This is a genomic window from Burkholderia sp. S171, from assembly GCF_009766085.1.
Taxonomy (GTDB): domain Bacteria; phylum Pseudomonadota; class Gammaproteobacteria; order Burkholderiales; family Burkholderiaceae; genus Caballeronia.
The window spans coordinates 56,444-171,786 of record NZ_LMUF01000006.1 but is presented as its reverse complement, the minus strand read 5'-3'; the positions used below and the strand labels follow the sequence as shown (position 1 = coordinate 171,786).

Here is a 115,343-nt window from a genome sequence, read left to right as displayed (position 1 = left end):
TGTTCCAGTACCGGTGCTCAGCTTAATGAAAGGTCTGCTCCGTCGCATTGAAGCATCTTCAAGTGCCTGCAGGGCCCACAGAGAAACGCTCATGCCGTTCGCAGACGATAAGATTGGATTGCGAAAGCAGGTATGGACATCTTTCGATGGCACTTTTCAGGATCAGTCGCCTGGCGCGAGCGGCATTTCGCCGTACGTCTGTTTCAGCAGCGATGGACCCGCACGCTGTGCTTGGACTGAGCAGAGATCGAAGACTTTTTGTAGCGATCAACCTTGAGGAGGCGTGATGCCCGTATTGCGCGAGTACATAGATGCCATCGGACGCCAGCGTCAGCGGGACGTGCTGTTTCTGGCTTTTATGCGCGCTGAGCGACCATATCGTGAGGATTATAAGACGGTCGAGGTGCGCACGAGAATCCTGCAGTGGTTCGATGACGAATTGATTCCGTGGCAGGAATGTGGACCCTATGCATCGGAGACCACGCTGCGTTCCTATGCGGGCGAGATTTTCATTGATGTCCGGTTTGATACCGATGATTGGCAGTATCAAAAAGTGCAAGCATTCCTGGAGCATCCGAACGGCACAGGGCGTTTCGAGGACGTCCGGTTTTACGCCGTCCCGCTGGACTTCGCAATGAAGAATGCCCATCACGATGAACCGGGCTTTTGGGAAGCGTGGGCTGAGAAGTTCTAGATAGCCCAAATCCGTATATCCGTCCACCGCATTGAACACCACACAGAGAGAGGTCTTACGTGAGCAGAGAAATCGTCCGCAACAGTCAATACACCATGATCGGCGTAATCGACACGGAGGCAGATGGCAAGCGAATTGCGCGTGATGCGCAATTCAGCCGGCTTGGAGAATACGATCCGAAGACCAACATAACGCGCGACGTCAACTTCAGCGTAGTCGGAACAGGTAACCAACTGGCGGCGCTGATCTGGCAAGCCGCCGACTAGAAAGGCGTCGATTCACTCCTTGAGGGGAAACCTTTGGCAATCCAGTCAAGGTTTGCTTCGCCGTGCGGGTAGTGAGTCGATCCGTGCACCAGGATCGTCTTTTGGGGGTGGTCCCATTCTGACGGACTAACGAAGAGACAGCCGACTGAGTGCCGTGGGAGCCTGAGGCTGCTTATGCTAGAAACGTTTGTAAAGCCGCCCAGTGGTGAGCGCATATCGGAAGATATTTATGGACGCTGAAGAGAAAATCGACAAGGCAGCTAACTGGCTCCGTGAAGCAGACGGGCTGCTCATCACCGCAGGCGCAGGCATGGGCGTGGACTCGGGCTTGCCCGATTTTCGCGGCGCCGAGGGATTTTGGCGCGCCTACCCGGCGCTCGAGCATCACCGCATGTCTTTTGAAGACATCGCTAATCCGGCGAGCTTCTCGAAGCTGCCGACGCTTGCCTGGGGTTTCTATGGGCACCGTCTTGCGCTCTATCGTGAAACAGAGCCCCACGCTGGTTTTGGCATTTTACGGAAATGGGCGGCCAGGATGCAGCATGGCGCTTTCGTGTTTACGAGTAACGTCGATGGGCAGTTTCAGAAGGCTGGGTTTGCTGCGTCGCAGGTGGCTGATTGCCACGGCACCATTCACTCGCTTCAATGCACCGAGCCTTGTTCGACCGACGCCTGGCCGGCGCAAGGTTTCAACCCGGAAATCAGCGAAGCCACGGGGCGGCTCACGAACGGAATGCCGCTGTGCCCGCACTGTGGAAAGCTGGCGCGACCCAACATTCTTATGTTCGGAGATTGGGGGTGGGTCGAAAAATACGCCGAGCGCCAGATAAGCCGACTGGATGCCTGGTTGCAAGCGCCCCAGCGACTTGTTGTTGTCGAACTAGGTGCAGGCAAGGCATTGCCGACTGTTCGCCGATTCAGCGAGAGGCATGGCCCGCGTGTTATTCGAATTAATCCCCGCGAGGAGGCGATTGCGCCTCACTTTGGCGTCGGATTCGCAGATGGTGCGCTAGACGGTTTGCGGCACCTTGATGAACGCCTGAATTCTCTATAGGGCGATAGTCTTCAGGAACCGACATGTCAATTCATCGGTGGCAACAGCGAAAGTTGGCAGGAATCGTTGAACTTTGAAAACAAGGGGCGAGCATGACGGAGACATTCTTCATCGACCCAGAGAAGCTTGAGCCCCGGGCGAATATCCTGTATCTGGAGGTGAGCCACGACGTCTCGAGCTGGATTGGGCACCCAATAATGATGGCGCTGCCCGCAGAGTCCCTCGGCATCTTGGAGAAGATGCATCGGGAGACGCTCGAGCCTAGCAGCCCGTACGGCGTCGGCGGGCGTTGGGCAGAACATTACTTCGATGGGCAGCTGCTGCTCGCTTTGCCGTTTGGCGGGGTGCGCGATATCAGCACGGGCGAGCATTATCCTAGTGTGGTCTCGAGCGAAGAACGGCGAACGTGGGCGAAGTCATGGAAGCGTGTTCACGGCACCGCGTGGGGGCTCTATGACAACAGACCGCTCTGGCCACTAACCCAAGTGAGAGCCACCTGCGAGAAGGAAATGTACGTGTCGCGCGATGGCCTCGTCACCCTGCGGTGGGCAAGCAACGCGCTGGGCGACTACCGGTTCATCGAGCCCGCACTCTTTCGCATAGGCGATTGGCCTGCAATGGCACTTAAGTATCCAACAGCGCCACCTATCGTCCACAGGGCGCGCCGCTTGGGTTTGCCATGGCGTGCGCCGCTACGCCCAGGTCTCTTACGGTTGAGAGAAGGCTGGGTGGGCGTGGCAGTCTCCCAGACGTTGCCGGAATGGGCTAACTCGCCGATTGTCGCGGCCATCCCTGAAGAGTCGCTGGAATTACTTGCTGCGCACGAAGGGCGTGAGCTTTTGGGGGCAACGCTTCTCACCGTAGGCAATGGGCGCAGAGGAGCAGTCGAATGGGGCAGCTATGGACCGCTTCGGCTAATTCCATTTGCTGACCCACATTTCCCACTGCGGCAGAAGGTCATGCGCTGGAGCGGAGGAAGCTTTACGCTGGAGTGGGAGAATCGCAATGACCTGGTGTTCGGGCCATGCATCGTTGGCGTGGCACTCCACACTAAGGTCTGATTCGAGGCCCTAACCAAGCGAAATAAAGGCGGCTGGGCGTCGCATCGCTTTTCCACATTACAACCGAAATCAGGACTTCTCCGGCGAGAGTCTATGTTTCGGCAGGTGCGGTCTGCAGCACATTGAGCATGACCGCTACTTGCTAAACTGCCTCGCACCTTTTGCAGGAACACCTCGTGAGCGCAATCGATAATTACTGGCACGCTGTCCAACGGCGCGTTAATGAACGGGCAGAGCATTTAGATTCCGACGGGGAAAGAAACAATCGCTCCTTGGAGCCGGCAGCGCGACCGGGCGGTGGTGATTCAAACCCGCAAGAAACCGAGGGGTTATCAACCCCTCTATTCGGAAGTCCGGCGCACTTTTACTGCTACAAGTCAATCCGGTTCAGCGGCGCGCCAGGTGAATGGGGGGTCTACGTCATGACGGCCGGCCGCGACCATGTAGCTAAATTGTTTGGTCCATATTGCTCGTCTGAAGAAGACGCGGAACAAACAGCAAACGATTTTTTGATGGCGTGCGGAACAGCGCATTACCGCTTTGATGTGTTCGCCATGTCACTCGAGGCAATCCAACGACGCTTGCTATATGTGCCTTACCGCAAGGCAAGCGTGGGCGTAAATGCGCCTGCTCTGGAGGCGGCTTTTGTGCACCAGGCCGCCCTAGAATGGGCGGCAACGCATGGGCTGGCAGCGCCTGTCACCGGAATTCTTGGGTTATGGACGACCAACACGGTTCTGCATCATATTCCCAAGCGGGCGCTCGGAGCATACATGGCGACAGCACTCGCCGAAGGGTTTGGCGCGTTGCTTGGCCCAGCGCGGTACGACCAGGCGGAATGGGTAAATACAATTCCCGAGGCACTCAGAGACGAGTGTCCTGGTCCTCGCGTTCTCAGTCGACCGCTTACGGCCGACCATAACGGCGAAGCTCAGTCCACGAATCCGACTCCCGAGAATTGGCTCGCGCGGTGGGGCATACGGAACTACACCAAATTTAAGGGCGGCGAGTATCGCTTGGGTGAAAGCCTAGTTATATTTGGAGACGTTTTTCCAGACGGGCAGTTCCCGTTTCACATCACCGAGATTGATGGCGATTTCGTTTGTCAGGAGACCAATCTGTCGACAGTAGTCCAGCTCCCGACGTCAGTCAGCGGGAACGCGGACATATCACGAAACCGTCATTTACATGACTTCGGCGGCATCCATAAACACCTGAAGTCAGTCCGAGGTGGTGTCCTGCGGGTTAGCGAAGAGTTGGTCGATTCAGCAGTGCTGGGACTTTTGGAAATCAAAGGGTTACGTCATATCGAGGCGACGCGCGATGCTGGCAAGCCACCCGTGAAAAGCTGGGCTCAGATTGTGAGCGACTTCCTTCCTGTCCCTGACGCTGGAACCTCGGGCATAAGAGGATCCTGTCAGTGCGAGCTAGTCTTGGCTGGATTAAAAGGTCACGGCCGAATCTAGCGACGGGCGTCGGCTCTTGAAGCATCCCTCAATTAGGCTGGAAAGCGCAGACCTAACACTTGTTCAACGTATGCGGGAAGTCTGGGGCGATGCCTTACGCCGAGAATCGCACGCGAGTTGCTGCGCTTTCAGGTCGCGCGGAAGAACGCCCGTAGGCCATAGTGAATGAGTGCAAGGAGTAGTGCATTGGAGCGTATTGATCGTGCCGTGGCCTTCTACAACCCGTTCTTCCGAAAATCTGGCAAGCCCGAATCGACGCTCATTCCCGCGCCGGCAGCAATGATGATCGAGTCAGCTTGCCGAATATAGTCTGCTGCGCAGACCAACGCTCTTTCACTGGTCATCGTTTTTCCTGTCCTAATAAGAACCGTGCAGGCTGCGCTCATCGCGCTGCGTCAATCTGCTGAAGGGCATCTAAGGCACCCATCGCGATCCCGATACCGGTTCGTGGCGATATCGACGATTCGCGGGGGTTGATTCGAACCACCCGCGGCGGATTGCGCTCACTCATCGCGCGCACGGTCGGGATAGCGGAGCCCGCACCAAGCTCGACGACCAACAGTTTCTTTGTACCGGATAGCCACGCATAAAGCCGCGAGCGCTGCCGTTCGAAATGCGTTTCGATCCAGTCGTAATCACCGAACATAACGATGTTTGGCCGTGCGATTTCTCCACAATGCGGGCAGCATGGCACCGGGTCTTCTAGCCGGCAGGATATGGCCTCCAAGCGCGGCACAAACTGATTGGCGGCCCACGTCTCGCCTGTGCATGCGTCGATACATTGCAGGCGGTGAATCGAGCCATGGCATTCATGGATGCGCTCTTCCGTGAAACCTGCCTTCTGAAACTGTCCGTCTACGTTGCTTGTGAACACGAGGCTCCTTGCGTCATGCGCGCGGCCCAACTGGCGAGAATGCGAAAACCTTCGTGGGGTTCCGTCGCCCGATACAACGCAAGCCGATGCCCATAGAAGCTCCAGCCCAGCGTTGGCGACTTCTTGAGCGCGGCTGGTGATGCGATGTCGTGGAAGCACATCCCGTGTGCCCTCAACGCGGGATAGGCACGCCAGAATCCTTCTGGACCGAGGAAATCCGGCAGTCCGGAATCGACGCCCATTCCTGCGCCTGCGGTGATAAGAAGGCCATCCGCTTCATTCAGCCACGTTGCAACCAGGGCGATTTTGTCGTTGTCGTCCATGACCGTTATTCTCAAGTGGATCTGCGGAACAGGGATTAGCAAATTCATCAAAGTATTGAGACATTGGATGTCCCGGTGAGCCTGTAATTTTGTGGCGTGGCAGACAGAACGGCGGCTCGGATCGAGGCATTGTCTGACGGCGCCATTTTTTGCGAACAGTCCGAGAAAAACTCTGGAGTCAACTTATCTGCGCGTCCGTCACGACGCGTCAGAGATAGAGGGTAATGCTGTTAACCCGAACAATTCAATCAATGAATCGAATCCAATTTCTCGCGCAACCCCAGGTCGCAGCCTTCATAAAATGGTTGTGCGACACGCTTCCGGAACTGCCGGTCAGCTTGCGCATCGAGCGCAGTCGCTTCAACTCGAAGGAAATCGACATCGTTGCAAGCGGTCTGGAAGACGTCCTCCGGCAATACAGTTGGAACGCGAGTTGGCAGGACGTGCGCACGGGTGAACGCGTGGCATCGTCGGACTGGGTGTCAACTCGCAAGGCACTTGTTCGTCTCAGTGAGTGGCTGCGTGAAAGCGTCGTGAGGGGAGACGATAGCGGGGCTCGCTCGGCTGCCATCGAGGTTTTGCGCTGGGGTGGCGTGCGAGGTGCGATAGCGTTTATAGAACGTCTGGCACGTGAAAATGCTCTCTGCGGCTATCTGCAGCGACTCGGCCCGCTCTTCGCGCTCGACGGGAATCAGGACATCAGTGCGCTCGATGCGACGATCGTCCAGCGCTTCGATGCTGGACTGACCAAAGTCCATGCATTGTTCGATAAAACCGGTTCCCCGATCTATGATAGCCGCGTGGGCGCCGCATTCGCGATGCTGTATGAAATGTTTCGCTCGGATGTCAAACATCCTGATGGTCGACCATTTTCACCACTCGGCTTTCCGTCAGGAAGCGCTCGCGGCCAACAGATTCGGGATCCGGGAGAATTTGGTATGGCGAGTGCACCACAGTTTTATACAAATCGCGTGACTCGCGACGAGTGGGCACGCTGGCAGTTGCGCACTGGGTGGATCATTCGCGAAGTGCTAGCAAACACGTCGCTGTTCGCGAGTGAGGCTTCGGGTCACGGGGAAAGCGGCTTGGCTGCACGCGCTCACGCATTTGAGGCATCAATGTTCATGATCGGTTATGACCTACGCTGCTTGAATGCCGATGCGGATCAACCTATCGAAGCGGTTAGGTCGTCGCGGAAAGCCACCGGGCGCAGCCGTACCGGTAATTGGGTGCCAACTTCGCATCCGTTTGGTCGCGTGATGCAAATATATCGCACGTATCGAGAAGCAAATCCACGTGATAACGAATTGTTTGGCCTTGAGCAGTGGGTCAGCAATTTTCCAATTGGCACGGCTGAATGGGCATTCTCAACGTCTTTCAAGAACTACATCTACCCGCTGCAGGACCGCGAGTTTAGTCTTCTGGATAAGTCACTTGATGACGTTCGGGTGATCACTGATGGCGGCCGAGAAGGGCTCTATAGGGCCAATGACGGTGCTACCGAATTCTTACCGGGCGACGAGCGAGAACAGGTCTGTCTGGTTTGCGCAGGGTTGACCGGTTATGTGTACGGCGTTGACGGAAATCGAGATGCACGCGTGCGCCAACTAGTAAACGCAGAGTTCGCTGGCAACGAGGGCGGTGCCGAAGTGCTCATGTATGTGGGTCGTGGAGTGGGACAGCATTTTGGCTTGCTGGATACAGACTTCCAATCAACCGCTTTGTTTCATCGCTTCTTTGGTGAAGGTTTCAGCGATTTTCGCGGGCGGTTGAGTTTAGGTCCAGGTACTGAGCGGCGTAGATAAACACTCACTCCTCCTTCGCTTGCGTGGACAGTTGCGTCTGCACGGAAAAAGCCGGTCGTAGCAAGCCCTGGATATTGCCGGCGATTGGACCGAAGGGAAGATCGAGTTCGCGTGCCGCCGATTGCGTGAAACCGGCGGTCAGCTTAGTGGTGGCCGTCGAAAAATCCAGTGCGATGAGTTCGCATTGGCTATCCTGGATGTGCCGCCACGTCGTTGGCTTGACAATTTTTGATGCAGCTTTTCATGGGGGTTGCAGTTGATACAGGAAGCGCTAGAAAGTTATAAAGCACGACTCGTTGCAGCCTTTCCTACTTTTCGGAAATTCGGCGATGGCGATGAGGCGCTCGCCGCTGAGGAGCGCCAATACAAGCTGGAGCTGGTGGATTTGTTTCGTCGGAATGCTCAGGCGTCGCTACAGGACATGCCGGCCGATGAGACGTCTCAGACACGCATCGGCGCCGAACTTCTCGACCTTTTCACGCGTAAGTTGACCATAGGACAGTCGCAAAATCTCGTCGGCTGGCGCTATTGGGGGCCACTCGTCAAACTAACCGCCAGTGGCAAGGCCGTGCTAGCGCGTCTCGTCGCTGACTTGCTCTATGGACCCGGTGGTATTGAAGGGCGCGTCGATCGATTCGTCCCAGGGTTGAGGGAAACGCTCGCCGAAGGCGTCATAGATTCGGGCTTTTCAGCCATGTCGCGAAGCGTGACAAGCTTTTTTCTGATGTTGTCCGATCCTGGTGAGCACGTCATCGTAAAGACACAGCAATTCAAGCGGGCGCTGAAAGCGTTCAAAGGAGAAGTACTGCCGAATCGGGCACTCACTGGGCAAGATTACCATCAGATTCTCGGCTTTCTAAGCGAGCTTAGGGCGGCCATGTTTGACGATGGACTCGCGCCACGCGATCTGATCGACGTCCAGACACTGATATGGGTGGGCGATCCCAATTATGCAACGGACGACGATCCGCGGCTGTATTGGGTTGCTGGCGCCGATTGGGACGGCAAGGACATGACCCAGACGTTCGTCGAGGAGAATCGTTGGGCCAATGGCTATGACGGTCAGTTCCTTGCTCAGGTCAATACGGTAAAGATTGGGGATCGTATTGCGATCAAGGCTGCCTATACGCAAAAACACAATCTGCCCTTTCGTTCTTATGGCCTCACCGTTGGCTGCATGAGGGTCAAGGCTGTCGGAACGGTCACTCACAATCCGCATGATGGAAAAAACCTGTCGGTTGAATGGGATAAGGACTTCGAACCTTCAACCATCTACTCGTTCGCCTACCGAAAAACGATTGATCGAGTGAGCCATCAGAAATATCCACAGCTGGTTCGCTGGATTTTCGATGGCGAGCAACAGCCACTCGGCCCGGTTGAAGAAGACCTTCTCAAGCGATCCTTGCTGGAAAAGCCAAAGAAGCTCGACGACGGGGAGGCCGCTGCGGTGGAGGTAGTCGAGCCAGTTAACGTAATTTTTTACGGGCCGCCCGGGTGTGGCAAGACGTTTCGACTTCAAACAGAACTCATCCCGCAGTATCTCGGCGAAGATGGCAAGCGTTTCGAATTCGTCACCTTCCACCCGTCTATGAGTTACGAAGAGTTTGTGGAGGGACTGCGCCCAGTAATCGACGAAGCTTCGAAGGAACTCCGATATGAGGTGAAACCGGGTATATTCCGCGAGATTTGCGATGCGGCCCGGAAGAATCCAGAGCAGCGGTATGCCTTGTTCATCGACGAAATTAACCGCGCGAATATCGCGAAAGTCTTCGGTGAATTGATCACCTTGATCGAGATCGACAAGCGGGTACACCCCGACGATTCGCGAAAGGGCTTGCAAGTCAATCTTCCATATTCGCGCAAACCTTTTGGCGTTCCTGCAAATCTCGACATCTTTGGCACGATGAACAGCGCGGACCGGTCGGTCGCGTTGCTCGACACGGCCTTGCGCCGTCGCTTTCGGTTCGAAGAAATCGGTCCCGACTCGACGATTCTGAATAAAGATGTGGAGGGCGTCGATCTTGGCTTGTTGCTGGATACGCTCAACGAGCGGATTGAACTTCTCATCGATCGCGACCACCGAATCGGTCACGCATACTTTGTGAATGTAAACACGCTGGAAGAGCTCAATCTGGTTTTTACCGATCAGATTCTTCCGCTGCTGGTCGAATATTTTTATGACGACTGGTCGAGAATTGGCCTCGTTCTTAGCAATAGGGAGCTTGGAAGAAGTGAATTTTCACTATCCGAGGAAGTCGATCCCGCCAAGATTTTTGGCAAGAACTGGGACGTTCAGGGAAAGCGTGGCCATGATGTCTTTGTTCGCCATCGGCTTAAACGCATATTTACCGCGGACATGTTCAAGGGCCTTTTGTCGTGAATCGTCGCCATCTGATCGTTCGGGAGCATCAGACTCTGCGGCGCGAACCATATGGTCTCTTAAGCTCCGATGCTCACACTGCGTTCTTGCGTCACCTGGCAGCATTACCCCCAAATGCATTGACACCGACACACGACGGACTGCGCACCGGATCACTATGTGGGCTGGTAAGCGTCGATGGATGGACGCTGGAGATCTTGCCAAAAATATACGATCAAGCAGACCACACGCCGGACCGCGGTCTGCTTGTCAAAATGCTCGCAAGTTGTTTTGATATCCCGATATGGCACGGTGACAACGCCGAGAGCGGGCAGGCAGACCTGCTGACTGCGATCGTTCGTGCATACTTGGAAGAGGCCAGCACTCAAATGAGCGCTGGCTGGATCAAGTCATACGTGACCGAAGAGGACCAACTGACGCGTCCACGCGGTCAACTAAAGATCCATGCGCAGGTACGCCGAGGCCGTGCGCAAGGCCATATGCTGCATTGCGAGTTCGACGAACTAACGACGAACAACGCCCACAACCGGTTGGTGAAAGCAGCTCTTAAGGTGGCAGCGAGCAAAATTCCGACGGGCTCTCGCCATGCTGTTATGGCGAGGCGGTTAGCGCTATCGTTGAATGAAGTCGATGACTCGACGCGGTCTTGGCGCGAGCCAGATAGTCTTGCCAAGCATCGGCTGACTCAACGCTATGAGCGCTTGCTTATTCTATCATCGTGGCTCTTGCGTCTCCTTGGGCCCAATGTACATCGAGGGCCAGAGCGAGGTATCTCGTTGTTGTTCGACATGAACCGGTTGTTTCAGGACTATGTCGGCAATGCCCTTGATCGGGCCATTCGTCGACATCCCCTTGCTAACCGCCTCAGGCTCACGCGCGAGCGTCCCGTAAAAGGTCTCGTCTCCGATAGCGCAGAAAGTCCGCGCTTCATGCTTCGCCCGGACCTTTGTGTGCACTTTGACAATCAGATGCTTGCCATCCTCGATACAAAGTGGAAGCGTCTGCTGCCGGACGAGCAAAATGCCGGTGTTGGTCAATCTGACCTCTATCAATTGCTTGCGTATGGCCATACTTACGGCTGCCGACAACTGACGCTAATATATCCGGATCACCCGTGCCTCGAGCAGTGGCCGCGACCCCGTTTCAAGTTCGCGCCATATGAGGACGCGGCAATTGGACTTTCTATTGAGACGTTCGATATTCAGAACTCCGATTTATCGGCGGACAGAATTCTCGTCGCTCTTTCACCGCAAATCGAACCGGCGCCCCGATAAACTGGCAGCCCCGGTGCAAGCCCCAGTAGGCCATCGATGGACGTCGCCCGCAACGCCCGCATGCAAGCCGTCCTGCTAGCCATACCCGCTCCCCCGCGGCCCGACTTCAGCTCGCCTAGCTTGCAATAGGCATTGGCAGCGCGCTGCTTCTGATTGGGTTCGAACTAGCCCTGTTGATGTAGCCTGCGCGGTGTGAGCCTCAATTAGGGCCTCCCCTTCTTCCACCAGCGTGCTGCGTCGGTAACTCTTGTGGGCACGACCATCCCTGATTGCGGTATTTTCTCTCGCCTTTGCAGTACGCGAAAGCTTCACCATAAAAGGATTTTTCAGTGCTGCAATCACATTGCGGAAGCGTATCGGCAGCCCAGTCCGGTCGAAGGACGTTAGAGTGCTGCCTTGCGAGGGCAGCGAGGGCCGTGGTAAATGAATCTGCTCGGCCCGTAGGGACAACAGAACCCGCCTCGCGCTGCCCAAGTCTCGAAATCAAGCGCAGATCAGCCGCGTTACCTCATGCGGTCGCAGATTTGGATCTTGATCCAAATCTGCTCCGCGCTTCATATTTCAATTGGAGAAACCACACACAAAGCGTATCGCGCGAGTCGGGCGGCGACGGTCTTCTGCAATCCGGATGCGCTTACGAGTCGACTGTCACCACACCCACTGCTTCGATAAGCGCATCGCGGCAGCCCTTTTTTTGAAAAGTTGCTAACGCCTGCATCTTTATCCGCACGATTTGCCACGCTTCTAGCAACTCAACCCGTGCGTTGTCCCACGAGGCCGGGGCGTGGTAGAGCGCCACAAAGCGGTACTTATCGCCTTTCCAAGTGAAAGCACTGCACCCATCGGAGCGATCTCCTTCCCATGCGTCCATCGAGACGTGAGGAAATTCATGGAGTTCCGATAACGGCAAAACGGGTCTTTGTCCTCGAGAAATTGGACTTGCAGCTAGTTCCCAGAGCATTTTGGGTCCCGGAAACACGCTGCCGCCCGACATTGTGTCATTCAAGTCCAGATAAGCCTGCAGTCGGAAATGCTCTGCTCCGTTGGTGCTCAAACGCAGGACTCCGCCTTCCAGAAACTCAAGGGGCGTCACGGTCAATCGACGCTCCGCACCGTCAGCGTCCGCCTTATACAACGCGTCTAGAACCGCAGCGAAAGCCTCCGAAAACCAGGCCCGAACTCCAGCAAGCACCTGTCCACAAACAATCAGATCTTCGTGTTTCATATTGGAGATGTCACCATCTTTTGCGTTGTTGAATAGTCGCGAAACATGCGGGTCACCGCCATCAGAATAGGCAGCAGTCAACGTATCGACAGAGGGAAAAGCGCTCCGCGACCGATACGTAGGCTCAATATGCTCTGCCGCGTTTGCAACCAGACTTCGGTAAAAGAGTGCCACCCGTCCTGCGTGCCCAGCGAGATGCGCGAGCAGGCGCCACTCGGCGCCGCCGGCCTCGCGCACCATGGCCGTGAACCAGATGATGCCCGCGTCCTCCATTAGATAACCCCATCGCCGCTCGCGGTTTTGCCCCGCAAGCCATCGCGGCACGTTTTTCCCATCTTGAGTCCCGCGCACCGCTTCGGTTGCGCATACGGCCGCACGCAGCAACCAGAACTCATCCCCGATCGACTCCAGCAACACCTTGCCGGCCACGCTTCCAGCAGCAGTGAAGGCGAACGACACGTCTACCTCGCACGCAACTGTGTTGCGCGAACGATCGAATACGAATCGGCTGTCGGGTACGTGACGTACGCCCGACGGACCGCCGTCGCGAAGCGCTGTGGCCGGAGACACGGCCAGATCGGCAGTGTGCGGAACCAGAAACTCTTCCGTACGCAGGATCTGCGGATCCTTCGCGGATGCTCTAGAGAGCCGCAGGACCGTCGATCCACCAGTGGCCACGCGGCGCACGCGCGTGCTATTGAGGGCCGGCAAGTACACGGTCGATTCCGGCAAAGTTTCGTCGGCGAGTTGTGTGGGCAGAACGTTCTCACCCGCGCGCTTGTGCCGTATCCCAAGCGGCAATGCAATCGGCATCGCTTCGTCGCCGTCCTGCACAAACTTCGCGCTGTCGGGATAGAACACAGCATTGCTACTCTTCACGCCCGTTGCGGCAGTGACGAGGATCGAACTATCGGCGTCGAACGAGTCGACATCAACTTCGCCAATCTCATCCTTACGTTTGCCAAGATCCATCCGCAGGTCGCTGTCGATCTTTGCCCTGATCACGCGGTCCACCTGATAACGATCAAGCGTACCGTCGAGATAAGGGAATGCCACACCGAGGCGCGGCAGCCCTTCAGTTGTGCCCGGTTGCACACTCGCGTAGTTTTCGATCCGTCGCCCGATCAGGCTCCCAAGGCGGTCGATCCGTCCGATACGCTGCTCAAGGTCGCCCGATGTCCACGCGACACCGTAATGCACGATGTTGTCGCAGAAGAGGTGCATGTCGACACCTTCCTTGAGCACGTCCGTGCACACAAGTACGTTCGGGTGGGTCGGAAACTTGAACTGGGTAACGGCGTTCTGATTTTCCAGTCGACTTGATCGCCCGATCACGGGCGACATCAGACGAAACGCCATGTGTACGCGTTCTCGGCAGATTTGTTCCCAGTCGACCGCCGCGCCACTGCGCAAACATTTATCGACGATCAGGTCAAAATGCTCGATCCAACGGCGGAACTTCTCCTTCCAGTTGGCGATATACGTCGCCACCCCATGCAAAACCGTCGTCTGGGCGTTCTCGAGCATCCACAGCAGCTTGTCGGGCAGTTCAGTTTCACCATCAGGCGTGCTCGAGACGTGCGTGTTGAGGATGTAGAGATCGACAATGAAATCGGTTTGCCGCATCGACTGCAGTATGCACAGCTGCAGGGCGGCGAGCTTCCACGCGTCGGGCGTCGAATGGATGGTGTTTGCGAAAAGCCACGCGCGTGTGTTGTCGGCGCGAAGCTGGGTCACGCGTTCTGCGCCCAGAATCGCCGCGAGGAACCGCAGCCAGCGTTGACTGTTCTTTACCCAGATTGCGTCGAGGGCGCGGCCCGACTCATCGTCGCTGCTTTCTGGGCATTTCAAGAGGAACCCGCGCAGGGGTTTCCGCGATGGATCCTTCGCGCTCAGAAGTCTCGATCCGAATGACACGAGCTTCCCGTGGTGCTCCTTGATACCCGAGGCCCGTTTCAACGCCTCGAAGTAAGGCAGGCTGACCGCGTCGCGAAACTGGCTGCGGCGCAGCGTCTCGCCTGAAGCGCCGAAATCGTCGTCCTCATCACCGTCGAACGACTGCTTGGGGATGTCGATGCTGTCCTCTTCGACCGCCTCACCTGGGTCATCCGCTCGGTTCCACCAGGACGCACCCGAATCCCATAATGACTTGCTCCGCTGCTCGAAATCCGGCTCGACGAGCAACGTTCGCCACACGGCAATCCGCTGATCGACCTGCTGCTGGAACCGCGCGTTCAGCAGATCGCGAATCTCCTCGACTGTGTCGATGCGACGGACAAACACCAGCGTCTTGTCGTTGCCACCGTCTTTCAAACTGTGCTCGAAGAGTTCGTCGGCGGTACGGTTCAGCTTGGCGTGAGGCAACGCGACAGACTGCGATGCGAGCGGTTGAGGGTGGTTCAGCGGCGTCATCGCTTTCACAAAACTGTGATTCAGGTCATCAATGACGGTTCGGTCTAGCGCCACGTTTGGCTCGTCGTTCCGCTTGCCCTGCTTGCCGTCGCGAGCCGCTTCATACTCACGTGCCACCTCGGGTGCGGCCACGACAGCCCTCTTGCGTCCGATGATCCGCCCAACCGACGTCGACAGCGACTCAAACGACGCGCACTCGCCCTGCCGGAACTTGTTCTGCTTACCCGCAAGTGCACCGACCAGCTGCTTTTGCACGAGTGCCATGGTCAGTGAGAGGAACGGATCATCGGCGCCTGAATAACGCACGCGCTCGTATTTCCGGTACTGGATTTTGCCGTAACGATTGTCCTGGCTGTCGGCATAGGTTCGCGTGCGACGCACCATCATCTGGCCGAGCAGTTCCACCACGTCCGGCTTGGTGCCAGGCTGGGAATCGAGCTGCCACGCGACGCGACTGCATCGGGCCTGATGTTCGCAATCGCCACAGTCGCGCGGGATTTGCACGGCGCGCTCACGACCGCCGGCTTCACCGACAGACACCTTGCGACACAAATAGGTGTCGAGACTCCTGATATCGCGCGTGCTGGAGTGCAATGGCGTGGCACTCATGAAGAGCCAGCGGTCGACATGGCGCCGAAAGATCTGGGCGATGTGATGATTTTGATAGTTTCCGGTGTGGCGCAGGTACTGCGCTTCGTCGAAGATCACGAGGTCGAGCGGCTGGTTCGGCATCGGTTCGCAGTTTTCGTCGATTGTCGTGCCGTTGGTCAGCAACGCTCCAATGCGCTGGCAGTAGGCCACGCCGAGCGCGTGTGTCGCGTCCTCCCTCCACGTGTCCGATCGCTCGGAGGAATTTTCTGCGATTGCCCTTTCGTCCTCATTCAGCTCCCCTGAGTCCGCCACGCCGACGAGCGCCGCATATTCCGCCAACATCGATTCGAAATCGACGCCTTTGAGCGTGAGCGGCCGGCTGAAAGACGAATACCGCAGCAAGTGAATCCGTGCATCGCCGAGCCGCAGCGCTTTGATGAAATCGCGCAGGTTATGGTGGCAGTGCAATTCCTCGAGCTGGCTGGCGTCGGCGGAACTGAGGAGCCGATCATCCAGCAGGGTGTAACAGGTGCGCAGGAACTCCGACCATTCGCTTTGCCACTGGCGCTGCAGCGTTGCGCTTGAACAGACGATTACGACCCGCGAATCCGGCTTGCGCAGGAATTGCGTCGCGATCACGCCCATCGCCTGGCGCGTTTTTCCCATGCCGACTTCGTCGGATAGATAGGCGAAACCCTTTTGCTCGAGAAGATGCCAGAGTCCGGCGACGCCTTGGCTTTGCAGCTTGGTCTGCAGACTGGCCGTCGTCGAGCGTGCCGCATCGTGTCCGTCGAAGTCGATGTATGACCGCACCATTCCCGCAGTCAGTCGGGCAGGGATGACGTTTCTGTTATTCGGCATGCGTTACTCCGGTTTCCTTACTCATCTCCTTACTGATCTCGCCGCGGAACCACCCGAGGAAGTCTTTGATCCGATCGGGCGTCGCTGTCCCGAACATCGAGATGAACGATGGTGAATTGCCGAGCAGTGACACCATGGCTTCATGAAGTTCTTCGATCTCGTCGTCGATATCCTTCCGGAATGACGGGCTTGACACGTGCTGTCCAGTCGCATCCAGTCGATCCACGACGTCACGCATTTCCGTCAGTTGGATATAACGGCCGATCTTTTCCTCGACGGTCGCGGCGGGTTGCAGCGTAATTGCGCGGTACAGATTCGTCGCACCATATGGCGCCTGCTTGTCATAGGGATCGCGCTTCTTACCCGCGCTGCCCGGCTTCTGGTAGTACTCGAGCAACTTCCACGTGCCTTGGAACAGGCCGAAGAAATCGAACGTCGGCTCGGCCGGTTCCTCTTCGCCGTCGCCGCCGCCAAGGCCAAGCGCGGCACGTTCACGCGTCTTGCTGTCTGGGACATCGGGATTGAGACTGCGCAAAAGTTCGAGAACTTTCTTCAAGCGCGGACGCGGCTGGTAGCCGAGTTCGTCGGGCAACGCGTTCATCTGCGTTACGAGTCCGCGAAATGTCGCCGTGTCATCTTTCCCAGACGTGTATGAGACCGAGAACGAACGTACCGGCTGCGTGCCCTTGAACGCCAGGGGTGGCATCGCCTGCCTTTCGCCTGCCGGCGTCACGGCAAACTGATGCTCGAAACCATCGACGCGCAGAACGATATCGCGAATCCATTGGTCGCTCGTAATGGTCAGTTGAGCGCAAAACACGCGTGCTCTCCAGTCACACAACACGATGGCATCGAAGGGCGGAAGAGGCGGCGCGTTGTCCTCATCTTGTCCCGGCTCGGATGGCGCGAGCTCGTCTTCGTCCAGCAGCTGAAAGCTACGTTTCCAGGGATCGGGAGCGTTCTTCAAGTCGTAACGGAGCATCGCCTCGACGTTCGCGAGCGACTGGCCTTGAGGTGCGAGCATCGCTGCCTGCGTGAAGTTCGCAGAGCCGATGCACAGCACCCGTGTTTCGTTAGCGTCTTCGAGCATCAGCGCCTTGGCGTGCGTGTAGCGCTCGCCATCCTTGCAGAATTTGCGGAAGCCACGCAGATAGCCGGGCGACGCGCTGAGCGTTTCGACTGGGAACCGGTACTTGCCGTCGGCACTGAGCGATGGTACGAAGCTGCATTTCTCGACTCCGAGCTTTTGAACGAGGGTTTCGACGCCGCTCCAGTATGGAGATACAACCGTCGCGGCGCGCCACGATCGCGGCCCTTTTAACGTGTCAAGCAACGAGTGTCGGTTATCGCGCCCAAACGGCACGGCCAGATGCAACGTCGGCATGTCTGCGGTGTTGGGCACGAGTTGGCTGGCGTCGGAGAGCGCTTCGAGCAGCGCCGCGAGGATCGCGCGCACATCGCCTTCTTCCTCGAGCGGCTTTCCATCCGTGGATTCGAAGTGGCGCTCCGCTTGGCTGGCGAGCCATTCGAGCAACGGGCGCAACTCATTGGCGTGCTGGCGTGCCACGGCGGTCATGCCAACGACCTCGCGATTCACCGCCCAGCCGGACAACGTGAGATTGCCGCTGCCAACGGACAGCCACAAACCCTTTTCCTGCGTTTGCTTCAGCGTGCCGGCCATCAGCATCAGCTTAGGATGGAAGCGCCCTTTGGGGAGCCCGACCGGCAGCAAACCGTAACGCATATCACCTTTCGGCTCAGGGCACGTCGAGCGATCACACGCAACCAGGCACTTTATGACACTCAGATCTTCGTTGATCACATAGCGCGTTTCCGACGTCCCTTTCAGTTCATCGGCGGTATCGCCTACCAGCAGCGGCAATACATTTGCCTCGAAGAACTGCGACACGAAGTTAAATGTCGTGAAGAGGACGTGGCGCGGATGGTCCGTTGAAAAGCGATCGCGGATATGTTCGAGCGTGCAGCGCATCACGGGATCGATCTTGGCAGGCGCTGAGCTCATACCGGCTCTCCAAAAACTTGCGCGTAAAGATTCGATGCAGTGTTGAGGTAATAGTCGTTCATCCAAGGAAAGCCGTCCACGAGTCGTTTTTTCGCGTCCTGCGGATCGCGGTCGCCTGCGACCGGCAGCACGATGACGTCGCCTTCGATCAGCACCAGCGGATCGCGCCCGCGATCGGTCATGCATCGCTTGTGATAGTCCACCAGTTCGTGCGTGAACGCGATCAGGCACGTGCGGTTCGCAGCGGAATTGGCGGAGGGAGCGCTGGCCGCGAGGATGTCTGCGAGCACCTGCATCTGCTTCATCCGAGGTGTTTCGAGTTCGCTTCCGAGCTGCTGGAAGGCCGCAGCGCGCTCGCGCATCCGAGAGAACATCGCTTCGAGTTCCCGTGCGAGTTGCTCAAGTCTCTTGCCGGGCGATCCTCGCAGAAAGTCGAACACGTCCTGCATCACTAAGAGAAACGGCTCGCAGCAGAGCACGCAGTCGATGTCGTCTTCCAGTGCTTCTGACTGAAGAAGGCGAATGCGCTGATCAAAGCGCAAGTTTTCCGTCGCGGATGTTCTTCTCAGCACCAGGAAATCGCGCGCGAGCGTCCGCTGGAAGTCTTGGCCGAACAGACTCTCCTGCAGTGTGGGCAGCAGGGTGTCATCGTCGAAGATGCGCTTGAGCGCCTTCGACAGCGCTGTGCCATCAAGGTGGCGATCCGGAACAAGAGCGGTCTTCGCATTTCCGATAGGGCCTGTCAGCGCACCGAGCAGTTCATCTGTGGCTTTCGCCGTCCAGTGACGATTCAGCTCTTTGCAGAGTTCAGGCTTGACTTTCCAGTTGTCGTTGACCAGACCGGCGCGTCGACTGGTGCCCCGGTAATACTGGTACAGGCCATTCGCGACGGTTTTGCCGGTCTTGGTCGTCACATAAAAGTCGTTCTTTTCGGCCGCGAGCGTGATGTTGCCGAAGCAGTAAGGGCGATCATTGTGATAGAGCCAGAATTCGACAAGACCTTCCATTAGCCGGAAGAACTTGCGGGGCGCATCGTCGCCGGCAAGCAGGGGTCGAAGTTTTTCTTGCTCATTCGCGAGCCATTGAATCAGGACGACAGCCTTTATACCGTTGACTTGCGCTACAGGCGACGCCACGTAAGGGACGAGTTTTCGTCCAAACGCGCTCCATACCGGCAAGAGCCCGAGTGGATCGCGGCCACCGGACGAGCGACTCAACGCAGGATCGGGTTCCGTGAAGTAAGGCAAGCCGATGGCGGTACCGCTGGCGGCCGTGCTGCTGTCGAGTTCAGTCATCGAGCGGGGATCGGATTCGTGGTAGGGAAGGGCGTAATTGATACGGCTGTTGGTGTAATTGGGTACACGTAAGTAAGCCGAAATCGTCGCTGCTGGCTGGTACGCGAACGCGGCCCCTTCAACCCGCTATCGGCATTGCGGACAACAACTTTAATGGAACGCTGAATGAGTTGGTCTACGTTCAAGCTTAAGACGCGTCCATCCGGCGTTCCCAGAACCCGCGCTCATCGCAATGTACGTTTTCGAATGCGTAGTCGAGCGGAACTCCGAAGAAGCGCATTCCTGAAGTCGCTCGGTATCGCCCTGGTGTCATATGCGGGCCTCGGCATGCGCGGGTTCAATTACTGATGCTGCCATGGGGCCGGCGAGTATGGTCCTTATGCCTCCGCCATGCTCGATGAAACGATCTTGATCGTCATTCGCAAGCGTTGCCGCATGCTCCAACGCCTCGGCCAACGTGTGCCCATCGTACGGATTACCGGGCATCGAGCAAGCGCGGCGCCTTCCTCATGCGCTTATACTGATTGGCGTACGTGTAGCGGCCAATCTGCAGCACCACGTGCAGCGCTGTAGCCTTGCCCAGGTGTTCGCAACACCGCGCCAGCAAGCGTGAATCAGTTGGATGGGCGATTGCCTACGACATCACGGCCGTGTCGACGATCACGCGCTTCACGCTCAGCACGATAATGTAACCGCGAATACGTCGTTTTTCGCTCGCGCCTGTAGTTTGCACAGAGCCGGGACTTTGACAGACCCTCCGGGAACCAAGTCAAACGGAGCCACCCCGCTATGTCTAAGCTGGGTTATAAAGATTTCGGGCGGGTGACCGTAAACGGTAGTAGTCGCTAGTTTCTGCATCCGACGTTGTCACCTCGTTAGTACGCCTCTTAGGAGGCGCCAGTTTTTAACGCGGTTGTTCACGAAAACGCGGATACCGATCTCCTTGTTTTTGCGTTGCGTTGTAGTCTTTCAGTCCGTACGATGACGCAATTGCGGCATCGCTCTCACGTTGGTTGCGACACGAAGAAAGGCTCGCGGAGTCACCAATGCTGAACCTTGAATATTTAGGCATCAATCCACCCAAGGCAGCATATGAACAATGTCATCAAAGCATTGGCCTTTGCCGCTGACAAACATCGCAACCAGCGGCGAAAAGATGCAGATGCGTCTCCGTACATCAATCATCCTAATGCGCTGGCCAATGTGTTAGCGAACGAAGGCGGTATCGAGGACGAAGATGTGCTTGTTGCTGCTGTTCTTCACGACACAATCGAAGATACAGGAACGACGACGCACGAGCTTGTCCGTCTGTTCGGGAAGGATGTCGCTGCTATCGTATCGGAAGTATCGGACGACAAGTCGCTGCCAAAGGCAGAAAGGAAACGCCTGCAAGTCGAGCATGCTTCGCATGCCAGCAGCGAAGCCAAGCTCGTCAAACTAGCTGACAAGTTTTGCAATCTCCGCGACATTGCGGCTAACCCGCCGGAAGGCTGGACGGCAGAACGCAAGCGTGACTACTTCGACTGGGCCAAATCCGTAGTGGATGGCCTTCGTGGGATTCATCCCGTACTGGAGCAAGTCTTTGACGAAGCGCACAAAGCGGGACCGGCTGCTCTAGTCGAAGGGCACTCCTGGCATAGCCTGCGGAAGCTTGGCGGTCGAGGCACAACCCGAGTGTCATAAGACGGGTGCTGCGTCCCACCGCTGCCAGCCATGCATCGCTGCCCTACAGATATCTAAAGAGGGACGAAAGTCAGCTCCGCCAATACTCGCGCGCAGACCGCATTTTTGCGACCCTCCATGGTCTTCTAAAAGGCGATTTACCGGCGACTCGATGAGTTCCACGACACATCCGAAACGAAGCTAATATTCCGACCGCTAGGCTGTAGCGTAACTACCATCGAAAAACGGCGCCCCGCAGACGGCAGCTGTAAGAAAAGACGAATCTTGAGAAATTAGCCGTTTAACAACGGCCTCTATCCGGAGCGCGGGCATGGAGCAGCAACGGGGTAGGACAAAATTGCGGAGCCTCTCGAATGACGAGCTGAGTGCTTTGCGATTGCTGAACGAAAAACTTCGCGAGGCAGAAACATGGGTGGCAAAGCGCGCCGCTCAATGTGTTGCTGACTATCAAAACGCGGGTGGTCTGACTCGTGCGCAATTGGACCCGCAGACGTTCGAGGACTTCAACATCGAAGCGAAGGTGCACTGCCTATTGAGCGAAGCTCACCCTGATTTTGACCCGAATGAAGACAACTTCGTTGCGACGCTCGATGCCACCCACGTCATTCGTGGCGATGTCGAGATCGCGACGTTCAACTTTGACGAGGTGCGCGACACAATGCCGCATCCGCTCGACGACATGCATTTCTGCTTTCTCTTCCACGACCTGTATGACCACACTTTCCGCGGTGATTGGGACAAGACTTTGAGCGTGGGCGGCCTGTGGGTCGATGTGGAGCTTGTTCAGCAGAGAATTGTGACGTGGGACTTTGGAAATTTGACCTTTCGCAGCAAGCCAGACATCTTCCGTTGAACCATACGACGGTGCTGTTTAGGCGGTATGAGTTCCAGTGAGGCACAGGTTGGCCAGCCGCGACGAATCAGATGCGGGTTAGCAATGCTGCCAGAGCTGCCAGAGCTGCCAGAGCTGCCAGAGCTGCCAGAGCTGCCGGTGTGGACGGTGCCGCACCCGCGATTCTTCTCACGGAGGCCGGCGTAGCAGCAGCGTATTTACTACACCACCGTCTCGTAAGAAGGCAGCGTGCGACTTTGCCGACTCGCACATCCAGCAACGGCTCGCGAAATTGGCGAAGCGTCGGCACCCCGTGAACGGAGCCCGGTAGGTCAGGCAACGGCACTTCCGGCGCGACGGATAGACCCATTCGGCGCACGAAATCGTTCGATAAGTAGGCGGATGCATCTTGCCATGCTTGTCACCTCACGCACGCAACCCGACCCAATAGATGTCATCTCAAGCAAGGAAATGTTACGCCCCACGCGTCCCGGGAGGTTTGCGGTTCAGATTTCGCTAGCCGACCCGACTCAGCCCTTCGGCCGATCACACATCATCAAACTGACGACGAAGACGCCGACAGAGACAGCGGCAAGTCATGTACTAAAACGAAGGTGTCCCATGTGGATTTCGCTCTCTAACGGTTTTTCTCTCCATCGTCAGCAAACCGAATGATGTCGCCACCCTGCTGGTGCGAGCGCGCCGCAGGGGCGATATTTAAGCCGTATTCGGTGCGACGTCGAGATGATGACGGTCTAGGCCGCAGTTAACAGTTCCGCGCGTTACCCCCGATCGTTGTTTTAGGGAGCCGCAAGAGTGGGTGAAACGGTGCAAATCAACACCCGATGCGTCATAGTGTTGCTATGACGCATCCTCCGCTATTTGATAGGTGGAAGGCTTATCCTTTCGAATAGCGTTTCCAATGCCGCTGAGATCTGTGTCTTCGCGATGTCGATTTGCTCCTGCAAGTTCTTGACGCGTTGTTCTTCTAAGATCAGCAAGCTAAGAGCCTGTTTCGCGAGCGCTGGCGTGGAAGGAATTTGGGGATTCAACGCATCGACCTCTCCTAACGTAGTGCCTTCCGGGAAAGTTAGTAGTTGCCGTCGAAGCCATTCGATCGCTTCCTCGGGCGCCGACGCGGCGATATGGGCCACTTGCTGCTTACCTAAAAACAGCCGGTGACCGCTGCGAATGAGCTTACGGACCTTCGCGGCAGGCTCCGTGATGACGAGCCCCCATACAACCCTCGCGCCATCTAGGGAAAGCGTCGGTATGCCTATCGGAATAATCGCGGGTGCGACAGTTCTATCATCGCCAATCAACCACCCAGCAAGTCGCAGTGGCAGCATTTCCTTCTGAAAACGGCTCGCTTTCTGGGCTAGTTCCGAGATTGTCTTCGTGACCCCTTCGTCGTCAGGGATGGGAACAGATATCTGTCGAAGGTCATCCGGCTGTATCTCCCCGTTGATCGCACTGGACGACACCGACGCCAACATCGCCAGCACTTGCTGACTGTTCAAAAAAGCCAAGAGGTACCACGGATCAAATCGCTCCGATCGATCCTCCACCGCGCTTCTCACCACTTCTCGAGGACCAAGCTGGCTTGAAATGGATTTGTTCTTGACACCCCTCAAAGAAGACCAGGGCATCAATATCATAACGGTGTGATTGCACTTTAAAAATTCAGTGGGGCCGTCGTCGTACATGATGCCGCCGAATCTGGCCATCAGAATTTTTGGGCGGTCGTACAGTTCAGGAAACGTCGGGCGACTGACCTGTGACGGCACGCGATAGCCAGGACCGTACTCAATGTATTTCAGCGACAAACAACCATATTCGCCTAGGTCCTTACCGCCCACATACGGGGTGACGTGACTACCCACCTTCTTCTTCGAAAGAAGGTCGTCAAGCACGAACTGCCCTTTATGTGTCTTTTCGTTAGCATGAAGAACCATTCCCTTCGAGATATAACAAATCTCTGCGAGTGGAACGGTTTCGATACCGTCTCTAAACTTTATCGATGGTAGTAACTGTCTAAACAACTTGGTCCCGAACTGCGATATTTTGAGCGTCTGTTTCAGCGCTTGTGAAAGACTGCCCCATTTCGGTGCCGTGTCGTGCCAAAAGCGCGTCGAGGACGCATGGGTGCCGGGCGGCCGATTGTTGACAATAGTGATGGTGTTGCGGACAGCGGCATCTGCAAAAAGCTTCACACTCGGGAAAAAGTGAACTTCTTCTACCGTCGCTTCAGTAGCAAGCAGGTGACGCAACGGCTCACAATACGGAACCGTTTCTATGGCGCTACTCGTGATGATCGCCATTTTCCCCGCTTGTCCATGCTCTGTCTCACGCTTGAGAAGATTCAGGCTCGCGGAGACAAAAGGGACAAATAGATCCCACTTCTGGACCATCGTGGCTCGCACGGAAGGGCTTGGATATTCGCGCTTAATTCGGTCACGATACGAGCGCACGGCTTCGTTTTCGTCGGCTCTTACATACGGCGGATTTCCGACCACATAGTCAAACTTGCATCTCCATTTCCCGATGCCGGCCTTCATTTGATCCTCCACGGGAAGATCGTCATCGGGGAAGGGAAGCGTGCCCGCTTGGCTGGCGAGGGTATCGGCGCTGAACGATAGGCTATCCGAATTGTAAATATGAAAGCGTTCAATCGTTGCTGGCTGCTTGCCCTTATGTGCAACACTGAACAAATCGATCACTTGTATCAACAAATTTGTCTCGGCCAACGCGCACGCGAAGGGATTTAGGTCAATGCCATGTAGGCTGTCTCGAATCTCATCAAGCACGAACTGCACCTTCTCGGCGGGAACATTCGCATGTCCGAGCGCTTTCCAATAATCCCTGTGAGCGGTTACAAGCCTTGTGCCAGCTTCCACTAGGAACCCACCGGATCCACACGAGAGATCGATCAGGCGTTTGCCGATGATGCCGGTTCCTTTGTACCCAATGCGGTCTAACATAAACGAAACGACTTCGGGCGGTGTGAAGTACATTCCGCTTTCGTGTTTGTGTTTCGCCTCAACGTATTGATTGTAGACAGCACCGATGATGTCGCGATTGATATCTCTCAAGTTAAATCCCGCGAGCGTATGTAAGACCCGGACCACTGCATTCCTATCGGGTGTGTACCAATCGAGGACCGTTCGCTCCGCGAAAAAATGCGCATACACGTGCTGCGCGGAGGTATAGGCTAGCTCTAATAGGAAGTTGGCACTGCGTCCCATCGCATGAGCAAGGTAGTGAGATTCAACCTGCCTAAACCACAGCGCGAGACCTCCATTGGTGAACATCCGGTTCACCAACCCCTTGTCCTCCATAATGCGAACGAGCAGTATTCGGATGATCACCAAATATGCGGTCTGCGCTAGGAATTCGCGACGCAGCAGTCCGGCGTTATCAGACTGAAATACAACTGCGGCAGTCTTTTCTTTCCAAGTTTCAATGTAGCTGCAAACTTTGATGCTCTCACGGTGCTGCGCTTGAAGTTTGGAGAGGTAACGATACCGTTTATCGGTGAAGGCCCGAACTCGGCTTAGTAAGGTAAAGATCGGATCGCGATCCGTGCCCCTCCCTGCTTTGATGGGGTGAAGGGAATATAGCCGACGTTCGATCTGCTTCAGCTCGCCGGTCAGCACTTCCCCCCGCATGATTTTACGTAGTAGTCCATCGTCATACTCCTTCGACTCCTTATCTGCGCCCGCCATCAACTGCAAGGCGTCCTCGACAAGGCGATCTTCCTGATGTTGGAGTGTCGTAGTCTCGCTAGGAATCTGCATCGATGCTGCCAAATAAACGTTATATTCCGTTTCAATTGCTGCAAGCTGAGCATCTGCGTCATCTTCGAATTCAGCGATTAAACCCTTGATCGCGTCGGTAAGCTGATCAGCATTCTCGTTGTTTACGGGAAGAATAGGGATGCGGCAATAGGTATTGGTCCACGTCTTCCCATTTGTCTGGTGAGGTTGGTTGTGGCCTTTGTCGTTCTGTAGCGTCAGATCATCAATGAGATTTGGCAAACCCGAAAAACTTTCGCGCCTGAATCTGCGCCACAAGGCGGCAAATAGCGCGATGAAACCGCAGGATTCAAGCGCGCTGATCCCGGACTTCCCTTCTACAAAAAGGCTGTCGCCGAGCCAGGCAGCGACTGCATCCCCTAGTGGGATTTCAATCGCCGGCGTCCGTACTCCTCCCTCCATCTGGTCGTACACAAGGACGGCATGACCGTTCACAAGCATCCCACGTGAGGCTCCAAACTGCGTCATGTAGCCCTGAAGCTGCGGTCTATGGATTCGCAGCTCCAACTCAGTCGTATTTTTATCTTCGACGATGAAGCAGGCTTGTCGAGGGTACTCTTTAATCGATATCACGAAATCAGGCCGCTGTTTGCCCGCCTGCGCGTTATATTCGAACTCGTGGTCGGTGTAACCTAGGGTCTTGATCAACGAGGCCGTGATGCGCATGTCGACGATACTCGCTTCGTCCCCCGAGCGTTGTTCGCTCGGCGTAGCAAGATAATCATTCAGATTGCCGGAAGTACTGAATTTTGGACTGGCAAGTTGCCCCAAAAATGCCGTAAGGAACTCGTCAAGTGTTGCGCCAATCGCGATTTGCTCGTTACCCGCTCCTTCTACACTCATTTCATTTCCTCGTAATCACTTGATTTCTTCTTCTCGGCTTGCGGCCCGCAGGGCCGAATGCATCGACAATCCTCCGTGATTCTATTATCTGATTGAATGGTGCGCGCGATTAACGTCAATTTGGCGAACGTTCGAAGGGTCCCATCGACCGAATGCCCGAAAGTGCGACCGGTGCCGGTCGCTTGTCGGGTCGCCACGCATTTCTAGTTCGAGCGAGGTCGGGTACCAACGAGACTACGCACGGACCAAGCGCAATGTGGATGATCTGTTCGGGGACATCGAGGAAGCACTTGAGGTCGGCGGTAGCTATTACATGGGAACCTTCATTCTTTCCCAGAAAGACAAGTCGGCCCCCTTGCATGTGGTCGATGGGCAGCAGCGGCTCACTACTCTCACCATGCTGCTTGATACCGATGAGTCATTGGCGTATGTGCGCCGGACCTTTGGATGCTCTACTCCGATGACCCGGCGGCTCCTGCGTGTGCTGGTTCTTCGGCCGGGCCGTGGTGCCTCAATGCGTGCGGAACGTGTTCCAGGTGTCGGTGTCCAGGTGCATCGCCGCCATCACCTCGAACAGGTATAGCTCGAGATCGTTATCAATCTGAACGAACGCCACCGACATTTCTCGCAGCCGCCCTTGGGCGGTCAGGAACACTTCGCGGAACTGGTCGTCCTTCATCGCTTGGTCGCGCTTCATTTCGTGCGGAAAATCATCTGTCGCCATTTTGTAAACCAGGCTTGCCGTGAAGTGGGATTCGAAGTTCAGATGCTGCGCCAGGCGCTTAACCACCCCGCGCGAGATTCCTACGTACACGGGGTGGTCCAGATCGATGAACACGTAGCACCCGGGGAAATCGGTGGTGCGTCCGAGCCGGGACAGCACCTCGCGCGAAGCACTCTTGAATCCGACGAACGTGGAGGCCGGCAGCGGCGATTGAAGGGCGGCCTTCAGTCGTTCCAGATGAGCGGGCAAGACTGTCGTCGAGAGGTCGGCGAAGGTGTGGGTGCAGTTGTCGATGGGCATGACCGAGGATCAGTAGGGCGGAGAGGCGCTGATCTTACCTTGAGCAATGCGGCCAGTTCGCGAAGCCGATGTGCGTCGACACGATGGCATGGTGCTCTACCGGAACGGCATCTATGCGGTTCCGTGCGTTGCTGCCGATAGTGGACTGCCAAGCAGACGTAGACTGTTTGCGCGCCCCGATTCCCTTGGGTGCCACGTGCCGCGTGTCGGCATCGTGGTCTATAAACGCCGCTAATTTCCGATAATGGCCGGCACCAAACCATCCTTGCCGGCTGCTGACTAGTAACCAGCCGTACGGGCAATCAGGAGGTCGCGAAACTGTACTGCGGCGAGCTGGAGCTGTTCTTGAATCTTCTCTTGCTGCCGATCGCCAGAGCAAGATGGGTGCGAGGGTAAACACAACGATCTTCGATATTTATTCTGGACGCATCAACGCGCAATTCGACATCGGGATGGTCTCGAAGAAAGCGGCGATCATGGAACTGATCAATACGCTTTAAGGACGATTTGCACCGGCAAGTCGCCCCAATGCTTCTGTGCAGGCGTACCTGTCAGCGATCCGACATTCGGGCCTCACTTGGGAGCGTCGCCCGGATAGTGGCAGTCAACTTGGTTGCAGCATCCTGTAAATCATCCGGGGACCAGATTATGGTCACTAGGTGACTGGTATCAAAGTGCACCTTACGTCGTCCGCGTTCGTCGATCTCATTCCACTCCGATCTGCGGCAGGTGTAGATAACTGGTCGGCCGAGGCCCTCTGCAAAACCCGCTTCCCAATAGGCGCCATTGTTCGCGTGTGTTAGATCCGCGATCACGAATCGAGCAGTCCGAAGAGCAACTCGCAACTGATCGTCGATCAGACCAGCAGGCTGGTTGTCTGTTAGCAGCTTTAATTCGAAACCGGCTCGCGCCACAGCAGGCTTGAAATATTCATCCACTATTCGCAGTAGGTCTGGGTCAAACTGCATCGCCATGAAGGCGGTTCGTGAGTCGATCTGTAATCGCTTTGCCGCCTCGTAACGAATCCACCCATCCATTTTTAGACGAAGTACCAGATTGCCGCCTGCGTCGTTATCGCGATCAATCGCACTTTTCACTTCCTCCTGGCTCAACGCCCAAGAGAGTCCCGCCGATGGATTCTCCGGCGTTATTGATGCTCCAATCCAAGCCGATAATTCCGACGCCGAAGCCGCAGTTCGCTCAGCCGGCGATTTCTGATGGTCACCGATCCAAGTGATGAGGCGATCGATCTGTTCTGCTGGCTTAGGCAGCGGCTCATCCAGCCCGAGCGCTGCAAAATCCGATTCGAATATTTGGACGGGATTCGAACTGGGGCGCTGCTGGCATCGGAGGCGGTGACTGAGAACGGCGCGCTGCCGCAGTGTCAATTGCTGGACTGCGCTCGCAGCGGTGCCAATTAATTCGAACTGGCCACATCTGCGGCAACTGTATTCTGTGCCTATGACGCCGTTCCCTGGCTCAGAGCTCAGTGCTTGTTCACACACGGGACAATTTCCCATAGCCACTTCTCCTTATCTGCGCCCTTGATGGCAACGTGCTCGGATAATATCTTCGGCTCAGGTTTGTCGGAGCGTTGGAGGGAGATACACGTACGTGCAATGCCCAAGCTCTGCCGGTACCGGAGATCGCGCTTGCGTCACGGACCGGCCCACCCCATGGTTAATGCCATTGAGGCACGACCCCTCCCACCGTCGATTATTTATGGACGCTGTTGGAGCAGGCTGCGCGAACAGCTGCGAACGCTGATCGCCATGTTCCGTCGGCCAACGGCCGGCACGCTGATCAAGAACGTACATTGGCTTATGATGGCTTGCCTCTGGATCGATCTGGCGATGAGATACGCGGCAGATGTTCGGGATGGAGGAGGCGAAGGGCGATAGCGACGAAGAATTGCTTCCCGATGAATCACAGGCTCGGCCGACCCGGGATTGAATAGAGGAGTCGTGCCTATAATTCCGTGGACAACGTCGTTCGAGAGGTAAGTCATGGTGATTACTACCGCACTGGTCGTAGCCGGCGCAGCAGATTTCGCATTGGACAAGGCGAAGGATGCACTCTTTGACATGGTCAAAGACAAGGTGATCGGACGGTGGAGCGAGCATCGAGCGCGGCAATTCTTTAACGCCTTCATCGACGAGGTCCGAAAAGAAGATGACGTTTTAACCACGTCGGCGGAACTGAACGATATGCTTCAATCAATCGCAAATAATGACGAACGAACGAGCGCTATATTCGACGCGTACCGCCGGGTAGCGCTTTCAGCAAGCAAGGACATCGGCCCGATGGTGATCGGGCTTCTTACTGCCCGCATCGTACTGGAGGAGCGCGCCGCGGACGAGATCGAGGAGATGGTCTTCGAGGGTGCCGAAGTACTGAACGATCGGGACTTCACCTCGTTGCAAGCGTGGATGCGGAGGTTTGTCAACAACGACAGCAGCTATAAAAGCGAGCTGGCTCTGCAGCGAACAGGAGTAACGCCACGTGGATCGATAGCTGTGCTGGTCAAGGGTGGCTATCAGCCTCCCGTCACGATCACCCAGACCGGAAGAGCGCCGACGGTGTCATATCAGCCGAGGGTGCCGATGATCAATGATGAAGGCCCATTGAATCTGTTCACCGATATCGGCCCATTTGCTCTGAAGCTCAGGAATATCGGTCTGTTGGAAGAATCAAGCTCTCCGCGCGGACACCCACGAAACCCAGACGGCACGCTCTACTATGTTCGCGTGAGTCCGGCTTGCGAACAGTTATATAACCTTGTGGTGCGCGCCAGCGAAGCAGCTGCGATCAAGCGTGTCCCGGGGCAAGATCAGTGAGATCCAGGGGCGCCGCACGCTAACCTGCAAGAGCAACTGGGAACGCTTGTCCTAAGCCTTTCGGAGCCTTGATGTTGCCACGGGGTTGATTGACTTTGCCGTAACGATGGCGTATAGCCCAAAACCGTGCTATTTTTCGGCAACGTCCAGCGTTACAGCACTAACACAATGACGCTCCAAAGAGAAGCGGTGACCATCAAAAATCAAGGGCCTATGCGAACAGCTGTGCATTTTAAGCGGCCACCGGTGTTCGAGGTTGCGTGTGGCGTCCTCTTTTCTACCCAGAATCCAGTGCTCACGGCACACATTGGGGCTTACTGGCAGCGTGTGCGCAGTAATTTTCCCCGCGTCGAGGATGCTGCGCCCTTAGCCAGCGTCGTTGAGCAACAGGGATTCGGAGCTATTCCGGTTTTCGAGTTTGCCAATGTACCTCCGCTTCGTCGCGCATGGTTCTTCAGTGCCGATGGCAGGAATCTGATCCAGTTGCAGCAAGATCGCTTCCTGTTCAACTGGAAGCGCGCGTCCGATTCCGACCCTTATCCGAGCTATCCGGTAGTCATCGAGCAGTTCGATAAGTACTTGGCAGATTTCATGGACTTCTGCGGAGAGGTCGGAATCGGGGAACTTTCATTTCGTCAGTTTGAGCTCGCCTATGTGAATCACATCTCAGCGGCTAATGGACTTGAAGCGGAAGGCATCGATCGGTTGCTAATTGATCATGTGCGTTCAAATTCGAACGAAAGGTTTTTGCCCGAGCCAGAAGGCGTTAACTGGGCTTCTGCCTATCCGTTACCCGATGGATTTGGCCGACTGCATATTGCCGCACAAACAGCGGTTAACTTGCCCACGCAAGACCGAGTGGTTCGCCTCGACTTGACCGCGCGCGGTATTTCACCAGACACATCCGCTGAAGGGCGCAAGCGCTGGTTCGACGTTGCACACGAGTGGATTACTCACGGCTTCGCCGATGCTACGTCTCCGACGCTTCATTCTGACGCTTACTGGCAGAGGACATCATGACTGACGCCTGGTTCCAAATGGACGCGTATTCAGACGGGATAACCGCCTTCTCAAACACGAACTACAGCCAAGATGTTGCGCCAACTCCTTCTAAGCGCTATGTGCGAATGCTGGATTCGAGTGATGCCGTGCGGGTGCGCGATATTCGCGCCCGTGACGGCGTTAAAGTGATTCCCGCTGGAATGGCAGACGTTACCGTCCTGGCCGATGTAGGAACCGCCGATGGGGCTGCACGCGCGCTGGAGAAAAAAAACATTCTGACGCTTATTGAGCAATTTGTCAGTGATGGGTTTTCTTGCGTAAGAGAACGACCAAGCATGGTGTCACGAGACAGTGCTGATGCAGCAAAAGCGCTTTTTTCGATCTTGCTTCCAAGTCGGCAAACACCAAAAATTGCTCCTGATGGGGAAGGTGGCCTCATTGCTGTTTGGGATGTTAAGACGCCGCATGCCGTTCTCGTGATTGACAATTGGAAGCTGCATCTGGTGACTGCTGCAGCTACCCAAGAGGCCCAATATTTCGATGAACTATCGTTTGATGGGGAAAGCGTGCCAGATGCGATCTCCGAATTTATTCCACGGTGACTGAGACTGACCTGTGGCGGAAAATAATACGAACGAACAGGTGTCGCCTGAGCCAGAGATTGAGGTCATCCCGGGGACGGCGGTCCTAACACGCCTCATCGACTCGCCGAGAATGTACCGGTCAGCGAAAGGGCTGCTTTGGCCCAGCACGTTTGAATTTCCCCATGGGGAAGGTGAATCTGTTAATTGGGATAAGTACGCGCCGCCACCCAATGAGGTGCATCGGCTAGGACGTGCCCGAGAAGTGGAAAAGCGGTCGGTTCATCCGGAATTTACCTATGCCGGATATATTCCGACCTCGGCTGAAGCAGTGCGCGCAATTCGAACAGCTCGGGGTCACGGGTTAGCAGTCGAACACGTCCCTTCTGAAGGAGTTCACCATTCAGAGATTCGCTATGCACCGAACGAGGAAGCGCCGCTTCACAAAGGCGATAAGGGCGAACTAAAATTTGCCTTGGGAAAGGTTTTCGGGCCTCTGGTCGCGTGTCCCAACGATCCAGCCTGATTAAGGCAGAGTAGGATTTTGGTACACATTTCCACAGTCTGTTTCGCTTCGCCATGTCTGGCAAGCCTGTTCAGACTTTCAGCCGGTTCTGTATTGGCGCCTCCAAGCCTGCAAAAATTTCAGGTTAGTCGGTTAGTCACTTAGTCAGTTAGTCGGTTAGCACGGCAACAACTAGGCCTCATTGGACGCCAAAGATCAGAACTCGTCCGATGCGCGAACATCTAGCGGCGATCCCGCCAGTCCCCCGACGCAGAACCGGTGATTTCGCTTTTTGTAAACACAGGGGAGTATCACGGCACACCGTATCCGTCGCCAATGCGAGGGTCTGTCTGCGCAAATGCAAACGAGATAGGGCAACCTGCCGCGTGCAACCGCTTGAGTGAGCGCTCGGCATCATGGGAAAGTCCATACCGGCGGTCATCCTGGTGTGCTCGAACAGACGCATCCGTGTCGGACAAATCGCGAGATAAAGGGCAGACAGCTACCATTCCTACATGGGCTGCAAATGCCGGGAAAAACCTACATGGTGCCTACACGCATTCCACAAAACAAAAAGCCCAGTCACGAGGACCGGGCTAAGTGCTTGATATCTTTGGTGGGGCGTGACAGATTCGAACTGTCGACCTACGGATTAAGAGTCCGCTGCTCTACCAGCTGAGCTAACGCCCCGAAAAACTGAATCCGAATTATAGCGACGTTTTCGCCGATTGCGCAACTGTCCGCAACGCAAAACCTGAAAAAACCGTCTCGCAGATGCCTGAAAGCCGCACGACGCATGGCGCGGGCGCTCATCGACCATCCCAAAAAAGCCTCGCTTCGGGCAATTGTCACGAGCCGTTATCATGACGGACGCATGAATCACGACTCGTTGCGGCCCGGCAACCGCACGAAAGCAGCGACAAAAACAGTCGCGAGACCACCATCAATAAAACCAAACCCATGGACGAATCCGCCATTCGCGTTCTGCTCGACACCACCTTCGCGCCGTGGATCCGCGACTTGGGCCTGACCCCGGCAAGCTCCACCGATACCACCGTCACCCTGCGTCTACCGCACGCGGACAAACTTCGCCACGCGGGCGGCGTGATCTGCGGCCAGGTTTTCATGGCCGCAGCCGACACCGCCATGATCGTCGCCATTGCACACGCGCTAGGCGGTTTCCAGCCGATGACCACCGTCTCGCTCACCACAAGTTTCCTACGCTCGGTAAAAGCCGGCGATGTCCTGGTAACCGCGTCAATCCTGCGCCGTGGCCGCAACCTGGTCTTCGGCGAAATCGAACTCCACGACGAAACCGGTGCGCTCGCCGCTCACGCGACCACCACGGTCATGCTTCTCACATAAAAACCTATGTTCGATCAAGTCGTATTCGCTGGCGGCGGTAACCGCTGCTGGTGGCAAGCCGGTTTCTGGGACATCGTCCAGCCGGAACTCAAGCTGCGCCCGCGCGTCATTACCAGCATCTCGGCTGGCGCGGCCACGGCCTGCATGCTGTACATGAACCGCTCCGAATGGGTGATGGATTACTACGCGCATGTGCTGCGCGACAATCCGAAGAACGCGTATTGGGGCAATTTGCTGCGCGGCGAATCGGTGTTTCCGCACTATCGGATCTACCGTCAGGCTTTACTCGATATCTACGGCGCCGAGTTTCCGTCGCTGCAAAACGCGCCGGAAATTCGTATAGGCGTATCGCATTTACCGCGTTGGCTCGGCGCACGAAGCGCGGTGGCCGCGGGGCTGATCGCCTATAACATCGAAAAGTACGTGCGCAAGAAGCTGCATCCCACGCTCGGTCAGTCCCTCGGTTTTCATCCGGAATTCGTGAAGGCGCAAGAGTGCGCGACCGTCGATGACCTCGCCGACCTGATCCTGCAATCGTCGTGTACGCCGCCTTTCACGCCGGTCATGCGCCGACACGGACGGCCGGTGCTCGACGGCGGCATGGTCGACAATGTCCCCGTCGGCGCGCTGGACCCATCGCCGGGACTGGTTCTGGTCATGGTGACGCGCGTGTATCCGCGACCGCAGATGTTTGTCGTGGAGCACGGCGCGAACCGCGACCAGCGTCGCGTTTATGTGCAGCCGTCACGGAAGGTGCCGATTTCGGCATGGGATTACACGAGTCCGTCACTGATGCGGCCCGCGTACGACCTGGGTCGTGCCGACGGTGAGCAATTCCTGACACGCTTGCCCGATCTGCTTGGCGCAGCGGCGCATCTCTAGCATCTCTAAAAGGAGTGTTGAATTGATGACCAAACACCACAAATACACGCTGCAAGTCGTCTGGACCGGCGATCAGGGCTCGGGCACCTCACACTACGACGCGTACTCGCGTGATCATCTGGTACGTGTCGCGAACAAACCGGCCATCGAAGCATCGAGCGATCCGGCGTTTCGCGGCGACGCCACACGCCACAACCCGGAGGAGTTGTTCGTCGCGTCGCTTTCGTCGTGCCACATGCTCTGGTATCTGCACCTGTGTTCGGTAAATGGCATCGCGGTGACGGGTTACGTGGATGATCCTGTTGGCACGATGGAGGAAACGGCGCAAGGAAGCGGCCGCTTTACCGACGTCGTGCTGCGCCCGCAAGTAACTATTGGCGCGGGCGGTGACGTGGAACTGGCCGGCCGTTTGCACGAGGAAGCGCATAAGTTCTGCTTTATCGCGAACTCGGTCAACTTCCCCGTCCGATGCGAGCCGTCCACTGACATCTCCACGATTTAACTATCGCCGGCGTCCACCCACCAGCGCTTCCGGATTGGCGACACTCGATGTGTCGCCGGCATCGAAGGCGAGAATGTTCTTAAACGCCGCCGTGAAATAGAGCTCGTAGCTTTCGCGCTCCACATACCCGATGTGCGGCGTGCAAATGACGTTTTCCATGCGCAGCAGGCTATAACCCTGCAGGATCGGCTCGCTTTCGAACACGTCGATAGCAACCATCCCCGGCCGGTTGTGATGGAGCGCGTTGAGCAGCGCGTTTTCTTCCAGCAATTCGGCGCGACTGGTATTCACAAACAGCGCGGTGGGCTTCATGCGCATGAGATCGGCGGCTGTGACAATGCCGCGCGTTTCGTCGTTCAGCCGTAGATGCAACGAGAGCACATCGCTCTGTTCGAACAACGCTTCCCGGCTCTCGGCGATATCCACGCCGTCCGCACGCGCGGCGGCCTGCGAATGCTCCCGGCCAAAGACCACCACTTTCATACCAAACGCCTTGCCGTAACCGGCGAGCAGTTGACCGATTTTTCCATATCCCCAGATCCCGAGCGTCTGGCCGCGAAGCACTTGGCCCAGGCCGAAATTCGGCGGCAGCGCGGACGTCTTCAGACCGGACTGCTGCCACGCGCCCTGCTTCAGGTTCGCGACGTACTGCGGAATCCGGCGTTGCGCGGCCATGATCAGCGCCCAGGTCAGTTCGGCCGGCGCGACCGGCGAGCCGGTGCCTTCCAGCACGGCGATTCCGCGTTCGGTACAGGCGTCGAGTTCTATATGGCCGCCGGCCTTGCCTGTCTGGCTGATCATGCGCAGCCGGGGCAGCTTGTCGAGCAGTTGCGAGCTGATCCGGGTGCGCTCGCGGATCAAAACGAGCGCTTCTACTTCCGAAAGTCTGCTAGCCAACTGTCCGAGTCCGCGCACCGTGTTATTGAATACTTTCACCTCGTGATCGGCGAGCAGACTGAAGCAATCGAGCTTGCGAACGGCGTCTTGGTAGTCGTCCAGGATGGCAATTTTGATTGGCATGGGTTGGCTTTTGATAGGCATCAAACGTGCTGCAGAAATTCGAGGATGGACAGGAATCAACGCGGTAAGTTCGGGTAATTACGGATAAATCGGGTAATTACGTATAAATTTGCCGAAATACGGACATCGCGTCGCGTTAAGCTGCTGTGTAATCCGACGAATTTACCGGTCGCCGGATGGATGTTTGAAAGAATTCGAATGCGGAATATGGCAGTTTGCCATTCACGCGTCGCCAGCGCCGGAAAACCGGCAACGATGGAGACAATCCCTATCCCTTTTTAACAGTTTGTTCCGTGCCGACGCAAGCCGCGATTCAGACGGCAGTCGCCATCAGACTAGACAACTCCCCGACGCATGCCTTGTTTTTGTGTCGCCGTCTGCCACGTGAGTTCCTCCGTGCAGGTAACCGGTGACTCGAAATGCGCCTCTCGCGAGCAGCGCCGGCGGGTTGCAAACCGTTTTCTCATCTAAGAACGGAGTGTGCTCGATGAACCAGCCCGCAGTAGTAGATCAAAACGTGGTCGCCGACGGCGACGTACCGGCGTACGTGAAGAACCGGAAACTCATCGACTGGGTGCAGCAGGTCGCCGCGCTGACGAAGCCGGATCGGATTGAATGGTGTGACGGCTCGGAGGAGGAATGCGATCGCCTGTCACAACAGATGGTCGATGCCGGCACGCTCAAACGCCTCAATCCCGCCAAACGGCCCAATTCCTACCTTGCCTGCTCGGACCCATCCGACGTCGCGCGGGTGGAAGACCGGACGTTCATCTGCTCGACGCGCCCCGAACAGGCCGGTCCGACGAACAACTGGATCGATCCTGCGGAAATGCGTCTCACGCTGGACGGTCTGTTCGACGGCTGCATGACCGGCCGCACGATGTTCGTCGTCCCTTTTTCGATGGGTCCGCTCGGCTCGCCGATCGCCCATATTGGCGTGGAACTGACGGACAGTCCGTACGTGGTGACGAATATGCGCATCATGACGCGCATGGGCCGCGCGGTGTACGACGTGCTGGGCGCCAGCGGCGAGTTCGTGCCCTGCGTGCATTCGGTTGGCGCGCCTTTGCAGCAGGGTAAGCAGGACGTTCCCTGGCCGTGCAACGACACAAAATACATCGTTCATTTTCCAGAGAGCCGCGAAATCTGGAGTTTCGGCTCGGGTTACGGCGGCAACGCGCTGCTCGGCAAGAAATGTTTTGCGTTGCGGATTGCATCGACGATGGGACGCGACGAAGGCTGGCTTGCCGAACACATGCTCATTCTTGGCGTGACGTCGCCGGAAGGGCGCAAGTATCACGTGGCGGCGGCGTTTCCGTCGGCGTGCGGCAAGACCAACTTCGCCATGCTGATTCCGCCGCTGGACATGGCGGGCTGGAAGGTCTCCACCATTGGCGACGACATCGCCTGGATCAAGCCAGGCCGCGACGGCCGGCTGTACGCAATCAACCCTGAAGCGGGCTATTTCGGCGTGGCGCCGGGCACGAGCGAAAAGACCAATTTCAATGCCATGGCGACCCTCAAGGAGAACGTGATCTTCACGAACGTGGCGCTCACCGACGACGGCGACGTCTGGTGGGAAGGCATGACGGACAACCCGCCGGCGCATCTGATCGACTGGCAGGGTAATGACTGGACGCCGGAGTCGGGCAAGAAGGCCGCGCATCCGAACGCCCGTTTCACGGCGCCGGCTGCGCAATGTCCGTCCATCGATGCAGACTGGGAGAATCCCGCCGGCGTGGCGATTGATGCGTTTATCTTCGGCGGCCGCCGTTCGGACACCGTGCCGCTCGTCACTGAAGCGCGCAGCTGGAACGAGGGCGTCTACATGGCCGCGACCATGGGCTCGGAAACCACCGCCGCCGCAGCCGGCCAGCAGGGCGTGGTCAGGCGCGATCCGTTCGCCATGCTGCCGTTCTGTGGCTACAACATGAGCGACTATTTCGGCCACTGGCTGAAAGTGGGCAAACAACTGGAGCAGCTCGACGCCAAACTGCCGAAATTCTTCTGCGTGAACTGGTTCCGCAAGGACGCGGACGGCAAGTTCGTGTGGCCGGGTTTCGGCGACAACATGCGCGTGCTGAGCTGGATGATCGGCCGTATTGAAGGCACCGCTCACGGCGATGAACACGCGTTCGGCCTCTCGCCGCGCTTTGAGGACATAGACTGGGGCGCGCTCGATTTCACCCGTGAGCAGTTCGAACGCGTGATTTCCGTGCAGGACTCGGCATGGCGGGCTGAGCTCGAACTCCACGACGAATTGTTCACGAAACTCGCCCAGGGTCTGCCTGCCGAGCTTGCCGAAACGAAAGCGGCGTTCGAAAAGAGGGTCTCGGCGTAATTTTTCGTTAAAACATGATTAACGCGATTAGTGACGTAAGTCGACATAATCGATGAAATAAGGGCCGCATTAGCGGCCCTTCTGCATTTCCCGCCATACAGCGTCAAAATTGCTTCAGCCAGCTTTTCAGAATGATGTCGGCGCTTACTGGATAGTTACATCGTTCCGAATTTAGCAACAATGCACCGGGTTTCACTTTGCCGAATGGTAAAGCTGAAATCTTTTGTCAGAAAAAGTCACATTTAAGGCAACTTCTGCACGAAAACGGGAGTCCTAGGATAATTCCGAATTGCTTCTGGAATTTAAAAGAGGCCGTCTAGCAGCAGGAGTTGTCTCATGGATCATTTGCAGTCGATGAAAGTATTCGTCCGAGTGGCGGATCTCGGCAGTTTTGCCCGCGCGGCCGGCGCAATGGATATCTCGAATGCAGTGGCGACACGTCATATCGCTGACCTGGAAGGGCGTCTCGGCACTCGCCTGCTCAACCGCACTACGCGCAGCCTGTCGCTGACGGAATCTGGCCAGGTCTACCTGGAACGCGCCCGCCAGATCCTCGACGAGCTCGAGGACGTCGAACAAATGGTGGTTGCGCGTAACCACGAACCGGTTGGATCGCTACGAATTGTCGCACCCGTGGTGTTCGGCCTGCACAACCTCGCGCCCGTGCTGCAGACCTACACGGCACGTTATCCGAAAGTCGTGCCTGACGTCACGCTGGTCGACCGGCAAGTCGATCTGGTGGAAGAAGGCTTCGACGTGGGCATTGTGATCGCGCGCCAGATGCGCAGCGCGAGCATTGTCACGCGACGCCTCACGACGGGTTGCCTCACCGTATGCGCCACGCCGGAATATCTCGAAAGACACGGCGTGCCGACGCGGCCGGAAGACCTGTCGGAACATCCTTCGCTGAGTTTGCCGTCCGAATATTTCGGCGATGAGCGCGTGTTCACTGGCCCGGAAGGCGAAGTGCGCGTGCGGCCGACGAACGTGATCGTCGCGAACAATACCGAGATGCTGCGCCAGTTCGCGCTGCTCGGCATGGGCATCGCGATCCTGCCGAGTTACCTGATCGGTAACGACACCACGCGCGGCAAGCTGGTGCGCCTGCTGAGCGACTACGCGCTGCCGCAGGTCGAGATCAATGTTGCGTATCCCAGCCGGCGCCATTTGCCGGCGAAGGTGCGCACGTTTATCGATCACCTTGTCGAGCATTTCAGCCAGACGCCGAATCATCAGCTTGGCGAGCAGTGGGTGAAGGACGGCTTCGTCAAGCCGGGGGCGCCGGCAATTGATGAGCGCGATTCCGAGCCGCTGGTCGCGCACGCGGCCTATGCGGAAGCGGAAGGCGGCGCACGCTTCGAAGCTGACGTGACTACTGCCGATGACAACAAGCTGGGTGGCAAGCCTGCGAAGTCGCGCTCGCGTTCCACGCCGGCGATGCCCTCGCCGTTCTGACGGAGGTCGGTGTGGTGAGGTTTCCTGAGTGGTTAAGCGTTGTCCAGCATGATGAACGAAAAAAAGCCCGCGAATGATTCGCGGGCTTTTTTTATACTGCCGTGCCTAAGCTGCCGGCCCTGAAAACTAACTTGCCTTGCGAGCTGGCGCCTTCTTGGCCGCTACCTTCTTGGCCGCCACTTTTTTCGCCGCAGGCTTCACGGTCGTCTTCTTGGCCGCCACTGCGACGTCGCCGTCACCTTCGTCTTCCGCTTCGGTCGCTGCCGCCGCACCGCGCTTGACGGCGGGTTTCGCACCTGGCTTCGGTTCCTTCTTCTCGAATTCGAAGCCGATCTTGCCGTCCGGTTGCTTCACCAGGAACGCCTTGAAGTTCCGGCCCGTACGCGATGACTTGAAGCCCGTCAGCAGGTCCGTGCGTCCTTCTTCGAGCAACTTCGTCATCTGCTCGCGCGACATTTCCTGCTGCAGGATCACCTTGCCCGAACGGAAATCGCAGGTCTTCGGATTCGCCACCGAGTTTTCACAGATATAACTCATGCCGTGCTCGTAGACCTTCGAGTGACATTTCGGGCATGCGCCAACCGGCGTCTGCTCCGAGAAGTCCACTGGCTCGCCGTCTTCACCGCCGGCATCCTGACCGAAGTCGAACTCGAGCTTCCAGTTCTTGATTTCGTCGTCGAAAGACAGCTTCAGGATTGCCGAAAACGGCCGGCCCATCTTGCTGCGGAAACCCGACAACGGCCCGATGGTCTTGTCCTTGATCAACTGCTCGACTTCCGGAATCTCGAACTGCCGTCCGCCAGGAATTTTCGACATCGAGAATTCGCACTTCGTACAGGCGAATCGCCGATAGTTCTCCTTGATCTGGCTGCCGCAATTTGGGCACGGCGTTTCGAGCGTCGTATAATCGCCGGGAATGGTGTCGGAGTCGTATTCCTTCGCGCGCTTCACGATGGTCTGTGTCATGCGCGCGATTTCCTGCATGAACTCGTCGCGCGGCAGCTTGCCGCGTTCCATCTGCGAGAGCTTGTGCTCCCACTCGCCGGTCAGTTCCGGCGCCGTCAGTTCCTCTACGCCGAGACCGCGTAGCAAGGTCATCAACTGAAACGCCTTCGCCGTCGGAATCAGCTCACGGCCTTCGCGCACCATGTACTTTTCACCCAGCAGCCCTTCGATAACTGCTGCACGCGTAGCCGGCGTGCCCAGACCCTTCGCGGCCATTGCCTCGCGCAGTTCTTCGTCCTCGATAAGCTTGCCCGCGCCTTCCATGGCCGAAAGCAACGACGCTTCGTTGTAACGCGCAGGCGGCTTCGTGACGAGACCGACTGCCGCGACCTTCTCGACATCGACCTTCTCGTCCTTCTGAACCTGCACGAGATTGGCTTCTTCTCCGCCCACTTCCTTGCCGTAGACCTGCAGCCAACCCGGTTCGACGAGCACCTTGCCTTCGGTCTTGAAATGATGGCCGGAGACTTCGGTGATCCGCGTGGTGACCAAGTATTCGGCCGCCGGGAAAAACACCGCGAGGAAGCGCTTCACGACCAGGTCGTACAGCTTCTGCTCCGGCTCGGACAACGCTTTCGGCGCTTGCAAGGTCGGGATGATGGCGAAGTGATCGCTGATCTTCGAGTTATCGAAGATGCGCTTGTTCGGCTTCACCCAGCCCTTGTCCAACACCTGCTTCGCATGCGGCAGATAGTTGTTGCTCTCCTTGAGCATCGCGAGCGTGTCTTTCACCGTCGGGATGTAATCCTCGGGCAGTGCGCGGGCGTCGGTACGAGGGTACGTGAGCACCTTGTGCTTTTCGTACAGCGCCTGAGCCAGGCCGAGCGTGTTCTTGGCCGAAAAGCCAAAGCGGCCGTTGGCCTCGCGCTGCAAGCTGGTCAGGTCGAACAGGAGCGGCGACATCTGCGTGGTCGGCTTCGCTTCTTCCGTTACCGTGCCAGTCTTGCCACGACAAGCCGCCACAATGGTTTCAGCAGCCGGCAAGCTCCAGAGCCGCGAATCGCGCTGCTCCGGATCGCCTTCGACGCGCTTGAATTTCGGGTCAAACCAGCGACCCTCGTACATGCCCTTCGCGGCGATAAATTCCGCACGCACTTCCCAATAATCGCGCGACACGAAGCGACGGATCTTTTCCTCGCGTTCCACAACGATAGACAACGTTGGCGTCTGAACGCGGCCAACGGTCGTCAGGAAGAAACCGCCGCCCTTGCTGTTGAACGCGGTCATGGCGCGCGTGCCGTTGATGCCCACAAGCCAGTCGGCTTCGGAACGGCAACGGGCGGCGTCCGCGAGCGGCTGCATGTCGGCGTCGCTACGCAGGTTCGCGAAACCGTCGCGGATAGAACCGGCGGTCATCGACTGAAGCCAGAGGCGCTGCACCGGCTGCTTGGCCTTTGCGTGCTGCGCGATCAGGCGAAAAATCAGTTCGCCTTCGCGCCCCGCGTCGCAGGCGTTGATCAGTCGGTCGACGTCCTTGCGCTTGAGCAGCTTCGTCAGCACTTTGAGCCGGGATTCGGTTTTCGCGATCGGATTCAGGTCGAAATGCGGCGGAATCACGGGCAAATTGGCGAAACTCCACTTGCCGCGCTTGACCTCGAATTCCTCGGGAGCGGCAATTTCGAGCAAGTGGCCGACAGCCGACGACAGCACGTAGTCTTCGCTTTCGTAATATTCGTCATGCTTGGTGAAGCCGCCCAAAGCGCGCGCGATGTCGTTCGCGACAGAAGGCTTTTCAGCAATGATCAGGGCTTTGGACATGACTCGATTCTAGTTAGGGACTGGCATGAGGCCGGTTTCGGGCGGCTTGCGCCACCGCGGTTCGGACCCGTTAACGTCCGCTTTATAGCATATGGCGTGCGGCGCGCGGTCTGGCATTTGGTGAAACGCGGGATGCCGAACGGTGAATGTGAGTGCTTTGTGATGCAAGCGCGAAAGCCGTTTCAGCTTACGAGTGCGCCGGGTTGCGCATAGTGGTCTTGCCGGTTAATTCGACTTGCGCGTCGATTCAGGCGTCGATTCAGGCGTCGATTCACACGTCAATTCATGCGGCGACCAGCGCGGGCCGGATCTTCGGTGCGCCCACCACACCCGGCAACGCGCTCAAGTCCGTCAGCATGCGCGCGACAATGGCCGTTTGTGGCAGCACCGTTCCAAAAAAACGGGTTGTCACGGCGTCCTCGATCAAAACAGTCGGAAAATTTTCCACATCGAGGTCATCGAAGCGATCCGCCTGGTTTTCGATGTCGATCCACGCAAAGCAGATGTCCGGATGGGCATCGGCGAGCAGGTTGAAACTCTCCCGATAATCCCGGCACGTCCCGCACCATTCGGCGCACAGGCAGGCGACGAGCAGCGTGCCTGCGCTGGCCAGACGCTCGGCAATCTGATCGGCGTCGGTGTCGAGATTCAGCGCGGGCATGGTTCCTTGCAGTCCTTTTCGTCAGTAATGTGTAGCCGGTGCAGGCAGCGGATTTTGTGGCGAATGTAGCATGGCGTCGAAAAATCAGCGTTCAAGCCGGGCAAATCGGCCTCCCGGCAACGTGCCAACCCGCCCCGATAGTTCGAGTTGCAGCAGCAGGCTTTGTAACGTTGCGCCATCCATGTCGGTCCGCTCGGCAAGAATTTCAAGCGTCGCGGGCGAGTGCCCGAGTGCATCGAGCAGGCGTTCAGCTTTGGGGTTGGCAGGTTTTAACGATGCGGACGCCCAGGACGCGTTTGCCGGTTTGCCTCGGGTGGCGGCGGAACTCGCGCTCGGCGAGTCCTGAAGCTCCAGCGCGAATTCGCCGGTAACGGGTTCGGTGCCGGCGTCCTCCGATGAACTCACTTTCCCACGCCTTCGCGGTTTCGATACGGGCGACGCCGCCGCTTCGCTCTGAACCGCAAAACCAAACTCTTCGAGAATATCGTCGGGCGTTTCAACGAGCTTCGCCCCCTGCTTGATCATCCGATGACACCCGCGCGACAACGGCGCATGGATCGATCCGGGAATCGCGAATACATCGCGCCCCATTTCGTTGGCGAACCGGGCGGTGATCAGCGACCCCGAGCGCATTGCCGCTTCGACAATCAGCACGCCACTCGCCAGCCCCGCGATCAACCGGTTACGCTGCGGAAAATTCGCCTGCCGGGCCGGCGTGCCGAGTGGCCATTCCGACACGATCGTGCCGTTCGTCGCAATCTCGTGCGCCAGCGCGTGGTGCAGCGGCGGATAGACAAGATCCGCACCCGTTCCGATGACCGCAATCGTGCCGCCGGGACCACTGAGGCCGCCGCGATGCGCCGCGCCGTCGATACCCAACGCGAGCCCCGACACAATCGCGAGCCCCGCGTCCGAAAGAGCGTGCGCGAAGCGGCGGGCGTCGTCAGTGCCTTGCGGCGTTGCGCTCCGGCTGCCGACGATCGCCACCGCCCGGGCGTGAAGCAGGTCCAGCCGTCCCTTTACATATAGCAGCGGTGGCGGATCGGGCATGGTCAGAAGCGCCGGCGGGTAAGCGGAATCCGCCAGCGTGACGATTCTGTTGCCGGGAACCGACGCCCACTCAAGCGTGCGCGCAAGGCATTCGTCGAATGAGCCGAGTTCCGAGCGTGGTGGCGCGCCAAGCACGGCATAGGCCGCCTTCTCGCCGGCGATAGCCGCGAGCGCGCTGAATGACTGGTTCAACACCGCTTGCGGGCCGCTGAATTCGGCAAGCAGCGCACGCAGCGCGATGGGCGGCAAACCGCTCGCATTCGCCAGCCGCAGCCAGGCTGAAATGTCCTGCAAATCGGTTTCTCCCAGACAGGGCTTGGTTTCGGTCGTCGGCAACGGGAAAGGCGTCATGTTAAAATTTTCATATTCCGAAATACGAAAGGATTGCCGAACGGCCCTGTTCCTGGCCGATCGGGCAACGCGTTGCCGCCCCACGAGCGGCACTGAAACGACGTTGAAGCGCTGCGTTTCGGCCCAATCATCTTCTCGATACCGGCACTCTTTTACAACCTGGCCTAATGGCCGACTATCGCGCGCTGCGGCGTGCGTCGATAATCTGAATCATGGCTCTGCTCAACATACTCAAGTACCCGGACAAGCGGCTGCACAAGGTCGCCAAGCCCGTAGAGGTCGTCAATGACCGGATTCGCAGGCTCGTCGCCGACATGGCTGAAACCATGTACGCGGCGCCTGGCGTCGGCCTTGCCGCAACCCAGGTGGACGTGCATGAACGCGTGATCGTGATCGACACATCGGACACGCACGACCAGCTCCAGGCCTTCATCAATCCGGAGATCGTCTGGTCGAGCGACGAGAAGAAGGATCACGAAGAAGGCTGCTTGTCGGTGCCGGGCATTTACGACTTCGTTGAGCGGCCGGAAAAGGTCCGCGTGCGGGCGCTGAACGAGAAGGGCGAGACGTTCGAAATCGACTGCGACGAGTTGCTCGCCGTGTGCATCCAGCATGAGATGGATCACTTGATGGGGCGCGTGTTTGTCGAATACCTGTCGTCGCTTAAGCAGACCCGAATTCGCGGCAAGATGAGAAAGCTCGAAAAGGCGCTGTGACGCGTCGATTCACTAAGATGGATGCTGGAATTTGCAGGTTGCTGAATCGATGACTCAATCGCTGCGTGTCGTATTTGCTGGAACACCTGAATTTGCCGCTGCCGCGCTGGCCGCCATTCATTCGGCGGGTTTCCATGTGCCGCTGGTGTTGACGCAGCCGGACCGGCCGGCGGGGCGGGGGATGAAACTGGCCGCGGGGCCGGTGAAGCGCTTCGCGATCGAGCACGGCTTGCCGGTAGCGCAGCCGACATCGTTGCGGCGCAAGGGCAAGTATCCCGAGGAAGCTGCCGCTGCTATTGAACTGTTGAAGGCTACGCCGCACGACGTGATGGTGGTTGCGGCGTACGGGCTGATCCTGCCGCAGGAAGTGCTCGACATCCCGCCGCTGGGTGCAATCAATATTCACGGTTCGCTGTTGCCCCGCTGGCGAGGCGCAGCGCCGATTCATCGTGCGCTTGAAGCCGGTGACGCCGAGACGGGCATCACGCTGATGCAAATGGATGCAGGGCTCGACACCGGCGCGATGATCGTCAAAGGTCACATCGCGATCATGCCCACCGACACCACCGCCACGCTGCACGACCGGATGGCGCAACTCGGCGCTGATCTGATCGTCGAAGCGTTGCGCGATATCGAGCGGGACGGCGCCTTGCCCGTCACACCGCAGCCGCAAGACGGCGCGACATACGCTGAGAAGATTGCCAAGCACGAAGCGGCGCTCGACTGGCGCCGGCCGGCGAGCATGCTGGCGCGTCAGATTCGCGCGTTCGATCCGTTTCCCGGTGCATTTGGAACGCTCGATGGCGTCGTCGTGAAGATCTGGTCTGCAGAGCCGGTGGAACTGACGAGTGATGCCGACGCCGGCGTGATTGTGGACAGCGGCGCGGAGGGCGTCGTGGTGGCGTGCGGTCAAGGCGGCCTGCGACTTACGCAGTTGCAAAAGCCCGGCGGCAAACGACTTCCCGTGCGCGAGTTTCTCGCTGGATCGCCTATTGTTAAAGGGCAGCGATTCGAACTTCAGAAAGTCGCGCCGGGTGCCTGAAACGCTGTCCGCGTTGGTTTTCGCCTATTTCCCGCGCCGTCGCTGACACCGCTAACGCCAGCCAAAAAAAACGAGACAAAGGTCCCGCGATGCTTGGAATCACCGGTTTCACGCTGTTTATCGTCGCGGTTATGTTGCTCAGCGTTACGCCGGGGCCGGATACGGCGTACATCGTTGGCCGAAGCGTTGCTCAAGGACGGGGCGCGGGCGTGGTGTCGGCGCTGGGCATTGCTCTCGGCTGCATCGTGCATACGCTAGCCTGCGCGTTTGGGCTGACGGCGTTGCTGGCTGCATCGGTGACGGCATTCACCGTCGTCAAGTTCGCGGGTGCGATTTATCTGATCTATCTTGGCGTGCGGCTGATCTTCGCGAAGCCAGCCGCCGCGAAAACCCGCAACGAGCAGAGTGAAGCAACCCGCGTTCGCGCTGCGCCAAAATCGCTGCAGCAGCTCTTCACACAAGGCTTCGTTACGAACGTGCTGAACCCGAAAGTGGTGCTGTTTTTCGTCTCATTCATCCCGCAATTCGTTGCCGTCGACAGCGCGCACAAAACCCTTGCGTTCCTCGCGCTCGGTTTCGTGTTCGTGCTGGTCAGCACCTTCTGGAACACGTTTGTGGCGTGGATTGCGGGTAGCGTGACGAAACGCTTCTCCGGCAAACCGAGCGTCAAGCTATGGCTGGACAGGGTGGTGGGCAGCGCATTCGTCGGATTGGGCATCAAGCTGGCGACTTCGCACAGGTGATTGAATTTTTCCGGGATGCCCTTATCTAACATTTTGCTTACAATCTGTGGCTGACTTATCGCTGAACGATTGTTCGGTTGGGCAAAAAGGCCGCTTCGGCCGTTCGCGCTTACAGCGCATTGATATTGGGTGAGGAGTTCAAGACATGTTCAATTGGGTCAAAACGGCGATGCTGATGGCAGCGATCACGGCCCTTTTTGTCGTGATCGGAGGAATGATCGGCGGCAGCAAGGGGATGATGCTTGCGTTGCTCGTCGCCCTCGCCATGAATTTCTTCTCGTACTGGTTCTCCGACAAGCTCGTGCTGAAGATGTACAACGCACAGGAAGTCGACGAAGCCAGCGCGCCGCAGTTTTATCGGATGGTTCGCGAGCTCGCCACGCGGGCGCAACTGCCCATGCCGAAGGTGTATCTCATCGACGAAAACGCGCCTAACGCGTTCGCAACCGGGCGCAATCCGGAGCACGCGGCGGTCGCGGCAACAACCGGCATCTTGCGGGTGTTGTCCGAGCGCGAATTGCGCGGCGTGATGGCGCATGAGTTGGCGCACGTGAAGCACCGCGACATCTTGATCTCGACGGTGTCGGCGACCATGGCCGGTGCGATCTCGGCGCTGGCCAACTTCGCCATGTTCTTTGGCGGCCGGGATTCCGACGGCCGGCGCAGCAACCCGATCGCCAGTATTGCTGTCGCCATGCTGGCGCCGCTGGCGGGTGCGCTGATCCAGATGGCGATATCGAGGGCGCGGGAATTCGAAGCCGATCGCGGCGGCGCGCAGATTTCCGGCGATCCGCAAGCGCTCGCCAGCGCGCTCGAGAAAATCCACGCGTATGCGGCGGGCGTCCCGTTCCCGACCGCCGAGCAGCATCCCGCGACCGCGCAGATGATGATCATGAACCCGCTGGCGGGCGGCGGCATCTCCAAGCTTTTTTCCACGCACCCGGCCACCGAGGAGCGTGTCGCACGCTTGATGGAGATGGCGCGAACCGGGCGGATGGAGTGATGGTGCCTGTCTAAGGCCGCAGCCACGGACCCATCGCCGCGCAAGCGACGATGGATTTTGTCATAAACGATAAACAGCGGGCTGCCTCCAATCCCGGCCGTTCGGCCAGCATCCGGGTCCCAATCTCGGGCTAAACCCCTCGCAAGTTACAATGCTTCGTTTGTGCGGACCGGCATCGGCCGGCTCGAACGCCTTCGCCCCGACATGACCGAAAAGCCTTCCCGACGCCGCGCCATTTCATCGGCGGATAGCAGCCGAACGTCGTCCGACGCCCGTCTGGCCACGCTTCAGCTCGCTCCCGATTCACTTGCGTTCGCGCTCGATGCCGCCGCGCAAGCGGTCGGCGCGGTGCGTGCCGGTTCGGCGCTGCCCGCAGCCTTGCAGACGGTTATCGCGGCAACGCATGTAGCGGTATCGCGCGGGGCGACGCAGGACATTGCGTACCGCACGCTGAGGCGTCTCGCCGTGGCCGACGCGCTGCTCGCGAAACTGGTGCGCAAGGCGCCGCCGCCGCATGTATCGAATGTGATGGCCTGCGCGTTCGCGCTGCTTGTCGATGACGAAGCCAACGCCGCGTACACACCTTTCACCGTTGTCGATCAAGCCGTCAACGCGATCGCCGCGAGGCACGAATTCGCGTTTGCGAAGGGCCTGGTCAACGCGGTGCTGCGCTCGTTCCTGCGTGAGCGTGAAGCGTTACTCGCCGAGGTTCAAAGCAACCCGGTCGTCCGCTTCAACTATCCCGCGTGGTGGATCGACGCGGTCAAGCGCAGCCAGCCTGACGAATGGGAAAACATCCTGGACGCCGGTAATCGGCAAGGGCCGCTCACGTTGCGCGTGAACGCGCGGCGCATGAGCGTCGCGCAATATCTCGACGTCCTCAAGGCCGAGAACATAGAGGCGGACGCGGCCGGCCTCCACGCTGTACGCCTCAAGACCCCGATGGCGGTCGACAAGATCCCCGGTTTTGCTGACGGCGTCGTCTCGGTTCAGGACGCCGGCGCGCAACTCGCCGCACAGTTGCTGAACGCACGAGACGGCATGCGCGTGCTCGACGCCTGCGCTGCACCCGGTGGCAAGACGGGTCACGTGCTGGAACTGGCGAACGTCGAGTTGATCGCGGTAGAAAGCGATCCGGGACGCGCACGGCGTATCGGCGAGAACCTGCAGCGCCTGAGCGTGCAGGCGGAAATTCGCGTAGGCGATGCCGGTGAACCGTCGGGCTGGTCGGACGGCGATCCGTTCGATCGTATTCTTGCCGACGTGCCGTGTTCGGCATCGGGAATCGTACGGCGTCATCCTGACATTCGCTGGCTGCGCCGTCCCACTGACATTGCCGCGTTGGTCGAAGAGCAGCGCCGCATTCTCTCCGCGCTCTGGCCGCTGGTCGCGACCGGCGGCGAGTTGCTTTACGTTACGTGCTCGATCTTCCCCGAAGAGGGCGAGTTGCAGGCGCAGTGGTTTGGAGAGGTGCACGAAGATGCGGTACGATTGGACGCGCCGGGGCAACTATTGCCGACAGCCAGCCGCACCGGCGCGGCTGGTTCGCAAGTATCACCGGACCCGGTTACGAACTCGCTGACGGACAATTCAGGCGAGGCGCAACGTACCTGCTCAACATCGACGCGGGACGCGGAAGCCTTTGCGGACCATGACGGATTCTTCTACGCGCGCTTTCAGAAACGGTGACGATCAAACGTTTTTTCTCGCTGCGGCTCGCGCCTGCCGGTCAGGCCGTGCTGGCCATGTTGTTGAGCCTTGCGCTTGCGTTCATGCCGGCTTCGGCCGCGCAGGCCGACCCCATTGCTGTGCAGCGCGCGTCGTTGCAGGCGGACGGATCGGGCTGGAGTCTCGACGCTCGTTTCGACTTCGATCTCAACAGCAGCCTTGAAGACGCCGTGAACAAGGGCGTGCCGCTGTATTTCACAACCGATTTCGATTTGTCGCGACCGCGCTGGTATTGGTTCGACGAAGACCCGGTGAGCGTGTCGCAAAGCATCCGGCTTTCGTTTCAGCCCCTGACACGCGAATATCGAGTCTCCACAGGCGGCTTGCAGCTCGGTTTCCCCACGCTTGAGGAAGCGCTTGCTGTCATCAAGCACGTGACATCGTGGCATGTGATCGATCGTAACCAGGTCAAGTCCGGCGAAACCTATAACGCGTCAGTGCGCATGCAACTCGACATTGCGTTAATGCCCAAGCCGTTCCAGATCGACGCGGTCAACAACCGCGACTGGAATCTCTCTTCCGACTGGAAGCGTTTTACTTTTACGGCGGCGACCAGTGCTAAATAAACTACGCCGCCGGCCGATGCGCCGCACGAACATGACGGGCATCGTGGTTCGCGTGCTCGTGGTAACGGTCGCGCTCACGGCCATATTGCTGCTGGTCATGCTGGCCTTGGCCAGCGCGAACACCGAGTTCTTCGATCGTTATTACCAGTGGCTCTACGCGGCGAATCTCGCGGTGGCGGTCGTGCTGATTCTGATCGTGATCGGGCTGGTGGTAATCATTATTACCAGGGTGCGACAGGGCAAGTTCGGCACGCGCTTGCTCGCGAAACTTGCGTTTATCTTTGCGCTCGTGGGGGTCGTGCCGGGCGGGATCATCTACGTGGTGTCGTATCAGTTCGTGTCGCGCAGTATCGAGTCATGGTTCGACGTGAACGTGGAAACCGCTCTTACGTCCGGGCTGAATCTCGGGCGCGGAATGCTTGATGCATCGCTGTCCGATCTGCAGAACAAAGGCCGCCTGATGGGCGATCAGCTCGCCAGTGCCGATCCGACCAGCCTCACGCTTACGCTGCTGCGCTTGCGCGATCAGTTCAACGTGCAGGATGCGACTATCGTCGAGCCGGCGAGAAGCGGCTCCGGTACTGCGCCCGATGTGCGCGTGGTGGCGCAGGCATCGAGTAATTTCGCGGCGCTCGTGCCCGACGACCTGCCCACTCCGCTGCAACTGAATCAGGCACGCAGCAGGCCGTATGGCGCTATTGAAGGCGAGGTCGACGGCGATTCGAGTCAGACGGGGCCAAAGGGTGCGTTGAGGCTGCGGGTGATTGTGAAGATCCCCGATAGTTCGACCACTGAACTGCAGCCGACCGAGCGTTTCCTGCAGATCGAACAACCGGTCAGTACCGGGCTCGCCCGCAATGCCGACGCCGTGCAGCGCGCGTATCGCGAGTATCAGGAAAAGGCGCTCGGACGGACCGGCTTGCGCAAGATGTATATCGGCACGCTGACGCTGGCGTTGTTCCTCGCGACCTTCATCGCGATGATGCTCGCGCTCGCGCTTGGCAATCAGCTCGCGCGGCCGTTGTTCCTGCTCGCGCAAGGCACGAAGGAAGTCGCCGAGGGCGATTACACGCCCAAGCGCGAAGTGAAGTCGCGTGACGAACTCGGTTTCCTCACGCAGTCGTTCAACGCAATGACGCGGCAATTGTCCGAAGCGCGTGCGGCGGTTGAGAACAACCGGATCGCGCTTGAACATTCGAAGGCTTATCTCGAGAGCATTCTCGCGAACCTGACCGCTGGCGTGTTCGTGTTCGACCGGCAGTTTCGCCTGACCACGGCGAATCGCGGCGCCGAGCGGATCTTCCGGCAGCCTTTCAATGCGTCGCTAAATTTGCCCCTTGAACAGATCGGCGTGCTGTCCGAATTCGGCGCGATGGTGCGCAAGGCATTTGCGGATCGCGATGCAGCGGCAAGCGGCAGCGGCCGGCCTATTGGCGACCGTGGGCATTGGCAACAGCAACTCGCCGTTCCGGTGCCCGGCGAGACTGACCCGTTGACCTTGTTGGTACGCGGCACGCAGTTGCTGACCCCTACCGAAAGCGATACCGATGACGCTGAAACCACGGGCTATGTAGTCGTATTCGACGACATCTCCGACGTCATCTCGGCGCAGCGTTCCGTGGCCTGGGGTGAAGTGGCGCGGCGGCTCGCGCATGAGATCAAGAATCCGCTCACGCCGATCCAGCTATCGGCGGAACGGTTGCAGATGAAGCTCGCCGACAAGCTTGCTCCGGCGGACGCCGAGGTGCTCAAGCGCGGCGCGACCACCATCGTGAATCAGGTTCAGGCAATGAAGCAGATGGTCGACGACTTCCGCGAATACGCGCGTACGCCGCCGGCTGTCCTGGGCAACCTGCAACTCAACGAGCTTGTGGCCGAAGTGCTGACGTTGTATGGCATTGAAGAGGGCAAGAGTCATATCACCGTGGAGCTGACAAAATTGCCCGTGATTCGCGGCGATGCCACGCAGCTTCGGCAGGTGATCCACAATCTTTTGCAGAACGCGCAGGATGCGGTGGCCGATGTGGCCGCACCGCGCGTGCTGCTTGAAACGAAGACAGTAGAATATGGCGACCCCGATGCCTCCGGACATGCCCGCGTGGCGGTGCGGTTGACGGTATCGGATAACGGTTCTGGTTTTCCCGCGCGAATTCTCTCGCGCGCGTTCGAGCCTTATGTGACAACGAAGGCGAAGGGCACGGGTCTGGGTCTTGCAACGGTAAAGAAGATCGTCGACGAGCATGGCGCGCGCATCGACATCCGCAATCGTTCGAAGACCCCTGACGTGATCGAAGGCGCGCAGATCTCGATTTTGTTCCTGCAACTCGCGGAAGATTCCGCCGAACCGGGCGCAACACCGCCCTCGGCGGCGGCGAGCCACGGAACGACAAAAGCATTAGTGCAGACAAGGGCAGCGTAAATGGCAACCATCCTGGTGGTAGACGACGAAATGGGTATCCGGGAATTGCTCTCGGAGATCCTGAGCGACGAAGGTCACGTGGTGGAGACGGCGGAAAATGCGCAGCATGCGCGGGAGTATCGGTTGCGGCAGGCGCCGGATCTCGTGCTGCTCGACATCTGGATGCCCGATACCGACGGTGTGACGCTGCTGAAAGAGTGGGCAGCGCAGGGCAAGCTCACCATGCCGGTGATCATGATGTCGGGCCATGCGACTATCGATACGGCGGTTGAAGCCACGAAGATTGGCGCGCTCAACTTCCTTGAGAAACCGATCGCGTTGCAAAAGTTGCTCAAGGCGGTCGAGCAGGGTCTTGCGCGTGGCACGGCTGCCGCGCCGATCGCGAACACGGCCACGCGGCCGGCGTTGCCGGCGAGCGGTTCGACAGTGCCGGCTTCGGCCGCGTTGCCGGTGGCGTCGTCGTTGAATCTGACGAGCGGCGATGCAGGCGCGCTGGGAGCAGCGGCGGGTCCGGCAGGCGCGACGGCATCCATCTCTTTCGACATCCCGTTGCGCGATGCACGCGACGCCTTCGAGCGCGCGTACTTCGAGTATCACCTGGCGCGTGAGAACGGCAGCATGACGCGGGTGGCTGAGAAGACGGGACTGGAGCGCACGCACTTGTATCGCAAGCTCAAGCAACTCGGTGTGGATCTGGGCAAGAACAAGAGCGAGGCTTGACTGGCGGGCGTTCCACGATCGTTACAGTAAAAAGGTGGCAAAAAGCACTTGAGCGACATAATCCCCTTTGATATACTTTCGTTCTTCGTGGCCCGGTAGCTCAGTTGGTAGAGCAGCGGATTGAAAATCCGCGTGTCGATGGTTCGATTCCGTCCCAGGCCACCACAGTTGCAAAAAAATGCCCGGAAACCGCAAGGTTTCCGGGCATTTTTCATTGATTTTCGTACGTATTTGGCCGGGGCGGTTTTGGCAGGTGGTGTGAGTGCCAGCCGCTGCTTGTAAGCAGACCGGTAGCCCATCCCCGGCAGGCCGAGCTCCAACCAAGAGCGAACGTCCGCCTTCATGATAAAATCCTTGGTTCTTCAAAGACTTGGCTAAGATAGGGCAGGATAAAACCGCGCGCAGCGGCCCCTTCTGAACATTAGCCAAATCGCGCACCCCATCCTCTCCATCGGAGTTTCACGGTGACTCGGACAGACGCTAAAGACAGCGCACTGGTGCTGTTTTCCGGTGGCCAGGATTCGGCCACATGCCTCGCTTGGGCGCTCGATCGTTTTAAGACCGTCGAGACGCTCGGCTTCGACTATGGCCAGCGCCATCGCGTGGAACTCGAATGCCGGGAGGGCTTTCGTGCATCGCTCAAGCAGCAGTTTCCGCAGTGGGCCGAACGGCTCGGCGAAGACCACATGATCGACCTGTCCGTGCTCGGCGCCATCAGCGACACCGCCATGACGCGCGAGATCGAAATCGAAGCCAGCGCGAGCGGCTTGCCCAACACCTTCGTGCCCGGCCGCAATCTCATGTTCATGACGATCGCCGCTGCGATCGCGTATCGGCGGGGATTGAAGGTGCTCGTCGGCGGCATGTGCGAAACGGATTTCTCGGGCTATCCCGATTGCCGCGACGACACCATGAAGGCGCTGCAAGTCGCCCTCAATCTCGGCATGGACAGCCGCTTCCTGCTCGAGACGCCGCTGATGTGGCTCGATAAAGCCGACACCTGGCGTCTGGCCGAACAGCTAGGCGGCGAGGCACTGGTGGAACTGGTGCGCGTCGAGACGCACACGTGTTATGTCGGCGAGCGTTCCGAGCTGCATGAATGGGGTTTTGGTTGCGGCCAATGCCCGGCCTGCAAGCTGCGCAAGCGCGGCTACGAAGCCTATAAGTCGGGTGAGCAAGTCACCACTGAACCGGTCTGATCATGACGTACGCAGTAAAAGAAATTTTCTATACGTTGCAGGGCGAAGGCGCAAACGCCGGGCGCCCGGCCGTGTTTTGCCGCTTCGCCGGCTGCAATCTCTGGTCGGGTCGCGAGGAAGATCGCGCGGACGCCGTCTGCCAGTTTTGCGATACGGATTTCGTTGGCACGGACGGCGAGAACGGCGGCAAATACAAGACGCCCGCCGACCTCGTTGCCATGATCGCGTCGCAATGGCCGGAAGGCGAAGCGCACAAGTTCGTGGTGTGCACAGGCGGCGAGCCCATGCTGCAGATCGACCCGCCTTTCGTCGATGCCTTGCATGCAGCCGGCTTCGAAATGGCGATCGAAACGAACGGATCGCTGCCGGTGCTGGACACTATCGACTGGATCTGCGTGAGCCCGAAAGCCGGCGCGCCGCTGGTCGTAACGAAGGGCAACGAGTTGAAGGTCGTGGTGCCGCAAGACAATCAGCCGCTGGCCGATTACGCCAAACTCGACTTCGAGTATTTCCTCGTGCAACCCATGGACGGTCCGTCGCGCGACATCAACACGAAGCTCGCTATCGACTGGTGCAAGCGGCATCCGCAATGGCGCCTATCCATGCAGACGCACAAGTACTTGAACATCCCCTAACGCGAATCAAGCCCTAGCTGAGCAGACGTGCAGACGATCACCCGAAAACTTGAATTCGATGCGGGCCACCGCATCCCCGATCACCGCAGCCAGTGCCGTAACCTGCACGGTCATCGGTATGTGCTGGAAATCACGCTGCAAGGCGAGCTCGTCGAAACGGAAGGTGCGCCGGATCGCGGCATGGTGATGGACTTCGCCGACGTCAAGGCGCTGGCCATGGAGCATCTGGTCAACAAGTGGGACCACGCGTTTATCGTCTATGCGCGCGATGAAGTCGTGCGCAGTTTTCTCGAGAAGATGGCCGACCACAAGACCATCGTGCTCGACCGCATTCCTACCGTTGAGAATCTCGCGGCCGAGGCGTTCCGGATTCTCTCCGGCGTCTACGACGACCACTACGGCGTCGATCTAAAGCTCAAGCGCGTGCGTCTGTACGAAACACCGAATTGCTGGGCAGACGTCGAAGGCGTCTGACGCTCCATCGTTCTCGAAAGCGGGCTCCTGCCAGCGCTCTTTTGTCACGGTATGATCTTTGGACAAGCCGCACGTTTTGCTGCGGCGCATTCCAGCGACATAGCCCAATTGGAGCGAGACATGACTGCCAACCATCCCGCCGCGTGTGATCTAGCGTGTCATCTATCAAGGACCACGCGATGAGCACCTACACCAACCTCCTCAAACAGCGTTTCACCGAATCCGGCACCTTGTACGGCCTGTGGCTGTCGCTCGGCAGCGCGGACGTGGCCGAAGCCTTGGCGCACGCAGGCTTCGACTGGCTGTGCATCGACATGGAGCATTCGCCGAACGACAGCCATGACGTCGTCGCGCAACTTCGTGCGATTGCCGCCGCGCACTTGCCGACCGAACCGATCGTCCGCGTGCCGGCGCATGTAGGCTGGCTGGTTAAGCGTGTGCTCGATGCAGGCGCGCGCACGCTGATGTTCCCGAACGTCGAAACGGCGGAAGAGGCAGCACATGTCGTGCGTCTCACACAGTATCCGACCGCCGATGCCCGCGATGGCCTGCGTGGCGCAGCAGGCGCAGTGCGCGCAGCGGCATACGGCATCCGGCGCGATTACGTGAGTTCGGCGAACGCGCAGATATCGACGATCGTGCAGATCGAATCCGAGCAGGCGCTCGCGAATGTGGAAGCCATAGCGGCTACGCCCGGCGTCGATTGCTTGTTCATTGGGCCCGCTGATCTGGCCGCGAGTCTCGGACATCTCGGCGATACCAAACATCCCGACGTCCAGACGGCAATCACGAAAATTATCGATAGCGCAAAACATGCAGGCATCGCGAGCGGCATTTTTGCGCTCGATGTCGCGAGTGCGCGTTCCTATGCAGAAGCGGGTGTGAAGGTCATCGCGTTATCGGCCGATGTGGGCTGGTTGTTAAAAGCGACGCGACAGGCGTTGCAGGAGGCAAGGGCATGAAACCCGGAATATTGGGCGCAGTATCGGTAGCGTTGGTGATGGCGTGCAGCGCGGCGAGTGCGCAGACCGTCAAGGGCAGTGACATGGCGACGCAAAACGCGGTCGCCGATTACAACGCGGGCAATTTCGGCGCCGCGCGCTCGGAGTTTTTGCATGCGGCGCAGAAGGGTAGCCGTCTTGCCGAATTCAATTACGCGATGATGCTGGTCAACGGTGAAGGTGGCCCGGCAGAAGTGGAGGAAGGCAAGAAGTGGTTGCGCAAAGCCGCCGATTCCAACATGACGCAAGCGCAGTACGTGTACGGCAAGATGTTCGATGACGGCGAGTTTGTCGACCGTGATCCGGCCGAGGCGCATCGCTGGTTCTTGCGAGCGGCGAATCAAGGTCACGTCTTGGCGGAGCTTGCACTGGCGAACCAGTTCCTCGATGGCCGCGGAACGCCTCGTGACAACGGGCAGGCCTTCGTCTGGTACAAGAAGGCCGCCGAAGGCGGGGACATGACGGCGCAATACGTGGCTGGATCGTTTTACGAGCGAGGCGGCGACGGTGTAAAGAAGAACATCAACGTGGCGCGCGCGTATTACGCTGCGGCGGCGGCGCAGGGCGATCCTGCGGCGAAGCTGAAGTTCCAGGAACTCAGCGCGGAACTCGCGCACGAACAACCGCAATAAAATAAAAAGCCCACGATGATCGATTCATCGTGGGCTTTGCTTTGTCTGTTTGAACAACGCTAGCCTTTCATCAGCCGCTTCTGTCGCGACACGCTCATGATGAGTCCGACCGCAACGCCGAGCGTCGTCAGCGCGGTGCCACCGTAACTCATGAACGGCAATGGCACGCCGACCACCGGCAAGATCCCGCTCACCATCCCGATATTCACGAACGCATAAGTAAAGAACGCCATGGTCAGCGATCCGGCCAGCAGGCGTCCAAACAGCGTCGCCCCGTTCGCCGCGATAAACAGCCCTCGCGCGATCAACGCCATGTAAAGGAATAGCAACACCAGTCCGCCGGCGAGCCCGAACTCCTCCGAAAACACCGCGAAAATGAAGTCGGTATGTTTTTCAGGGATGAACTCCAGATGCGACTGCGTACCCTTTAGCCAGCCTTTTCCGAAGGTCCCGCCCGAGCCAATCGCGATAACGGCCTGAATGGTGTGAAAGCCTTTGCCGAGCGGATCGGAGGTTGGATCGAGCAGCGTACAGATCCGATGCTTCTGGTAATCGTGCATCAGCGGCCAGTTCACTTCCGGCTGGCAAATGCGCTCCTGGAATATGCCGATACTCGCGACCACCAGCACAGCCGCCACGAGCACCGGCACGATCAGCTTGAAACTCAAGCCCGCGAAATAGATCACGAAGAGGCCCGCCGCGAACACCAGCACGGCGGTGCCCAGATCGGGCTGCTTGGCGATGATCGCGACCGGCAGGATCAGGATAATGAAGCCGACGATGTAATCCCACCACCGGATGCCGCCCTCACGCCGCTGGAAATACCACGCGAGCATGAGCGGCATCGCGATCTTCATGATTTCCGAGGGCTGGATCACCACGCCCACGTTCAGCCAGCGTTTCGCGCCTTTGCGCGTCAGCCCGAACGTGGCGACCGCGATCAGCAGCGCCATGCCAATGGTGTAAAGCGGCACGGCGAAACGCATTAGCGTGGGCGGTGGCACGTTGGCGAGAATCCACATCAGCCCGAACGTCAGCATGATGTTACGCAACTGGTCTTCTACGCGGCCGGGGACATCGAGACTCGCGCTGTACAGCGTCACGATGCCCACGCACAGCAGCAGGAACACAATCAGCGCGAGCGGTTTATCGAAGCCCGCGAACATGCGCTTCGTGCGTTCGAGCCAGACGCGCTTGTCGAATTGCAGCGCTTCCATAGCGATTCTCCTTTACTCGTCGATGCCGCCAGACGGCGTCAACGTCTGGATAGCGCTTTTGCCGGTATTGCGCGGGATAGCGGCGGTCGGCGCCGGCTCTTTCGGTGGTGAGGGCGGCGTAGGTGCGGTCGGCGCCTTGCGGACCTCGGCGGTACGCGTTGTTTCTTTTACGTTGACCACGCCCGGCGCTTTCGATCCCGTTGCGGGGCGCACTGTTTCCCGCGCTTCCGTGGCAATAGGCGCGACCGGCACGCGCGGCGCTTCCAGCGCGCGCAGCATGCTCGGCGCGACAGGAACGGCCGATGCCGCCGGCGCACTCGATGCCGCCCCGGCTCCGCTGCTTGTAGCCGCAGACGCAGCCGAATCAGACGCCGCGGCACCCGCACTGGCGGCCGCTGAACCGGATGCCGAATCAGACGCCACTTGTGGCTTGAACGCGGGCGACACACTCGTCACCGATGCCGGCAGCGCCGCGTCCAACGGGCTTTGCGCGCCGCCGATCACGGGTGCGCCCGCATCTTCCGTCGCCGATGCCGCTGCTGCCACGGCCGCCGCTTCCGCACCCGGCTTCAGCCGGTCGACGAGATAATAATCGAGCACTTTCCGCGCGATCGGGCCGGCAGATTCCGCACCCCAGCCGCCGTTTTCCACGATCAACGCAACCGCGATAGTCGGATGATCCGCCGGGGCGAACGCGATAAACAACGCGTGATCGCGCAAATGTTCCGCTATGGCGTTGTGCGAATAATTCGAGCCTTGCAGCGAGTAGACCTGCGCCGTCCCGGTTTTACCCGCTGCCTGATACGGTGCGCCGCGGAAGATCTTGGCGCCTGTACCGGTGGTCACCACGCCTTCCATCGCGCGCTTGATGAAGTCGATGTCCGCCTGCTTGACCGCAATCTTGTCGCTCGGATCGCGCACGGTAACGCGCACCGCTTTGGAAATCGGATTCTCGACTTCCTTGACCAGATGCGGCTTCATGACCACGCCGTCGTTCGCGAGCGTCGCCGTGGCGTGCGCAAGTTGCAGAATTGTGAACGAGTTGTAGCCCTGTCCGATACCCAGGCTGATCGTCTCGCCTTCATACCAGCGCTGCTGTTCGGGCTTCCGATACGCCTTCTTTTTCCAATCCGTCGACGGAAGAATGCCGCGCGCTTCGCCGTTGATGTCGATACCCGTGATCTGGCCGAATCCCCACGGCTTCATGAAGCCGGCCATCGCGTTCACGCCGAGATCGTGCGCCAGCATGTAGAAATAGGTGTCGTTGGACACCACGATCGCGCGGTTCATGTCGACCCAGCCCTGGCCCGCGCGCACGTCGTTGCGGAAGGTGTGACCGCCGAACGTGTACGAACCCGGGTCCTGGAATCCCCAACTGGTCGTGCGTTTATGCAGCGTCAGCGCGGCCAGCGCCATGAACGGTTTATAGGTGGAGCCGGGCGGATAGGTGCCGTGCAGCGGACGGTTCAGCAGCGGGTGATCGGGCGAATTGTTGAGCGAATCCCAGGTCTGCTGGTCGATGCCATCGACGAACGAATTCGGGTCAAAACTAGGGGCCGAGACGAACGCGAGCACGTCGCCTGTTGCCGGTTCGATCGCGACCAGCGCGCCGCGCTTGCCCGCGAAGGCCTGCTCGGCGACTTGCTGTAAGCCGATATCCAGCGACAACACCAGGTTGTTCCCCGGCGTGGCTTGTGTGCGCGACAGCGTGCGCACGGGCCGGCCACCCGCCGTGACTTCCACTTCCTCGAAGCCGGTCAGGCCGTGCAACTCGGTTTCGTAGCTCTGCTCCACACCAATCTTGCCGATGTAGTCCGTGCCCTTGTAGTTGTTCGCGTCAATACGCGGGTCGTAGTGATCCGTGTCGGCGTCGTTCTGGTCGCTCGCTTCGTCGATACGTTCCTGATCGCGCTGCGAAATCCGCCCGATATAGCCGATCACATGCGCGGCAGTCGGTCCAAGCGGGTATTGACGGAACAGCCGCGCGCGCACTTCCACGCCCGGGAATCGGTATTTCTCAGCGGTGAAACGCGCGACTTCTTCGTCGGTCAGGCGGGTGCGGATTGGCAGGCTCTCGAAATTCTTCGAGTCTTCGAGCAGCTTTTTGAAACGCCGCCGATCGCGCTGATCGACAGGAATCACGGTCCCGATGCGGTCGATTTCATCGTCGAGCGTGGTGTTGATCTTCGATGGCGTAATTTCCAGCGTGTAAGCCGAATAATTCTTCGCCAGCACCACGCCGTTTCGGTCGGTGATGATGCCGCGGTTCGGCACGATGGGCGCCACCGAAATGCGGTTTTCGTCGGCTTGCAGCGAGTATTTGCTGAAATGCCAGACCTGCAGATACAGGAAGCGCACGCCGATCAGCCCGAAACAGACGAACACGAACAGGCCGGCGGCAGCCACACGCAGGCGAAACTTCGACAACTGTTGTTCGGCGTTCTGAAATTCGGTCATGCAATGTTCGCGGGGGGCCGCGTGTGTGGCGTTTACGGCGTGCAGCGGTTGCAGCAGGCGCTTAGTTAACTCGCTGGGCTAACTCATTAGTCAACTCAGATTGGCCGCGTGTCGTCAGGATCGGTGGCGCGGCGCTGTGGAATCAGCAGCAGGAAACTGGCGATCGGCCACAAAATAGCCTCCACGAAGCCGTCAATCAGATAACCCCAGCCGGGAAACGCCGCGCCCGTCAGCAGGCGAATCACGAACGGCACGATTTGCGCGCCGATCAGCAAAGGCGCCACCACGAACGTTTGCACGGGCAGTGACATCCACAATACGCGCCTGTGGATCGTGATGGCGCCATACGACAACAGCGTATACGCAAGCGCGTGCTCACCGAGCAGACTGGCATTGTGGACGTCCATGAGCATGCCGAGCATGAACGCGATACCCATGCCCACGCGACGCGGCTGGTGCACATTCCAGAACAGCAGCACGACCGCGACGAAATCGGGGATGCCGAACGTCCGGCCCCACGGCATCAGGTTCAGCAGGAACGCGGCAGCCAGACTAAACGTGATGAAGTACGGATTGACCGGCTGCAGGATGTATTGCGGACGGTTCATGGTGCTACTCCGGGCGCGGCCTTGCGGGCAGCTTCAGCTTTCTTCGCGTGCTCGGATTTTTCAGCTTTCTTCGCGGCGGCGGGTTCGGTTTTCTTCACTGGCGCTGCTGCCGGTGGTTCGGGCTTTTTCGCAGCCGGCGCACTTGCCGCAGCCGCAGGGGCAGCCGCGCTGGCGCTTTTCGCTGGCGCTGCCTTCTTCTTACCCTTGTTGTCCTTCGCTTCCTTGGCTGCGGCCGCTGCCTCGACTTCTTCAGGATTCGGCGGCTGGTTAACCTCGTAATGCAGCACGAGCAATTGCCGCGCACCACGTACCGGCGCGATCGGCAGGCAGACTACGCGGGCGAACGCGGTATCCGCTTGTTTGTCGACGCGAACGACTTTCGCCACCGGCAATCCCGGCGGATAAATGCCATCCAGACCGCTGGTCACGAGTTCATCGCCAGTCTGCACGTCGGCGCTGATAGGGACGAACCGCAGATCGAGCGTATCGCCCTTCGGCGTGCCGTAGATCACGCTGCGCAATCCGGTCCGCACGATCTGGACGGGCACGGCCTGGTCTTTGTCGGAGAGCAGCGTGACTTCCGATTGCAGCGGGAACACACGCGTAACCTGCCCGATAACGCCGTCTTCGTTGACCACCGGCGCGCCGTCCTGGATGCCTTGCTGCGAACCCTTGCCGATCACGACTTTCTGCGTGAAAGGATCGCGGGTGTCGTACTGGACTTCGACAGGCGTGGTTTGCGTGCTGGCGCGCGAGCCGAGTTCGAGCAGCGAGCGAAGATGCGTGTTCTCGGCGGTGAGCTGGGCCGCATCGCCTGCTTTCACCGACAACTCGAGGTTCTTTTCTTTCAGCTTGGTGTTCTCAGTGCGCAGGGTTGCGCTGGTGACGGCCAGATCGGCTGCACCCATGAAAATATCGCGCGGTACGAGCGCCGCGCGCTGCAGCGGATACAAACCCGCTCCCAGCACGCCGCGCACGATCTCGAGCGTGTTGAAGCGTGCGTCGGAGATTAGCAGGGCGAGGGCAAGCACCACGAAGAAGATCAATCGCGCTAGAGCGGATGGACCTTGCTTAAAGAGTGGCGGCGGACTGTATTCCATGGTCGGCGCCGAGGGCGTGATCGGTTGGTTCGATGCAACGGGTTCGCGTGGGGACGCGGCCCTGCCCAGCGCTGTTCGCCGTGGTCCGGACTAAGCCGGGCCACGTGAACCGTTGCGCAAGTCGCATACTTCGCGCACGTCGCCGCTGTTGCCTTGAGCGAGTGCGTGCTGTTGGCGCCTTAGTGAAAGGCGTCAAGGCTTACTCGTAAGAGAAGATGCTGCCGAGCTTGTCCATGCGTTCGAGCGCCATGCCCGAACCGCGTACGACGCAGGTCAGCGGATCTTCAGCAACGAGCACCGGCAAGCCGGTCTCTTCAGCCAGCAACCGGTCGAGATCGCGCAGCAAAGCGCCACCGCCGGTCAGCATCATGCCGCGCTCGGCAATGTCGGCGCCCAACTCCGGCGGCGTTTGCTCCAGCGCGATTTTCACCGACGAAACGATCTGGTTCAGCGGATCGGTCAGTGCTTCGAGAATTTCATTGCTCGAAATGGTGAAGCTGCGCGGAATGCCTTCCGAAAGATTACGGCCCTTAACTTCCATCTCCTTGACTTCGGAGCCTGGGAAAGCCGAACCGATTTCCTTCTTGATGGCTTCAGCCGTCTGCTCGCCGATCAACATGCCGTAATTGCGACGGATGTAATTGACGATAGCTTCGTCGAACTTGTCACCGCCAACGCGCACAGAACCCTTGTACACGATACCGCCGAGCGAAATCACGCCCACTTCGGTCGTGCCGCCGCCGATGTCGACGACCATGGAGCCCGTTGCCTCGGACACCGGCAAGCCGGCGCCGATGGCCGCAGCCATGGGTTCTTCGATCAGATACACCTGCGACGCACCCGCGCCGTGTGCTGCTTCCTTGATCGCGCGGCGCTCGACCTGGGTCGAACCGCACGGCACGCAGATGATGATGCGCGGCGAAGGCGAGAACATACGCGATTCGTGCGCAGTCTTGATGAACTGCTTGATCATCTGTTCCGTGACGGTGAAGTCGGCGATAACGCCGTCCTTCATAGGCCGGATGGCTTCAATGTTGCCCGGCACCTTGCCGAGCATCTGCTTCGCTTCGCGGCCGACAGCCTGAATGGTTTTCTTACCATTGGGACCGCCTTCCTGGCGAATGGAAACCACCGATGGCTCGTCAAGGACGATGCCCTTGCCCCGCATGTAGATCAGCGTGTTGGCGGTGCCGAGATCAATCGCCAGATCGTTTGAAAAGTAGCTGCGCAAAAAACCGAACATTCAAAATCCTGTCTCGCTGGGAGCCGTGCCTCGCTTCGAGCGCCAAAGGACGGCAGCGGAAAAAAATGACAGCCTGCAGCGGGACCCATTTTTGGCCACGCAAATTGCAAGACTGCGGAGAAATCTACCGGAGGATGCAAGCGAACCAGGCGTGCACTTTTCTTAAAAATCTGAAACTAAGAAGAGGCTGCTGGTAAGTCGATCCGGATTTGGGTCGAACGCGTAATGATACCTTATAATTTTGGGGTGTTCGAAGGAAAAGGACGGTACATTTTGCCACCGTCAAGCCTGCTTTTTAGGGCTCCTTTATCTCGAATTGCAGTCGCGCTGTTTGTTGCACTGTTTCTCAGTGTGTAAGTCGAAAAAACCCGGTGATCGAATGTCTCTGACCCTGACCGATGTAAAACGCATTGCGCACCTCGCGCGGCTCGAATTACCCGAGCACGAGGCCGAACCCACGCTTGCGCGACTGAACGACTTCTTCGGTCTCGTCGAGCAAATGCAGGCGGTGGATACCACGGGTATCGAGCCGCTTGCTCACCCGATCGAACAGATCGAGAAAGCCGAGCTGCGTTTGCGAAACGATGTGGTTACAGAGCATGTAAACCGCGAAGAGTTCCAACGACCTGCGCCTGCCGTGCGCGACGGGCTGTATCTCGTGCCCAAGGTGATCGAATAAGTGTCGTGCTTTGAGCCAGCGCTTTCGGGACGGTACTTCTGAGGCCAAGCAATATATGCACGAAGAGCACGAAAACAAAAAGGCGCGCGGTACCCGCTACCCGGTATCCGGCGCCCATCAGGAAGAACGCAATGCATCAAAAAAGCTTGACCGAACTGCGCGCGGCTCTCGACGCAAAGACCCTTTCCGCCGTTGAACTCGCGCAGCTCTTTTTGCAGCGCATCGACGCAGCGAAGGATCTCAACGCGTTCATCAGCGTTGACCATGAACTCACGCTCGACCAGGCGAAAGCAGCCGATGCGCTGATCGCCAAGGGCGAAGCAGGCGTGCTGACCGGCCTGCCGATCGCGCATAAAGACGTGTTCGTCACGCGCGGCTGGACCTCCACGGCCGGTTCGAAAATGCTCGCCAACTACGCGAGCCCGTTCGATGCCACCGTGGTCGAGCGCCTCAAGAACGCAGGCGTGGTCACGCTCGGCAAGACCAATATGGACGAATTCGCGATGGGTTCGTCCAACGAGAATTCGTATTTCGGCCCGGTCAAGAACCCTTGGGATCTGAAAGCCGTGCCGGGTGGATCGTCGGGCGGCTCGGCTGCCGCGGTCGCCGCACGCCTCGCGCCCGCTGCCACCGGCACGGACACAGGCGGCTCGATTCGCCAGCCCGCGTCGTTCACCGGCATTACGGGAATCAAGCCAACGTACGGGCGCGTTTCGCGTTACGGCATGATCGCGTTCGCGTCGTCGCTCGATCAGGGCGGACCGATGGCCCGCAGCGCCTCGGATTGCGCGCTGTTGCTCAACGCCATTGCCTCGTTCGATCCGCGCGACTCGACCAGCCTCCAGCGCGAGGATGAAGATTACACGCGCTATCTCGGCCAGCAATGGTCCGGCACGGACGCGGCCAAACCACTCGCCGGCTTGCGCATCGGCTTGCCGAAAGAGTTCTTCGGCGATGGCTTGAGCGCCGAAGTGCGCAGCGCGATCGACACTGCCTTGAAGCAATATGAAGCGCTCGGCGCAACGCTCGTTGAAGTCTCGCTGCCGAAGACCGAATTGTCGATTCCCGTGTACTACATCATCGCGCCGGCTGAAGCGTCGTCGAACCTGTCGCGCTTCGATGGCGTGCGCTACGGGCATCGCGCGGCTGAGTACACCGACCTTCTCGATATGTACAAGAAGTCGCGTGCCGAAGGTTTCGGGCCGGAAGTGAAGCGCCGGATACTGGTGGGCGCGTACGTGTTATCGCACGGTTATTACGACGCGTATTACCTGCAGGCGCAGAAAATCCGCCGCATCATCGCGCAGGATTTCCAGGAAGCATTCAATCACTGCGATGTGATCATGGGACCGGTCGCGCCATCGGTGGCATGGAATCTTGGCGAAAAAGCCGATGACCCCGTCCAGATGTATCTCGCCGATATCTACACGTTGTCGATCAGCCTCGCCGGCTTGCCCGGCATGAGCGTGCCGTGCGGCTTTGGTGCTGCGGGCAGCGCGCATTCCACGCGGCCGGTTGGCTTGCAGATCATTGGCAACTATTTCAACGAAGCCCGGTTGCTCCAGGTCGCCGACGCGTTTCAACGCGCGACAGACTGGCACGTGCAATCACCGGCAGGAGTATGAGTATGGGTAAGCAATGGGAAGTAGTGATAGGTCTTGAGACGCACGCGCAGTTATCCACCGTCTCCAAGATTTTTTCGGGCGCGTCCACGCAGTTCGGCGCTGAGCCGAACACGCAAGCTTGTCCCGTCGATCTGGCGTTGCCGGGCTCGTTGCCCGTGATGAACCGCGGCGCTGTGGAGCGCGCAATTCGCCTTGGCCTCGCCGTCGGCGCGACCATTGCGCCGCGCAGCATTTTTGCGCGCAAGAATTATTTCTATCCCGATCTGCCGAAGGGTTATCAGATCAGCCAGTTCGAGATTCCGGTCGTGCAGGGCGGCAGCGTCACGATCCAGGTTCCGGCGAATGAGAAAACCGGTACGGCTGGTTACGAAAAGACCGTCAACCTGACGCGCGCCCATCTGGAAGAAGATGCAGGCAAGTCGCTGCATGAAGACTTCGCGGGCATGACGGGTATCGATTTGAATCGAGCCGGCACGCCGCTGCTCGAGATTGTGACGGAACCTGAAATGCGCAGCGCCGCCGAAGCGGTGGCCTACGCGAAAAGCCTGCACAGTCTCGTGCAATGGCTCGGTATCTGCGACGGCAACATGCAGGAAGGTTCGTTCCGTTGCGACGCGAACGTCTCCGTGCGCCCGGTCGGACAAGCCGAATTCGGCACGCGCGCCGAGATCAAGAACCTGAACTCGTTCCGTTTCCTTGAAGAAGCCATTCAGTACGAAGTGCGCCGGCAGATCGAGTTGATCGAAGACGGCGGGACGGTCGTGCAGGAAACGCGTCTCTACGATCCCGACAAGCGCGAAACGCGTTCCATGCGAAGCAAGGAAGATGCGCACGATTACCGCTATTTCCCCGATCCCGACCTGATGCCTTTAGTCATCGATGAAGCGTGGATTGCACGGGTTCGAAGCGAATTGCCCGAATTGCCCGAAGCCATGCAAACGCGTTTTGTCGAGCAATATGGTTTGACGCCGTATGACGCGGCGGGATTGACGTCGTCGAAGGGAATGTCGGCGTATTTTGAAAGTGTCGTTGGCGTTCTTGAGCCGACGCATGCGAAGCTCGTGGCGAACTGGCTGATGGGCGAAGTATCGTCGCAACTGAACCGCGATTCGCTCGATATTGCGAACTCGCCGGTTTCTCCCGCGCAGCTCGGACTCGTGATTCAGCGCGTGGCAGACGGCACGATTTCCAACAAGATCGCCAAGGATATTTTCCAGGCGATCTGGGAAGAGAAAGCCACCGACGACAGCGCCGCCGACCGGATTATCGAAGCGAAGGGGTTGAAGCAGATCTCTGATACGGGCGCGTTGGAAGCCATCATCGACGAGGTGATGGCCGCGAATCAGAAGTCCGTCGATGAGTACCGTTCGGGCAAGGAGAAGGCGTTCAACGCGTTGATCGGTCAGGCGATGAAAGCGACCAAGGGCAAGGCGAATCCGCAGCAGGTCAACGAGCTTTTGAAGAAGAAACTATCCTCTTGAGCTGACGGCTGGACAATTTCGCGGGTTGCTGCCGGGTCTTGTCTGGCAGCAACCCTTTCTTTTATCAACCGGGATCAACCGAGAACCGCGCGCGTGGCTAAAAAACCTGAGCTGGACGATTATCGCGTGCCGTATTTCGACGGCAAGAAGATCAAGCCGTTTGATCTGGCTTCCATTGATACCGCGTCGAAGCCGTTTTCGTCCGGTGCGAAAGATGCGGATCGCGAGCGGTTAAGCGAGCTGAGTACCGCACTCGATGGCTTGCAGGAAAAACTGCATGCACAGCGCTCGCATCGCATTCTGCTGATCCTTCAGGGCATGGATACGAGCGGTAAGGACGGCACGGTTCGCGGTGTCTTTCACGAAGTCGATCCGCTCGGTTTGCGCGTCGTGCCGTTCAAGGCGCCATCCGAAACCGAAGCCGCGCACGATTTTCTCTGGCGCGTTCATTCGCAAGTGCCGGCGTCGGGCGAGTTCGCCATTTTTAATCGCAGCCAGTATGAAGACGTGCTGGTGCCGCGCGTGCTGAAACAGATCGATCAGGAAGGATGGGAGCGCCGATACCGGCAAATTCGCGACTTCGAAGCGATGCTTGCCGAAAACGGCACGACCATCGTGAAGTGCTTTTTGCATATATCGAAGGACGAGCAGAAGTCGCGTTTGCAGGCGCGTATCGACAATCCGGAGAAGCACTGGAAGTTTGATCCATCGGATCTCGATGCCCGCAAACTCTGGGACGACTATTGCAAGGCCTATGAAGACGCCCTTGGCGCGACATCGACGGACATTGCGCCTTGGTACGTGATTCCCGCCGATTCGAAGACGCACCGCAACGTCATGATTGCTGAGTTGATGGTGCGCACGCTGCAAGGTTTGAAGCTCGAATATCCGCCGGCGAAAGAGTCGCTGAAAGGGATCAAGGTCGAGTAGTTCACCAACATACAAGGATGCTTCATGTTTCGTGTCATCACCGCTAATTTGAACGGCATTCGGTCGGCCGCCAAGAAGGGTTTCTTCGATTGGTTTGGCGAGCAGGATGCTGACGTTGTCTGCGTGCAGGAGATCAAGTGTTCGCAAGACGATCTCACGCCGGAATTTCTCGCGCCGCACGGCTTCCAGGGTTACTTCCAGCACGCAGTGAAAAAGGGTTATTCCGGTGCCGGGCTTTATACGAAGCACGAACCGGATGAAGTAATCATCGGGTTTGGGAGCGAGGAATTCGATCCGGAAGGGCGTTATGTGGAGGCGCGCTTTGGTGATTTATCGGTGATCTCGGTGTATGTGCCTTCGGGGTCCAGCGGTGAAGAACGGCAGCAGGCCAAATACCGTTTCATGGCCGAGTTCATGCCGCATCTTGAGAAACTGGCCAAAAAACGCCAGGTGATCTTGTGTGGCGACGTGAATATCGTGCACAAGGAAATTGACATCAAGAACTGGAAGAGCAACCAGAAGAACTCGGGTTGCCTGCCGGAAGAGCGTGCGTGGCTCACGCAACTCTTCGATGAAAAAGCGTATGTGGATGTATTCAGAACGATCGACCAGCGGCCTGAGCAATATACGTGGTGGAGCAATCGCGGCCAGGCTTACGCGAAGAACGTAGGGTGGCGGATTGATTACCAGATCGCGACGAAGGGTGTTGCGGACACGGCGACGGCGACTTCCGTTTTCCGCGATATCAAGTTCAGCGACCACGCGCCGCTGATCATTGACTATGAGTGGAAGGTTTAAAAGTCTTTAAAGCTTCGGCTTTTTAAACCGGCCCATTCCCGCGTAATTGGGTAATTGGTCCACCGTTTTTCCGATCGCTTTTGCGTAGAGCGGCATCATGTCGGGCAAGCGCTTCATCAGATCGTGTACGCGTGCAGCGTCATACGGATGCATCCAGATAAATCCGTTCGGCGTGCGCCGCGTCCGCGTATCAATCTTCTTCCATAACGTGATGGCGGCGCGCGGATCGTAACCGGCGCGCGACGCTATCTCGCTACCGATTACATCGGCTTCGGTTTCATCGGCGGGTGTGTATCGCATGGCCAGCAACTGCTCGCCAATACCAAGCGGGGTCGAGCTGATATCGGCGAAACCGAATAACGGCGGGATCGTTCCCGTACTCAATTGCGCCGCTTGCTGACGCCCTAGCCGATCGCGCGCATGTTCGCGCAACGCATGCGCAATCTCATGGCCGATCATCATGCCGAGTTCGTTATCGTTAAGACGCAACCGGTCGATCAGCCCGCTATAAATCACAATCTTGCCGCCCGGCAGGCAATACATGCGGATCTCGTCCGAACGCACCACATTCACTTCCCACTTCCAGTTCTTCGAGCGGTCATTCCACTTCAGTGCAAACGGAATCTCGCGATTGGCAATTTCGCGTGCACGCTTCACGAGCGGATTGTCATCGCCGAGAAGATGCTTCGTGCGCCGGGCTTCGCCGAGGATTTGAGCGTATTCGTCGGCGGACTGCTGCTCCAATGTCGCCGATGGAATCAGGTTGCGGAACAACGCTGCATTGCCGAACCTGATCTGGTCGCTGGCCGTGGAATACGGCGATTGGGCGTTGGGCGCAGCAGCCGGCGCTGCATCAGAAGTCCCGGACGCTGCGGACGCCGCAAAGCTCAAGCCAGCATGTAGCCACACAGCGCAAGCGGCGACGCGGATCAGGGCGTGCACCTTCATCGGACAGGTCTCCAGGGCGCGATTTTCGGCAACAGTAACATGCCCGGAATAGACAGCGCAGCGCAGATCATGAAGTACTCGAACCAGCCGGTTTGCGCGACCACAAAGCCACTCGATGCCGACGCCAGCGTCCGCGGCACCGATGCAAGGCTCGTAAAGAGCGCGAATTGCGTGGCGGTATATCGCGGATCGGTCGTGCTCGCGATATAAGCCACGAATGCGGCCAGGGTGAGGCCAGTGGCGAAGGTTTCGAAGCCATAGAGCGCGGCCAGCGCCACGGGCGACGGGCCGATTTTCGCAAGCCACGCAAAGCCGAGCGTGGAAACGATCTGCAGCACGCCAAAGATCCAGAGCCCGCGCGAGATGCCGATCTTCACCAGGCACACGCCACCTATGATCCCACCCGCCAGGCTTGCCCAAAGCGCCACTGTCTTCGCGATCACGCCGATCTGCGTCTTGTTGAAGCCGATATCGAGGAAAAACGACGTGGAGAGCGTGGTCGCCATCGTGTCGCCGAGCTTGTACAGGAAGATGAAGCCAAGAATCAGCAGCGCCGTGCGCCAGCCATCCCGGGCGATGAATTCGCGGAACGGCTGAACGATGGCATCGCGGAGATTCTTGGGCGGCGTGCCATATACCTCTGGTTCCTTGACCACGAGCGTCAACACCATGCCCGGCAGCATGAACGCCGCCGTGACAAGGAAGACTGCGGACCATGGGAAAAAATCGGAAAGAATCAGCCCGAGTGAGCCGGGCACGAGCGCCGCAATCTTGTACGCGTTCACGAAGACGGCGTTGCCGAGTCCCTGCTCGGTATCGGCGAGGAGTTCGCGGCGGTAGGCATCGATCGCAATATCCTGGCTCGCCCCGAAAAACGCGACAAGCGCGGTCAGCGCGGCGACGGTCCAGATTTGATCTTTCGGCGATGTAAATCCAAGCGCACCAATCGCGACGGCCACGAGCAACTGCGTGACGAGCATCCAGCCGCGCCGCCGTCCGGGATGCCAGCCGGGCAGCCGTGGCACGTAGCGGTCCATCAGCGGCGCCCAGATAAACTTCCAGGTGTAAGGAAACTGGATCAGCGCGAACAGGCCGATCTCTTTCAGGTTCACGCCTTCGGTGCGCAACCACGCCTGGACCAGATAGACGAGCGTGAAGAGCGGCAGCCCCGACGTGAAGCCGATAAACACGCAAATCAACATGCGTTTGTTGAGAAACGCGCGCCAGCCGGGGTGGTCTTCGTGAGCGGAAAGAGCGGGCGCCTCGTGTGGCGAGTTGGACATAGGGTCGATTCGAAGCAGTAAGCGGTGCGCGAGCGACGAACCGGCAAGCTCAGTTCAGCTTCGCTTTACGCGATAGACCGCAAGGCTACCACGCCAGTTCGCCCCCCAACGGATGGACTGACCACCGTGCAGCACCGCACGATCGAGTATTTCGATACCCACTTCCGGCGCCAGCGCCTCGAAATCCTGAATGGTGAGAACCCGCACGTTCGGCGTGTTATGCCATTGATACGGCAGCGTTTTCGACACAGGCATGCGTCCCTGCAAAACGGTCAGCCGATGCCGCCAGTAGCCGAAGTTAGGAAACGACACAATGCACTCGCGGCCGACCCGCACCGTTTCACGCAGGATCGCGGCGGTTTGATGGATCGTTTGGAGTGTCTGCGACAGGATCGCGAAGTCGAAACTGTCGTCTTCGAAGAGGCGCAGCCCGTCTTCCAAGTTCTGCTGAATGACGTTCACGCCTTTCTGGGCGCACGCGAGGACGCCAGCGTCGTTGATTTCGATACCGTAGCCCGTGACGTCGAGTTCTTCCGCGAGGAGCGAAAGCAGCGACCCATCGCCGCAGCCCAGATCGAGCACCGATGAGCTCGGTTCAACCCAGCGCGCAATTGCCCGAAAGTCCGAGCGCAAAGAGAGAGAGTCCAGCGTGATTTGGTTCATGCGCCCACCTCGGCGGCAATGCGTTCGTAATAGGCGCGCATCAGGTTGTGATAACGCGCGTCGTCGAGCAGGAAGGCGTCGTGGCCGTGCGGGGCATCGATTTCGGCGTAGCTCACCGTGCGTTTGTGATCGAGCAGCGCTTTCACCAGTTCGCGTGAACGGGCCGGCGCAAAACGCCAATCCGTTGAGAAGCTGGCGATCAAATATTTCGCCGTGGTGTGGGCGAGCGACTTGGTCAGGTCGCCATCGAATGCCTTGGCGGGATCGAAATAATCCAGCGCGCGAGTGATGAGCAGATACGTATTGGCATCGAAGTATTCGGCGAATTTATCGCCTTGATAACGCAAGTACGATTCCACTTCGAACTCGACGTCGAAGTTGAAGTTGTACGCATCCAAAGCGCCTTCGGCACGACGCAACGCGCGGCCGAACTTGGCGGCCATGTCATCGTCCGACAGATACGTAATGTGGCCGATCATGCGCGCGACTCGCAATCCGCGACGTGGCTTGATGCCGTGCGCGTAGTAATCGCCGCCGTGGAAATCGGGATCGGAGAGGATGGCGGAGCGCGCGACTTCGTTGAACGCAATGTTCTGCGCGGAGAGTTTCGGCGTCGATGCCACCACGATGCAGTGCGCCACGCGATCCGGATACATCATGCTCCAGGCCAACGCCTGCATGCCGCCGAGGCTGCCGCCCATGACCGCGGCGAAGCGCTCGATACCGTATAAATCCGCTACGCGAGCCTGCGCGTGGACCCAGTCTTCAACGGTGACAACGGGGAAACTCGCGCCGTAAGGTTTGCCGGTGACGGCGTTCACGCTCATGGGCCCGGTCGAACCGAAACACGAGCCCAGGTTATTGACGCCGATCACGAAGAACTTGTTCGTATCCAACGGCTTGCCCGGACCCACCATGTTGTCCCACCAGCCGACATTCTTGGGGTCATCGGCATACACACCCGCCACATGATGCGAGGCGTTTAGCGCATGGCAGACGAGCACGGCGTTCGAGCGGGCGGCGTTGAGCGTGCCGTAGGTTTCGACGACGAGATCATAGTCACCGAGCAAGCTGCCATTTTGCATGCGCAGCGGTTCGGTGAAATGCAGTGTTTGGGGAGTGACGATGCCGATTGATTCCATTCATTCCGCCTAAAGAAAACAGGGCGGCTAAACGGCGTCGGCGATGCGCTGGAAGAGATAAGGGCGCGGCTGACAACCTCTTTAGCCGCATTTATAGTGAACCGGGTCAGGGTTCGCGCGCCCGCAATCGAGTCAGCAAATCGGCGCGTTGAAACAAATCAAGATAGCGATGAAGTATATCGGAAAAACGGGAAAGGGCGCTACGGGTGCTCTCCGGTGTGCTCAGCGCAGCAAGGTCAAGCGATGAAGTTTGAAGTCCGTACTACTTTCGCGGTTTAAGCCGACTCGGAATACGCCGGGTCTAACGCAGACCGCGCAAGCCCTTCAAAGACCGGATCTTCAGGTCGACGTAATGCGGCCGGCCGCTGGTCGGCGATCGAACCGACTTCGCTCCACTGGCATTCAGAACCGACGGCAAATGCCCCGTGATCCAGACCGTGCGAATCCCCAGGCGTTTATAGCTTTTCAAATGCCCACGCGTATCTTCGACAAGAACCGCGTCGGAAAGCGGCACATGAGCGAGGCGCATCGCGCGCCGAAGCATTCCAGCATCGGGCTTCGCGCGCCAATAACCGCCTCGATCCTGCATATCTTCGATAGCAATCACGCGCTCAAACAGCTTGGCGATACCCAGTTCGTTCAGCACGGCGTGGGCATACACCGAAGGCGCGTTGGTCAAGATGATCTTCCGCCCGGGAAGCCCGCGGATCATTCGCGCGAGGCCGCGTTCGGCACGAACCATCGATCCGAGATCGGCGAAGGTATGGACGACGTGCAGGAAGTCGGTGGCATCGACGGGATGATGGCGCACAAGGCCGAGCAAGGTAGCGCCGTATCGCTGCGTATAACCGGTGCGCAGCCGATTGGCTTCATCAATATCCACGCCCAGCCGGTCGATGATGTACTGCGTCATCCCGCGATTGATCGCGGGAAAAATCTCATGCGACGCGTGATGCAGCGTGTTGTCCAGATCGAACAGCCAGACGGGGCGTTTGTGCGTGTTCGTCCGGCGTCGGGAAGAACGCAAAAGCTCAACTCGAGCGCCGGCAGGTTCCACGTTCATTGAGCCATGTTCAATGTGAGCGAATCATGGTTCCGAACGGCTGCTCGGTCAGGATCTCGAGCAGCACCGAATGCTCGATTCGCCCATCGATGATATGCACCGAGCGCACACCGCTCTTCGCCGCGTCGAGCGCCGATGAAATCTTCGGCAGCATGCCGCCGGAAATGGTGCCATCGGCAAACAGTGCGTCGATTTCGCGCGCCGACAGATCGGTCAGCAGATTGCCTTCCTTGTCCATCACGCCGGGGATGTTCGTCATCATCACGAGCTTCTCGGCGTTCAGCACCACGGCCAGTTTGCCCGCGACCAGATCGGCGTTGATGTTGTACGACAAACCGTCTTCACCGAAGCCAATCGGCGAGATGACCGGAATGAACGCGTCATCTTGCAGCGCCTTCACGACAGCCGGATTGATGGCTTCAACTTCACCCACCTGACCGATATCGATGAATTCGCCCGGGTTGTCGCGATCCGGCATCATTAACTTGCGTGCGTGGATCAGGCCGCCGTCCTTGCCGGTGAGGCCGACCGCATGGCCGCCAAAATGATTGATCAACGTGACGATGTCCTGTTGCACTTCGCCGCCGAGCACCCATTCGACCACTTCCATGGTCTCTTCGTCGGTGACGCGCATGCCCTGGATAAACGTGCCCTGCTTGCCGATCTTCTTGAGCGCCTGGTCGATCTGCGGACCGCCGCCGTGCACGATCACCGGATTGATGCCGACCAGCTTCAGCAGGATCACGTCGCGCGCGAAGCCCTGTTTCAGGCGCTCCTCGGTCATGGCATTGCCGCCGTATTTGATCACGATCGTCTTGCCGTGATACTGGCGAATATAGGGCAACGCCTCGGCCAGGATTTCGGCTTTCAGGGTCGGCGCGATCTGCGTAAGGTCGGGAAGCTCGGACATGGCGGCGATAAGGCGAGGAGCAGTTTAAACAGGCGGAATTGTACAGGACTGACGCGCTGCATCATGCGTTTCCGATAGCATTCCGGTGACGGGTGAAAGTTAGGCTCTGGTCGCACCAGTATGGGGTTGGCGCGTGAAATAATAATGCGATCGGGCATGCACGGGCGGGTCGAAAACGTGGCGCTTCGGCAACGGCCGGACCGCGCGCAATGCGGCTCGTGACTGGGTGCTGCGTTTTCAAAAGGCTTGGTCCATCATGCGTTCCACCGACCCCGCTCTTCAACGCTGTGCTCTGTGCGGCGCGTTTTTCAGCTGCGCTCAGCAAACCGGCGATGCGCAATGCTGGTGCGCAGCGCTTCCCGCTTTGCCGGCCAAGCGTTTGAATCCGGGCCTGACGTGTCTTTGCCCGGATTGCTTGCGTGAAGCAACGCAACGTAGCACAAACATGTGAATGGCGCGTTCGTCGCTGAGTGGCTGGAATCTGGGCGCATGTGGTTTTCGTGCGGGCGGAATGGTCTAGTTGAAGAAATCGAGCACGTAAAAAAAGCGGCAGAACGCCGCTTTTTCTGACTTGAAACTCTCTAGGTGCTTACGCAGCCGCTTTCTTCGCCATCCGCTTACGCGGCGCCGCACCCGTATGCGTGGCCGCGAGCGCGGCCAAATCACGCGCGACATCGTCCATCACCGGCTCCCACGTCGAGAATTCCTTCTGCCGATACAACGTCGCCGTCGGATACCACGGGCTGTCCGTGCGCTCCAGTTGCCAGACCCAGTGCGGATTGGTGTCGAGGAGAATCCAGGTCGGCTTGCCGAGCGCCGCCGCTAAATGCGCCACGCTCGTGCAAACGGTAATCACGAGATCGAGTGAATCGATGAACGCTGCCGTGTCGTCGAACGTTTCGAACTTGCCGGTCCGATCCGCAATCTCAAAACCACCGTCCCGAGCCGTGGATACCGCGCCCGACGCATCCTTCTGCAGCGAGAAGAACGCGACGTTCTCGATTCCGCTGAACGCCTTCGCATATCGCTCGATGCCCACACTGCGGAACATGTTGCGCTGATGGCCTTCGCTGCCGCTCCATACAAGACCGACGCGAAGACGTTTGTCGGCGGCGAACTCGGCGCGCCAGTCGGCGGCGAGGTCGGCATCGGCGGAAAGATACGCGCGCTTTGCCGGAATGGTGTCCGCGTCGATGCCGAAATGCAGCGGCAGGCTCAGCAGCGGGAAATGGAAGTCAAACGCGGGCAAGGGTCCGTCGTGCGGCAGGCATTCGACGCCTTTCGGCGCCATGCGCGCCATCAAAGGATGCACTGCTTTGAACGCAACCCACACTAGGGTGCCGCCTTGCGCGTGAACCTTTTTCGCGAGCATCGGGATGAAACGCGAGAACTGCAGCGCGTCGCCGAAACCCTGCTCGCCCCACAGCAATAAAGTCTTTCCGCGCAGTGCTTCGCCATTCCATCGCGGCGCCTCGAAGTTGGGATGCGAGTTGCGCAGTTCGTTTGAACCGTCCCAGCGCGACTCGAAATTGGCCCAACCGCGCGCGTAATTGCCCTGTACGAGATCGAGAATGGAGAGATTGAACGGAAGACGCCGCATGCCGGGCGCGATCTTGACCGCCGCTTCTGCGGCTTCAGTGGCCTCGGGCCAGCGCTGCGCTTCTTTCAACGCGAGACTGTAGTTCGACAACGCGAGCGCATTCGACGGATTGCTCTCAACCGCGCGCTTACCGGCTGCCAACGCCTGTTCGAGTTCCCGGCGGCGCGGATAGATGCGCGACAGGTTCGTCCACGCTTCGATATCGTCGGCATTCGCCGCGACAGCCTCTTCCAGCATGGTCAGCGCTTTAGCTTCGCTGCCCGTGACTTCGTAGGCGACCGCCAGGTTGTTTCGCAGTGTGGGGACGGCCGGATTGATCGCGTGGGCGCGTTCGTAGAAAGGAATTGCGTCGGCGTGACGGCTGGCGAGTTGGAGCGCATAGCCGAGATGCCAGAGCGCGAGCGCGTGTTGCGGATGACGATCGACGAGTTGAGCTGCGCACTGAATGCCGTCGCCAATGCGGTTCTGTTTCAGCATTGCATCGATCAGGTCGAGGCCAATCTCCGGCTGGCCGGATTGCAACATCATGGCGGCCTGCAGCCACACAGCGCGCTCGATTTGGTTGCCTTGCGCGTTCGCACTGCGAGCGTTGTCAATGAACGCGTTCAGCGCACGCGGGATAATAGTGTCTTGAATGGCGCCGGTCTGCGGCGCTTCGCTGACAAGCTGGTTGGGGCGGGAGGATGAGCTGTTAGTCATTTTGTGTATGCGGCCTGGCCGCCCTGTACGAGACAACCTTGGATGGTGCGGCAATCCCCTTTGTCCAACCATTAGACTAATCTGAAATTTGAGGTGAAATTCACCGAGATGCATCGAATAACGAACACAGGCCGCGTCAATCTCGGTCACCTGTTTTGGCTTCGCAGCCTTGCGATCATCGGTCAATTGGTGACTATCGCCGTCGTACAGGCGTTTTACGGTGCGCATCTCCCGCTGGCGGCCATGTTGACCATCGTCGCGCTAGAGATATTGTTCAACGCGCTGACATGGGTACGCGTGGCGCGTGCACAGCCTGAAACGAATCTCGAACTGTTCGGGCAGCTCTGGGTCGATCTCGGCGCGCTATCTGCGCTGCTGTTCCTGAGCGGCGGCGCCACGAATCCGTTTGTCACGCTCTACCTGCCGTCGCTGGCGATTGCCGCGGCCGTGTTGCCGTGGCGTCTGATGAGCTGGCTCGCGTTGTTCGCGGTCCTCTGTTATTCGTTGCTGACGGTCAGCTACGTGCCGCTGAACATGGAAGATCCGCTGAATCTGTTCGAATATTTCCGCATTGGGCTGTGGGTGAATTTCATGGTCAGCGTGGGGCTGATCGGCTGGTTCGTCGCGCGGATGTCGCGGGCGCTGCGCGCGCGGGATTTTGCGCTGGCTGATGCCCAGGAGCGGCTTCTGCGAGACGAGCGCGCCGTGGCGCTGGGTGTCCAGGCGGCAACGGTCGCACACGAAATCGGCACGCCGCTGTCGACCATCGCGATGCTCAGCGAGGAGTTGCGCGATTCCGCCCGTCACGACCCGCATCTCGCCCCCTATTCCGCCGATATCGAACTCCTCGAGCAGCAAATGACGTTGTGCACGTCCGCGCTCGCGCGCCTGCGCAGTCGCGCGACTGGGCCCGCGCCGCGGCAACCGCTGGATGACTGGCTGCATGGGTTTGTTGAACAGTGGCGGTTGCGCCATCCGCATGTGCGTTTCGAATTGATTGAAGCGAAAGGTGGATCGAAAGATGAAGCAGCGGAGCAGAAGAGCGCGGGGCTGTTTCTGAGCGATCCCGTCGCGGTAGGGCAAATACTGACCATTCTGCTGGATAATGCGGCGCGGGCCAGTAGCGATTCGGTGACGCTGATGACATCGGCGAGCCGGCACCTTGGCGAGCCCGTGATTCAATTCGATGTCCGCGATCAGGGCCCCGGCATTCCGGCGGCATTGCGGGGTTCGCTTGGCGCGATGCCCGTCGACAGTACGCAAGGCGGCCACGGCGTCGGCTTGTATCTGGCATTCTCAGCGGCAACGCGGCTTGGCGGGTCGATCGAGCTCACGCCAGCCAGTCCGCACGGTACGCACGCCATCCTGCGTCTCGCCGACACAAGCGCCCCCGAATCGCGGGAAAAAGCAGCAAGGACGGGCCGCGGCGGCGTCGCCGCTTCCGTCACTACGGAGAAAAGAGCATGAGCGATACAAATTTTTTGGTCATCGACGACGACGAGGTTTTTGCGGGCATTCTCGCGCGCGGTCTGACGCGCCGCGGCTATACGCCGCATCAGGCACATGACGCCGCATCGGCATTGAGATTGGCGAACACGCAGAAGTTCGGCCAGATCACCGTTGATCTGCACCTCGGCAACGATTCCGGATTGACGCTCGTCGCGCCCTTGCGCGATCTTCAACCCGATGCACGGATTCTCGTGCTGACGGGTTATGCGAGCATCGCGACCGCGGTTCAGGCCGTGAAAGACGGCGCTGATAACTATCTAGCCAAGCCGGCGAACGTCGAGACAATCCTGTCCGCGTTGCAGGAAGAGGCCAGCGAGCAGACGGCCGAAGAGGCGATCGAGCACCCGGCGCTGCTGTCAGTCGCGCGGCTGGAGTGGGAGCATATCCAGCGCGTGCTGGCCGAGAACAGCGGCAATATTTCAGCCACGGCGCGCGCGTTGAACATGCATCGGCGGACACTGCAGCGCAAGTTGGCGAAGAAACCCGTCCGGCAATAAACGTTATCGTGAACGTAAAAGGGCGGTTCCTTTGATTCCAGCGAGTGGCTGAAATCAAAGGAACCGCCCTTTTTTGATTGAGCGCTTTTACAGCACGTAGCGCGACAAATCTTCGTCTTCGGCTACATCGTTCAACGCGTTATCGACGTAAGCGGCGTCGATCTTCACCGGATGACCCGTGTGATTGCCCGCCGAGAACGACACTTCTTCGAGCAACTTTTCGATCACGGTATAAAGTCGCCGCGCGCCGATATTCTCGGTTTTCTCGTTCACTGAAAACGCAATCTCAGCCATCCGGCGAATACCGTCCGCGCTGAAATCCAGCTCGACGTCTTCCGTTGCCAAGAGTGCCGTGTACTGCTTCACAAGGCTGGCATCGGTCGTATTCAGAATGGATTCGAAATCCTCCACGGACAGCGAATCCAGCTCGACGCGAATCGGGAAACGCCCTTGAAGCTCGGGGATCAGATCGCTCGGCTTGGCTAGATGGAACGCACCGCTGGCGATAAACAGGATGTGATCGGTCTTGATCATCCCGTATTTCGTATTGATGGTCGTGCCTTCCACGAGCGGCAGCAGGTCGCGCTGCACACCGGCCCGCGACACTTCCGCGCCACCCGTTTCGCTGCGCGAAGCGATCTTGTCGATCTCGTCCAGGAACACAATGCCGTTCTGCTCGACGTTCTGAATGGCCTTCGTCTTGACCTCGTCGTCGTTCAGCAGCTTGCCGGCTTCTTCGTCGGTGAGCATCTTCAGCGCGTCCTTGACCTTCACCTTGCGCTGCGTCTTCTTGCCGCCGCCGATATTCGCAAACATCGACCGGATCTGGTCGGTCATTTCCTCCATGCCCGGCGGCCCCATGATGTCCATGCTGGCCTGAGGCGCTTCGATGTCGATCTCCACTTCCTTGTCGTCGAGCAGTCCTTCGCGCAGGCGCTTGCGGAACGTCTGGCGTGTGCTGTTCGCGCTGTCGTCGGTCAACTCGGCCGTGCCGAAACCCGCCGCCGGCCGGGCGCTGGGCAACAGGATGTCCAGGATCCGGTCCTCGGCGCGATCGGTCGCACGCGAACGTACTTTGCGCATCTCGGTTTCGCGCGTCTGCTTGATCGAAATTTCGATCAGGTCACGCACGATGCTGTCCACATCGCGGCCCACGTAGCCGACTTCGGTGAACTTCGTTGCTTCGATCTTGATGAACGGCGCGTCGGCGAGTTTAGCCAGACGCCGCGCAATTTCCGTTTTGCCGACGCCGGTCGGTCCGATCATCAAAATGTTCTTCGGCGTGATTTCCTGACGCAGCGGCTCGGCGACCTGCTGACGCCGCCACCGGTTGCGCAGCGCCACGGCGACCGCTTTTTTCGCGCGGCCCTGGCCGATGATGTGTTTATCGAGTTCCGAGACGATCTCGGCGGGAGTCATGGTGGTCATCGTTGGTCCTTGTCCTGTGCTCGCGAATACGCGAAAGCGGTGTTACTCGATCGTCTCGATGACGCGATTGTGATTCGTGTAAATGCACATATCGCCCGCGATTGTCAGTGCCTTTTCGACGATATCGCGCGGCGAGAGTTCGGTGTTTTCGGTGAGCGCCTGCGCCGCGGCCTGCGCATATGCACCGCCCGAACCGATCGCGCAAATGCCGTTTTCCGGATCGAGCACGTCGCCGTTGCCCGTGATGACGAGCGTGGTTTGCGCGTCGGCGGCAATCAGCATGGCTTCCAGCCGACGCAGCATGCGGTCCGTGCGCCAGTCTTTCGCGAGTTCCACAGCGGCACGCGTCAGGTTGCCCTGGTGTTTTTCGAGCTTGGCTTCGAAGCGGTCGAGCAGCGAAAACGCGTCGGCCGTGCCGCCCGCGAAACCGACCATGACCTTGCCGCCATAGATGCGGCGCACTTTCTTCGCACCGCCTTTCATCACGATATTGCCGAGGGTGACCTGGCCGTCGCCACCGAGGGCGACCTTGTCGCCGCGTCGTACGGAGACGATGGTCGTGCCGTGAAATTGTTCCATGTGCATTCCTTTGAAAGCGGAGTGGGCGCGGCAGCCGGAAGACCTGTGCCGCCGCGCCGCCGGGGAATCCTTTGGGAGCGTGAGGAGCACGAGCGCGCTGCAAGGTTGCGCTCGATCAGACTCCGGCCACGCCCGCGCCACAAAAGCGCGTTCAGCTCATTTTAGGGCGCGGTGGAATTTATCAAGACGCTGCTTGCGGCATCTTGCGAACGTTAGCCATTGGGACATGTTTTGGGCTTGCCCACGCGACGGATCCGTCTTGCCGGGTGCAAAAATGCAGCACAAAAACAAAAAGGCACACGATTTTTCGTGTGCCTTTTGTGTTTTCCAACGTGTTCCACTCTCTTCGATGCAAAACCCGGCCGGCAGGTTTCCCGCCGCGGCGGAGGCCGCAGCGTACGCTGCACCGGCAGATCAGTCGCCGAACAGCTTCTGGCGCAGTTCGCGTCGTTCCTGCGCTTCGAGCGAGAGCGTTGCCGTTGGGCGCGCGATCAGGCGCGGAATGCCGATCGGCTCGCCCGTTTCCTCGCACCAGCCGTAATCGCCGGACTCGATACGCGCAAGCGACTGCTGCACTTTCTTCAGCAGCTTGCGTTCACGATCACGCGTGCGCAGTTCGAGGGCGTGTTCTTCCTCGATCGTCGCGCGATCAGCCGGATCCGGAACGATGACCGTTTCCCGCAGGTTTTCCGTCGTCTGGCCCGCATTCTTGAGAATGTCGGCCTGCAACTGTTCCAGTCGGACCCTGAAGAACGCGAGTTGATCCTCGTTCATGTAGTCCTTGTCGGCCATCTTCTGGATTTCGTCTTCAGTCAACAATCGTTTCGTCGTCATCTGGCTTGCTTCTTCAATGTGGGGCGATGTTGTTCGCCATCTTCGCGGTCGCTCGCCGCGCTCGCCGCCGCCGTAGTTCGGTTTACCCGCACTTCGGCGATACTCGCCAACAATTACTGCATGCACTTACTACGCTAAACGGGCTGCGACTCTCGCGGCGCTGGACGGCACCACGTGGGGCCAATTCCTCTAGACCACTGCATCTAGGTCAATTCGTCTGGACTGATTTTCAAGCGATTCAACGGTGCCCGATGTTCGGAACAGCACCTTACTTTTCACTTCCACCCGATCGCCAGGTTTGCAATACAACGGTGAAATTGCTGTTTGCGGCGCCGGCAGGAGCGCGTTTCAAGCTTTTTTCAGCAGCACTTGCGCCGGGCATTGTAGTCGAGGCTGGGCGGTGTGCCGGCTTCTCCAGTGGGGCTGTATTGTAACTGAATCGCAAATGCGCACTACACCCAAGCAAAACACTGTCGCGATTCGTTCGTTATCTCAAAAATATAACGCGCTGACGTTTAAAAAGCGATGGTTCTTGGTTGGCGTGAACACATATTGCAACGACGTTCATCGCGGAAAAGCGCCGGCTCGCGGAGGCGCAGGGATTTTAGCCTCGCTTAACGGTCGCAATGGTTGCGCTTCAGGAGAGAAATAGCGAGAACTGTGCCGAAACGAGGTTTCGATTTGAGTGGCGGCGCGAAGCCGCCGTGTGAGGGCTTCGCGTTTCGCCGGTTTCTTCTGCTTCTTTGGTTTTCCAGCGTGTTCAGCGTGTTCAGCGTCTTCGATCAGACCAGGCAGGCGTTCAGCCCGTCGATGATCAAATCCTGCGGCAGTTCAATGCCAATGAACACCATCTTGCTGTTCTTCTTTTCGATCGGTTGCCATTTCGCGGCAAGATCGCTGCCCATCATCTGATGCACGCCTTGGAACACGACCTTTCGATCGACGCCCTTCATAAACAGCACGCCCTTGTAGCGCAGCAGGCGTTCACCGTAGATCTGCAGGATGCCGCCGAGGAAATCTTCAAGCCGGTTCGGATCGAAGGCGCGGTCGCTGCGGAATACAAACGACTTGATCTTGTCGTCGTGATGCGCGTGGTGATGATTCGCGTGGCCATGCTCATGGTCGTGGCTGTGATCGTGGCCGCAGGTGGCGTGGTCGTGATCGTCGTCATGCGCATGGTCGTGCTCGGCGTGCTCGTGCGCGTGATCGTCTTCCGCCAGGAAATCCGGATCGATTTCGAGCTTCGAGTTCAGGTTGAAGCCGCGCAGATCGAAGATTTCCTTGATGTCCGCATCGCCGAAATTCACCACTTTGATTGCGGCGCGCGGGTTCATGTGAACCAGCCGGTGCTTGAGTGCGTCGAGCGCGGCGGCATCGACCAGATCGGACTTCGTGATGAACAGGCGATCCGCGAAACCGACCTGGCGCTGCACGACTTCATGTTCGTCCAGCTGATGGTTGGCGTGCTTTGCATCAACCAGCGTGATGATTGCGTCGAGCAGGAATTCGTCGGCGATCGTGTTGTCCATAAAGAACGTCTGAGCAACCGGGCCAGGATTTGCAAGCCCGGTTGTCTCGATCACCACGCGATCAAAGTTCAGCGTGCCGGCCTTCTTGCGGTCAGCGAGATCTTCCAGCGCGCGCGCCAAATCGCCGCGGATCGTGCAGCAGATACAGCCGTTGCTCATCTGGATGATCTGCTCGTTCGTTTCCTGAACGAGAATTTCATTGTCGATATTTTCTTCGCCGAACTCGTTTTCGATCACGGCGATCTTCATGCCGTGCTTGTCGTTCAGGATGCGCTTGAGCAACGTGGTTTTGCCGCTGCCTAGAAAGCCGGTCAGGATGGTAACGGGAATCATGATGGTCGCCCTGTTCTTTAAAGTCGAAGGATCGTGCGGCATGTTTTCGGGCTGCGGGCGTGATCTGAAACGCCTGCGCTACGCTCGAAAACATGCGGTCGGTCGATTATTGAAACATATTTGTCAAGCGGACGCTCTGTGCTTCCCTGAATGCGCGCTGTCCGAAGCGCTCAACTATGGGCGATCACGCGATTTGCAACAATAGGCCTTTCAGGTATTCCCCTTCGGGAAACGCGGTTAAAAGCGGGTGATCGACGCCTGCGCCAAGGCGCTTCAGGATGCGCGCGTCAACTTTCGCGTCGGCCGCGGCGCCTGCCACGATCTTCTGGAACAGATCGGCGTCAATAGCGCCCGAGCACGAATAGGTGAACAGCAGGCCGCCCGGGCGCAACAACTTGAAGCCGGTCAGGTTGATGTCCTTGTACGCACGCGCTGCGCGGTCCACGTGTTCCCGCGAAGGCGCGAACTTGGGCGGATCGAGCACGATCAGGTCGAAGCGCTCGCCTTCCTCGTGCAAGCGACGCAAGGTCTTGAACGCGTCGGCGTCGAGCCACTCGGCGCGTTGCGGATCGAAACCGTTCGCCGTGACGTTTTGCTGGGCAAGGGCCAGGGCGTCGCCGGAGGAGTCGATCGATACCACGCGTTTTGCACCGCCTTTCAGAGCGGCCAGCGAAAAACCGCCGGTGTAGCAGAAGCAGTTGAGAACGTCGCGGTCGCCGGCGTATTGCCGCACGAGCGCGCGATTGTCGCGTTGATCGACGTAGAAGCCCGTTTTATGGCCCCGTTCGACGTCGATGTGATACCGCACGCCGCCTTCGTTCGCGATCAGGGTGGCCGGTGGCGGATCGCCGGCCAGCACGCCGGTGATCTGTTCGAGCCCTTCCTTCTGCCGAATCGACACGTCCGAGCGTTCATACACGTTCGGGCAGCCGGTTGCGCCGATCAGCGCCTGCACTATCGCCTCTTTCCAGTGTTCCACGCCCGTGGCCATGAACTGGCAGACAAGCTGGCCACGCTGGCTTTCGTCGTCCGCGATGTAGTAATCGACGATCAAACCCGGCAGCCCGTCCGCCTCACCGAAAATCAGCCGAGTCGCGCCGGTGTCGCGCACCATCGTTTGCCGGTGCGCGATCGCCCGTTGTACGCGTCGCTTGAAAAACGCGTGATCGACGGGCTCGCTTTCGTCGAAACTCCAGACACGGGCGCGAATCTGTGACACCGGGCTGTATGACGCGCGTGCCAGAAACCGGCCATCGTGGGCGCGGATCAACACGGTTGCGCCGGGCGCGGGTTTGCCTTCCACGTGTTCGATCGCGCTTTCGTAGATCCACGGATGGCGGCGCGCGAGCGATTTGTCTTTCGCCGGCTTCAGCGTAATGGTGTTCATTCGGGTCTTCGGTGAAAGCGCCAACTGGACGGGGGAGTGAGCGCTAGGGAGGGTTCGGGCCGCGTTTTTGTTTCTGTTTCTGTTTGTAGCGAGAGAGTCGGGCGGTTACGCGGGTTTCACTGTGAGTCGGCGACATTTCGGGCGCGGCGTCGAGACCGCATCTTGTTGCTCGCCGCCATGCCGCCACGCTGGCTTAATCGCGTTTTTTGGCGCGCGGATGCGTTTCGTCGTAGACGCGAGCCAGATGCTGGAAATCGAGCGACGTATAAACCTGCGTGGCCGCGATACTCGCGTGGCCGAGCAATTCCTGCACGGCCCGAAGGTCGCCGCTGGACTGCAGCACATGCGTGGCGAACGAATGCCGCAAGACGTGCGGATGCACATTCGACGGCACGCCGGCCAGCAAAGCCATGCGTTTCACCCGATCACGCACCACGTTCGGCGACATCCGGTTGCCGCGCACCGACAAAAACAGCGCGTGCGGATCGTCTTTCACAAATTGCCCGCGCACTTCAATCCACGCGCGCAGCGCGGTGATCGCCTTGCTGCCCACAGGCACCGACCGCCGCCGGTTTCCCTTGCCGAGCACATTGACTTCGGTGCTGGCAAGGTCGAGCCAGCCGGCCGACGAATAGCCTTCGGATTGCACAAAATGCACGTCCAAGCCAACCAATTCGGCGAGCCGCAAGCCAGACGAATAGAACAGTTCGAGTATGGCGTGGTCCCGCAGCGCTTCAGGCGTGTCGGCCTGGGGCGCTTCCATGAGCGCGTTGGCGTCATCGACGGAAAGCGCCTTGGGAAGGGACTTCGCGCGTTTCGGCGCGCGCACGGTCGCGACCGGATTGGCCTGCATTTCAACCTGCTCAGCAAGCCACCGATAAAACGCCCGCCACGCCGATAACCGATGCGCAATTGAGCGCGCCGATAACCCGCCGCCGTGAGCGCGCGCTACGGCGCCACGCATGTCGGTAGCGGTCAGCGATTCCAGCGCCCGGCCGTTGGCCAGCTTCTTCAGCTCGTCGAGTTCGTGCGTATAACCGCGCAACGTGTGGTCCGATAATCGCCGCTCGTGCTCAAGCATCGACAAATAGGCGCTTACCGGATCGTCGGTCATGTCAGTGGGGCAGCAAGCGGCTGAGCGCGGCGCTGGCAAGCGTGCCGATCTGTGTAAGGAAGTCGGTGGCCATGCCTTCGTGGAACCGGCGCGGATCGGGCGAACCCATGACCAGCAAGCCGAATGCGGGCGCTTCGGGACCGGCCGACGGATCACGCAGCGCGAGCAGCGCGATGGATTCCGTGGTGTTGGCGGTATCGACGACACCATCCGTTGTAGCCGATGCCACCGAGACCGAACTCGCCGATGTCAGCCACTGAGCGGCCTCGAAACCGGTGTTCGGCCCGCAATACGGCGTAGTCAGACCGCTCGTGAAGGAGCGGACTTCCTCGCTCGTCGTCCGCGCGAATTCGGCTTGCGCGTAGGGCTCCGCGACATCCCACACGCGCAATGCGGCTTGGGGCACCTCGAAGATTTCACACAGGCCGGCGGGAATGGTTTTCGGCAGCGCATGCGGATCGCGCTCGGACATCACCCGGATTGTCCATCGATGAAACTTCGCGGCAATGCTGTCGTTCTCATGTCCGTAACGAAGCAATTCGGCCAACCGGCGCTCGATCTGCTTGTTCTTGTCGCGCAGCATCTGCATCTGCCGCTCCTGCAGCGACACCGCGGACTTGCCATGCGGATTGGACAGCCGGATCGCGCCCAGCAACTCGGCATGCTCGGCAAAGAAATCGGGATTGGCGATCAGGTAGTCGGCAACTTCACGTTCGTTCATGGTATCGGGCAGCATCGGGTTCCTGACGGTCAGTCGGCGTTATTCAGCATTCGCGAGCGTGGGATCAAGCTCGATCTCGCCTTCGAATACGGTGGTGGCGGGGCCGCCCATGAAGAGCGGGGCCGCGGCGTTGTGCGCGCCGTCCCAGGCGATGGTCAGCATGCCGCCGTGCGTCTCGACCTGCACCGGCGAGTCCAGCAGACCGCGCCGGATACCCGCCGCGACCGCCGCGCACGCGCCTGTGCCGCACGCCAGCGTTTCGCCCGCGCCACGTTCAAAAACACGCAGCTTCACCGCACCACGGTTCACGATCTGCATGAATCCCGCGTTCACGCGATTCGGAAAGCGCGCGTGATGCTCGATCACCGGTCCCTCGGTCAGCACGGGTGCATTTTCCACGTCGGCCACAATTTGTACGGCGTGCGGATTACCCATTGATACCACCGATATCCAGCGTGTTTCGCCTTGTACGTCGAGTGGCCAGAGCGTGTCGGCGACTTCAGTGCGGCCTTGCAAACCTTCCGCTTTGAAGGGCACCAGAGCGGGTTCGAACTCCGGACGGCCCATGTCCGCCACCACGTCGCCGTTCTCCTGCATGGTCAGCACAATCACGCCTTGATGGACCTGTACCCGAATGCTCGTCTTGCGGGTGAGGCCCCGGTCGCGCACGAACTTCACAAAGCAGCGCGCGCCGTTGCCGCAATGTTCCACTTCGCCGCCGTCGCAATTGAAGATGCGGTATTTGAAATCAACGCCTTCAATGTCTGGTTTTTCGACCAGCAGCAACTGATCCGCGCCGACACCGAAATGCCGGTCCGCGAGCGCGCGCACCTGAGCTCCATTCAACGAGAGCGGTTTGGAATAGCCGTCGAGCACGACAAAGTCGTTGCCCGCGCCGTGCATTTTGGTGAATTCGAGTTTCATGACGCTATTGTAAGTGACGCGCAGCAAGGGCATACACTAGACCGAATGGCGGATGAGCCCGAACTTGTGTAGCAATCCCCCCGTGTTTCCCTGAGACTGGCATCAGCCCGTTAATAAAAGCCCGGCTCGCCCGGCGGTCGCGTCTTGAAGCGTTTGTGCACCCAGTAATACTGCTCGGGCATCAGCCGGACTTGCTCTTCGAGGAACGCGTTCATGCGGCGGGCGTCGGCTGCATCGTCGCCGGTCGGGTAGTCGTCCCAGGGCTTGAACACACGCAGCCGATAACCCTTGTAGTTCGGCAGCACTTCACCCACGAACGGCATGATTTGCGCATGTCCGGTCTTGGCCAGGCGGCCAACTGCCGTCAGCGTGCACGCTTGCACGCCGAAGAACGGCACGAAGGTGGAATTGCGCATGCCGTAGTCCATGTCGGCGCCAAGCATGACGGGCTTGCGGTCGCGCAGCCAACGCAGCACGATCCGCGCGCTGTCCGCGCGGCTCGCCATTTCGGCATCGAAACGGCCACGCTGCTTTTTCGCGATGTCGTCGAGTGCTTTGTTCGACATCGGCTGATACAGCGATCCGCAGGTTCGGTGCAGCGAGTAGTTGATCCACACGGAAGCCGCCTCGATTGCGACGAAGTGAAAGCCGAGCAACAACGTGGGCGGCATGTCGGGATCAAGGAGATCGACTTCGCTGTCCACCTCGATCAGCTTGGCGAGTTTTTCCGCCGAGCCGAACCATTGCACGCTGCGCTCCACGTAACTGCGGATCGCGTGCCGAAAATGCTTCTGGGCGACTTCTTCCCGGCGCTCGGGCGTCCACTCGGGGAAACATAGGTTGAGATTGATATGCACAATGCGTTTCCGGTGGCTCGGGACTTGATAAAGCAGCCAGCCGAGACCGTCGCCGAAACGTGCGGTGATGCCGTAGGGAATGAGGGCGAGCAGTTTCAGGAAGCCCACTGCGAGGGCGACGCCAATGCGGCCTAACATGCGACGCTCCCAAGGGTCCGAAAGGAGGGGTTTCGACTTTGCCGGGGAGCGTTCCGGGCATGACGCGGTTGAGGGTATGTCTTGATTGGCAGCAAGCGTTCGGCTCTGTGACAAAAGTGAGAAGCCGCTATAATAAAACCTTCGCCGAGTTAATGGACAACTTGCGGGGCGAAGCTGGATAGCGTTTAACGGCGCTTTCCGGACCATGTTTTCCGCTAAAGCGTCGCCGCTTCAGACTCCAAACGAAGTCGGCTACGTGAGCAACTTACCCGTACTCAAATGGAGTCTGAAGCGTGTCAAACGATTACTTCTTTACCTCTGAATCCGTCTCTGAAGGCCACCCGGACAAGGTAGCTGACCAGATCTCCGACGCCATCCTCGACGCCATCCTGGCGCAGGACAAGTATTCGCGTGTCGCCGCCGAAACCCTCTGCAACACGGGTCTTGTCGTTCTGGCGGGCGAAATCACCACGCAGGCGAACGTCGACTACATCCAGGTCGCGCGTGACACCATCAAGCGCATTGGCTACGACAACACGGAATACGGCATCGACTACCGCGGTTGCGCGGTGCTCGTGGCGTATGACAAGCAGTCGCGGGATATTGCGCAAGGTGTTGATGCTGCCCATGACGACAACCTCGATCAAGGCGCCGGTGACCAGGGCCTGATGTTCGGCTACGCATGCGACGAAACGCCCGAACTGATGCCGCTGCCTATTCACTTGGCCCACCGGCTGGTCGAGCGCCAGGCGAATATGCGTCGCGACGGCCGCCTGAACTGGCTGCGTCCGGATGCGAAGTCCCAGGTGACCGTGCGTTATGTCGATGGCAAGGCGCACAGCATCGACACCGTCGTGCTCTCCACGCAACATGCGCCGGACATTGAACTGAAGGCGCTGCGTGAAGCCGTGATCGAAGAGATCATCAAGCCGGTCCTGCCGCCCGAGCTGATTAAGGGCGACATCAAGTTCCTGGTCAATCCGACCGGACGTTTCGTGATCGGCGGCCCGCAAGGCGATTGCGGATTGACGGGTCGCAAGATCATCGTCGACACATACGGTGGCGCGGCCCCTCATGGCGGCGGCGCGTTCTCGGGCAAGGACCCGTCGAAGGTCGATCGCTCGGCAGCTTACGCCGGCCGTTATGTCGCGAAGAACATTGTCGCGGCAGGGCTGGCTTCGCGTTGCCTGATCCAGGTGTCCTACGCAATCGGCGTGGCGCGTCCGACTTCGGTCATGGTCAACACGTTCGGCACGGGTCGCGTGTCGGATGCACGGATCCAGGAACTAGTGCTCGAGCATTTTGACCTGCGTCCGAAGGGCATCATCCAGATGCTCGACCTGCTGCGTCCTATCTATGAGAAGTCGGCAGCGTATGGTCACTTTGGCCGTGAAGAGCCGGAATTCTCGTGGGAAGCCACGGACAAGGCACTGCTGTTGGCGGAAGCCGCCGGTACGGAACCGGTTGTTGAAACGGCCTGAGTGTCGGGTTTGAGTATGTAAAAAGCCCGCTGAGCGTGATGCTCAGCGGGCTTTTTTTGACCTTGTTGCTCGCGAATCACTGTGAAGTAGCGCGACGATCCCTCAGACGCAGGCAAACGCTCCGCTTCGTCCGGCGCTCATAGCGGCAAAACCGCGCACATATGAGGAACGCCAGCCGCAGACCAAGGCTTTGCATCTTCAGAAACAATCAGCGGATAGCAAACGCAAACCATCCGTCGCTGGTCGAAAGCCTGCGCGGACGACGGCTTGTCGTATTAATTACACCGGGCGCCGATTTCAATTTAGCCACGGGCGCGCGTAATTGCGCTGGTTTTCGCAATAGCGCTTTAAATGCGGCCTGTCGCGATGCCGCCCTTAATCGCAGATTCGAAAAAAATCCGTGAAACCAAGAGCGAATGCCATCGACGGCATGGGTATTCCTGAATTGTCCGGCGAGCAATTGAGTGCGCGCGGAATGATGGCGTAAGGCCCGAACAACGCTGCGTCCGGCAGGGCGTGCAGCGCGGACGGCGGCACGGGTAAGACGATTCGTGAAACGGATATTCATGGATTTCACAGGCTCGGGTTCGCAATGGCTGCAACCCGACATTAGTCGGATCAAAAAAAGCGTTCAACAGTTTGATCGATTGAACACAATAAAAGTTGCCAGCCTGAAGCGCCCACTTATTTAATAGATTTTCATCGAAAGCGATTTTCGATGGGCTCTCTCAATGCACGACGGCAGGTTATAGAAGAAATGTTACTGCCGGAAGTCGGCATTTTCCCGCACGGGTGTTCGAGCAAGTGTTCGACCTCCCGAAACTCCTGGGACGGAGCGCCGGACGGCCCGGGCGATTTACAATTGATGTATTCGCCCTAAATTAGCCGGCTTCCTGACAGGATGGTTGCCTGATGAAGCCGGCCGGCCAGATGCTTTCCCTGTGAGTCGATATGCCGAATCAATCGAAGATGGAACAAGTCCGTGCATTGCGTGAGAACGGCTATGTCGTGGTGCCCGGCCTCGTCACGCCCGAGCGCTGCGAAGCCATGCGCAACGTGGCGCAGCAACAGTTGGTGGAAGCGGCGGCGCCGGTGGAGTTCGAAGCCGATCTGCAATATCCCGGCGCGCCGAATTCGAAAGACGCGCCCGGTGGACACACCGTGCGGCGCTTGCTCGACGCCTACTCGCGCGATCCACAGTTCGCCGCTTGGGCCACGTCGCCCGATGTGCGCGGCTGGATGGAGGTGTATTTCGGCGAAACGCCGACGCTTTCTCGTGCGCATCACAACTGCGTGATGACGAAACATCCAGCGTACGGCAGCCTGACTGGCTGGCATCGTGACGTGCGTTATTGGAACTTCGAGCGGGACGATTTGGTGTCGGCGTGGGTTGCGCTGGGTAACGAGACGGTTGAAAACGGCGCGTTGTGGTTCGTGCCGATGTCGCACAAATTGCCGTTCACATCCGAACGTTTCGATAAAGCCAAGTTCTTCCGTTCCGACCTGCCCGAGAACGAAGTGCTGATTCGAAGCGCCGTGTCGCCGAAACTGAATGCCGGGGACGTTGTGTTTTTCCACTGCAACACACTGCATTCGGCCGGCAAGAATCTCACCAATCAGGTGAAATTCTCGCTGGTCTACACCTTTCGTGGCGCCAGCAACTTGCCGCTGCCGGGAACACGGTCGGCGTCGATGGAAGACGTGCCGCTTATTTGACGCGTAAGCGTAAGCCTGAAAGCGTCAGTGCTTGGCCGGGATTGCCAGCCCGATCAACCCGGCCAGCATGGCGACCGCGCCTGCTGCGATCAGCCAGATCGTTTTGTTCGTCGGCGAGCCGGTGAAGAACCGTGAGACGTCGTTGCTTAGCGAATGGAAAGACTGGCCGCCGAAATACAGCAGCACGACGCCGCCTACGATCAGCGCAATGGAAATCGCCTTGGTCATGAAAATCTCTTCAATGTGCGGACGGCAAGCTTATTGGGCCTTGGCCGGCGAGTCCAGCGCCGCATCATTCCCAGGCGCGGGTGGCTTCGGGGCTGGCTTGATCCCCGGCTTGATCTGGCGCAGCAAGTCGGCCTGCACGTTCGCGTAATCGGTCCGGTTCGTCCAGACGGCGACGTTCAACTTCACGCCGGTATCGGTGTAATCGGAGACGGCGATCCACGGTTTGGTTTTGTCATCGTTGATGATGCGCGGATCGGTTTCCACAATCCGATGCAGCGAAGCCAGCGATTCCTCAATATTTTGATCCTCCGGGATGATCACGTTCAGCACCACGCGGCGGCGCTCGTTCGCGGTGAAGTTGGTGACCGGATTCGCCCAGATCGTGCTGTTCGGCACGAACATGATCACGCCGTCGCTTTTCGTCAGACGGGTGGAAAAGAGGCCGATTTCGTTGACCGTTCCAGCCGTCGCGCCGGCCCCTTCAATGTAATCGCCTACCTTGAATGGTCGCAGCAACAACAGCATCAAACCGGCTGCAATGTTCTGCAACGTGCCTTGCAATGCGAGGCCGATAGCCAATCCAGCCGCGCCCAGCACGGTCAGGATACTGGCCGCCGCGACGCCGAATTTGCCCAACGCTGCAACAATGGCGACCACCCGGATCGCCCATTGCACCAGGCTTGCCATCACGGGCGTGAACGTGGCGTCCGCGTTCGTGCGGCCGAGCGCGCGTTTCACCGCGTTCGCCACGCGATTCGATACCCACCAGCCGACCAGCAAAATCAGGACGGCCATTAGTACGTTGAATCCGTACGTCACGCCCGCTGTCAGTAAAAAATTGTAGACAGGGCGTAGTTTGTCCAGCGGGTCCATGAAACCTCTCCTCATTCGAATGAACACGGTTGGGCTCGGTCCGCCCCCTAATCGTTCCCTTGTTAGCCATTTGGTCGTGTCCTGAATATCGGGATAGCCTTGAACTGTTTCAGGTCATGGCCAACGCGAGTCCGCGCGATTCGCTAACATGACGAACTCGGCGCACGTCAGACGACATGTCCCGCGCGATTGTTGCTTGCCTGTGCTTGCACATCCCTTTGTCCCTTCACCAATTCGAGGATTCCGTCATGGCTTACGAAGCAGCTTCCGAACGCTATTCGGAGATGGCTTACCGCACCTGCGGCAAGAGCGGCCTGAAGTTGCCGGCGCTGTCGCTGGGTCTTTGGCACAACTTCGGCGACACCACGCCGATCTCCACGCAGCGCGACATCCTGCGCACCGCGTTTGATCTCGGCATTACGCACTTCGATCTCGCGAACAACTACGGCCCCCCGTATGGCAGCGCGGAAACGAATTTCGGGCGGTTGTTCAAGGAAGATTTCCGGCCGTATCGCGACGAATTGCTGATTTCGTCGAAAGCGGGCTGGGACATGTGGCCGGGGCCGTACGGTCAGGGCGGCGGATCGCGGAAATACGTGCTGGCGTCGCTGGATCAGAGCCTGCAGCGCATGGGCCTGGATTACGTCGATATCTTCTATTCGCATCGTTTCGATGCCGACACGCCGCTCGAAGAAACCGCGGGCGCACTCGCGACCGCCGTGCATTCGGGCAAGGCGCTGTACGTGGGCATTTCGTCGTATTCGTCGGCCAAAACGCGCGAGATGGCGAAGCTGCTGGCCGAGCATAAAGTGCCGCTGCTGATTCATCAGCCGTCGTACAACATGCTGAACCGCTGGATCGAGGAAGATCTGCTCGATACGCTCGATGACGTGGGCGCCGGCAGTATCGCGTTCACGCCGCTGGCGCAGGGGCTGCTCACGGGCAAATACCTGAACGGCATTCCCGCCGATGCACGCGTCAACAAGCCGGGCGGCGGGTCGCTGAAGCAGGAGCATTTGAGCGGGAAGAACATCGAGCACGTGCGCAAGCTCAACGAGCTCGCGCAACGGCGCGGTCAGAGCCTCGCGCAAATGGCGCTGGCGTGGGCGTTGCGCGGCGGACGCGTGACGTCGGTGCTGATCGGCGCGAGCCGTCCGGAACAAGTGACGGAGAATGTCGGCGCGTTGAAGAACCTGGAGTTTTCGAGGGAAGAACTCGCCGAAATCGATCAGCACGCGACCGAAGGCGGCATCAACCTGTGGGAAAAGCCGTCGACGGATCAGCGGATTTAAGTTCGCGCCGACGAGCCGGCGAGGCGACGAGTATAAGGGGGCGCGGCATGGGCTGCGTTCCCTGATTCCTGACTTCTGATTGAAGCCGCAACCTTGCTTCGATACTGACAGCCGGCGCGACGTTGCCAGCAAATCAAGCTGAAAACCGTCTCGCCCGGCTGTCTTCGCATTTCGACAAAAACCAGCCTGACGGCAGCAGGGCCTTTGCCTTGCTGCCGTCATTGCGTTGCTATCATGCGGACTCCCGAACGCTTGCTTCGTTCGCGATCGAGTTCGTTGTCCGGTTTCCCACGCTATATGCGCGTTGTCCCGACGAGTCCCCAACGGATCGTGCCTATGGGTCGAACATTTCCGCGCCGCAGGTTGAAAAACGCGCCTCGAACCCAGAAATCGCGTGTGCGGTAAAATAGCCGATTACGCGTGAGGAAAGCGAGGAATGCGGAACATTCGCTCCGAGCGCGCGGGTTTTGCAGCGACGAGCCCGGTTCTCGCGTATCGCCGGAAATTCCGCTTTAGCAGCATCACGCATTGCTTTCGTTGCGCCTTCGAGGTGTTGTCGCCGGAATCGAGCCCGAGTTTCTCAATGGCTGCCGGAACGCACTACTGCGCCGCCCTGATTCCGCACTATCCATGAAGCCATGAGCAACCTTAATCCTCAAACCGTTCTAAGCGTCCATCACTGGACCGACACGCTGTTCAGCTTCACTTGCACGCGCGATTCCGCGTTCCGTTTCGAAAATGGTCAGTTCACCATGGTCGGCCTGGAAGTCGATGGCAAGCCGCTGCTCCGCGCTTATAGCCTGGCGAGCGCGAACTACGAAGAGCACCTCGAATTTCTCAGCATCAAGGTGCAGGACGGTCCCCTGACATCACGTCTTCAGCATTTGAAGGTCGGCGATCCGGTGTTGATCGGCAAGAAGCCAGTGGGTACGCTGGTCGCCGATAACCTCCTGCCCGGCAAGACGCTGTGGCTGCTGTCGACGGGCACGGGCCTGGCGCCGTTCATGTCGATCATCAAGGACCCGGACGTCTACGATCGTTTCGACAAGATCGTGCTCACGCATACCTGCCGTTTCGTCGATGAACTCGCGTACAAGGATTTCATCACCGAGCACCTTCCGGCGCACGAGCATCTGGGCGAGCTGATCCAGGAAAAGCTGGTGTATTACCCGACGGTTACCCGTGAAGAGTTCGCCAATCGCGGCCGGATTACGGACCTGATCGAAACGAAGAAGCTGTTTGCCGACCTGGATGTGGCGCCGTTCTCCGTGGAAAACGATCGCGTCATGCTTTGCGGCAGCCCGCACATGCTGCGCGACACGCGTCAGCTCCTCGATGAAATGGGCTTCCAGGAAGGCAGCAACAATCATCCGGGACATTACGTCGTGGAGAAGGCCTTCGTCGGCTGAGTTCTGCTGCTTTTCCGGCGTGCTGGAAAACGAAAACCGAAGCCCTTGTGCTTCGGTTTTTTCATTTGGGCGGCTCCATCAACCAATCGCGATATGCAACTCAGCGTTGCGACGGAACGCCCTCAAAAGCGGCTTTCACTTCCGATTCAGCTTACAAAAGCTGATCTCATCTCAAATTCCTTTTAATACGCAATTTTCAAACGATTTTGTCAAAATAGCGCTGTCGACAGGAAGTCAAAATTCAATTGTCTGCAACGTTTTGCGACGCTTAACTTCCTCAATCCGATAAAATCGCGGGTTTTCCAATCGATTTAGCGCACTGCGCTCGAGGTTTGAGGAGTCATCGTTCATGTCCCTGTTCCGAAAGAAAAGCATCGAGCACATGCTCGCCGGCGCCCAACGCGCCGGACTCAAAAAAACGCTGGGGGCGCTCGATCTGACGTTTCTGGGTGTCGGCGCGATTATCGGCACGGGGATTTTCGTGCTCACCGGGACCGGCGCGGTGCAAGCCGGACCGGCGCTGATGGTGTCGTTTATTCTCGCGGCCATTGCGTGCGCTCTCGCGGCGCTCGCCTATGCGGAGTTTGCATCGACCATTCCCGTCGCCGGGTCCATTTATACGTATTCGTATGCCACGCTCGGCGAACTGGCCGCGTGGGTCATCGGCTGGGACCTGATGCTGGAATACGGGCTCGCGACCTCTGCCGTGTCGGTCGGCTGGTCGGGGTATCTGCAGTCACTGCTGTCGGGCTTCGGCATTGGCTTGCCCACCGTGCTCACAGCGGCGCCCGGCGCCGTGCCCGGACATTTCACGCTGTTCAACTTGCCAGCGTTTCTGGTGATGATGGTAATTACGTCGCTGCTGTCGATTGGTATCAAGGAGTCGGCGCGCGTGAACAACGTGATGGTCGCGATCAAGGTCGCGGTCGTGCTGATGGTGATTGGCGTGGGCGTGTTCCACGTCACGCCGGCGAACTGGCATCCGTTCATGCCCAACGGCTGGAACGGCGTGTTCGGCGCGGCGGCTGTGATGTTCTTTGCGTTTATCGGCTTCGACTCGGTGTCGTCGGCGGCAGAAGAAGTGAAGAATCCGAAACGCGATTTGCCGATCGGCATCATTTCGTCGCTGGCGGTTTGCGCCGTGCTTTATGTGGCGGTGGCGGCGGTGGTGACCGGTATTGTCCCGGCGGCGCAGTTCGCCAATATCTCGCATCCGGTGTCGTACGCGCTGCAGGTCGTGGGGCAAACGTGGGTGGCGGGTTTCATCGATCTGGGTGCGGTGCTCGGCATGCTGACCGTGATTCTGGTGATGAGCTACGGCCAGACGCGCGTTATCTACGCGATGTCCCGCGATGGCTTGCTGCCCGCGCGTCTGTCGACGGTGCATCCGAAATTCGGCACGCCGTTCTTCACGACGTGGCTCGTGGGTCTGTTCTTCGGGCTGATCGGTGCGCTCGTGCCGCTCAACGTGCTGGCGGAACTGATCAATATCGGCACGCTGGCAGCGTTTTCGATGGTGTCTATCGCGGTATTGATTTTGCGTCGCACGCATCCTGATCTGCCGCGTGCGTTTCGTTGCCCGGGCGTGCCGGTCGTGCCGGTGCTGGCGGTCGCGGCTTGCCTGTTCCTGATGCTGAACCTGAAGGCGGTGACGTGGATGGCGTTCGTGGTGTGGCTCGCAATCGGGCTGGCGATCTATTTCGGTTACTCGCGCCGGCATTCGAAACTGGGACGTGGGGTGGAGTGACTTTCACTTAGCCAGCGGGCAACTGTCGAGCCCGGGGCCTCGAAGTACACAAAAGCCGTTTCAACGTAAGTTGAAACGGCTTTTGTACAGTTGCGCTCAGTTTCAGGCGAGACCGTAACGCGTTGCTCATCCGTTTCGATAACGACTTTAAGATTTCTCTGATTCGCTATCGAAGACAGCTCCCGCTAAAACTCATGGTTCCAATCCAATAAATAAGGGCAAAGAACCTGTGAGACGAAACTACCTCAAAGTTGGTGACGTAGCGACCAACGGTGCAACGATCATCGAAGGTATCGATAAGGTCAAATTCGGCGGCGTGTACCTCACTTATCTGTACGCGAAGGTCCGTTGTCCCGTGTGCAATACCATCGGCGTCGTCGTTCCATGGGGGCCGCGCCGTCCCGGAAAATGGATCGGTAAGGAGCCGGCCTTAGATAATGATCTCTGCGCCTGTCAATGCGATCCCAGACCGCATTTCATCTCGTCGCAGAGCGGCATGTTTATGTCGTTCGAGTCTCACGAATTAGCTGCAATGGGTTTTTCGCCGACTGAGTCGGGAAATATGTATTGGTCCAGCAAAGGGACACCGTGCGAGGCAGAGGGACGGAAGCGGTATCCGGCCAGATTTGCTTACTTCGATTCAGTTAGCAAATGACGAAGCTGCTTACGTTAGCCACGGCCGTTGCAACGTTAATCGTCCTCGCAAATGGATGCTCGACCCAAACAGAAGGAACAATAATGCCAAAAGATTTTTCGTTGGAAGGGTTTCAGCCGGCAAGTTTGCCGCACCCCGGCACGATCGCATTTATCGAGTCGTGGAACGACGTTCCCAAGCGAAAAAGCGCTGACGAATATCCCGACTCGTTCAAATTTCTTTGCTTGGACGAGAACGAGAAGGAAGTGTCTCGTGACAAAGCGAAGTGGTGCATTCCAATAGTGGAATTCGATGTTTTTTCAGTGGATGACAACGGAAAATCAGTTCCTTTCAAAGAGGGATCCTCCATTTCGATAACGGCGTATGGACCCGGCCATCGATTTGTCCGATCTCTGTCGAGCGCGCCGCGTCCCCCATTGCCTCCCGTTCCGAAGTCCGGCGCAGGAAGTGCCGTGCCGCACGGGGATATTGGCGACGCTTCGCGAACTGCCTGGTCGTCGAGCGCTAACCTCCAGAACTCGGACCCATCGGCTTCCGGGTCTTCCGGCGGCGAACTGGATAAAACGCAGATGTCATTCTGGGAAAAGCTCAAAAGGACGATTCGCGACATTTAACCTGCCCCCACCCCGCCTTTAGCCCAATAGCGACGGTCTTCGTTTTGTGCTTTACTCATTGCTACAACAAATAAACACGAACCCAGCCAGACACTCACACTCGTGAAGTCGCAAGGCCAGTGAAACAAAAACGGTGAGTGAGCTTCGGCTGTTTATCCCCCCGAAGGAGACAGAAGCATGGCGCTCAGCATCAGTCTGACGGTCAACGGCAAAGCCGTTACCGCCACCGTCGAACCCCATATCCTGCTGGTCCAGTTTCTCCGTGAGGAGTTGTGTCTCACGGGCACGCACATCGGCTGCGACACGGCTCAGTGCGGCGCGTGCACCGTTCACCTGGATGGCCGCGCGATCAAGTCGTGCAACATCCTCGCCGTGCAGGCCGACGGGTCGTCGGTGACGACTATCGAAGGAATGGCGACGGACGGCGAACTCCATCCCATGCAGGCAGCGTTCAAGGAGTGCCATGGCCTGCAATGTGGCTTCTGTACGCCCGGCATGGTGATGAGCGCGACTTCCCTCGCCGCGCAAAAACCCGATCTCACCGAAGCCGATGTCCGCGAACAACTCGACGGCAATCTCTGCCGATGTACGGGGTATCACAACATCGTGAAAGCCATAGTGCAGGGCGCGCAGGCCATGAAGGCCTCGCCCTGAGCCGCGGTCCGCGCGTCCAGCTACGCCTCACCGAAGCCGCACTCACCTTTCCGATGAAGATTCGCGCCTGAACAGGAGTCCGCGATGAACGCCCCTGAAACACCCGATACCCACCGCCTGATCGGCGCTGCCATTAGACGCAAGGAAGACTATCGCTTCCTGACGGGCAACGGCCAGTACACCGATGACGTCGTCCTCCCGCAGCAAACCTTTGGCGTCTTCCTGCGCTCGCCTTACGCGCACGCGACGATCCGCAGCATCGATATCACCGCGGCCAAAGCCGCGCCCGGCGTTGTCGCGATCTTCACCGGCGCCGACATGGCCGGCGAAAGCGTCGGCGGATTGCCGTGCGGCTGGCTGATCCACAACATCGATGGCAAGCCGATGAACGAACCGCCGCATCCCGTGATCGCGCATACGAAAGTGCGGCACGTGGGCGATCAGGTGGCGTTGATCGTGGCGGAATCGGTGAAGGAGGCGAAGGACGCAATCGAGTTGATCGAGGTGGACTACGACGTGCTGCCGGCCGTCGTCGATACCGCCACTGCTGCCGACCCAGGGCAGCCGCAAGTCCACGATGAAGCGCCGAACAACCTCTGCTACACATGGGGCCACGGCGACAAAGCCGCCACCGACGCCGCCTTCGCCAAGGCCGCGCACGTGACCACGCTGGATATCGTGAATCAGCGCCTGGTGCCGAACGCGATCGAGCCGCGCGCCGTGAACGCGAGCTATTCGAGGTCCGACGACAGTTACACGGTGTACGTCGCGAACCAGAATCCGCACGTAGAGCGTTTGCTGATGGCGGCGTTTGTGTTGTCGCTGCCTGAGTCGAAACTAAGGATCATCGCGCCGGACGTGGGCGGCGGCTTCGGCTCGAAGATTTATCTCTATGCGGAAGATGTGGCGTTGACGTGGGCGTCGAAGAAAGTCCGGCGACCGATTAAGTGGACATGCGAGCGCTCGGAAGCATTTCTCACCGATGCCCACGGCCGCGATCACGTGACGAAAGCTGAACTCGCGATGGACGCTGACGGCAAATTCCTGGGCCTTCGCGTTCACACGACGGCCAACATGGGCGCGTATTTGTCGACGTTCGCGTCCGCGATTCCGACCATCCTGTACGCCACGCTGCTCGCCGGCCAGTACGCCACGCCCGCGATCTACGCCGAGGTAAAGGCGGTCTTCACGAACACGGTTCCCGTCGATGCCTATCGCGGCGCCGGACGTCCTGAAGCGACCTATGTGCTTGAGCGCATTGTGGAGACGGCGGCGCGGGAGATGAACATCGATCCGGCTGAATTGCGTCGGCGCAACTTCATCCGGTCGTGGCCGTACACCACGCCAGTTGGCCTGACCTACGATTCCGGCGATTACTCGGCGTTGCTCGACCGGGCAATGCAGATCGCCGATGTGGAAGGGTTCCCCGCACGGCGTGAGGAATCGAAGAAAAACGGCAAGCTGCGCGGGCTTGGATATTCCTGCTACATCGAGGCGTGCGGGCTGGCGCCATCGAATCTCGCGGGTGCGTTGGGCGCGCGGGCAGGCTTGTTCGAAGCCGGCGAAATCCGCGTGCATCCCACGGGTTCTGTCACCGTGTTCACCGGCTCGCATAGCCACGGTCAAGGGCACGAAACCACTTTCGCGCAAGTGGTGGCGGACCGGCTGGGGGTATCGATGGATAACATCGAGATCGTCCACGGCGACACCGGCCGGATTCCATTCGGCATGGGCACGTACGGCTCGCGGTCCATCGCGGTAGGTGGCTCGGCGATCATGAAGGCGCTCGACAAGATCGAGGACAAGGCCAAGAAGATCGCGGCGCATTTGCTGGAGGCATCGGCGGAAGACATCGAGTTCAAGGACGGCATTTTCCGGGTGGCGGGGACCGACCGGACGAAGGCGTTCGCGGAGGTATCGCTGGCGGCTTACGTGCCGCACAACTTCCCGCTCGACAAACTCGAGCCCGGTCTCAACGAAAACGCGTTCTACGATCCGAGCAACTTCACGTATCCATCGGGCGCGTATTTGTGCGAAGTGGAAGTTGATCAGGACACCGGCGAAACGCGCATCCAGAAGTTCACCGCCGTGGATGATTTCGGCAACATCATTAATCCGATGATCGTCGAAGGTCAGGTGCATGGCGGGATTGGGCAGGGCATTGGTCAGGCGATGCTGGAGCGTGCCGTGTACGACAACGAAAGCGGCCAGTTGATGTCCGGCTCGTTCATGGATTACGCTATGCCGCACGCGTCCGACCTGCCGAATTTCGATGTGGAAACGTCGAAAGGCACACCGTGCGTGCATAACCCGCTGGGCGTGAAGGGCTGCGGCGAAGCGGGCGCGATTGGATCGCCGCCGGCGGTGATCAACGCGATCATCGATGCGCTTTCGCCGCTTGGCGTGACCGATCTGCAGATGCCTGCCACGCCGCATCGCGTATGGGCTGCGATGCATGCCGCCGCCGATGCGTCGGCCGCTCGCGGCGTTTCGACTCCCGCTTAAGAGGACTTCGACATGTACTCATTCGATTACCAACGGCCGGACAAGTCCGACGCAGCGGTGGCGTTCCTCAAGCAACACGAGGACGCCAAATATCTCTCGGGCGGGCAGAGCTTGCTGCCGACCATGCGCTTGCGGCTCGCGCAGCCGTCGGCGCTGGTGGATGTGACGCGGATCGGCACGATGAAGGACATCACCGTGACGGGTGACAAGGTGACGATTGGCGGCGCGGTGTGTCATGCGCAGGTTGCCGCGAACCCGGAGGTGCAGCGCGCGCTGCCGGGGTTGGCTGACCTTGCCGGTCATATTGGCGACCGGCAGGTTCGGGAGCGCGGGACGATCGGCGGATCGCTTGCCAACGATGATCCGGCGGCGTGTTATCCGGCGGCGGTGCTGGCGTTGAACGCGACTATCGTGACAGATAGACGGCGTATCACCGCCGATGACTTTTTCCTTGGCATGTATGAGACGGCTTTGGAACCTGATGAGCTGATTACATCGGTTGAATTTCCGATTGCCGAGCGGGCGGGGTACGAGAAGTTTCGCAATCCCGCGTCGCACTTTGCGCTGGTGGGGGTGTTTGTTGCGAAGCATGCTGGCGGTGTGCGAGTGGCCATCACAGGCGCTGCAGCGAGCGTGTTTCGGGCTTCTGAACTGGAGGCGGCGTTATCGAAGGATTTCTCGGTTGCGGCGGCGCGCGGCACATCGATTTCTGCCGATACCCTCAACGAGGATATGCACGCGAGTGCGGAGTATCGGGCGCATTTGATTCCGATTCTTGCCGGGAGGGCTGTTGATCGGGCTAATGGGTTTTAGGTCGTTCGCACTTGGGGGGGCGGTTCCGGGTTGATGCTTTCAGGGTTAGTGGTCGGGGTCAGTGCCGGGGTGGTGCTTTCGGCGGTGGTGGTCTGCGAGAGTCGGATTTTCTCTTTATCACTGTTAGCCACTGTGCGTGGCGGCACGTCATTTCTTGGTCCTTAGCGACAAAGAAACGAAGCAAAGAAAACGCTTTAACCGCACTACCCTAAGTGTCCACAGCGTGCAGTTTTGATTCATAGGTGCCCCATAAGCACGGTGCTCGCCAGAACGAAGGATGTTTGAACCCCTCCTTCTCGCGAATCCCGACATAGACACGCTTCGCCACCAGTGCTCTCGGGCAAGCACCAGTTGTCTCGGAACCGCATCGCATCACGCGTCTTTAGTGCTTGGTTTCTTGGTCGGTTAGCAGTGTGGTCTGACGGTTGCCTTCGTGGGTTACGACCTCACGCGTCCTTGCGGCCCTGCTTCCAGGAAGGTTGGCGAGGTGGTTCGACGTGCGTACAGATTTGGTGGTTGGTTCACGCGGATAGCGCGGGGTGCCCTTGGGCAGGTTCAGTCACTGGTGGCGAAGCGTGTCAGAACCTGAGTTCGGAGAAGGAGGGTTTCAAACATCCGTGGCTCTGGCGAGCACCGTACTTTTGGGGCACCTATGAATCAAAACTGCACGCTGCGGACACTTAGGGTAGCGTGGTTGAAAGCGTTTTCTTTGCTTCGTTTCTTTGTCGCTTTGGACAAAGAAATGACGTGCCGCCACGCACAGTGGCTAACAGTGATAAAGAGAAAATCCGACTCTCGCAGACCACTAACGCCGAAAGCAGCAACCCGGCACTGACTCAACCCGCTAACCCTGGAACCTGGCAACCCGGCACTGCCCCCGACCACTAACACCGAAAGCACCACCCCGACACTGACCCAAACCCCTGACCACCCAAAGCCCCCCAAACCCGTCCACCGGCGCGAGCAAATCCATGACCCCGGCATCGATCGACGAAACCCTCGCCGCCCTGAGCGGGCAGCAATACTTCGCCAGCCGCGAACTCGCAACGGGGCTTTTCCTCGCGTTGAAAATGCAACGCCCGCTTTTCCTCGAAGGCGAACCGGGCGTCGGCAAGACCGAACTGGCAAAAGCGGCGGCCGGTTTCCTCGGCACGCAAATGCTGCGGCTGCAATGCTACGAAGGTCTGGACACCGCCAGCGCGCTCTACGAATGGGACTACCCGCGCCAGATCATGGCGCTGCGGCTTGCCGAGGCAGCAGGCGAACAACCCTCGAACGATTCGCTCTATAAAAGCGAATTCCTCCTCAAGCGCCCGCTGTTGCAAGCGCTCATGCCGGACCCCTTGAATCCGGCCGCCCAACGCGTTCTGCTCATCGATGAAATCGATCGCGCCGATGAACCGTTCGAAGCTTTCCTGCTCGAGTTACTGTCGGATTTCCAGGTATCGATACCCGAGTATGGAACCGTGCGCGCCGAACGCCCGCCGCTGGTCGTGATGACATCGAATCGCACGCGCGAAGTCCACGACGCGCTCAAGCGACGCTGTTTATATCAATGGATCGGCTATCCGGCCCGCGATGTGGAACTGCAGATTGTGGCGGCGCGTGCGCCCGAAGCCGGCGCGGAGTTGCAGGCGCGTGCGGTGGCGTTTGTGCATCGGCTGAGGACGCTCGATTTGTTCAAGGCGCCGGGCGTGGCGGAGACCATCGACTGGTGTCGTGCGCTGGCGGCGCTTTCTGTCAGTGAACTTGACCCGCAATCGGTGCAGGACACATTGGGCGTGCTGCTGAAGTACCAGGACGATCTCGCGCGCGTGGACGCCGCCGAGATCGCGCAATGCCTCGCCGCGCCGGCCTGAACGAACATGGAAACGATTGGAATACCCACGCTTGCTCACAACGTCGTGCACTTTGTCAGGCTGCTGCGCGGCGCGGGCTTGGCGATGTCGCCGGCGCACAGCGTCGATGCGCTCGAAGCGTTGCGCTGGATCGATATCACCCGTCGCGACGATGTCCGCGCCGCGCTCGCCGCGCTGCTGGTTCATGCGCCCGACGAGCGCGAACTCTTCCACCAGGCTTTCGATCTTTTCTGGCGCGATCCCGATTGGGAAGGGAAACTGCGCGCGCTGTTGTTGCCGAAGGTGACGAACGGCGTGCCGCCGCCCAAGCGCAACAACCGCCTCGCCGATGCCCTCGCCGCACGCGCGGCCGAATTGAAGCGGGCGAACCAACCGCCGGACAACGTTGAACATCTCCACGCGCGCATTACGTTCAGCGCGCAGGAACGCCTGAGCCATCGCGATTTCGACACCCTTACGTCCGATGAATGGCGCGCGCTTCGACACCAAATTCGTTCGCATAGAATGCCGCTTGCCACGGAGCCGACACGGCGCTTAAAAACCGCATCGCACGGCACGCATGCAGATCTACGCGCCAGTGCCCGCAGCGCTGTGCGTTCCGGCGGCGACTGGACGACGTGGAAGTACAAGAAAGTCGTGGAACGCCGCCCGCCGCTTGTCCTGCTGCTCGACATTTCCGGGTCGATGAGCGCGTATTCCCGGGCTGTGCTTTACTTCTGTCATGCATTGCTGCAATCGCGCGAACGCCTGCAGGTCTTCCTGTTCGGCACGCGCCTGACCAACGCCACGCGGGCATTACGCGAACGCGATCCCGACGTCGCGATTGCCGCGATCTCGGATCAGGTGGTCGACTGGTCGGGCGGCACGCGGATCGGCGCGGCGCTGGCCGAATTCAACCGGCGCTGGGCGCGGCGGGTGCTCAACGGCCGCGCGACGGTGTTGTTCGTCACGGACGGCCTGGATCACGAAGCAATCGATGTCCTCGAAACCGAGATGCTGCGTCTGCGCCGGTTTGCGCATCGGCTGGTATGGCTCAATCCGTTGCTTCGATACACCGATTTCACCCCGCGCGCGCGGGGCGTGCGGGCGATCCTGCCGCATGTCGATGCGATGCTTGCGGCTCACAATCTCGACAGCCTAAACGCTGTCGGCCGGGAGCTGGCGGCGGTGACGCGTCGAGCGGACCGGAAATCAGCCGGAGACACGTCATGGAACTGACCGAAACGCATAATCTGCCGGTGCCGCAGAATGTCGCGTGGGAAGCGTTGAACGATACCGAAATCTTGCGCGCGTGCATTCCGGGTTGCGAAAGCATCGAGGCCGATGGCGAGAATGCGTATGCGGTGGCCATGACGGCATCGGTCGGTCCCGTGAAAGCGAAATTCAAAGGACGCATGAATTTAGTGGACATCGACGCGCCGCGCACGTACACCATCGTGTTCGAGGGGCAAGGTGGGACGGCCGGTTTCGGCAAGGGTCAGGCGAAGGTCAATCTGGAACCGGGCGGCAATGCGGATTCGACCGTCTTGTCCTACACGGCGACCGCGCAAGTGGGCGGCAAGCTCGCGCAGATCGGCTCGCGGCTGGTGGATGGCGCGGCCAGGAAGATAGCCGGGGAATTTTTCAAGCGCTTCAGTGCGCAGTTGACTAAGGGCGATGAACCCGATGGTGCGCCCGATTCCGGGGCGGCGGACGGTGAAGGCGAAGAGAAGAAAGGGAAACGATCATGGACAGCGTGGATCTCGAAGTCCTGAGAAACAGCGCACGATGGCTCGAACGTGGGCATCGCGTGTTGCTGGTGACAGTAGTGAAGACGTGGGGCTCGTCGCCCCGGCCGGAAGGCGCGATGCTCGCCGTGCGCGATGACGGCGCGGTGATGGGATCGGTGTCGGGCGGGTGCATTGAAGACGATTTGATCGAGCGCGTCAGGCAGCGCGGCATCGAGCAGACGAAGCCTGAGAGCGTGAAATACGGCATTTCGGCGGAAGAAGCGCATCGGTTCGGACTGCCATGCGGCGGGACGATTCAACTGGTGCTTGAACCGTTGTCAATGGCAAGCGGTATTGCTGAATTGTGCGAAGCCGTTCTCGCCGGGCGGTTAGTGACGCGCACGCTTGATATGGACAACGGCGCGGTCAAGTTAGAGCCAGCGCAAGCAACGGATGGCGTTACGTTCGATGAAACCACGCTCTCGACTATTCACGGTCCGCGGTATCGGATGCTGGTGATTGGGGCGGGGCAGTTGTCGCGGTATCTGTGCAGTATCGCGGTCGGGCTGGATTATCACGTGACGGTTTGCGACCCGCGCGAGGAGTACACCGACGAGTGGGATGTGCCGGGGACGAAGATCGTGCGCACCATGCCCGACGATACCGTGATGGACATGAAACTCGATGAGCGTTGCGCGGTGATTGCGCTGACCCACGATCCGAAGCTCGACGACCTGGCGTTGATGGAAGCGTTGAAGACGCCGGCGTTTTATGTCGGTGCGTTGGGATCGCGGAAAAATAACGCGGCGCGCAGGGAACGGCTGAAAGAGTTCGATCTCTCCGATGCCGAGTTGTCGCGGTTGCATGGGCCGGTGGGGATTTATATCGGTAGCCGGACGCCGCCGGAGATAGCGGTGTCTATTCTTGCTGAAGTGACGGCGGCGAAGAACGGTGTTTCGTTGCCGACTATTTTGCAGGTTGAAGGGGCGAAGGCGGCGCGGGAACTTGAGGGGACGGGGGAGATTTGCGGGATATAGTTTGTTTCAGCGGCGCCGCGCTTCATGCAATAAGCGCGGCATTTGTGAGCGTCAGGTAACTTTGCCGTTGAGTCGCATGGCTTGAAGATATTGACCTGATACCTCCGAAGCTCCGTAATGAACCACCGTCTGGTCGATCAACGCCCAGATTGTTAATCCGGCTTGTCGTGCTCGAAGGCAAAACGATACGTCTTCGCCCAAGTACACACCATCCTCTTCGATCGTTTCAAAGAATCCATAGAACTTTCCGTTTGCAATCGACGATTTATATTGTGCAGGCGGTGCGTAGCATTCGGAGAGCGGCATCGTTGCTTCGAACGCTTCTCGTTGCGCTAGAAAAACACCCGTTCCGACATGCCGCGCTTCAGCAAATCCATTGATGAAATTAACGTCGCCGTTTTTATCGGTGATGGGCGCGAAGGTGTAGTCGGCGTATTTTTCTAACCACTGGCGCATGGTCAAACCGGTATCGGTTGACGAGATAGATCGGTCCAGATCCTGTCTTCTGAACGGGTACGCGACACCTGCGATCGCCTTGTTCGCGGCCAGAAGCTTGATGACGCCTTCGGCTGGAAATTTCATGTCGGTATCGAGGAAGAGCAGATGTGTGAATTTAGGGTGATTCAGGAAATAGTTGGCGAAGAAGTTGCGGGCGCGAACGATCTGCGAGGACGCAACGTGCAACATTTCGTAGGTTGACCCTGAATCTGTCAATGCACGCGTCAGATCGAGCAGTGAAAAGGCGAAGTTGATGTGCACTTCTTCGCTGTAGGTGGGCAGGCAGATGAGTACGTGGTGGGACATGGTATGCGTCTTTGAGAAATATTTAGGTATGCCGTAGGCTATCGGAAAATCACACCTTGAATCTGTAAAAAAATGAGTCAAGGCGGGTTGTGCGCCATTCAGGGAATACGACCCTGATGATGCAATGCCTTCATGTACTGTCCGGAGACCTCAGATGTTCCGTAATGCTTAATAGTCTGGTCGATTAAAGCCCAGATTGAGAAGCCTGCTTGACGTGCCCGATGGCAGAACGACAAGTCTTCGGACAAGTACTTGCCGTTATCTTCGATTGTTTCAAAGAAGCCATAAAATTTGCCGCTTGGTAGCATGGGCGCGAATTGATCTGGCGGCACGAAACAAATCGTAAATGGCTTTGTTGCCTCGAAGACGTCTCTTTGCACGAGAAGAATTCCAGTACCAATATGTTCTGTTTCCACAAAACCGTTGGAGATAGCACTTTTGCCGTTTGCATCACTTTTCATCGAAACGGTGTACTGCGCATGCTTTTCGAACCAGTCACTCATGCTGAGGCCATTGTCGGAGGCATTGATCTGGCGGCTCATGTCAAATCGACGGTATGGATAAGCTACGCCGACAATGCTCATGTTGGCAGCCAGCATTTTGAGGATGGATTGAGATGGGAATCCCATATCGGTGTCGAGGAAGAGCACGTGCGTGAATGTCGAATGTTCAACAAAATAATTAGCGAAGAAGTTGCGCGTACGGATGATGTGTGCCGACGCGACATGTAACGTCTCGAACGTTACGCCAGCGTCGTTGAGGGCGCGTGTGGTCGCCATGAGTGACATCGCGAAGTTAATGTGGACCTGCTCGCTGTGGGTCGGCAGACAGATCAAAACGTGATAGGGGGCCATCAAAGCATCCGCCTCAAAATGGGCAAGCTTACCCTCCTGATTGCGACCGTGCACGGGTGGAGTACGATTAAAGAATGTCGGAGTACAAATTATTAAATAATTGTTACGGATGAGTGAACGGCTTGGCTATCCGGGTGTTTGGAACGGAGGTCGATCCGTCCTGGATCACCCAGATCCAACGCTTCCCATTTCTCATCCTCCAAAGACACAATATTTTCGTCACGTGTAACGCTTCCACGCCACCAGAGGAATGGGCACTCGCGGCAAGCCAGCGCGATATTGACCGACGTCATTCCTGCCATTCATCATCGTTATCCTATGCAATAATAGTTCTCATTTCGGTATCGCAAACCCACTGTATCGCCGGATCGATCGGTTTTACCTACCCCGGCATCTGTTCCGATCAGTTCACCAGCGACGCCACTCATCGGCGCTGTCACGCTGCTCCTCGCGATCCAACAAGAAAACCACCGCATTCCGCTCCATGCTCTCTTCGCGTTCCTTCCGCACCTGGTCCTTCGTCCATCGATGGACAAGTATTGTTTGCACGGCGTTCATGCTGTTGCTGTGCCTGACCGGGTTGCCGCTCGTGTTCGGCCACGAGCTCGATGTGCTCCTGGGCGACGCCATCGAGGCGCCCGAACTTCCCGCGCATCAATCAAACGCCCGCGCGAGTTACGACGCAATCCTGAATTCAGCGCTGACGAAAAATCCCGGTCACGTTCCCCAATACATGATTTGGGAACCCGATGAGCCGATGCTCCCCATCATCGTCACCGCGCCACGCGCCGATACCCCGCCTGACGATACCCAAAGCACGACCATCGATGCCCGCACGGCCCAGGCGCTGGGCGCACCGCCGGGCAAAGGATCGCTGAAATTCATCTTGCTGAAACTGCACGTCGATATGTTCGCCGGCTTGCCCGGCAAACTGTTTCTCGGCACGATGGGCGTGAGTTTTGTCGCCGCGATTGTGTCGGGCGTGGTGGTCTATTTGCCCTTCTGGAAGAAGGTCGGATTGGGTCGCGTGCGAATCAGGAAATCACGTCGGATCGCATGGCTCGACGGTCATAACGCGCTCGGCATGTTGACGCTCGTCTGGGCGTTATTGGTCGGTGCAACGGGTTCGATCAACACGCTTGCCGATCTTCTCCTCGATGCCTGGCGCAACGATCAACTCGCGCAAATGCTCGCGCCTTATCAAGGCAAGCCGCCGGTGAGGACAACGGCGTCCGTGGATGAAGCCATAAAGATCGCCCGAGACACCGCACCCTCGATGATTCCATCGTTTGTCGCATTTCCCGGCACGCGTTTCAGCAGTCCGCACCATTACACGGTGTTCATGCGCGGTGACGGTATTCTGACGACGCGATTACTGCGGCCGGTTCTCATCGATGCAGAAACGGGCGCGCTCACGGATTCGCGTGAATTGCCGTGGTACCTGAAGCTGCTGCTCGGTTCGCAGCCGCTGCATTTCGGCGATTTCGGCGGCATGCCACTGAAGATTTTCTGGGCCGCATTCGATGTACTAACCATCGTTGTACTGAGCAGCGGGCTTTATCTTTGGCTCTCGCGCGGGAATAAAACGAAAAGCAAAATGGCTTGAGGCGGCAGCCGCCCCAAAGCTAAATATCAAAAAGCAAAACCCCGCGTTTCGCGGGGTTCCACATTCAAGCGCTGGCGCAATCAAAGACCGCAGCCCTTACATCAACCCCATACAAACCATCGCGACAATTGACGCCATCACAATCACCGCGCCCACCGTCTTGCGTTTATTCAACTCGGTCCACAGCAGTACTCCCGTCAGCGACAGCAGGATAATGCTGCCCGCCAGGGTATCGATGAGCAACACCCAGCCTACGCTCAACCCCACGCCTTTGTGCAGATTGCTCATGGTCGCGAGAAAACTGTTCTCGCTCTTCTTCACCGATACAAACCCGTTCCCCACCCAGTATTCCGCCGATACCGACCCGCCCGGCGACGCCACCGCCACCGTCCACAACTCCGGTTGCAGGGTCTTCTGATCACCCCAACCCACCGCGTGCGCCGCTTCACGTTTCGGCCGGCCGATATTGCCGTCTAGTTTGAGTTCCTGCTTGAGCCACTTCCCGAGTTCCATCGGCGACTTGAGGCCCTGCGCGGGCACGGCCATTTGCATCTGCGACACCTGCGGTTCTCCGCTCGAAATCTTCAGCGGACCGGCGCGATGATTCAGCAGAAATCCCGTCGTCCCGAACAACAATCCCAGCACGGCGCCCCACAAACCGACCCAGCCATGCACCTTGCGTAGCCATTTGATGAAGGTTGCGCGGCAGCGAACGCTGCTTGCGAGCGAATTGTTCTGCGTCGTCGATAAGGCGGCCGCGTGGCGCGTACGGCATGGTGGTCACGTTGGACGCGGGTTCAAAAGTTTCAGGCGCGTTCACGCGTCTCTCCAAGGGCAATAGCGATAAGGGGATGTTGCGAAGGGATTTCTCACCGAGCCGTCAACAAGCGCGTCGGCGAAGTCGAGCTTTCAAATGATAATAGTTATCATTACACGAACATTAAGAATCTTCAATAGTCCCGTCACGTGGCTGGCGCAGGAGGGGCGCGCCAGCCACGGCAAAGAGACACCGGCAAACGACGCCGGAAAGCCCGTCAAACCGGCCAGAGCGGCCCTTCTTCCATCGCGCCGACCTGCTCGCGCAACTCCAGAATCCGGTCTTCCCAATACCGCTGCGTGTTGAACCACGGAAACGCGGCGGGAAACGCGGGATCGTTCCAGCGACGCGCCAGCCACGCCGCGTAATGAATTAACCGCAGCGTGCGCAGCGCTTCGACCAGATGCAGCTCGCGCGGCTCGAAATCCCAGAAATCTTCGTATCCCGCCAGCAAATCACCCAATGCACGCGATGCCTCCGGGCGGTCGCCCGGCAGCAGCAACCACAAATCCTGGATAGCGGGCGCCATGCGGCTATCGTCGAAATCGACGAAATGCGGACCGGCATCCGTCCACAACACGTTGCTCGGATGACAATCGCCGTGCAGCCGGATGCTTTTGACATCGCCGGCACGGTCATAACATCGCTCGACACCTTCCAGCGCCATCTTCACCACGGTTTCATACGCTTCACGCACGTCCTTCGGCACAAATCCGTGAGTCAGCAAGAATTCGCGCGGTTCGTATCCGAAGGTCTGGATATCGAGTGAAGGCCGTTCCACGTACGGCTTGATCTGCCCGACCGCGTGAATCCGCCCGATAAAACGCCCGAGCCATTCCAGCGTCTCCGGCCGGTCGATATCCGGCGCCCGCCCGCCGCGCCGTTCAAAAATGGAGAACCGGAAACCTTCGAAGGTATGCAGCGACGCACCGTTCAGCACGCGTGCCGGTACCGCCGGAATCTCGCGCTCATAAAGCGTCGAAACGAAAGCGTGCTCTTCGAGAATGGCGTCGTCGGACCAGCGCAACGGCCGGTAGAACTTTGCGACCATCGGCGGCCCGTCCTCCATGCCAACCTGATACACACGATTTTCGTAGCTGTTGAGCGCAAGCATGCCGCCGTCGGTGCGTTCGCCAAGCGGCATCAGGACGCTGTCGAGCGCATCGAGCACGCGCTCGGGCGTGAGATCGGCGAAAGGAGGCGGCGGGAGATTAGCGTCGTCACCGGAGAGAGACAGATTGTCTCCGGACGCGCGCGATGCATCGGAATGGTTCGAGTTCATCCCTGCATTGTGACGCGCATCGCGGGGGGAAGCATCAGCGATGCGCGGTTACAGCGAAACAGAGTTCTGAAACGCGCTAATTCCTCAATGCATGAGGGCGTTATTCGGGCGAACGAGTTCGCCGGTATCGATCAGATCTTCGAGGAAGAACGGTTCCGTGTTCAGCAGCTCCGACGTGCCGGGTTCCTCCGCGTACCAGGCCACCATGGCCATGTCGCCGAGAATCCGCATGACGATCCCGCGTGCGCCTTGTGGCACCGCGATATGGACGGAGCGAACGATTGAACCAATTTGCATGATGACTCCCCGAGGTGTGCCGGCAAAACAGTGCGCGTGCCGGTCGGTTCTGCATGAAGCACAGGCACGTGAGGCCCTGTGCACGAAACTGAAGTGCCGCGCGTAAATACCTCGAATGCCTGCAAACCGCAGTCCCGTTCCAATGATTTCGGCTGAAACGATGTTCTACTTTAGCGCATCAATTCACATGGGTCGAAAACTTGCATCGCGTCGAAACAACGTATTCGCATCTCAACCCATTTTCGAAAGTCGATTGAAAGCGTTCGGTGTGCTCTCCGGCAAAACCCTGACGATCACTGTATCGTTATGGCCTTCGCCACCGGAGATCCACTTGTGACTTCATCGCCGGCGCCGTCCCGGTCAGCTTCGTCCTCTTCGCTTCCCCTCGATCCCTTGCCGTATCTCGAACGTGGCTCGCGTGCTTACTGGCACGCGGCGATTGCGTTGCTATTTGCAGGCTACGCCACCTTCTCGCTCCTCTACTGTGTGCAGCCGCTCCTTCCGGAGTTCACGAAGACGTTCGGCGTGAGTCCGGCGGAAAGTGCGCTGTCGGTATCGGTGACAACGGCTTCACTCGCCGTGGCGATTTTTATCGCAGGCTTTGTGTCAGAGGGCTGGAGCCGGCACCGCTTGATGACGCTGTCGCTGACCGCGTCTGCGCTGCTGACGATCATCGTGGCGTTCTTGCCGAGCTGGCACGCGATGTTGTTTGTGCGTGCGCTCGAAGGTCTCGCGCTTGGCGGCGTACCGGCCGTCGCCATGGCCTATCTCGCGGAGGAAGTGCATCCCGATGGCCTCGGT

General features: G+C 58.7%; 99 protein-coding genes, 2 tRNA genes and 3 pseudogenes (1 of these 104 cut by a window edge). 60 read left to right on the top strand and 44 right to left on the bottom strand.

Going from position 1 to position 115,343, the window contains the following annotated elements; translation table 11 throughout:
- Positions 1 to 286 precede the first annotated feature (286 nt).
- From GSQ93_RS37915 to GSQ93_RS02390, 5 genes are all read left to right on the top strand, one after another.
- Positions 287 to 694, top strand: coding sequence for a hypothetical protein (locus GSQ93_RS37915; RefSeq protein WP_254073716.1), 408 nt, complete (start codon positions 287 to 289; stop codon positions 692 to 694).
- Between the two features lie 59 nt (positions 695 to 753).
- On the top strand, positions 754 to 960 hold the full coding sequence (locus tag GSQ93_RS02405; protein ID WP_158934078.1) for a hypothetical protein: 207 nt from the start codon (positions 754 to 756) through the stop codon (positions 958 to 960).
- A 229-nt stretch (positions 961 to 1,189) separates the two neighbouring features.
- Positions 1,190 to 2,014: a Sir2 family NAD-dependent protein deacetylase gene (locus GSQ93_RS02400; protein WP_158934077.1), complete on the top strand. Its 825-nt coding sequence runs from the start codon at positions 1,190 to 1,192 to the stop codon at positions 2,012 to 2,014.
- Positions 2,015 to 2,106: 92 nt separating this feature from the next.
- The gene (locus GSQ93_RS02395) at positions 2,107 to 3,075 is read left to right on the top strand and encodes a hypothetical protein (RefSeq protein WP_158934076.1); all 969 of its coding nucleotides are present in this window, start codon (positions 2,107 to 2,109) and stop codon (positions 3,073 to 3,075) included.
- A gap of 176 nt (positions 3,076 to 3,251) precedes the next feature.
- Positions 3,252 to 4,541 carry a hypothetical protein gene (locus GSQ93_RS02390; protein ID WP_158934075.1) on the top strand — a complete coding sequence of 430 codons (1,290 nt, stop codon included), beginning with the start codon at positions 3,252 to 3,254 and terminating at the stop codon, positions 4,539 to 4,541.
- A 230-nt stretch (positions 4,542 to 4,771) separates the two neighbouring features.
- Here the strand turns inward: GSQ93_RS02390 and GSQ93_RS02385 are convergent.
- From GSQ93_RS02385 to GSQ93_RS38620, 3 genes and pseudogenes are all read right to left on the bottom strand, one after another.
- Positions 4,772 to 4,885: pseudogene (locus GSQ93_RS02385) on the bottom strand (NAD-dependent deacetylase); the annotation flags it as partial.
- A gap of 38 nt (positions 4,886 to 4,923) precedes the next feature.
- Entirely contained in the window at positions 4,924 to 5,415 is a 492-nt protein-coding gene (locus GSQ93_RS38625) for an NAD-dependent deacetylase (protein ID WP_367889728.1), read from the bottom strand.
- A complete protein-coding gene (locus GSQ93_RS38620; RefSeq protein WP_367889727.1) occupies positions 5,397 to 5,738 on the bottom strand; it encodes a hypothetical protein in 342 nt (113 codons plus the stop codon). The genes GSQ93_RS38625 and GSQ93_RS38620 overlap by 19 nt, the downstream gene beginning before the upstream one ends.
- Before the next feature lie 251 nt (positions 5,739 to 5,989).
- Between GSQ93_RS38620 and GSQ93_RS02375 the strand changes: the two genes are divergently transcribed.
- From GSQ93_RS02375 to GSQ93_RS02365, 3 genes are all read left to right on the top strand, one after another.
- Positions 5,990 to 7,543 (top strand): hypothetical protein, encoded by a 1,554-nt coding sequence (locus tag GSQ93_RS02375; RefSeq protein ID WP_158934074.1) that lies wholly within the window; start codon positions 5,990 to 5,992, stop codon positions 7,541 to 7,543.
- A gap of 256 nt (positions 7,544 to 7,799) precedes the next feature.
- On the top strand, positions 7,800 to 9,923 hold the full coding sequence (locus GSQ93_RS02370) for an McrB family protein (RefSeq protein WP_216857569.1): 2,124 nt from the start codon (positions 7,800 to 7,802) through the stop codon (positions 9,921 to 9,923).
- Positions 9,920 to 11,197 carry an McrC family protein gene (locus GSQ93_RS02365; protein WP_158934073.1) on the top strand — a complete coding sequence of 426 codons (1,278 nt, stop codon included), beginning with the start codon at positions 9,920 to 9,922 and terminating at the stop codon, positions 11,195 to 11,197. Before GSQ93_RS02370 ends, GSQ93_RS02365 begins: the two co-directional genes overlap by 4 nt.
- Before the next feature lie 634 nt (positions 11,198 to 11,831).
- Here the strand turns inward: GSQ93_RS02365 and GSQ93_RS02360 are convergent.
- From GSQ93_RS02360 to GSQ93_RS37910, 4 genes and pseudogenes are all read right to left on the bottom strand, one after another.
- The gene (locus tag GSQ93_RS02360; protein ID WP_158934072.1) at positions 11,832 to 16,286 is read right to left on the bottom strand and encodes a DEAD/DEAH box helicase; all 4,455 of its coding nucleotides are present in this window, start codon (positions 16,284 to 16,286) and stop codon (positions 11,832 to 11,834) included.
- On the bottom strand, positions 16,276 to 18,309 hold the full coding sequence (locus GSQ93_RS02355; protein WP_158934071.1) for a hypothetical protein: 2,034 nt from the start codon (positions 18,307 to 18,309) through the stop codon (positions 16,276 to 16,278). The genes GSQ93_RS02360 and GSQ93_RS02355 overlap by 11 nt, the downstream gene beginning before the upstream one ends.
- A complete protein-coding gene (locus tag GSQ93_RS02350) occupies positions 18,306 to 19,604 on the bottom strand; it encodes a hypothetical protein (protein ID WP_158934070.1) in 1,299 nt (432 codons plus the stop codon). The genes GSQ93_RS02355 and GSQ93_RS02350 overlap by 4 nt, the downstream gene beginning before the upstream one ends.
- A 478-nt stretch (positions 19,605 to 20,082) precedes the next feature.
- Positions 20,083 to 20,280, bottom strand: a pseudogene (locus GSQ93_RS37910) (IS5/IS1182 family transposase); the annotation flags it as partial.
- A 416-nt stretch (positions 20,281 to 20,696) separates the two neighbouring features.
- Here GSQ93_RS37910 and GSQ93_RS02345 point away from each other — a divergent pair.
- A complete protein-coding gene (locus GSQ93_RS02345; RefSeq protein WP_158934069.1) occupies positions 20,697 to 21,287 on the top strand; it encodes an HD domain-containing protein in 591 nt (196 codons plus the stop codon).
- A 310-nt stretch (positions 21,288 to 21,597) separates the two neighbouring features.
- Positions 21,598 to 22,140, top strand: coding sequence for a hypothetical protein (locus GSQ93_RS02340; protein ID WP_158934068.1), 543 nt, complete (start codon positions 21,598 to 21,600; stop codon positions 22,138 to 22,140).
- An 857-nt stretch (positions 22,141 to 22,997) separates the two neighbouring features.
- On the opposite strand, the gene GSQ93_RS02335 is transcribed toward GSQ93_RS02340, so the two are convergent.
- Positions 22,998 to 26,777 carry a class I SAM-dependent DNA methyltransferase gene (locus tag GSQ93_RS02335; RefSeq protein WP_158934067.1) on the bottom strand — a complete coding sequence of 1,260 codons (3,780 nt, stop codon included), beginning with the start codon at positions 26,775 to 26,777 and terminating at the stop codon, positions 22,998 to 23,000.
- An 88-nt stretch (positions 26,778 to 26,865) separates the two neighbouring features.
- On the opposite strand from GSQ93_RS02335, the gene GSQ93_RS38615 reads away from it, so the two are divergent.
- Positions 26,866 to 27,360, top strand: coding sequence for a DUF262 domain-containing protein (locus GSQ93_RS38615; RefSeq protein WP_367889729.1), 495 nt, complete (start codon positions 26,866 to 26,868; stop codon positions 27,358 to 27,360).
- Here GSQ93_RS38615 and GSQ93_RS02325 read toward each other — a convergent pair.
- Together GSQ93_RS02325 and GSQ93_RS02320 are read right to left on the bottom strand one after the other, a co-directional pair.
- Complete coding sequence (locus tag GSQ93_RS02325; RefSeq protein WP_216857567.1) at positions 27,289 to 27,801, bottom strand: GIY-YIG nuclease family protein; 513 nt, start codon at positions 27,799 to 27,801, stop codon at positions 27,289 to 27,291. The two genes, GSQ93_RS38615 and GSQ93_RS02325, sit on opposite strands and share 72 nt — an antisense overlap.
- A gap of 551 nt (positions 27,802 to 28,352) precedes the next feature.
- Positions 28,353 to 28,898 (bottom strand): hypothetical protein, encoded by a 546-nt coding sequence (locus GSQ93_RS02320; RefSeq protein WP_158934066.1) that lies wholly within the window; start codon positions 28,896 to 28,898, stop codon positions 28,353 to 28,355.
- Positions 28,899 to 29,018: 120 nt separating this feature from the next.
- On the opposite strand from GSQ93_RS02320, the gene GSQ93_RS02315 reads away from it, so the two are divergent.
- The 4 genes from GSQ93_RS02315 (at position 29,019) to GSQ93_RS02300 (ending at position 32,242) form a co-directional block, all read left to right on the top strand.
- Positions 29,019 to 29,222, top strand: coding sequence for a hypothetical protein (locus GSQ93_RS02315; protein WP_158934065.1), 204 nt, complete (start codon positions 29,019 to 29,021; stop codon positions 29,220 to 29,222).
- 585 nt (positions 29,223 to 29,807) lie between these two features.
- Positions 29,808 to 30,638 carry a hypothetical protein gene (locus GSQ93_RS02310; RefSeq protein WP_158934064.1) on the top strand — a complete coding sequence of 277 codons (831 nt, stop codon included), beginning with the start codon at positions 29,808 to 29,810 and terminating at the stop codon, positions 30,636 to 30,638.
- A gap of 189 nt (positions 30,639 to 30,827) precedes the next feature.
- Positions 30,828 to 31,658 carry a TIGR04255 family protein gene (locus tag GSQ93_RS02305; protein ID WP_158934063.1) on the top strand — a complete coding sequence of 277 codons (831 nt, stop codon included), beginning with the start codon at positions 30,828 to 30,830 and terminating at the stop codon, positions 31,656 to 31,658.
- Positions 31,655 to 32,242, top strand: coding sequence for a hypothetical protein (locus GSQ93_RS02300; protein ID WP_158934062.1), 588 nt, complete (start codon positions 31,655 to 31,657; stop codon positions 32,240 to 32,242). The genes GSQ93_RS02305 and GSQ93_RS02300 overlap by 4 nt, the downstream gene beginning before the upstream one ends.
- Positions 32,243 to 33,340: 1,098 nt before the next feature.
- On the opposite strand, the gene GSQ93_RS02295 is transcribed toward GSQ93_RS02300, so the two are convergent.
- Positions 33,341 to 33,416: transfer RNA gene (locus GSQ93_RS02295), tRNA-Lys, on the bottom strand.
- 270 nt (positions 33,417 to 33,686) lie between these two features.
- Here GSQ93_RS02295 and GSQ93_RS02290 point away from each other — a divergent pair.
- The 3 genes from GSQ93_RS02290 to GSQ93_RS02280 are packed head-to-tail and all read left to right on the top strand — an operon-like array spanning position 33,687 to position 35,475.
- Positions 33,687 to 34,091 carry a PaaI family thioesterase gene (locus tag GSQ93_RS02290; protein WP_158934061.1) on the top strand — a complete coding sequence of 135 codons (405 nt, stop codon included), beginning with the start codon at positions 33,687 to 33,689 and terminating at the stop codon, positions 34,089 to 34,091.
- 6 nt (positions 34,092 to 34,097) lie between these two features.
- Complete coding sequence (locus GSQ93_RS02285; RefSeq protein WP_158934060.1) at positions 34,098 to 34,973, top strand: patatin-like phospholipase family protein; 876 nt, start codon at positions 34,098 to 34,100, stop codon at positions 34,971 to 34,973.
- Positions 34,974 to 34,998: 25 nt separating this feature from the next.
- Positions 34,999 to 35,475, top strand: coding sequence for an OsmC family protein (locus tag GSQ93_RS02280; protein WP_158934059.1), 477 nt, complete (start codon positions 34,999 to 35,001; stop codon positions 35,473 to 35,475).
- Here the strand turns inward: GSQ93_RS02280 and GSQ93_RS02275 are convergent, their stop codons facing one another.
- Positions 35,476 to 36,489, bottom strand: coding sequence for a D-2-hydroxyacid dehydrogenase family protein (locus GSQ93_RS02275; RefSeq protein WP_158934161.1), 1,014 nt, complete (start codon positions 36,487 to 36,489; stop codon positions 35,476 to 35,478).
- A gap of 493 nt (positions 36,490 to 36,982) precedes the next feature.
- Between GSQ93_RS02275 and GSQ93_RS02270 the strand changes: the two genes are divergently transcribed.
- Both GSQ93_RS02270 and GSQ93_RS02265 read left to right on the top strand, forming a co-directional pair.
- A complete protein-coding gene (locus tag GSQ93_RS02270; protein WP_158934058.1) occupies positions 36,983 to 38,836 on the top strand; it encodes a phosphoenolpyruvate carboxykinase (GTP) in 1,854 nt (617 codons plus the stop codon).
- Positions 38,837 to 39,172: 336 nt separating this feature from the next.
- The gene (locus GSQ93_RS02265) at positions 39,173 to 40,291 is read left to right on the top strand and encodes a LysR family transcriptional regulator (protein ID WP_158934057.1); all 1,119 of its coding nucleotides are present in this window, start codon (positions 39,173 to 39,175) and stop codon (positions 40,289 to 40,291) included.
- A 126-nt stretch (positions 40,292 to 40,417) separates the two neighbouring features.
- On the opposite strand, the gene GSQ93_RS02260 is transcribed toward GSQ93_RS02265, so the two are convergent.
- The 3 genes from GSQ93_RS02260 to dprA all read right to left on the bottom strand — a co-directional run bounded on the left by GSQ93_RS02260 (position 40,418) and on the right by dprA (position 45,116).
- On the bottom strand, positions 40,418 to 43,054 hold the full coding sequence (locus GSQ93_RS02260; RefSeq protein WP_158934056.1) for a DNA topoisomerase III: 2,637 nt from the start codon (positions 43,052 to 43,054) through the stop codon (positions 40,418 to 40,420).
- Positions 43,055 to 43,337: 283 nt separating this feature from the next.
- Positions 43,338 to 43,715 carry a thioredoxin family protein gene (locus tag GSQ93_RS02255; RefSeq protein WP_158934055.1) on the bottom strand — a complete coding sequence of 126 codons (378 nt, stop codon included), beginning with the start codon at positions 43,713 to 43,715 and terminating at the stop codon, positions 43,338 to 43,340.
- 84 nt (positions 43,716 to 43,799) lie between these two features.
- A complete protein-coding gene (dprA, locus tag GSQ93_RS02250) occupies positions 43,800 to 45,116 on the bottom strand; it encodes a DNA-processing protein DprA (RefSeq protein ID WP_158934054.1) in 1,317 nt (438 codons plus the stop codon).
- A 212-nt stretch (positions 45,117 to 45,328) separates the two neighbouring features.
- On the opposite strand from dprA, the gene def reads away from it, so the two are divergent.
- The 14 genes from def to GSQ93_RS02180 all read left to right on the top strand — a co-directional run bounded on the left by def (position 45,329) and on the right by GSQ93_RS02180 (position 57,994).
- Positions 45,329 to 45,832 carry a peptide deformylase gene (gene def / locus GSQ93_RS02245; RefSeq protein WP_089166491.1) on the top strand — a complete coding sequence of 168 codons (504 nt, stop codon included), beginning with the start codon at positions 45,329 to 45,331 and terminating at the stop codon, positions 45,830 to 45,832.
- Between the two features lie 49 nt (positions 45,833 to 45,881).
- Positions 45,882 to 46,874 carry a methionyl-tRNA formyltransferase gene (gene fmt / locus GSQ93_RS02240; protein ID WP_158934053.1) on the top strand — a complete coding sequence of 331 codons (993 nt, stop codon included), beginning with the start codon at positions 45,882 to 45,884 and terminating at the stop codon, positions 46,872 to 46,874.
- Positions 46,875 to 46,963: 89 nt separating this feature from the next.
- Complete coding sequence (locus GSQ93_RS02235) at positions 46,964 to 47,617, top strand: LysE family translocator (protein ID WP_158934052.1); 654 nt, start codon at positions 46,964 to 46,966, stop codon at positions 47,615 to 47,617.
- A 145-nt stretch (positions 47,618 to 47,762) separates the two neighbouring features.
- The gene (htpX, locus tag GSQ93_RS02230; protein ID WP_158934051.1) at positions 47,763 to 48,620 is read left to right on the top strand and encodes a zinc metalloprotease HtpX; all 858 of its coding nucleotides are present in this window, start codon (positions 47,763 to 47,765) and stop codon (positions 48,618 to 48,620) included.
- A gap of 204 nt (positions 48,621 to 48,824) precedes the next feature.
- Positions 48,825 to 50,309: a 16S rRNA (cytosine(967)-C(5))-methyltransferase RsmB gene (gene rsmB / locus GSQ93_RS02225; protein WP_158934050.1), complete on the top strand. Its 1,485-nt coding sequence runs from the start codon at positions 48,825 to 48,827 to the stop codon at positions 50,307 to 50,309.
- The gene (locus GSQ93_RS02220; protein ID WP_158934049.1) at positions 50,306 to 50,914 is read left to right on the top strand and encodes a DUF4390 domain-containing protein; all 609 of its coding nucleotides are present in this window, start codon (positions 50,306 to 50,308) and stop codon (positions 50,912 to 50,914) included. Before rsmB ends, GSQ93_RS02220 begins: the two co-directional genes overlap by 4 nt.
- A 16-nt stretch (positions 50,915 to 50,930) precedes the next feature.
- Positions 50,931 to 53,333, top strand: coding sequence for a PAS domain-containing sensor histidine kinase (locus tag GSQ93_RS02215; protein ID WP_174254571.1), 2,403 nt, complete (start codon positions 50,931 to 50,933; stop codon positions 53,331 to 53,333).
- Positions 53,334 to 54,053: a response regulator transcription factor EsaR gene (gene esaR, locus GSQ93_RS02210; RefSeq protein ID WP_158934048.1), complete on the top strand. Its 720-nt coding sequence runs from the start codon at positions 53,334 to 53,336 to the stop codon at positions 54,051 to 54,053.
- Between the two features lie 89 nt (positions 54,054 to 54,142).
- Positions 54,143 to 54,218 (top strand) — tRNA-Phe (locus GSQ93_RS02205).
- A gap of 299 nt (positions 54,219 to 54,517) precedes the next feature.
- On the top strand, positions 54,518 to 55,252 hold the full coding sequence (gene queC / locus GSQ93_RS02200) for a 7-cyano-7-deazaguanine synthase QueC (RefSeq protein WP_158934047.1): 735 nt from the start codon (positions 54,518 to 54,520) through the stop codon (positions 55,250 to 55,252).
- Positions 55,253 to 55,254: 2 nt separating this feature from the next.
- Positions 55,255 to 55,887, top strand: a complete 633-nt coding sequence (gene queE / locus GSQ93_RS02195) for a 7-carboxy-7-deazaguanine synthase (protein WP_158934046.1) — start codon at positions 55,255 to 55,257, stop codon at positions 55,885 to 55,887.
- Between the two features lie 27 nt (positions 55,888 to 55,914).
- Entirely contained in the window at positions 55,915 to 56,361 is a 447-nt protein-coding gene (gene queD, locus GSQ93_RS02190) for a 6-carboxytetrahydropterin synthase QueD (RefSeq protein ID WP_174254569.1), read from the top strand.
- A 179-nt stretch (positions 56,362 to 56,540) separates the two neighbouring features.
- Positions 56,541 to 57,323 (top strand): HpcH/HpaI aldolase/citrate lyase family protein, encoded by a 783-nt coding sequence (locus tag GSQ93_RS02185; RefSeq protein ID WP_158934045.1) that lies wholly within the window; start codon positions 56,541 to 56,543, stop codon positions 57,321 to 57,323.
- Entirely contained in the window at positions 57,320 to 57,994 is a 675-nt protein-coding gene (locus GSQ93_RS02180; protein WP_158934044.1) for a tetratricopeptide repeat protein, read from the top strand. The genes GSQ93_RS02185 and GSQ93_RS02180 overlap by 4 nt, the downstream gene beginning before the upstream one ends.
- Positions 57,995 to 58,053: 59 nt before the next feature.
- Here the strand turns inward: GSQ93_RS02180 and rodA are convergent, their stop codons facing one another.
- The 5 genes from rodA to GSQ93_RS02155 all read right to left on the bottom strand — a co-directional run bounded on the left by rodA (position 58,054) and on the right by GSQ93_RS02155 (position 64,619).
- Positions 58,054 to 59,202 carry a rod shape-determining protein RodA gene (gene rodA / locus GSQ93_RS02175; protein ID WP_158934158.1) on the bottom strand — a complete coding sequence of 383 codons (1,149 nt, stop codon included), beginning with the start codon at positions 59,200 to 59,202 and terminating at the stop codon, positions 58,054 to 58,056.
- Positions 59,203 to 59,223: 21 nt separating this feature from the next.
- Entirely contained in the window at positions 59,224 to 61,668 is a 2,445-nt protein-coding gene (mrdA, locus tag GSQ93_RS02170) for a penicillin-binding protein 2 (RefSeq protein WP_158934043.1), read from the bottom strand.
- 95 nt (positions 61,669 to 61,763) lie between these two features.
- Complete coding sequence (mreD, locus tag GSQ93_RS02165) at positions 61,764 to 62,276, bottom strand: rod shape-determining protein MreD (protein ID WP_158934042.1); 513 nt, start codon at positions 62,274 to 62,276, stop codon at positions 61,764 to 61,766.
- Positions 62,273 to 63,376: a rod shape-determining protein MreC gene (mreC, locus tag GSQ93_RS02160; RefSeq protein WP_158934041.1), complete on the bottom strand. Its 1,104-nt coding sequence runs from the start codon at positions 63,374 to 63,376 to the stop codon at positions 62,273 to 62,275. Before mreC ends, mreD begins: the two co-directional genes overlap by 4 nt.
- 199 nt (positions 63,377 to 63,575) lie before the next feature.
- A complete protein-coding gene (locus GSQ93_RS02155) occupies positions 63,576 to 64,619 on the bottom strand; it encodes a rod shape-determining protein (protein WP_017772379.1) in 1,044 nt (347 codons plus the stop codon).
- 379 nt (positions 64,620 to 64,998) lie between these two features.
- Between GSQ93_RS02155 and gatC the strand changes: the two genes are divergently transcribed.
- The 5 genes from gatC (at position 64,999) to GSQ93_RS02130 (ending at position 70,132) form a co-directional block, all read left to right on the top strand.
- Positions 64,999 to 65,298, top strand: coding sequence for an Asp-tRNA(Asn)/Glu-tRNA(Gln) amidotransferase subunit GatC (gatC, locus tag GSQ93_RS02150; RefSeq protein WP_089166607.1), 300 nt, complete (start codon positions 64,999 to 65,001; stop codon positions 65,296 to 65,298).
- Between the two features lie 131 nt (positions 65,299 to 65,429).
- The gene (gatA, locus tag GSQ93_RS02145) at positions 65,430 to 66,923 is read left to right on the top strand and encodes an Asp-tRNA(Asn)/Glu-tRNA(Gln) amidotransferase subunit GatA (protein WP_158934040.1); all 1,494 of its coding nucleotides are present in this window, start codon (positions 65,430 to 65,432) and stop codon (positions 66,921 to 66,923) included.
- Positions 66,924 to 66,925: 2 nt separating this feature from the next.
- Positions 66,926 to 68,404, top strand: a complete 1,479-nt coding sequence (gene gatB, locus GSQ93_RS02140; RefSeq protein WP_158934039.1) for an Asp-tRNA(Asn)/Glu-tRNA(Gln) amidotransferase subunit GatB — start codon at positions 66,926 to 66,928, stop codon at positions 68,402 to 68,404.
- Between the two features lie 93 nt (positions 68,405 to 68,497).
- Positions 68,498 to 69,334 (top strand): polyphosphate kinase 2 family protein, encoded by an 837-nt coding sequence (locus tag GSQ93_RS02135; protein WP_158934038.1) that lies wholly within the window; start codon positions 68,498 to 68,500, stop codon positions 69,332 to 69,334.
- A gap of 24 nt (positions 69,335 to 69,358) precedes the next feature.
- Positions 69,359 to 70,132 (top strand): exodeoxyribonuclease III, encoded by a 774-nt coding sequence (locus tag GSQ93_RS02130; RefSeq protein WP_158934037.1) that lies wholly within the window; start codon positions 69,359 to 69,361, stop codon positions 70,130 to 70,132.
- Positions 70,133 to 70,138: 6 nt separating this feature from the next.
- Here the strand turns inward: GSQ93_RS02130 and GSQ93_RS02125 are convergent, their stop codons facing one another.
- From GSQ93_RS02125 to argB, 6 genes are all read right to left on the bottom strand, one after another.
- Positions 70,139 to 71,080, bottom strand: a complete 942-nt coding sequence (locus tag GSQ93_RS02125) for a M48 family metallopeptidase (RefSeq protein ID WP_158934036.1) — start codon at positions 71,078 to 71,080, stop codon at positions 70,139 to 70,141.
- Positions 71,077 to 72,363, bottom strand: a complete 1,287-nt coding sequence (locus tag GSQ93_RS02120) for an AmpG family muropeptide MFS transporter (RefSeq protein WP_158934035.1) — start codon at positions 72,361 to 72,363, stop codon at positions 71,077 to 71,079. Before GSQ93_RS02120 ends, GSQ93_RS02125 begins: the two co-directional genes overlap by 4 nt.
- 54 nt (positions 72,364 to 72,417) lie before the next feature.
- Positions 72,418 to 73,026: a methionine biosynthesis protein MetW gene (gene metW, locus GSQ93_RS02115; RefSeq protein WP_158934034.1), complete on the bottom strand. Its 609-nt coding sequence runs from the start codon at positions 73,024 to 73,026 to the stop codon at positions 72,418 to 72,420.
- Complete coding sequence (locus GSQ93_RS02110; RefSeq protein ID WP_158934033.1) at positions 73,023 to 74,168, bottom strand: homoserine O-acetyltransferase; 1,146 nt, start codon at positions 74,166 to 74,168, stop codon at positions 73,023 to 73,025. Before GSQ93_RS02110 ends, metW begins: the two co-directional genes overlap by 4 nt.
- Positions 74,169 to 74,469: 301 nt before the next feature.
- The gene (locus tag GSQ93_RS02105) at positions 74,470 to 75,195 is read right to left on the bottom strand and encodes a pyrimidine 5'-nucleotidase (RefSeq protein ID WP_254073714.1); all 726 of its coding nucleotides are present in this window, start codon (positions 75,193 to 75,195) and stop codon (positions 74,470 to 74,472) included.
- A 46-nt stretch (positions 75,196 to 75,241) separates the two neighbouring features.
- Complete coding sequence (gene argB / locus GSQ93_RS02100; protein ID WP_031356983.1) at positions 75,242 to 76,141, bottom strand: acetylglutamate kinase; 900 nt, start codon at positions 76,139 to 76,141, stop codon at positions 75,242 to 75,244.
- Between the two features lie 256 nt (positions 76,142 to 76,397).
- Here argB and GSQ93_RS02095 point away from each other — a divergent pair, with 256 nt between their 5' ends.
- Positions 76,398 to 76,592, top strand: a complete 195-nt coding sequence (locus tag GSQ93_RS02095) for a cysteine-rich CWC family protein (RefSeq protein ID WP_158934031.1) — start codon at positions 76,398 to 76,400, stop codon at positions 76,590 to 76,592.
- Positions 76,593 to 76,730: 138 nt separating this feature from the next.
- On the opposite strand, the gene GSQ93_RS02090 is transcribed toward GSQ93_RS02095, so the two are convergent.
- On the bottom strand, positions 76,731 to 78,440 hold the full coding sequence (locus GSQ93_RS02090) for a tetratricopeptide repeat protein (protein WP_158934030.1): 1,710 nt from the start codon (positions 78,438 to 78,440) through the stop codon (positions 76,731 to 76,733).
- Between the two features lie 108 nt (positions 78,441 to 78,548).
- Here GSQ93_RS02090 and GSQ93_RS02085 point away from each other — a divergent pair, with 108 nt between their 5' ends.
- Together GSQ93_RS02085 and GSQ93_RS02080 are read left to right on the top strand one after the other, a co-directional pair.
- The gene (locus tag GSQ93_RS02085) at positions 78,549 to 79,907 is read left to right on the top strand and encodes an ATP-binding protein (protein WP_158934157.1); all 1,359 of its coding nucleotides are present in this window, start codon (positions 78,549 to 78,551) and stop codon (positions 79,905 to 79,907) included.
- Complete coding sequence (locus tag GSQ93_RS02080) at positions 79,904 to 80,446, top strand: response regulator transcription factor (protein WP_158934029.1); 543 nt, start codon at positions 79,904 to 79,906, stop codon at positions 80,444 to 80,446. The genes GSQ93_RS02085 and GSQ93_RS02080 overlap by 4 nt, the downstream gene beginning before the upstream one ends.
- An 87-nt stretch (positions 80,447 to 80,533) precedes the next feature.
- On the opposite strand, the gene hslU is transcribed toward GSQ93_RS02080, so the two are convergent.
- The 4 genes from hslU to GSQ93_RS02060 all read right to left on the bottom strand — a co-directional run bounded on the left by hslU (position 80,534) and on the right by GSQ93_RS02060 (position 85,149).
- Positions 80,534 to 81,874 (bottom strand): ATP-dependent protease ATPase subunit HslU, encoded by a 1,341-nt coding sequence (gene hslU / locus GSQ93_RS02075; protein ID WP_158934028.1) that lies wholly within the window; start codon positions 81,872 to 81,874, stop codon positions 80,534 to 80,536.
- Positions 81,875 to 81,916: 42 nt separating this feature from the next.
- The gene (hslV, locus tag GSQ93_RS02070) at positions 81,917 to 82,453 is read right to left on the bottom strand and encodes an ATP-dependent protease subunit HslV (protein WP_158934027.1); all 537 of its coding nucleotides are present in this window, start codon (positions 82,451 to 82,453) and stop codon (positions 81,917 to 81,919) included.
- A gap of 414 nt (positions 82,454 to 82,867) precedes the next feature.
- A complete protein-coding gene (gene dksA / locus GSQ93_RS02065; protein ID WP_089166517.1) occupies positions 82,868 to 83,287 on the bottom strand; it encodes an RNA polymerase-binding protein DksA in 420 nt (139 codons plus the stop codon).
- A 782-nt stretch (positions 83,288 to 84,069) separates the two neighbouring features.
- Entirely contained in the window at positions 84,070 to 85,149 is a 1,080-nt protein-coding gene (locus GSQ93_RS02060; protein WP_158934026.1) for a GTP-binding protein, read from the bottom strand.
- On the opposite strand from GSQ93_RS02060, the gene GSQ93_RS37715 reads away from it, so the two are divergent.
- Positions 85,148 to 85,354, top strand: coding sequence for a hypothetical protein (locus tag GSQ93_RS37715; RefSeq protein ID WP_216857565.1), 207 nt, complete (start codon positions 85,148 to 85,150; stop codon positions 85,352 to 85,354). The genes GSQ93_RS02060 and GSQ93_RS37715 overlap by 2 nt on opposite strands.
- Here the strand turns inward: GSQ93_RS37715 and GSQ93_RS02055 are convergent.
- From GSQ93_RS02055 to GSQ93_RS02035, 5 genes are all read right to left on the bottom strand, one after another.
- Positions 85,334 to 86,536, bottom strand: a complete 1,203-nt coding sequence (locus GSQ93_RS02055) for a class I SAM-dependent rRNA methyltransferase (protein WP_158934025.1) — start codon at positions 86,534 to 86,536, stop codon at positions 85,334 to 85,336. The two genes, GSQ93_RS37715 and GSQ93_RS02055, sit on opposite strands and share 21 nt — an antisense overlap.
- A gap of 193 nt (positions 86,537 to 86,729) precedes the next feature.
- Positions 86,730 to 87,650 carry a tyrosine recombinase XerC gene (gene xerC, locus GSQ93_RS02050; protein WP_158934024.1) on the bottom strand — a complete coding sequence of 307 codons (921 nt, stop codon included), beginning with the start codon at positions 87,648 to 87,650 and terminating at the stop codon, positions 86,730 to 86,732.
- A 1-nt stretch (position 87,651) separates the two neighbouring features.
- Positions 87,652 to 88,371, bottom strand: coding sequence for a DUF484 family protein (locus tag GSQ93_RS02045; RefSeq protein WP_158934156.1), 720 nt, complete (start codon positions 88,369 to 88,371; stop codon positions 87,652 to 87,654).
- A 39-nt stretch (positions 88,372 to 88,410) separates the two neighbouring features.
- Positions 88,411 to 89,295 (bottom strand): diaminopimelate epimerase, encoded by an 885-nt coding sequence (dapF, locus tag GSQ93_RS02040; protein ID WP_158934023.1) that lies wholly within the window; start codon positions 89,293 to 89,295, stop codon positions 88,411 to 88,413.
- A 110-nt stretch (positions 89,296 to 89,405) separates the two neighbouring features.
- Positions 89,406 to 90,290: a lipid A biosynthesis lauroyl acyltransferase gene (locus GSQ93_RS02035; protein WP_158934022.1), complete on the bottom strand. Its 885-nt coding sequence runs from the start codon at positions 90,288 to 90,290 to the stop codon at positions 89,406 to 89,408.
- Between the two features lie 293 nt (positions 90,291 to 90,583).
- On the opposite strand from GSQ93_RS02035, the gene metK reads away from it, so the two are divergent.
- Positions 90,584 to 91,771 (top strand): methionine adenosyltransferase, encoded by a 1,188-nt coding sequence (gene metK, locus GSQ93_RS02030; RefSeq protein ID WP_158934021.1) that lies wholly within the window; start codon positions 90,584 to 90,586, stop codon positions 91,769 to 91,771.
- Between the two features lie 208 nt (positions 91,772 to 91,979).
- On the opposite strand, the gene GSQ93_RS37905 is transcribed toward metK, so the two are convergent.
- Complete coding sequence (locus GSQ93_RS37905; RefSeq protein ID WP_254073713.1) at positions 91,980 to 92,339, bottom strand: hypothetical protein; 360 nt, start codon at positions 92,337 to 92,339, stop codon at positions 91,980 to 91,982.
- 383 nt (positions 92,340 to 92,722) lie between these two features.
- Here GSQ93_RS37905 and GSQ93_RS02020 point away from each other — a divergent pair, with 383 nt between their 5' ends.
- Positions 92,723 to 93,487, top strand: a complete 765-nt coding sequence (locus tag GSQ93_RS02020) for a phytanoyl-CoA dioxygenase family protein (protein ID WP_158934020.1) — start codon at positions 92,723 to 92,725, stop codon at positions 93,485 to 93,487.
- Positions 93,488 to 93,511: 24 nt separating this feature from the next.
- On the opposite strand, the gene GSQ93_RS02015 is transcribed toward GSQ93_RS02020, so the two are convergent.
- The gene (locus GSQ93_RS02015; protein ID WP_158934019.1) at positions 93,512 to 93,715 is read right to left on the bottom strand and encodes a DUF3185 family protein; all 204 of its coding nucleotides are present in this window, start codon (positions 93,713 to 93,715) and stop codon (positions 93,512 to 93,514) included.
- Between the two features lie 30 nt (positions 93,716 to 93,745).
- Entirely contained in the window at positions 93,746 to 94,588 is an 843-nt protein-coding gene (locus GSQ93_RS02010) for a mechanosensitive ion channel family protein (RefSeq protein ID WP_158934018.1), read from the bottom strand.
- A 248-nt stretch (positions 94,589 to 94,836) separates the two neighbouring features.
- Here GSQ93_RS02010 and mgrA point away from each other — a divergent pair, with 248 nt between their 5' ends.
- The 13 genes from mgrA to GSQ93_RS01950 all read left to right on the top strand — a co-directional run bounded on the left by mgrA (position 94,837) and on the right by GSQ93_RS01950 (position 108,882).
- Positions 94,837 to 95,880, top strand: a complete 1,044-nt coding sequence (gene mgrA / locus GSQ93_RS02005; protein ID WP_158934017.1) for an L-glyceraldehyde 3-phosphate reductase — start codon at positions 94,837 to 94,839, stop codon at positions 95,878 to 95,880.
- Between the two features lie 436 nt (positions 95,881 to 96,316).
- Positions 96,317 to 96,514, top strand: a complete 198-nt coding sequence (locus GSQ93_RS02000; RefSeq protein WP_158934016.1) for a hypothetical protein — start codon at positions 96,317 to 96,319, stop codon at positions 96,512 to 96,514.
- Between the two features lie 4 nt (positions 96,515 to 96,518).
- Positions 96,519 to 97,289 (top strand): ferredoxin--NADP reductase, encoded by a 771-nt coding sequence (locus GSQ93_RS01995; RefSeq protein WP_089166527.1) that lies wholly within the window; start codon positions 96,519 to 96,521, stop codon positions 97,287 to 97,289.
- A gap of 349 nt (positions 97,290 to 97,638) precedes the next feature.
- Positions 97,639 to 99,036, top strand: a complete 1,398-nt coding sequence (locus GSQ93_RS01990; RefSeq protein ID WP_158934015.1) for an amino acid permease — start codon at positions 97,639 to 97,641, stop codon at positions 99,034 to 99,036.
- 229 nt (positions 99,037 to 99,265) lie between these two features.
- Positions 99,266 to 99,691, top strand: a complete 426-nt coding sequence (locus GSQ93_RS38610; protein WP_367889726.1) for a PAAR domain-containing protein — start codon at positions 99,266 to 99,268, stop codon at positions 99,689 to 99,691.
- An 83-nt stretch (positions 99,692 to 99,774) separates the two neighbouring features.
- Positions 99,775 to 100,305 (top strand): hypothetical protein, encoded by a 531-nt coding sequence (locus GSQ93_RS01985; RefSeq protein WP_158934014.1) that lies wholly within the window; start codon positions 99,775 to 99,777, stop codon positions 100,303 to 100,305.
- Positions 100,306 to 100,482: 177 nt separating this feature from the next.
- Positions 100,483 to 100,959: a (2Fe-2S)-binding protein gene (locus GSQ93_RS01980; RefSeq protein WP_158934013.1), complete on the top strand. Its 477-nt coding sequence runs from the start codon at positions 100,483 to 100,485 to the stop codon at positions 100,957 to 100,959.
- A gap of 84 nt (positions 100,960 to 101,043) precedes the next feature.
- Entirely contained in the window at positions 101,044 to 103,464 is a 2,421-nt protein-coding gene (locus GSQ93_RS01975; RefSeq protein ID WP_158934012.1) for a xanthine dehydrogenase family protein molybdopterin-binding subunit, read from the top strand.
- 12 nt (positions 103,465 to 103,476) lie between these two features.
- Positions 103,477 to 104,277 carry a xanthine dehydrogenase family protein subunit M gene (locus GSQ93_RS01970; protein ID WP_158934011.1) on the top strand — a complete coding sequence of 267 codons (801 nt, stop codon included), beginning with the start codon at positions 103,477 to 103,479 and terminating at the stop codon, positions 104,275 to 104,277.
- Positions 104,278 to 105,248: 971 nt separating this feature from the next.
- Positions 105,249 to 106,136: a MoxR family ATPase gene (locus GSQ93_RS01965; protein WP_158934010.1), complete on the top strand. Its 888-nt coding sequence runs from the start codon at positions 105,249 to 105,251 to the stop codon at positions 106,134 to 106,136.
- A 6-nt stretch (positions 106,137 to 106,142) separates the two neighbouring features.
- Positions 106,143 to 107,354 (top strand): VWA domain-containing protein, encoded by a 1,212-nt coding sequence (locus GSQ93_RS01960; protein ID WP_158934009.1) that lies wholly within the window; start codon positions 106,143 to 106,145, stop codon positions 107,352 to 107,354.
- Positions 107,345 to 107,890, top strand: a complete 546-nt coding sequence (locus GSQ93_RS01955) for a CoxG family protein (RefSeq protein WP_158934008.1) — start codon at positions 107,345 to 107,347, stop codon at positions 107,888 to 107,890. Before GSQ93_RS01960 ends, GSQ93_RS01955 begins: the two co-directional genes overlap by 10 nt.
- Complete coding sequence (locus tag GSQ93_RS01950; protein ID WP_158934007.1) at positions 107,863 to 108,882, top strand: XdhC family protein; 1,020 nt, start codon at positions 107,863 to 107,865, stop codon at positions 108,880 to 108,882. The genes GSQ93_RS01955 and GSQ93_RS01950 overlap by 28 nt, the downstream gene beginning before the upstream one ends.
- Before the next feature lie 51 nt (positions 108,883 to 108,933).
- Here the strand turns inward: GSQ93_RS01950 and GSQ93_RS01945 are convergent, their stop codons facing one another.
- A complete protein-coding gene (locus GSQ93_RS01945; RefSeq protein WP_158934006.1) occupies positions 108,934 to 109,686 on the bottom strand; it encodes a glycosyltransferase family 2 protein in 753 nt (250 codons plus the stop codon).
- A gap of 98 nt (positions 109,687 to 109,784) precedes the next feature.
- Positions 109,785 to 110,540 (bottom strand): hypothetical protein, encoded by a 756-nt coding sequence (locus tag GSQ93_RS01940; protein WP_158934154.1) that lies wholly within the window; start codon positions 110,538 to 110,540, stop codon positions 109,785 to 109,787.
- A 484-nt stretch (positions 110,541 to 111,024) separates the two neighbouring features.
- Between GSQ93_RS01940 and GSQ93_RS01935 the strand changes: the two genes are divergently transcribed.
- On the top strand, positions 111,025 to 112,146 hold the full coding sequence (locus tag GSQ93_RS01935) for a PepSY domain-containing protein (RefSeq protein ID WP_158934005.1): 1,122 nt from the start codon (positions 111,025 to 111,027) through the stop codon (positions 112,144 to 112,146).
- Positions 112,147 to 112,242: 96 nt separating this feature from the next.
- Here the strand turns inward: GSQ93_RS01935 and GSQ93_RS01930 are convergent.
- From GSQ93_RS01930 to GSQ93_RS01920, 3 genes and pseudogenes are all read right to left on the bottom strand, one after another.
- Positions 112,243 to 112,921: pseudogene (locus GSQ93_RS01930) on the bottom strand (PepSY-associated TM helix domain-containing protein).
- A gap of 259 nt (positions 112,922 to 113,180) precedes the next feature.
- Complete coding sequence (locus tag GSQ93_RS01925; RefSeq protein ID WP_158934004.1) at positions 113,181 to 114,245, bottom strand: serine/threonine protein kinase; 1,065 nt, start codon at positions 114,243 to 114,245, stop codon at positions 113,181 to 113,183.
- 84 nt (positions 114,246 to 114,329) lie between these two features.
- Entirely contained in the window at positions 114,330 to 114,542 is a 213-nt protein-coding gene (locus GSQ93_RS01920) for a hypothetical protein (RefSeq protein ID WP_158934003.1), read from the bottom strand.
- Positions 114,543 to 114,848: 306 nt separating this feature from the next.
- Here GSQ93_RS01920 and GSQ93_RS01915 point away from each other — a divergent pair, with 306 nt between their 5' ends.
- Positions 114,849 to 115,343, top strand: the 5' end (the start) of a protein-coding gene (locus GSQ93_RS01915) for an MFS transporter (RefSeq protein WP_158934002.1). The gene runs 789 nt beyond the window's last position; the window shows 495 of its 1,284 coding nt (coding positions 1-495); it begins with the start codon at positions 114,849 to 114,851; the stop codon falls past the right edge of the window.

Coding starts and splice junctions, on each gene's coding strand:
- GSQ93_RS37915 (WP_254073716.1), top strand. CDS start 287: ATGCCCGTATTGCGCGAGTACATAGATGCCATCGGACGCCAGCGTCAG.
- GSQ93_RS02400 (WP_158934077.1), top strand. CDS start 1,190: ATGGACGCTGAAGAGAAAATCGACAAGGCAGCTAACTGGCTCCGTGAA.
- GSQ93_RS02395 (WP_158934076.1), top strand. CDS start 2,107: ATGACGGAGACATTCTTCATCGACCCAGAGAAGCTTGAGCCCCGGGCG.
- GSQ93_RS38620 (WP_367889727.1), bottom strand. CDS start 5,738: ATGGACGACAACGACAAAATCGCCCTGGTTGCAACGTGGCTGAATGAA.
- GSQ93_RS02375 (WP_158934074.1), top strand. CDS start 5,990: ATGAATCGAATCCAATTTCTCGCGCAACCCCAGGTCGCAGCCTTCATA.
- GSQ93_RS02360 (WP_158934072.1), bottom strand. CDS start 16,286: ATGCCGAATAACAGAAACGTCATCCCTGCCCGACTGACTGCGGGAATG.
- GSQ93_RS02355 (WP_158934071.1), bottom strand. CDS start 18,309: ATGAGCTCAGCGCCTGCCAAGATCGATCCCGTGATGCGCTGCACGCTC.
- GSQ93_RS02350 (WP_158934070.1), bottom strand. CDS start 19,604: ATGACTGAACTCGACAGCAGCACGGCCGCCAGCGGTACCGCCATCGGC.
- GSQ93_RS02345 (WP_158934069.1), top strand. CDS start 20,697: ATGAACAATGTCATCAAAGCATTGGCCTTTGCCGCTGACAAACATCGC.
- GSQ93_RS02340 (WP_158934068.1), top strand. CDS start 21,598: ATGGAGCAGCAACGGGGTAGGACAAAATTGCGGAGCCTCTCGAATGAC.
- GSQ93_RS02335 (WP_158934067.1), bottom strand. CDS start 26,777: ATGAGTGTAGAAGGAGCGGGTAACGAGCAAATCGCGATTGGCGCAACA.
- GSQ93_RS02325 (WP_216857567.1), bottom strand. CDS start 27,801: ATGCCCATCGACAACTGCACCCACACCTTCGCCGACCTCTCGACGACA.
- GSQ93_RS02315 (WP_158934065.1), top strand. CDS start 29,019: ATGGTCACCGATCCAAGTGATGAGGCGATCGATCTGTTCTGCTGGCTT.
- GSQ93_RS02310 (WP_158934064.1), top strand. CDS start 29,808: ATGGTGATTACTACCGCACTGGTCGTAGCCGGCGCAGCAGATTTCGCA.
- GSQ93_RS02300 (WP_158934062.1), top strand. CDS start 31,655: ATGACTGACGCCTGGTTCCAAATGGACGCGTATTCAGACGGGATAACC.
- GSQ93_RS02290 (WP_158934061.1), top strand. CDS start 33,687: ATGGACGAATCCGCCATTCGCGTTCTGCTCGACACCACCTTCGCGCCG.
- GSQ93_RS02285 (WP_158934060.1), top strand. CDS start 34,098: ATGTTCGATCAAGTCGTATTCGCTGGCGGCGGTAACCGCTGCTGGTGG.
- GSQ93_RS02280 (WP_158934059.1), top strand. CDS start 34,999: ATGACCAAACACCACAAATACACGCTGCAAGTCGTCTGGACCGGCGAT.
- GSQ93_RS02270 (WP_158934058.1), top strand. CDS start 36,983: ATGAACCAGCCCGCAGTAGTAGATCAAAACGTGGTCGCCGACGGCGAC.
- GSQ93_RS02265 (WP_158934057.1), top strand. CDS start 39,173: ATGGATCATTTGCAGTCGATGAAAGTATTCGTCCGAGTGGCGGATCTC.
- GSQ93_RS02260 (WP_158934056.1), bottom strand. CDS start 43,054: ATGTCCAAAGCCCTGATCATTGCTGAAAAGCCTTCTGTCGCGAACGAC.
- GSQ93_RS02255 (WP_158934055.1), bottom strand. CDS start 43,715: ATGCCCGCGCTGAATCTCGACACCGACGCCGATCAGATTGCCGAGCGT.
- dprA (WP_158934054.1), bottom strand. CDS start 45,116: ATGACGCCTTTCCCGTTGCCGACGACCGAAACCAAGCCCTGTCTGGGA.
- def (WP_089166491.1), top strand. CDS start 45,329: ATGGCTCTGCTCAACATACTCAAGTACCCGGACAAGCGGCTGCACAAG.
- fmt (WP_158934053.1), top strand. CDS start 45,882: ATGACTCAATCGCTGCGTGTCGTATTTGCTGGAACACCTGAATTTGCC.
- GSQ93_RS02235 (WP_158934052.1), top strand. CDS start 46,964: ATGCTTGGAATCACCGGTTTCACGCTGTTTATCGTCGCGGTTATGTTG.
- htpX (WP_158934051.1), top strand. CDS start 47,763: ATGTTCAATTGGGTCAAAACGGCGATGCTGATGGCAGCGATCACGGCC.
- rsmB (WP_158934050.1), top strand. CDS start 48,825: ATGACCGAAAAGCCTTCCCGACGCCGCGCCATTTCATCGGCGGATAGC.
- GSQ93_RS02215 (WP_174254571.1), top strand. CDS start 50,931: ATGCGCCGCACGAACATGACGGGCATCGTGGTTCGCGTGCTCGTGGTA.
- esaR (WP_158934048.1), top strand. CDS start 53,334: ATGGCAACCATCCTGGTGGTAGACGACGAAATGGGTATCCGGGAATTG.
- queE (WP_158934046.1), top strand. CDS start 55,255: ATGACGTACGCAGTAAAAGAAATTTTCTATACGTTGCAGGGCGAAGGC.
- GSQ93_RS02185 (WP_158934045.1), top strand. CDS start 56,541: ATGAGCACCTACACCAACCTCCTCAAACAGCGTTTCACCGAATCCGGC.
- GSQ93_RS02180 (WP_158934044.1), top strand. CDS start 57,320: ATGAAACCCGGAATATTGGGCGCAGTATCGGTAGCGTTGGTGATGGCG.
- mrdA (WP_158934043.1), bottom strand. CDS start 61,668: ATGACCGAATTTCAGAACGCCGAACAACAGTTGTCGAAGTTTCGCCTG.
- mreD (WP_158934042.1), bottom strand. CDS start 62,276: ATGAACCGTCCGCAATACATCCTGCAGCCGGTCAATCCGTACTTCATC.
- mreC (WP_158934041.1), bottom strand. CDS start 63,376: ATGGAATACAGTCCGCCGCCACTCTTTAAGCAAGGTCCATCCGCTCTA.
- GSQ93_RS02155 (WP_017772379.1), bottom strand. CDS start 64,619: ATGTTCGGTTTTTTGCGCAGCTACTTTTCAAACGATCTGGCGATTGAT.
- gatC (WP_089166607.1), top strand. CDS start 64,999: ATGTCTCTGACCCTGACCGATGTAAAACGCATTGCGCACCTCGCGCGG.
- gatA (WP_158934040.1), top strand. CDS start 65,430: ATGCATCAAAAAAGCTTGACCGAACTGCGCGCGGCTCTCGACGCAAAG.
- gatB (WP_158934039.1), top strand. CDS start 66,926: ATGGGTAAGCAATGGGAAGTAGTGATAGGTCTTGAGACGCACGCGCAG.
- GSQ93_RS02130 (WP_158934037.1), top strand. CDS start 69,359: ATGTTTCGTGTCATCACCGCTAATTTGAACGGCATTCGGTCGGCCGCC.
- GSQ93_RS02125 (WP_158934036.1), bottom strand. CDS start 71,080: ATGAAGGTGCACGCCCTGATCCGCGTCGCCGCTTGCGCTGTGTGGCTA.
- GSQ93_RS02120 (WP_158934035.1), bottom strand. CDS start 72,363: ATGTCCAACTCGCCACACGAGGCGCCCGCTCTTTCCGCTCACGAAGAC.
- metW (WP_158934034.1), bottom strand. CDS start 73,026: ATGAACCAAATCACGCTGGACTCTCTCTCTTTGCGCTCGGACTTTCGG.
- GSQ93_RS02110 (WP_158934033.1), bottom strand. CDS start 74,168: ATGGAATCAATCGGCATCGTCACTCCCCAAACACTGCATTTCACCGAA.
- argB (WP_031356983.1), bottom strand. CDS start 76,141: ATGTCCGAGCTTCCCGACCTTACGCAGATCGCGCCGACCCTGAAAGCC.
- GSQ93_RS02095 (WP_158934031.1), top strand. CDS start 76,398: ATGCGTTCCACCGACCCCGCTCTTCAACGCTGTGCTCTGTGCGGCGCG.
- GSQ93_RS02090 (WP_158934030.1), bottom strand. CDS start 78,440: ATGACTAACAGCTCATCCTCCCGCCCCAACCAGCTTGTCAGCGAAGCG.
- GSQ93_RS02085 (WP_158934157.1), top strand. CDS start 78,549: ATGCATCGAATAACGAACACAGGCCGCGTCAATCTCGGTCACCTGTTT.
- GSQ93_RS02080 (WP_158934029.1), top strand. CDS start 79,904: ATGAGCGATACAAATTTTTTGGTCATCGACGACGACGAGGTTTTTGCG.
- hslU (WP_158934028.1), bottom strand. CDS start 81,874: ATGACCACCATGACTCCCGCCGAGATCGTCTCGGAACTCGATAAACAC.
- hslV (WP_158934027.1), bottom strand. CDS start 82,453: ATGGAACAATTTCACGGCACGACCATCGTCTCCGTACGACGCGGCGAC.
- dksA (WP_089166517.1), bottom strand. CDS start 83,287: ATGACGACGAAACGATTGTTGACTGAAGACGAAATCCAGAAGATGGCC.
- GSQ93_RS37715 (WP_216857565.1), top strand. CDS start 85,148: ATGATGGTCGCCCTGTTCTTTAAAGTCGAAGGATCGTGCGGCATGTTT.
- GSQ93_RS02060 (WP_158934026.1), bottom strand. CDS start 85,149: ATGATTCCCGTTACCATCCTGACCGGCTTTCTAGGCAGCGGCAAAACC.
- GSQ93_RS02055 (WP_158934025.1), bottom strand. CDS start 86,536: ATGAACACCATTACGCTGAAGCCGGCGAAAGACAAATCGCTCGCGCGC.
- xerC (WP_158934024.1), bottom strand. CDS start 87,650: ATGACCGACGATCCGGTAAGCGCCTATTTGTCGATGCTTGAGCACGAG.
- GSQ93_RS02045 (WP_158934156.1), bottom strand. CDS start 88,371: ATGAACGAACGTGAAGTTGCCGACTACCTGATCGCCAATCCCGATTTC.
- dapF (WP_158934023.1), bottom strand. CDS start 89,295: ATGAAACTCGAATTCACCAAAATGCACGGCGCGGGCAACGACTTTGTC.
- GSQ93_RS02035 (WP_158934022.1), bottom strand. CDS start 90,290: ATGTTAGGCCGCATTGGCGTCGCCCTCGCAGTGGGCTTCCTGAAACTG.
- GSQ93_RS37905 (WP_254073713.1), bottom strand. CDS start 92,339: ATGAATATCCGTTTCACGAATCGTCTTACCCGTGCCGCCGTCCGCGCT.
- GSQ93_RS02020 (WP_158934020.1), top strand. CDS start 92,723: ATGCCGAATCAATCGAAGATGGAACAAGTCCGTGCATTGCGTGAGAAC.
- GSQ93_RS02015 (WP_158934019.1), bottom strand. CDS start 93,715: ATGACCAAGGCGATTTCCATTGCGCTGATCGTAGGCGGCGTCGTGCTG.
- GSQ93_RS02010 (WP_158934018.1), bottom strand. CDS start 94,588: ATGGACCCGCTGGACAAACTACGCCCTGTCTACAATTTTTTACTGACA.
- mgrA (WP_158934017.1), top strand. CDS start 94,837: ATGGCTTACGAAGCAGCTTCCGAACGCTATTCGGAGATGGCTTACCGC.
- GSQ93_RS02000 (WP_158934016.1), top strand. CDS start 96,317: ATGCGGAACATTCGCTCCGAGCGCGCGGGTTTTGCAGCGACGAGCCCG.
- GSQ93_RS01995 (WP_089166527.1), top strand. CDS start 96,519: ATGAGCAACCTTAATCCTCAAACCGTTCTAAGCGTCCATCACTGGACC.
- GSQ93_RS01990 (WP_158934015.1), top strand. CDS start 97,639: ATGTCCCTGTTCCGAAAGAAAAGCATCGAGCACATGCTCGCCGGCGCC.
- GSQ93_RS01985 (WP_158934014.1), top strand. CDS start 99,775: ATGCCAAAAGATTTTTCGTTGGAAGGGTTTCAGCCGGCAAGTTTGCCG.
- GSQ93_RS01980 (WP_158934013.1), top strand. CDS start 100,483: ATGGCGCTCAGCATCAGTCTGACGGTCAACGGCAAAGCCGTTACCGCC.
- GSQ93_RS01975 (WP_158934012.1), top strand. CDS start 101,044: ATGAACGCCCCTGAAACACCCGATACCCACCGCCTGATCGGCGCTGCC.
- GSQ93_RS01970 (WP_158934011.1), top strand. CDS start 103,477: ATGTACTCATTCGATTACCAACGGCCGGACAAGTCCGACGCAGCGGTG.
- GSQ93_RS01965 (WP_158934010.1), top strand. CDS start 105,249: ATGACCCCGGCATCGATCGACGAAACCCTCGCCGCCCTGAGCGGGCAG.
- GSQ93_RS01960 (WP_158934009.1), top strand. CDS start 106,143: ATGGAAACGATTGGAATACCCACGCTTGCTCACAACGTCGTGCACTTT.
- GSQ93_RS01955 (WP_158934008.1), top strand. CDS start 107,345: ATGGAACTGACCGAAACGCATAATCTGCCGGTGCCGCAGAATGTCGCG.
- GSQ93_RS01950 (WP_158934007.1), top strand. CDS start 107,863: ATGGACAGCGTGGATCTCGAAGTCCTGAGAAACAGCGCACGATGGCTC.
- GSQ93_RS01945 (WP_158934006.1), bottom strand. CDS start 109,686: ATGTCCCACCACGTACTCATCTGCCTGCCCACCTACAGCGAAGAAGTG.
- GSQ93_RS01940 (WP_158934154.1), bottom strand. CDS start 110,540: ATGGCCCCCTATCACGTTTTGATCTGTCTGCCGACCCACAGCGAGCAG.
- GSQ93_RS01935 (WP_158934005.1), top strand. CDS start 111,025: ATGCTCTCTTCGCGTTCCTTCCGCACCTGGTCCTTCGTCCATCGATGG.
- GSQ93_RS01925 (WP_158934004.1), bottom strand. CDS start 114,245: ATGAACTCGAACCATTCCGATGCATCGCGCGCGTCCGGAGACAATCTG.
- GSQ93_RS01920 (WP_158934003.1), bottom strand. CDS start 114,542: ATGCAAATTGGTTCAATCGTTCGCTCCGTCCATATCGCGGTGCCACAA.